This window comes from Novosphingobium mangrovi, assembly GCF_022818885.1.
In the GTDB taxonomy this organism is placed as follows: Bacteria; Pseudomonadota; Alphaproteobacteria; order Sphingomonadales; family Sphingomonadaceae; genus Novosphingobium; species Novosphingobium mangrovi.
This window is the reverse complement of record NZ_JALHAT010000003.1, coordinates 54981-164577: the sequence shown is the minus strand read 5'-3', so window position 1 is coordinate 164577 and position 109597 is coordinate 54981. Positions and strand designations below refer to the sequence as shown.

Sequence of the window (109597 nt, the reverse complement as noted above, 5' to 3'; positions counted from 1 at the left end):
GCCCTTGAGGCGCTGCTTTTCGAGGATGCGGAACTTGCCGCCCGGCTTCGTCGGCGCGGCCACGGCCACCAGCGCGGCATCGTCGCCGGTACCGCTCTCGCTGGCGTTGGGATCGTAGCCCAGCCACACTTCGCCCGCGTAGGGACGCAGGGCATAGGGCTGGTAGTCCGCGTGCCAGGTATCCCAGCTATCCACCATGCACCGGCGCATCATGGCAAAGGGGAACATGGAGAGGCTGTCGTCCAGGAACAGGCAGCGGAACAGGTTGTCAAACTCGTCCGCGGCGTATTCCAGCTGCAGCTCGTCAACGTTGACGAGGTTGAAGCCGCCTTCGATCGCATCGAACACGGTCACGATCTGGCGCCAGATCCCGTCCTTGCCCACCTGCCCGACCTTGAGCGTACGATGGCTGATGTCGATCTTCAGGCGGTCCTTGCGCGCGCGCCGCTTGTTGACGCGCTCGCCGGTCCACATCGGGTAAGCTTCGTGCCCCAAGGTGGAAGGCGTGGAGAACAGCGTGCGCGTGAACTGCTTGTGCGTGGCAATGGCCGATGCGACCTTGAACAGCTCCTCGAAGCCGTAGATCCAAAAGCACTCGTCGATGACGACGTCGCCGGTATAGCCCTGCGCGGTGCGGTAGTTCGTGCCCAGGAAGTAGAGCGTCACCGCCTCCAGCGGCGCGCCGTCCTCGTCCTCGCCGCGCTGCAGGACCATGGGATCGCCCTTCAGCTCGATCCCGCAGACCTTCTGCACCCACTGGACGATGTAGTTGCGAAAGATGTTCGCCTGGGCGCGGCTTGCCGAGATGAAGATCTGGTTCTTGCCGGTTTCCAGCGCGACCAGCAGGCGCTCGCGGGCGAAATACCAGGTCGCGCCGATCTGACGGCTCTTCAGGATCATGCGCGTGCGCTGCGAGACGCTGGCCTGCCAGCCCTCCTGGTGGCCGAACAGCCCGGCCTCAAGGTCCGCGCGCAGCTGGGCGACATGCTCGCGCGTCAGAAGGTTCTTCGCCTTCTCCTTCTTCTTGTTGGTCGAACGGGCCGGGTTCGCGCGCGCCGGGTTCAGGTCCGCCTCGGTACCGCCATCGCAATACCGCGCGATGCGCGCCATACGTTCGAACTGGCGGCCGAGCAGGTCGATCTCCTTGAAGTCCTGGCCGGTCTTCTTGTCCTTCGCCATCAGCCTCAGATACCGCTCCAGCGTACCTTCCTCGGCGCGCTGGATGGCGGGCGCATCGTCCCACTTGTGGCGGCTCTTCCAGCTGGCGACCGTGGTGTAGGCCAGGTCCAGCTCTTCGGCGATCTGGCTCAGCGTCCAGCCCTGCCAGTACAGCGATCGCGCCTTCGTGCGCTTCGCCACGATCGCGGGCATGGAGGCAGGCTCGGACGCGAATGCACCGCCCCCTTCCTTCGCTGCTTGGTCGCTGATCGTGTCCTGTTTTTCGGTCATGGCGCGCACGCTAGGGGCGAAATGGGGGGCGAACTAAGCCCCCCTCCTTGTGAGGCGCAGCGCCACAACGCGCCCGCGTTGAATTAGGCCGCGTGAGCCTGTCCTTTGGCGATCAGCAAAACCCGGCACCGCCTGAAAACGGTCGCCCCAAGCCCAAGGACCGAAAGGCAAACCCGATGCCCCTGACCCGTTATTTCCGCGTTGCCGTCGAGGGCGCGACCACCGATGGCCGCGAGATCCAGCGCCAGTGGCTGCTCGACGCGGCCGAGACCTACGATCCCGAAACCTACACCGCGCTCGTCAACATGGAGCACGTGCGTGGTCTGGGCGCCGAGGGCAGTTTCGGCAACTACGGGCAGGTGACCGGCCTTCGCACCGAGAACGTCACGCTCAAGATCGGCGGCGAGCCGGTCCAGCGCCTTGGCCTCTTTGCCCAGGTCGACGCGCTCGACACGCTGGTGGCGGTCAAGGACCGCGGCCAGAAGCTGTTCTCCTCGATCGAGATCAACCCGAACTTCGCAGGAACCGGCAAAGCCTACATGGTCGGCCTGGCCGTCACCGACAGCCCGGCCTCGCTCGGCACCGAACTGCTGACCTTCGCCGCGCAGCAGGGCGACAACAACCCGCTCGCCCACCGCAAGAAGGACAAGGGCAACCTGTTCACCGCGACCGAGGAAGCCGAGATCGAGCTGGAGGAGGAAGGCGCATCGAGCGCCGCCGATCCCACCGGCATCTTTGCCTCGCTCAAGGGTTTCCTGGACCGCTTCACCGTCACGCCCCCGGTCGCCCCGGTTACACCGCCCGCCCAGGGCGAAGCCAATACCGCCGCGTCCCCGGACCTTGCCGCCTTCGCGGCCAGCTTCGGCCAGCTCCTCACCGCGATCGAGGCCGACCGCAAAGACACGGCGGCCAGGTTCACGAAGCTGACGGCCGACCTCGCCACCCTCACGTCCGAGATAGAAAACACGCCCGCCCATGGCTTCACCCAACGTGAGCCGGCCACCGGCGGCAAGAACGCCCAGCGCACCGACTGCTGACCTGCCCCCTTCCCTGCCCGCGCCTCTCCAGCCTGAAAGACAGACCCCATGAAGAATGCCACCCGCGTCAAATTCGCGACGATGGTCAGCCAGATCGCCTTGCTCAACGGCATCGATCCCGCTGTTGCCGCCTCGGCCAAGTTCACCGTCGAACCCTCCGTCCAGCAGACGCTCGAGCAGCGCATGCAGGAATCGAGCGACTTCCTCAGCCGCATCAACATCGAACCCGTCGACGAGATCATGGGCGAACTGCTGGGCCTGGGCATCGGCAGCACCATCGCCGGGCGCACCAACACCAGCGCGGGCACGCGCCGCACCGGCATCGATCCCAGCGCCATGGACGAGCGCAGCTACACCTGCGTCCAGACCAACTTCGACGTCGCGCTCAAGTACGCCAAGATCGACAAGTGGGCCAAGTTCCCCAACTTCGAGACGCTCTGGCGCGACAACAACCTGCGCCGTCAGGCCCTCGATCGCATCCTCATCGGCTTCAACGGCACCTCGGCCGCCGCGCAGACCGATCGCACTGCGAACCCACTCCTTCAGGACGTCAACATCGGGTGGCTCGAGAAGATGCGCGTGGAGAACGAAGAGCGCGTTCTGGCCGAAGTGATCGAGGGCTCGGGCAAGGTGACCTATGGCGAAGGCGGAGACTACGCCACGCTCGATGCGCTGGTCTGGGACGCCAAGGAATCGCTTCTGGCCGAATGGGCCAAGAACGACACCGAGCTTGTCGTCTTCGTGTCCGGTGACCTCCTGCACGACAAGTACTTCCCGATGGTCAACCAGGACCAGGCGCCGACCGAGCAGCAGGCTCGCGATGTCATCATGTCGACCAAGCGCCTGGGCGGTCTTCCGGCCGTGCGCGTGCCGGGCTTCCCCAACGGGACGGTGTTCATCACGCGCTACGACAACCTCTCGATCTATTACCAGGACGGCAAGCGCCGCCGCCTCCTGAAGGACGAGCCGGAACTCGACCAGGTCACCGACTACCAGTCCTCGAACGAGGCGTATGTGATCGAGGACCTCGAATACGCCTGCCTCGTCGAGAACATCGCCCAGGCCGAAGCTCCCCCCGAATAACCGGCCCTCTTGAGACAAAAGGCGGCCGGTCCCCTAACGCGCCGCCTTCCCTGCCCCCGCCCGGTTTCTCCCTCCCCCGGGCGGGGCAGGTTCCCCACCTTTCACGCGCAAAGGATCGCCCGCCATGCTCTCCCCCGCCCAGCGCCACCGCCAGCGCACCCTCGCAGCCAGCACGGTCCGCGCCGACATCCCCCGCCCCGGAACATCGGGCGCGAAGTGGACTTCCGGCCCCCTCCCCATGCCCGAGACCGGTCCGGTCGCCAGCGAATACCAGCTCCTGCTCGCCGCCCTCGGCCTCGACCTTGCCTCCCTGCGCGAAATCCAGTCGACCGAGCGCAAGATCGACGCCAAACGCGCGATGATCGAGAAGTACCGCGTCTGGGCGGACAGCGCGGCCACCGCCTGGCTGGCGGGCGACGTGCCCAGCACCCAGGACGAGATCGTCGCGACCATGGCCGTCTGGGCCATCGACATCCAGGACTGGCCCTTCGCCATGAAGCTCGCCCGCACGCTGCTGGGCGGCCACCTCGCGCTCCCTGAACGCTACAAGCGCACTCCCGCCACCCTCATCGCCGAGGAAGTGGCCGAAGCCGCCATCGCCAACGTGGAAGACGTCCCTCTCGACGTCCTGCAGGAGGTCGAGGACCTGGTCGCGGGCGAAGACATCTTCGACCAGGTGCGCGCCAAGCTGGAAAAGGCCCTGGGCCTCGCCTTCGCCCACTGCGCGGACACCTTCGATGCCACCGCCCCCAGCGCCACCGCTGGAGGCCAGGGCGGCCTTCTCACCGCTTCCATCGGCCACTTCACCCGCGCCATCGAACTGCACGACAGCTGCGGCGCGAAGACGCTTCTGCGCACCGCCGAAGGCAAGCTGAAGAAGCTCGCCGACGCAAAGGCCGCGCAGGACAAGGCCGACGCCGAAGCCGAGCAGGCCCAGGCGGACAATGCCCCGCCCACCGAAACCGATCCGGCCACCCCGGCCCCATAACAGCTGCGCCACCGCGCCGGGGGGCGGAACAGGCAAGGCGCGGCCAGAAGGCCAAAGCCAACGCCTGATCCCCACCCCCCACTTTTTACCTTGCAGGAGCCGCCCCCGTGCCCTTTGCCGCACTCCCTCCCTCGCCCGCTTCGCCGCCTAACAGCGTGATCGAAGGCGATGGCTGGTGGCCGGATGTGGACCTGAACGCGATGCGCGATGCCCTGCGCCTCACCACGATGGTCACGCACGCCCGCCTCGTCGGCGCCCTCGAAGGCGGCGTGATCAGCGTGACCGGCGAACTGGAGGCCTGGCGTGCAGCCCAGCAAAGCGAAGGCGCCACCAGCCTCGCCGATGTCGCGCCCACCCGCCGTATCGCCGGGCAGCACCGCCTCACCCTGCTCTACACCCGCGCCGTGCGCTTCGCCGCCGCGGCTGAGCTCGCCGAACTGCACCGCGATCTCACCGCCACCCAGGACGGCCAGGCCCGCGCCGACACCGAGGAAACGACCGCCCAGGAATACCTGCGCCTCTCCACCCTCGCCATCCGCGACATTCTCGCCGTGCCGCGTACCGCCGTGGAGCTGATCTGATGACCTCCACCGTCACCGCCCGCCAGGGGGACACACTGGACGCCATTTGCTGGCGCGAACTGGGCACCACGTCCGGCGGCGTGGTCGAACAGGCGCTTGCCCTGAACCCGGACCTGATCGCCCTGGGCACCCGCGTCCCCGAAGGCGCGGCGGTCATCCTGCCCGATCCCCCGGCCACCAGCGCCCCCACCCTCGAAACCGTCAACCTCTGGGACTGACCTTGTGAAGAAGCCCGCCTTGCTGCGCGCCGCGATCGCGGCCACCCTCCCCGCCCTAGCCCGCGATGCCGATCGCCTGGTCATGTGGGTGGAACGCGGCGCGGTGCGCGCGACACAGGGGCCTCAGCGCGGCTTCGCCTGGGAATACGACCTGATCATCGTCGCGGAGAACTACACGCTCCCGCCCGAAGATCTCTTCTTCGCCGTGACCGACTGGATGCGTCTCCACCAGCCTGACGTGCTCCAGCCAGACGCCGCAGGCTTCCCGTTCGAAGTCGACGTGATCGATGATCGCGCCTTTGACGTGAAGATCACCCTGCCCTTGCGCGAAGTGGTCACCGCTACCCCCTCCGAGGGGGGCTGGAGCCTCGAAGTGCAGGGAGAGCCGGTCCACTTCCCCGACGCGGCCCTCCTGCGCCCTGAAGGCGCCCCACTGGCTTCTGTCTGGGCACAGGACAGCGAAGTCCTCTTCCAGGTTGCCCCCGACCAGGACGCCTGACCGTGGCCGTCGAATTTGCCGAGCTCGAGCAATTCCTCGAAGCCTACCGCGAACGCATGAACCCGGCAGAGCGCCGCAAGGCCTCGCGCAAGCTCGGGCAGGAAATCCGCAAGCTCAACGCCCAGCGCATCGCCCGCAACGTGGAACCCGATGGCTCCCCCATGCAGCCGCGCAAGCCCCGCATGGCCGATGGCGGCCGCCGCATTCGCGCGCAGCGCATGTTCCGCAAGCTGCGCCTCGCCAAGTCTTTCAAGGTGATGGCCAGCGAGGACGGCGTCTCGGTCGGTTTCATCGGAAACGTCGGGCAAACCGCCCGCGCGCACCACTACGGCCAGACGGATTTCGTAGGCCGTACCCTGGACGGCAAATCCGTCCGCGCGCGCTATCCCCGACGCCGACTGCTCGGCTTCGGCCCGGACGACCTGGAGCTGATCAACGAAGCGGCGATGAACCTGCTGGATCCTTGAGCGACAACGAGCACGACTGCGTCAGGATCCTCTCAAGAAGAAACGATTGGGACCTTCCGGACCGTCGCCTTTAGAGTGGCCATGCGAGGTAAGCGGACCTTCGCTCCCGGCCCGCGCTACGTCGCCACCTGGCTCGCCCTAGGACGTGTAGTTCACTCATCTCCAGCCCGAAACACAACCCATTTAGACAACCAATGAGTCTTGATCCTAGATCCATAAATACACGAATGAGCAAAGCTTCCCCTATCCTGCGATGGGAGATAATAAACTGATAGAAACAAACGGATAATAAATGCCAATTGCCCTTGCTATAGCCTGTATCGCATCGATCCATGACGGCGACACTGTCCGCCTCTGCGACGGTGAGCGTGTTCGATTAGTCGATATCGACGCCCCCGAAGTCGCAGGTTCACCACGGTGCCAATCAGCCCAGCGCAAACGGCTAGCCACATCCCGGAACCCTTCCTGGTGTGACTACGCTCTCGGCACCCAGTCGAGGAATGCCCTGCAAACTTTCCTTACGACTGGCACGGTCAAAATCAATCGGCGGGCAAAGGATCGCTATGGACGTACGCTCGCAAAGCTTTCCGTAAATGGCCACGATGCTGGCAAGTACCTGATTAGCCTGGGTCTCGCGCGACCTTGGCGATGACACAGAGCAGATCAATCTACGGCAATTCGAAGATTATATTTCGTTAATGAGCGCTACTCTTACAACTAATTCTGCCAAACTCGGGCCCTTCATGCCCATTGACTAATTTGGCGGCTTCTAATTGATGGCTACGGCTTTTTCGGCAGCATTTGAACCAGAGCCCTCGCTGCTCGCGATCAACTGCAAAGTAATTTCGGGACGCCCCTGCATCTCCTTTATCGGACTAGATTCAGGAGCCGCAGCGAAAATGCGCACCCAATTCATGGGGGCCTTGTCATCTATTGGACTGGCCCTGCCTCTGTTGCATTTTGAGATCACCATTCCTCCACACGCAGCCGAAAAAGAAGGAGATTTCGAGCTTCCATCTCTCCTATCGGTGCTCGGAGCTCTCGGGGTGATCGACAGTGAGAAACTCGCTAGCTGGATATGTCTTGGCTCGCTCGGCGATCATGGTGAAATTCGCATGCAGCACCCCGGACCTGAGATTCTTGAACTTGCTGAGCGCTCAAGCAAGGGCATCTTGGGCGGGCAGAGCTTGTTTGCCTTTGGCCAAGACCGCGTCGCCATCCAGATCTGCCAACAGCTCAACGACGCCATCCGTCCACTGCGTCCCACTAAGGCTCCTGTCGAAGAGCCCATCGAAGTCGAGCCCCCCAAGAGCTTCTGGTCGAAGCTACTGGGCAGCAAAGCAACAGTCCTACGCGAAAACCGAATGGCTCATCAAACCCTCGATCACGAGGCACTGGACCATCCAAGATCTCGAACACTAAGGCCGTATCGAGAGCCAAACCCAGAGTTTCACGGGATAGGTCACCGCTCTCGACTACGCGAACGCCTGCTTGATGGAGACGCTGATTCACTAGCTGATTACGAGGTCCTGGAATTCATGCTTTTCGGGGCCCGAAGGCGTGGAGACACAAAGCCTTTAGCCAAGGCCCTCATTAAGCGGTTTGGTTCCCTGCCCGCCGTGCTGAATGCCGACACAACAGCGCTGTTGGGCGTACCAGGCATCGGCCCGGCAAGCGCTGGCGTCATCAAGATCGGTGCAGTAGCAGCAAAGCGAATGGCGCGAGCCCAACTCCGTGACCAACCTATCATCAGCAGTTGGCATGTTCTGATCGATTATCTGTCGATCGACATGGCGCACCTTACCAGGGAACGCGTTCGCGTTCTGTATCTGGACAAGCGGAATAAGCTGGTCCGAGATGAGCACATTAGCGAGGGGACGATCAGCGAGGCTTCGGTGCATCCGAGAGAGGTGATACACCACGCTCTAGATTGTGGCGCTTCTGGTTTGATCTTGGTCCACAACCATCCCAGTGGAAATCCCGAACCAAGCAGGGAAGATGTCGACCTTACTCACAGCATTGCTGAGGCTGGTCGTTTGATGGGCATCACAGTCCAAGACCACGTAATTATCGGCCGAGAGGGGCATGTGTCTCTGCGAGCGAAGGGACTGATCTGATGACATCTACATAGGCCCGGAGTTCGACGATATACCGTATGTAATTGCCGGAACGAAGCCGACGTTCGAGAACGATGTGTCGAATGGGTGGGATCACCATAAGCGATCATTCATCGGCCGCCTAGATCTTAGCTCTATTGACGCGTAACCACACCCCATTCAGCACCAAGGTCGGCGGGCGCCATCCCATCGACGAGCCAGACCCTCTTTGATGAGTTGCCTTCCTAAAGAGCTGCCGTCCCTCATCAATACCCGCAGCTGTCGTCCGTACCTGTCCTCTGCCCGACCGGTCACGACCAAATCGAAGGGCCCCATGTTCATCAACTCGGCCAACCGCTCGGTGGCCCTTAAGCCCAACCGAGCCTCCTCATCGCAACGAGGCGGATGGGTTTCGGGCGCGTCAATGTCGGCAATGCGAACCTTGACGCCAGCAATCCATGCCGTGTCACCATCGACGACACAATTCACCCCTCCACCGGTGTGGCAGATGGAGAACTTGCCCGACGAGGATTCCGCATCGTGTCCCGCCGACTGGCGCACTTGTGGAGAAGTGGCAGCGCTTGATCCCATCTGTGTCGCCCGATCGGCTAAGATTTTCCATTCGGCCTGATCAACCTGCCGTTCGACGGACTTGGGGCGTATGAGGTCAGTGTAGCTGTACGTCACAGCGAACACCGCGACAAAAAACAAAGAGACCGTCACCAGCAGTATCCTTTCGACCGGTCCGATCCGTCCAGGCTCAAGCCGCCTGCCTTCCGACCGGCGTTCGTGATGCCGATGGCCTCTACGGCGCCCCACCGGTCAACCTCCAAAGAGGCGCGCGAACCATCCACGCTGCGGTTCGCCCGTTGATGCAGTTGGCGCGGGCACAACAGTTTCATTCGAAACCGGTTCTGGTTGCGAAAAGTGCACACCGACACTTTCAGCCCGTCGTTTTTTGGCTGCGACCGCTGCCTTCAACGCGGTGAGGTTCTGATCGAGCTGGTCCATCAGCGGCGAATCGACGGTGAGGCTTGTTGCGTCGAACGTCGCATCCTGATCTCGATGCGCCGCCGGCGCTGATCGTCACCTCGTGCAGAACCGTCAGCCACCTGATCGACCGGCACGATCATCTGTGCCCCCGAGAGCGGCAGGATCGACACGTTCCGGAGGCGCGGATCAGACCGCAGCACATGGACCACGGCGACGGCACGCGCCATGGCTAAACCCGCGTTGTCTGTGGAACGCAGGCCGGAGATCGGAAAGCGCCCGACAGAAGCAGCGATGAGCGACGAGTCCAGATTGCTGTTCCCAGACATCGGCACCTCATCGGTATGACCGATAACTTCGACTACATCGACATCGTAGTCGGCCACGCTCTTGGCCAACATAGGGATGACCTCCCCTCGCAGGTTCCTGTCAAATTCCGGACGTAGGGTCGCCTTTCCGCTGTCAAAGAAGTAGCCACCTGCCTCGCTCAGGCTGAAAAACGGAGGCCACTGCCCTTTCCGACCCTTAGACGAAGCAGCGACGATCTCCTTCACGAACTTCTCGGGATCCTTCACCCCGCTGGAAGCGGCAGCCTCGCGTACATGCCGTCCAACCTCGGCATCGGCCATCAGGCTCTCGGTCCCGTTCTCGACACCAGTTGCCTCGATCTGACGGCGAGCCTCGATCGCACGCTTCAGCTCCTTGAAGTATTCTTTGGAATCCTTCGCCTGCGGGTATGCGCGCTGGAGCTCTTCCACGAGCCGGGACGCTCCGCCGTTATCCAGCACCTGAATACGCTGGTCGCGATTCTGGAGCGCGGCGGCCAACGCCATGAGCAGGACGAAGAGCAGAAGGATCATGATCTCCGCCATGGTGAGGCCAAGGACCAGCCCCCGGCGATAGGACTTGTCCTGTCGCAGATCGAGCTGCGAATCGCTCACGCGTCGGTGGCCTGAACACGGTTGACGAGCGAACCCGTCATCTCGACAAGTGCAGTATGGACCTTGCCGACGTTCTCACGGGAGCGACCTAGATCCTGCTCCAACGCGGCGTTGTGCCGGTCGAGCATCGCAGCACTCGCCTCTGCGCGCCGTGAGAGGTCCTCGATGAACTTCTCCTGTGCGCGTGCGATGGTGACGAACTGCTCCTCCATCGCCTCAGCCGCCTTCGCGAATGCTTCCGCGGTCCGCTTGGCGGTGTTCGCAGGCACCCCTTTCACCTCCTCCAAGCGTACGTTGACGTTAGTGTCGAAGCGAGACGCCGTCTCGTCAAAACTTTTTACCTGCGCGGCCATGTCCGCGACAGCCTGTCGGAGATCGCCTCCGGCATGGACCAAGGACGTCTGGGTGCCAGCTAGCTCCTCTGCGCGAGCAGACAGTTCACCCAGATTCTTCTGCGTACTTACCGCGGCATTTTCCAAGGTGATCAAGCTCTCCCCGATAGCCGTGGTCGATCGCTCGATTCCCAACATTGCCTCGGAGTGTTTCTCAATTCCGGTAACGACCTTATCGGTGGCCGTAGAAAGACGACGTGACCGTGTCACAGCCTCATTCGCCTGCTGCGTGACGGTCGCCGTCGCCGCGGTGGACATTGTCGACAGCGCATCCGTCGCGGACTTCGCAACGGATCTGATCGCCTCGCTCGCCGTCGCAGCGGTTTCGCTCATCGACTTACCCGCATCCCCCTGCACGGCGCCAAGCGCTTCAACCACTTGGCCACGCAGTTCCTCTAGCGCTTGCCGGGTTTCCCGACCGTAATCGCTCATGCTGACTGTGATCGCCTGGAGCTCGGCCTTCAACCGACCCGCCGCGTCGGCAAGCTCGATGCGCGCAGTGTCTTCGGTCTGCACGAGATCAACCCGAGTCTGATTGAAGAAGACCCGAAGCACCAGACCCATGATCGTTGTGGCGAGCGCGATCCCGAAACCTTGAACGACAGTGGTGGCCGTCGTGGCTGGGTCGAAAAAGAAGATGGCATAGGCTAGGCTGATTAGCGTGTAGATCAGTCCAAGGTAGTAGCAGTTGTCCCCAGCCTGATCTGCACGCAGCTTCCCGGTCCCCGACGCTTGCACGATAGACGCGTACGCCACCATCGCCGTAGCAGCGAACACGGCCACTGGAATGGCTGTGAGCCCGACCGACTTGGCGACAAGGATTGCGGCACCTCCGCCGAAGGCGAACAGCAGGAACCCCCACCGATCAATCCAGCTCCGATCCTCAAGCACATCACGCTGAAATTCCGTCCCCTCGCTCATCGTCACCCGCTCACGTTATAGATACGCCGCACATCACCGCCCTCTGCACCGATAATGCGCTCCCAAAGATCAGCCAGCGAACGCGGCTGCGTCGTGTTTGCATCCGACCGCTCCAGCATCCAGAGTTCCACTTCGACGCCGCGGAGATCGGTCCGAATGCGTCTGAAAACGACACCATCGGTGAAATCCTTGGGTTCAGGAAGCCCGCGATAGAAGCTCACGTCGGCCGTATTCTGGAGAAGGTCGGAGGCCACGACCAGACGCTTCGGCAGCTTCTCCTGCCCCGGCTTCTGGAGTTCGGTCAGCGCCACCGACTGGATGCTCTCCAAGATCGGGGACTGGTCCGCGCCTGTCGCGCCATTGAGCCCCTTGAAGGCTGCGGTTAGAGGGGCGTCGAAGCCCTGGTCCCATTGTTTCTGGACCGATGAAGGATCACCGGTTGCCGAACTAACGTCATCCGCCGTGCCAGGATTACATCGCGTAATCACCGGAGTGAGCAACCTGTCCGCTGTCGCGTCGACCTTGGCGACGATCAGTTTTCCATAGCGCGGTATCGAGTTCTTCAGCTTGGTGAGCTGGTTCTCGAAATCCTGACGCTGCGCCATATTCATCGGATCGGTGACATCGACTAACAGCACGGTGATGCTGTCCGGCGTCGTCGGACATAGCTGATCGTCAAGTGCCCGACGCGACGACGCCGCCCAGAAATAGATTCCACCGACCAGGAGCACTACTGCAACGACGAGGACGATCTTGAATGTCGCCTTGCGGTTTTCTGACGAAGCCCGCTGTGCGGCCGCCGAACCACGACGGTCGCGCACACGAGCGCGAGTACGATCCCTAGCCATCGGCGATCCTTCTCTTCAGTTCGTCTAGCGGCTCAAAACTCTCAATCGCATCGTCAAAGGCAGTTGAGATCTGGGACACGGTCGCCTCGAGGTCTTGCTCGGCGGCATCAATCGCAGAACGAGGGATATCCTCTCCCGGAGCGATCGGCAGCGGCTCGTACGATAGCTTCCAGGGTTGATCGAAGCGGGCGGGAGCCGGCGTTGAACGGATCGCCCGGTTCGCCGCCCGATATTCTTGCAACAGCGCATTCGCGGTGGATTCGAGCTGCTCAGCGTATTCCTCATAGCGGCGGCGAAAAGCGTCGCGTGCCGACATTATCTGCTGGCGCTGGGTCAGCTGTCGACCCAGCTCCATTCGGATATCCGTCGCCTCCTCTATAGCGTCGTCGCGAATGTCGAGCAGTTCATCTGTCGCTGCCTTCACGTCCGCGACATAGTCCTCGCAGCGCTTGGCATGCCGCCGCCAGACGGGGCCATATCCAGGATAAGGATCATCCATCTTGTAGGCGGCAATCGCAGCCCCGAACGCAAATATGAGACCAGCCAGAAGGAGGCCGTAGGAGTAGATACTCTGCAGCCCAGAGCCGAGCATACCCAGCGCTGCGGTCTCCGGGTTGGCTAAACCGAGCGACTTCGCATCACGATAATGCCCAGCCATCAGGTTCCAGCCGACGGTCAGGATGAGCCACACGGCACTGCCGATCCAGCCCAGCATCCGCACTTCCGCCTCGCGGTGGTTGATCTTGGGCCAGACCTGCCGCCCCACGAAGGCGGCGAAGCCCACGTTGATCGCGCCGACGACGGCGGCTGCAATCACACCGCCTAGCCAGCCCATGCTATCTCCTAGCCGCAGAAACATGGAATTGGCGATCGTCTCCAATAGCCAGAAGATCATCATCGAGCCGATTGTAGCGCTAGTCGGAGGCACTTCATGGGCGGGACGCCGCAGCCCGTTCTCCTTGCGGAAATCGCGCAGTTCTTCGTAGCTGTCGCGGATTGCATCCCGGCTCGGCGTCAGCTTCCCACGGCGATTAACGACCTCGGTCTTGAACTCGCCCACCGCAATGTTCGCTTGGGTCCGGATGGAGCTGAGGTTGGCGATGAGGGCCAATCCGCTCAGGCGCGAATCATAGGTGCGAATGCTGTTAGCGGCATCGATCTGCGCCCGCTTGAAATGGTCACGGACTTGGGCCTCAACGTTTGCCTCGACCAGGTCGGGCGCCTGCATTGAGGAATCAGGAAGCTCAAGGGCGCCCTGCTCGGCGCCACGTTCGCGCAAGCGAAGCTCCCTTGTCAGCGCGTCCCTATCCAGTTGGATGAACGGGTCATCCATCGGCGCGCGCAATTGCTCGCTCCGATCAAAATATTCACGCATTTTAGACCATGTCCCCATGGATCGCCCAATAGCCGGGGTAAACACGTAATTCCAAGAAGCATTTTTGGTATTTATGTAATATTTCTGGGTCGCGTTGACAAAATGCTTCAGCCACAGCCTGGCGGCGGCGAAGGCTTCCAGCAGGACAGGAGCGAGACTGCCGGGACGTAGCAACTTGGCGACATGGCCGGTGCTGTAGCCAAAGCGGGTGCAATATCCTCGGCGCTCATGTCACCCTCGTCGCGAAACTGGGCGGAAGCTGACGGACCGCATCTGCAGAGCGAAAATCGACTGCTCAACGGCAACAAGGGGTCGTCAGCCGCCCTGCCCCTCCATCCGATGAATCAGTCCTTCAAGCTGCTGCGCCTGCTCGGCCGCGATCAGTCGTTCGTCGGGCGTGAGGCAACCAGCAGCGAAGCCAGCGAGGCGTAGGTCGACCGCTAGATCAACGCGATGGGAGGCGTCGGGAACGGCCGACAATGTGATACCACCGAACGCACCGCCAGCGGGGAGTCCGGCCTGATCGCACAGGCGTTGGTAGTGAGCGTGCAGATCAGTAAGACGGGCGGCGTATGCCTTCGAAACGACATCAGGTGCGACCGGCCATGAAAAGGCCCCGGCAGCTTCCGCCGCCGGGGCCTTCCCCGTTCTCGTGCGTGTCTCACCTGCGCAGGTTAGCGCGGCACTCGGTCTGTCGCAAACATTCAATCACACTGGAACTGATCTGCTTGAGGTGAGGTTTAGGATTTGTCGCTGTGTTCTTTACTTTCCGCGAGACTAAGCGATCCGTAGACGCGCCTCCCCTCTGAGGTTTTCCATGCAGTCAGGGCCGCTGCTGTGTCGCAAGGCCCCACTTTCTCATGCCGCTTCGAAGTAATCTTATTACGCAATGCGATGAATTGTGCACTTATGTGCGACGGAAAAACTCCTGCACATTTCGTTTGTGCGAATCTCGATTAGGTGACAGCAATCTAGGTGCGACCCAAAGGGCTATTGATCATTCGTAGCCCTCTAAACTGCCAGCAGCCTCTTAAGCTGCTGGCATTTTTTCTCTTTCTGGGAAGCAAAGCAAGCCCAACGAACGCTATTTGTCAGAGTTTTCTGTCGATTGGTCGCAATTTCCAGCCTGACGTATTGCTGCATGTGCGAAAATAGCATTTCAAACTTTTAACTTGGTGTGAAATATTAAACTGATAATGATTCTCATGTAAGGTGATCCTGTTGCCCCTCATTTCCAGCATTGCCTGCATTTTTGGACGCCACAGCCCAGTCCGCCACAAAGTGGTATGGGATGGTTTGATATACACGAGCAGGTGCAAACATTGCGATGCTCCTATCCAGCGTCTTCGCAGAGGGAAGTGGCGCAAAGGCGACCCAGCCTGACCTTTCAAACGTGGCCATCATTTCGAATATGTGCAGTTCGTGACTGACGATCCTCAGTGGCACTACGATATGCTCTGCGAGCTGGATGGGGTGGAAACTGTCCGCGAGCGATTGGTCGAGGGTGACTATCCGCGCCGAGAACTTCCCTACCTGAAGGCATGGCTGCGGAAAAAGGACCAAGAAGCCATCGAGCAACGGCGAGTCGATGAACGCCTGCGGATGCAGTATGCCGAGCGTTTATCGCGAAATGCTCTACTGACCAGTTTGGTGGCGGCCGCCGCCGCAATCTTCTCAGCCCTCGCCGCGCTCGTGATGGCGCGTATGATAATCCGGTGAGGCGGAGCGCGGGCACCGTACGCCTCTGTAACGGCGCCCGCAGACACTTAATTGGGCCCGATCTTCGAGAGGTCAAGGGTGAGATGCTCGTTCAATCTGGGCTATCCAGATCGGCCGCTTGGTCCGCGTAGGAGCGGCACCGCCAAACGCCAGCAGATGACAGCCTGTCGCACCATCCTTCGATGGTGGAGTTGTAGTACGCCAAGGCGTTCGTATCATCAGCTCCCCTGCCCCTCCACCCAATCAATCAGCCCGCCCAGCTGCAACGCCAGCTCGGCCGCGATCAGTCGCTCGTCCGGCGTGAGGCAGGCTCCAGCGGCGCCAGCCAGTCGTAAGTCGGCCGCTTCATCAGTTCGCCGGGAGGCGTCGGGAACGGCGGGCACTGCGACACGGTCGGCCGCACCGCCAGCGGCGCTTCCGGTCTGGTCGCGCAGGCGCTGGTAGCGAGCGCGCAGATCAGCAAGGCGGGCAGCGTAGTCTTTCGCAACGGCATCGGTCACTTCCTCCTGATGGGCTTTCACCTGGGCAAGCCGCGCGGCCTCCAGGCGCGCGGCTTCATCCTGCGCCGCGCGGTAGTTTTCCTTGGTCTGGCGATGGCTCGCTGCCTCGAGCCCTGCACGCGCTTGCCACTGTTCCGCACGGCTGTGCTCATGCCAGGCATAGAGTGCCACGCCAGCGCCGCACGCGGCTGCAACCAGCCAGGGCCGCGACACGATCACGAAAGCCCCCTCAAACAGAGCTGACGTTCCGCCTTGCGCCGATTGAGCAAGCCTTGAACGATCCGGCCCCCCGCCATCTTCCACATCAGGAAAGCATCACAGGCACCTGCCCAGTTCCCGGCGCTGAAACGCCGCGCGACGGTCGATCCGGCATAGGCAGCCGGTCCGATGTTGTAGGCAAGGCTTGTCGCTGCAGCGATCTGGGCATCGTGCCCCTTGAGCTCGGGATTTCGTTTCAGGACTGGCGCGGCATAATCGGCCAAGGCGTTCGCCAGGAGTTCCTCGCACTCGGCATCGGTATAGCGACGCATCTCTACCCGCGTTTCGCCATAGCAAACCGTGGGGATGCCCACGATATCGCGATAGGGATCGTTGCTCTTGCCTTCCCAACTCGCGACCAGAGGCATCAGCACCGCCGCCGCGCCGCCACCGACCAGGGCAATGAGCTTGCGCTTGCCCTCAGACATCACGTTCTTCCTCTGCGACCCGGCCGAGCAGCTGCTGTACCGTATCCGTCTCATAGATGCGGATGATGGACCAGATGACAGTGAGACCGGTCGCGATATGCGGCAGGATGTTCACAAGCGTCCCCAGCAGCGCGGTAAGGGAAAAGGCATCGATCAGGTGCTTCGCACCGACCGGGATGTCGTCGAGTGTCATATGAGAATCTCCGGGGGATAGGCAGAAGTCAGATCAACCGCATCCAGCTCTTCGACATTGCCCGCCCTCTCCAGCGCGGTACGGATGGCGCTGCCCGCCGCGTGGCAGGCGCTGACATGGGCGAGGACAGACTGGCCCAGCGCGATCATGGCGGCTGCGTCGATCGTGACCGTGCTGTTGTCGCGCAGCGTCCACACCTCCGCAAAATCCGCACCGGCCTGCTGGGCGAGCAACGCGCCCGAAACGGCACCGGCGATATTGAGGCGGCTCTGCGGATCGGTGTCCACCACACCAAGCGGCGTTTGGCAGCCGCCATTGATGCGGGCATCCCGGATCGCCTTGGCCTTCTCCCAGCGCCGCGCACGCAGCAGGGGAAGCGAAACCTCCAGCGCCCAGGGTTCGTCACGGGAGATCACAAGGCTGTCGTCGATGGCATCGGCCTCGATCACGCGGTCCTGGAGGTCGTCGTCCTCGCTCGTCTCGAACCAGGGCTCGCCGCCTGTGGGCAATTCGCATGCCCAGATGCGCGGGGCCTGCCCCCGCTTGCCAATGGCATACATCATCACACTCTCCGCTCGTAGGAAATGGCGATCTGGCCGGAAGGCGGGTTGCCGCCTGCCGCCCCGCCCCGGCAGATGATCGTCGCCAGGCCATCGCTCAGGCACTTGCCGCTGTAGGTCACATCGCTGAGGTCGCTATCGACCGGGTGGACCTTCACCAGATCACCCACTTTCAGGCCGGTGACCGCGACCGTCGATCCCAGCACCACGGAGGCCCCTGCCGCGATCGGGGGCGGGTTGACGTTGGCCAATGTGACATGATCGCTGTCGATCGAAGTGAAGCTCTCGGCATAGGTGAACAGGCTCTGGTAGTTCGCGGCTGCACGCACATTGCGCACCTTGAGCGCCCCCGCCGTGTTCGGCCCGGAAGCTATACTGCCGATGACGGATCCCTGCGCAGTGCCCAGCTGTCCGCGCACACGCACCGGCGCCACGTTGCGCACTTCCATGCTGCCGATGCCTGCGGCCCAACGGATCAGTGTGCCGCCATCGCCGTAGAAGTGTTCGATCTCCATGTTCTTGACGACGGCCCGGGTTGTCAGGGCCGAACTGTTCGGGGCGTTGAACGTCACCACCCGGTTGAAGGCGAACTTGCCCTCGCCATAGACACCGTCGATCTCGGCATAGCCCTCGAAATCGACCTCGATGCCGTACTGATACTGCGTGTTCACGAAGCGGGTGTTGCGCACGATCATGCGCCCCCCACGCCCGCCCACACAATCTATGCCGTAAGAGGTGCCGCCAACCCGGGTCGCCAGCCAATCTTCTCCGCTCCGGTCGAGCCGGTAGATGGCACCACCCGCCAGATACCCTGCAGTCATGGCCAGGCCGTTCGCGCGCAGCACGCCGCGCTCGGTTCCGTCCAGATTGATCCGCACATCCGTCGTCGTGTTGTTTTCCGGGAACAGCACGAAGGCTGCATCAGCATAGTCAGCCGGGTATGGGTGCTCGAAATCGTAGCGGTCCCCCGACGCGACAGGGCACGGCACGAAGCGCCCGGGCTGTGCCAGCTTGCCGCTGCCTTGCAGAAGGATGAAACAGTCATCGGCCGCGCTGTAGTAGACAGCCTTGGGAAAGCCGTTGCTCACCGAACCGCCGCCGATGTTGGATAGAGTCCCGCCGGTGTTCGTGCGGATGTTGCGCGCAGCCCCACCGCCAACAGACATGGTGCCTCCCGCCCCCATCGTCGTGCGTGGCAGGAACCAGTAGACCCGCCCGTTTACCAGCGTTTCATCGGGAAGGCTGATGTGGTTGTCCTCGACCTCCACCGGCAGCACGTTGGCCTCGTAGTTGATCGCACGAACCCAGAAGCGCGCGTTGTTGGGATCCTTGATCGCCCGATAGACGGCACCGGGGCGCAGCTGCCCGATCTCGACCGGACCGTTGTTGTTCTCGGCCACCATGGGCAGCGCGCCGATCCCGTTCACGTCCAGCGTCGGCGCAGTGCTGGTGTTGACGGTGTGCGGCACGAAGAACAGCGGGTTGGCGCGGTTATAATCCACGTCCTGGTACTTGCTCGACGCTGTGTAGGCCGCGCCGGTCCCCGCCGTTTTCGCCAGCGCCTCCCAGCTCCAGGTTATCCGCAGGCCATCCAACTCGACGTTGTCGCCGTCGATGCGCACGGCCGAAGTCATGCGCGGGTGCAGGCGCGTGAAGATCTCGATGGGCCCGTGCGAAGTCACTTCGCCAGCCTTGATCGCCAGAGCGCCCTGGTCATTGCCCCCATTGTCGATGAAGATGGAGCCGATCTGCCCCTTCTCGCCCACACAGTAGAACGGCTCGACGTTGGAGCTGCTGCCGCTCACACAGTCGACATTCCGGATCACCAGGTTGTTGGCGTAGAACTGACGGCTCGCGAAGATCTGCACGCCGTTCGACTGGCCGTTCGAGATGATCTTCTCGACGATGCCGTCTTCCACGGTAATATCGCCATTGCGAAAGAGGCTGTGCGGGTACCCGCCCAGGCGCAGCCCCTGATAGTTCTTGCCGCGGATCAGGAAGCCGCGCGCCAGAATGCTCTCGAAGTTCGCCGCCTGCCAGCGTACCCCCTGCCCCTGCCCCACTCCGTTCGCATTGAGCTCGGAGACGTTGGAGAAGTTCTCCAGGATCAGCCGACGAATGCGGAAATCCTCGCGTGTGCTGAAGACCATGGCGTAGCACTCGCGCGCATGGACATTGCGCAGGATGACGTCATATTCGCTCAGGTCCATATTCTGGTCGGCCAGAAACAGGTTGCCCCAGCTGTCGAAATTCACCCCGTCAATGTCGATGGGAGCCCGTAGCAAGGCGAACTCGGTTCCGATGGCTGGCCCGACAAGCCGGCCACCTTCGCCCCGCACCTTCAGCGTGTTGCCAATCGGCAGGGTCGCCCAGCCCGAAGGGACGTGGAAGGACCGGGGGCCAAGCGTCAGCGTCTTGCCCATGGTCATCGCCTCGGTCACGGCCGCCATGATGCCTTGCGCGTTATCAGCCGCCGGATTGTCCACCTGCACCCCGGCATAGCGGTCCAGCGCGATCTGGTGCGTCAGGACGCCCGGGGCAATCCCGTCCAGGTACTGCTTGGACGGGAACGCGCCCAGCGCGGCCGACGCGCTGCCGCCATCGTTGCGATAGCTCGTTGCGAAGGTATCGCCCGAACCCCGCACATTGAAAACCGCGCCATCAGCCGTGGCGGCCAGGCCCTGCTCGATCGTATCGTAGGCACTCTGCGCGACAGCGGCCTGCGTGGCGGCCAGTTCGGCGCGGTTCGCCTGCACTTCGGCTTTGGCGACCTGCGGCGCCATGATCGCTTCGCTGGTGGCCTGGACAGTCCGGCCGCTCTTGACCACCGGGATCGCCTCGGTGCCGTCGACCTCATTGGAAACAAGGACGGGAAGCTGGGAAATTCGGGCCATGGTCAGTGTCCTACGGCGATGTAGCAAGTGACATCGTATTCATCGTCGGCCGAGAAGACCGAGAAGCCACTTGCGGTGATGGTGGAAGCGATGGTGGCAGGCGGGTTGTCCTGACTGCCGCCATTGGAATTGACCACGCCGCTCACCACGGCGGAAAAGCAGGCCGTGGGGAACGCCTCGGCAAACTGCACCGCCGTCACCGCGTTAGGCGTGGCTGTGAAGCGGCCCCAGGCAATCTGGAAACCGAAGAAGCGGATGAACCCGTTCTGCTGGAGAAGCATGGTGATCGGGCCGAGACGGCGCGGTGTCACAACGGTATTGCTGGAGGTGCCCTCGGTGACCTGCGCGGCGCTGGCTTCGCTGACGCTCAGCTGGCGATCCTGCGAAAGGTCCCCGCCGCCGCTCACCAGCCCGCCACCGGTGACGCGCAGGCTTCGCGAGGCGTAGCTGGTCAGCGTCTGGGATATGGAATTTGCCAGATCGCCCAGACGCTGGCCCAGCGTGCGCGGGGTGATGATGGTCTGCGCATCTTCCTGCGCCGCGGCTTCCTCGTCGGTGGCGATCCGGGCGATGCCGCGCGTTCCCTGTGTGGCCGGGGGCCAGACGAAGGTCGCCGCGCCGAACGCGATCTGGTCGACCACTTCGGCGCTCAGCGCGATGTCGAAGGCAAGCAGGGCGAAGGCAAGACCGGCCTTGCTCAGCACGGTTTCCTGCGCGCTGTAAGTCGCAAACAGGGTGCCATCATCCAGGTAAAGGCCAAAGCCGGTGGCGTTCCACACCTCGCTCGTCTCGTCGTAGGCCGTCAGGTGGATCACGGTCTGGGACGCAGCCGTTCCCCCTTCGATGGCCAGGCGCTTGAATTCCCCGGGCAGCGCCAGCAAGGTGGGCGCGGACACGAACGGAGCCGAGGACAAGCCCAGCTGCGAAATCACGGTCTCGCTCGTCCCGGAAGCGGCGCGCACGGCAGCCAGGCCTGCCGTGGTGAGTTGCAGGGCAAGGGCTGCCATCATCGGGTCTCCAGAAAGTCGGCGCTGTCGCCATCGAATATCGGTTCGCCGTCTTCGGTCTGCAGAAGGGAGAGCCAATCACGGCTCTCATTCAGCGCGGCGGCATAATCGGCACGGGCAACGGCTCCGCCGCGCGCGCCGCCTGCAACATGCAGCCCCGAAGCCAGGTCCAGGTTCTGGACGAAGTCGAAATGCGCGCGCAGGGGCTTGGCCGCAGCGACATCGGCAATGATCGCCTCGGCTACTTCCTGCGTGAGGAAGCTCGCCGGTATCTCCAGGGCATCGGCACGCACTTCGAAGGTGTGCGCCGGGCGCGGCGGGTCGATCTCCCACCACTCGCGCACGCTCAGCTTTTCGTCGAAACGGGCCAGCACCTGCTCCACGGCCGCCCGCGTGCCCTTGATCTTGTGGAAGGGGATCGCGGCCGCCACAGCCGCGCGCTTCTGCGCCTCGCTCCAGGTCGTATCCCAGTGGCTGATCGCAACGAACCAGGCCAGGAACGGCAACACTTCGGCCGGGCATGTCCAGGGATCGTGCAGCGTGCCGACGGCGGAAAGGTCGATGCCCGAAAGCATCGCCTCTTCCAGCGCGCGTTCGGCTGCCGTCGCGTTGGGTGGCAGCAGGCTCACAGCGGGCTCTCCACGATAGAAAGCGCGGTTCGGGTGGGATTGCCGATCTGCGCAGCCGAAATCGGGATATCGGCAGGCGGGCTGATCAAGCGCACACGCTGGACATTGCCAACGTGCAGCGCAGCGATCAGGGCTGAGCGGACGATGTCGCGGTCCAGTCGGCGCACTTCGGCCAGATGCGCGCTCAGCGATGCCCGCGCGGCGTCCAGGATCAGCTCCCGATCGGGCCCGGCAAAAACGTCCAGCTCGGCTTCCACGGCGAAGTCCACCAGCTGCACGGCCTGCACGGTGACGCGGTCGGTCATCGGGCGCACGGCGCTGTCCTGAAGGGCCATATTTACAGCGCCCAGGACCGCTGCCGATGGCACGCCGTTGCCACTGCGCGCCAGCACTGTCACCACGACGTCGCCGGGGGCAGGCGAAACCGCCGTCGCATCGGCAACATCGCCGTGCGCGGCCCGGGCGTGGAACACATAGGCCAGCCCCGGTCCTGCAACGGAAAAGCGATGCGGTGCCAGCTGGATGCGCTGACGAAAATCGGTGTCGCTCTCCATCACCGCCCCGGCCTCGCTCGTCGCCGCGGCCAGCGTCAGGCGGGGCACGTCCATCAGCGCGCCCAGCTGATCCAGATTGGCACCGCGCGCGAAAGCCAGCAGCATGGAACGCGCGGCATCGTTGCAGGCCTGAGCCAGGACAAGCTCGTCATAGCTGTCTGCCTCCAGCAGCTTGATCGCGGGATCGCTCTCCACCAGCGCGGTGAACGCCGGGTGCCGGGCAACCAGGCGCGCGATCTTGTCCGCCAGCCTCACCTCGAAATCGGGGGCTGGCACGATCTCGGGCGACGGCAGGGCCGACAGGTCGACAGCGGGGGATGAAGCGATTGATCCAACCATGGCTGGACTTATCAGCCTGCCTCACGCCTCTTCGCCACCCGTGCGCGTTGTGAGCGCGCGCGCCACAAGTGCGGCGTGTAGAACGCGAAAAATGGCCGACGCATGGTAAGGCCATGCGAACGCCCGAAGACACCCCCACCGATCCCGACGCGCTGCTGCGCTATGCCCGGATCGTCCGCGTCGATACCGCTGGTGGGCGGGTCACGGTGGAGCTTGATGAAGGCGTGATCTCTCCCCCGCTGCGTTGGCTTGCCCCGCGCATGGGGGACACGAAAGCCTGGTGCCCGCCCAGCGTGGGCGAACAGGTTCTCCTCCTGTGCCCAGCTGGCGAAATCGGCGCCGGGATCGTCCTTGGCGGTGTGGTCAGCAACGCCAACCCCGCGCCGGTCGCCAGTGCCCTGCCGCTCCTCACCTTCAAGGACGGCGCAGTGCTTTCCTATGATCCCGACAGCCACGAGCTGGCCTTCACCCTGCCCGCAGGCGCGACCACCCGCCTCATCTCGGACGGGGGCATTGCGCTCACCGGCCCTGTCGCGATCACCGGCGCGCTCGAAGTCTCCGAAGATATCACCGCACAAGGCGATGTGACGGCAGGCAACGTCAGCCTGCAGGGTCACCGCCACGGCCAGGTCGCCACCGGCCAGGCGCAAAGCGGGCTTCCGGCATGACGGATCTTCTCGGCATGGGCCGCGATGGCAAGGCGCTCTCGGGCGAAGACCACCTGCGCCAGTCCATCACGGACATCGTCACCACGCCGCTGGGCTCGCGCCCCATGCGCCGCGAATATGGCTGCCTGCTGTTCGACCTGCTCGATCGGCCCGCCAACCGCGCCACGATGCTGCTTGCCTCGGTCGCCATCGCCATGGCGCTGGGCCGGTGGGAGCCGCGCATCAAGGTCACCGCCGTCACGCTCGATGGCGAATTGGCCAGCGGCCAGGCCAGCGTGACGATCACCGGCAACCGCACCGACGTTCCGGCCAACACTCTCACCCGCCTCACCATCCCGCTCTCCCGCTAACGCGCGAAAGGAACCTGCCATGCACGGCATCAAGACCAACGTCCTCACCACGGGCACCCGCGCGATCGCGGCGCTCTCCAGCGGCATCATTGGCCTCATCGCGACGGCCGACGATGCCGACGCGCAAACCTTCCCGCTCGACACGCCCGTGCTCGTCTCCAACCTGCGCGCCGTTCTGGCCGATGCCGGGACCACCGGCACGCTGCGCACGGCGCTCGATGCGATCTACGACCAGACCAGCCCGATCCTCATCGTGGTGCGCGTGGCCGAAGCGGAAACTGAAGAAGACCAGGACGCCGCCGTCATCGGCGATGCGGGGCTCTACTCCGGCCTCTACGCGCTCCTCGCCGCCCAGGCGCAGACCGGCTATCGCCCCCGCATCCTGGGCGCGCCGGGTCTGGATACGCAGGCCGTCACCACCGCGCTTGCCACCGTGGCCCGCCGCCTTCGCGCCATGGTCTACGCGCGCGGTATCGGCAATACGATTGCCGAGGTCGCCGCCTATCGTGAGGACTTTGCCGCGCGCGAACTCATGCTGATCTGGCCCAACTGGTCGAATGCCTTTGCGGGCGATGCCGTCGCCCGGGCCATGGGCCTGCGCGCCCAGATCGATCAGGAAACGGGCTGGCACAAGTCGCTCTCCAACGTCGCCGTCCAGGGCGTCACCGGGATCTCGGAAAACCTCTTCTTCGATATCCAGGACGACACCACCGATGTTGCCCTTCTGAACGATGCGCAGATCACCACGCTGGTGCGCAGCCCGGCGGGCGGCTTTGTCTACTGGGGCAACCGCACCTGCTCGGACGAACCGCTTTTCGCGTTCGAACCGGCCGTGCGCACCTCGCAGATGATCCAGGACGAAATCGCCCGCGGCCTCGTCTGGGCCTCAGACCGTCCCCTCACCCGCTTCCTCATCAAGGACGTGGTCGACACCGGCAATGCGCGCCTGCGCAGCCTTGTCGCGCAAGGGCGTCTCATCGGCGGGCGCATGTGGTTCGACGATGCCCTCAACCCGGCTGAGAACCTCGCCAACGGCCAGCTGGTGATCGATTACGACTTCACCCCGGCCGCCCCGCTCGAAGGCCTCACGCTGAACCAGCGCATCACCGATCGCTACTACGCGGACCTCGCGGCTGAACTCGCCACCGATCTGGCCGCCGCCTGATCGGCCAGCGCCTCCCCTTCCCCGATCATCCAAGGACCTGACCGATGGGCTTCCCCTCGAAACTGAAAAACATGAACCTCTTCGGCAACGGCGACAGCTATCTCGGCATCGTCTCAGAAGTGACCCTGCCCACGCTCACCCAGACGCTGCTCGACTGGCGCGGCGGCGGCATGCTCGGCCCGATCGCGGCCGACATGGGCCTCGAACGCCTGGAGCTGGAGTTCAAGCTGGGCGGCCTCACCCGCAATGCCCTGCGCTCCTATGGGGTCGCGGACCATGCCGGGCTCCTCACCCGCTTCGCGGGCGCCTACCAGGACGATAACTCGGGCCGCGTACTGGCAGCCGAAGCCACCATCATGGGCCGCTATTCCGAGGTCGACTTCGGTACGGCCAAGCCGGGCGATGACACCGAACACACCTACACTGTGGTCGCCAGCTACTACCGGCTCGAGGTCGACGGCGAAGAATGGTTCGAGATCGATCTCCTCGGTGGGATCTTCCGCGTCTTCGGCCAGGACCGCTACGCGCAGATCCGCGCCGCCATCGGCGCCTGATCGCTCTTCCCTGATCCGCTGTGCCCGCGCGCCCTCCCGGCCCGGGCACGGCTCTCCCCTTCCCCTGCGGTCGCTGGCGGGCACGCCGCAGGGGAAACCCGCCTCCCGCCCATCCAAGGACCCGACCCATGACCGATGCCAGCCAGACGCCGCCCGCCGCCGCGCGCGCGCGCGAAACCGTCACCATCACTCTCAACGAACCGATCACCCGCGGCGGGGGCAACATCTCCGAAATCACCCTGCGCAAGCCGCGCACCGGCGAAATGCGCGGGCTCAAGGTGGAGGACATGTTCACCACCGATGTGAACACGCTGATCGTCCTCCTGCCGCGCATTGCCACCCCCACCCTGATCGCGGCCGATGTGGAGAACCTGGACGCGGATGACCTCATGGAGGTGGCCGGTGCGGTGAAGGGTTTTTTTATGCCCCCCGCGATGAAGCAGGCGATCAAGGCCCTGTCCGGGGCCTGATCGAGGAACAGATCGCCAATATCGCCGCGATCTTCCACTGGCCCTTGTCCGAAATGCAGGACATGGATCTGGCCGAACTGGCCTTGTGGAACAACCTCGCGATCGAACGCTGGAACACGATGAACCGGGTGAAGTGACCCCATGGCCGACAATAAGCTCAACCTGCTGGTGAAGTTCGCAGGGGTCGACAAGCTCTCGGGCTCGATCAAGAACATCGTGGGCGCCAGCAAGGGCGGTGCCGCCGCGCTCAAGGAACTGCGCGGCCAGGCCACCGATGGCAAGAAGGCCATCAAGGCCCTGAATGGCGAGATCAAGGAAAACGGAAAGGAGCTGGAGCGCGTCCGCGCCCAGCTCGCCTCCGGCTCCATGAAAAGCGGCCTCGCCATGGCCGAGCGCGAGCTTGTTGCCGCGATCGATGATGCCAACGGCAAGATCCGCGAGCAGGAGCAACAGCTCGCGCGCACGAACCGCCAGATCGACCAGCAGAAAAAGAAGATGGAACGCGTGGCCGCCGTCCAGACCGGCTTCACGACGGTCGGCGCTGGCATGAGCAAAGCCGGAACGGCGCTCTCTATTGGTGTGACAGCTCCTGTAACCGCACTCGCAGCGTCCATCGGCAACCTCGCGGAGAAGTCGCGCGACATGCAGAATGCCGCTGCCGTCGCCGGTGTGGGCTTCGAAGAATTCCAGCGGGGAGCCTACGCGGCGCAATCGGTCGGCGTGGAATACGACAAGTTCGGCGACATCCTGAAAGATACCCAGGACAAGATCGGCGACTTCACCGGCAACGAAGGTGGCGAGATGTCCGACTTCTTCGAAAATGTCGGCAAGAAGGTGGGCATCACCGCCAAGTCCTTTGAGGGGCTATCCGGCGCCGACGCCTTACAGCTGTATTACAACACGCTGGTCAAGGCGAATGTAAGCCAGGCCGAGATGGTCACCTACATGGAATCCGTCGCGGATGAAGGATCGAAATTGATGCCGATCCTAGCGAACAACGGCGAGAAGATGCGCGAACTTGGTGCCAGTGCCAATGTCCTCTCGCAAACCGATGCTCAGGGATTGCAGCGCTACAACGACAGCATGCAGGAGCTCGGAAATGCCGCCCAAGGCGTGCAGATTGCCCTCGCCAACTCCGGCCTCATTGATGCGATGGTGTGGCTCGCGGAAAAAGGCACAGAGGCCGCTGACTGGTTCGGCACGCTGTCTCCTGCGGCGCAGAAGCTCTCGGTTGGCATAGGCCTTGTCCTCGCCGTTGCGGGGCCCCTTCTGGTTGGGCTGGGAATGGTTGTCTCGGCGGCCTCAACCCTTGCCCCCATTCTGGTCGGCATAACCGGGGTGATCGCAGGCATTCCGCTGCTGATTGGCCTTGCCGTCGCGGCCTTCGTCGCCCTCGGCGTCGCGATCTATGCCAACTGGGATAGCATCGTTGCTGGAGTGCAATCGGGCTGGGAGACGGTGAAGAGCTACTTCTCCAGCATGCCCGAATGGATGCAGAACATCGGCTCAATGATGATGACGGGCCTGCTCGCAGCCATCAACCCACTCGCGCTCGGCGCAAAGCTGATCTCCATGGCCAAGAACGGCATCACGGCCTTCAAGGACTACCTGGGCATCCACAGCCCCTCACGCCTCATGATGGAAATGGGCGGGCACATCACCGATGGCCTGGGCATGGGCGTCGATCAGGGCGCAGGACGTGCCCAGCAGTCCATGCGCAGCCTTGCAGGCGGCATGGTCGGCGCAGGCGCGCGCCAGCTCGCCCCGTCTGCCCCTCGCCCACGGCAGGCGGTAGCACCGGCCCAATACCACTTCCACATCAAGCAGGCCGCTGGCGAAGACAGCGAGAGCCTCGCCCGCCGCGTCGCCGAACTTGTTGAAAAGGCCAAACGGCAAAAACGCCTGCGCAGCCAGGAGGATGATTATTGAGGATGGCGAAAAAAGTGGCTCCCGGTTTTTTCCTTCCGTCCATCCGACCCAGAAAAGAAAGGACGTAGTCCATGCTCGCCGCCCTTGGCCTCTTCGTCTTCGAAACTGGCACCGCCCTGTTTGATCGCCTCGGCCGTGATCGCGACTGGCGCCACGAACGCACGCCGCGCTTCGGCGCGCGCGCAGCCAGCCAGTTCACCGGCCTGGGTGAAGACCGCATCACCATCGCAGGCACTCTGATCCCGGAAATCGCCGGGTCCTACTCGGCCCTCGAAACCATCGCCCAGATGGCCGATGAAGGCGAAGCCTGGCCGCTCGTCGATGGCCAGGGCAACATCATTGGCACCTACACCATCACATCCCTCAGGGAAGACAAGGACGCCCTGATCGACGATGGCCGTGCCCGCAAGACGGACTTTGTCCTGGAACTGGATCGGGTCGCCTGATGGCGCTCGCTCCCGACTCAACCGGCTATCGCCAGCCCCGCGCTGCCTGGCGCGTCGTCTTGGACGGGCGCGATCTGACGCAGCGCTTCGCCCCGCTCCTGGTCTCGCTGCGTCTCTCTGAACGCAGCGGCGAAGAGGCGGACGAACTGGAGATCGTGCTCGATGACAGCGCTCAGAACGTGGCCCTTCCCCCTGAAGGCGCGGTCCTGCACGTCGCCTTGGGCTGGGAGCGTGGCACCGACGTGCCGCTTGGCCTGGTCAGCAAAGGCAGCTTCACCGTGGACGAAGTCAGCTGGAGCGGCCCTCCCGATCAGGTCGCGATCCGCGCGCGCTCGGCCAATCTGGCCGGCTCTTACCGCCGCCGCGAAAACCGCGTCTGGCAGGACACCACGCTCGGCGCCATCGTGCTGGATATTGCCTCGGCGCAGGGCCTCACCCCGCGCTGCCACACTGCCTTGCAGGAAACCGTTATCGCCGCAGCGGAACAGGCAGGCAAAAGCCCGATGCAGTTCCTGCGCGATCTGGGCCGCCGCTACGATGCCACTGCTTCGGTAAAGGGCGGCGCACTTATCTTCACCCCGCGCGGTGCGCGAACCACCGCCACCGGCGCGGCCATTCCGGCCCAGAGCATCGCGCGCAGCCAATGCGTGAACGCCAGCTGGCGCCGCGCCGCCCGGTCGGGCGCGCAGGACGGTGCCGAAGCGCAGTGGCACGATGGAAACGCCGCCACGCGCAAGACGGTCACGGTCGGCGGTGAAAACCGCAAGCGCCTGAAAAGGGTCTACGCCAGCGAAGCCGATGCCCGCGCCGCGGCCGAGGCCGAAGCTGCACGCCTGGGCCGCGCAATTGCCACGCTCGATCTGGATCTCGCCTTTGGCGATCCCCGCCTCGCCCCCGGCATGCGCATAACCGCCACCGGGTTCAAAACCGGCGTAGACGGCTCAGGTTGGCTCATCGCCACGGCAGACCATGCCATGGACGATCGCGGGCTATCAACGCGGCTGACGCTCGAATCGTAGAGCGAGCGTCAGCTCAGCTGAGTAACCGCTTGAGCAGGGACCAGAAAGACACTGTCGCCCGTGAATAAACCCGGTTGTAGACCGCCTTATTCGGATTGGTGATGAACCCTGCCCCCCGGGGAACCTTCACGCCAAGATTGTGTCGAACGACTCGCTTTAGCGACGTGCGAGAAGTGATGCTCTTCCTGAGGCTAGGTTTACGAATACCAAGCTTCATAGCCTGCCCCTCAACCGCAAACCCATTCGGAAATGCGATCCTGCCGGAATGTGCGCTCTTCATTGCGTGAACGGTCATAACCTACGATGTAGATCCCGCGCTTTTCCCACATAGTGATAGTGCGCTTGCTCACCTCGCCATCGTGACCTGCATATTCGAAACGCGCCCATTTGCCCTGAGTTGGAAAGGCATCATCTGGCTCGACATCGCCCTTCCGGCGTTGATTCTCGATCCAATCAAGCCGCCACTGGCACTTTTCTTCAGCCTCATAAGCCTCGGCCAGATCGGCTTGGTATTCACTTGGCTCCATCTCGTCCTGCTTGAGTTCAAGGACCTCCAGGCGCTCTTCGGCCGCATTCAATTCCCGTTCTACAGCACGTCTGTACGTGTCTAGGTCAATCCGCTTGTCACGATAGGCAAAGTAGCGTTCTTCTAAGCGCTGTTCGACGCTGAGCAACTTCCACGCCGCGTTCGCCTTCCCAACGTTTGAAGGCGCGGAGGCTTTTGCTGTCCGATCCGGACGCGCACTACCTCTCGCAAAAACGTCACGCAAAGTCGGCCCGCCTCGCCATCCATGCTTCGCCACATGGCAAAAGATATACGCAAGTAACATCCAGAGCAGGAGACAGATCCAACCGCCTCCAGAAGAGGGATGTCCGCCGACTGAAAGTATGAGGAATATCGCCAACCACAAGACCGGAGTGGTCAAGAAGGGCACGCTGTACCACCTGGAACTCAGTTTCAACGTCTCGGGAGATGCCAACACCACTATGCCAACGACGATAGCTCCCAGCATCAAGAGAAAGCCCAAGGCCACGACCGTATCTGCCACCTGCCACCCCATCACCGTGATTCGCAGCTAAAAAATACTCAAAACCGCAAAACAAACAAATGCTTAGAGTGCGCTTTCTAACGCCACCTTCATGGCTCAGCCATAGGAATTTTCCCTTTCCAACACGGGCCTGTTCCGCTTAAAGGATGGGAACAAACAGTGAACAAGGGCGCAACTCAAAATGGAGCATGATGTCTACAGACGGTCGCCAGGGTGCGAATTTGGCTGCCCCAACTGCTCTGTCCGCTGTGCTAGCGCCGTTCTGATCCGTGATGAGATTTGGCGTGACTTGGAGGAGGCCCGCCGGGCTCAAGCACTTCGGCCGAGTGTCGCGGGCCAGCGTCAGGTCCGATCGCTGCAAAACCAGTTGGTAAGCGTCGAGCTAGAATGCGAGCAGCTTCAGCCCGACTCGCATCCTCGGGGATTGTTGCCAGCAGGGTTTCGAACATCGCTGCAAGCGCGGTTTCACTAGGCAGAACGACTTCAAGCGAAACAGTGTTCCTCACTGGCTCAGGTATGGGGACCAAGTCCGCAGGTGCGGCGGGATCGTCGATTTCACCCGACAGGTATTCAGGCGTAGTCCCCAATTCTCGCGCGATTCGGTGCAACTGGCCCGACTTTCGATAGCCGCGGTTTATGAGGTGATTTACAGCGGACTGCGTTACCCCAATGCGACGCGCGAGCTCCGCCTGCGACATTCCTGCAGCGGCTAGCCGCTCTTTAATACGTGAGCCTAAAAGTTCCATGGCTCGAATGGGTATAACAGTTGTCATAGGCTTCAACATGACACTTGTCATTGACAGAGTATGACTTAAATAATACCCCTCAGTCATGACGCATGACACCTCCTCCACTGGCTCCGCGAATTCCGCCCTCGCACTGGCTATCAGGAACGCGGGCGGCCAGTCCGGCTTGGCCCGAGCACTAGGGATCTCCCAACCTGCAGTTTCTCGGTGGGTGCGGCAGAATGCCCTCCTCCCTGGCAAGTATGTCCTTACGACCGAAGCCCTCACCGGCGTCCCCCGCCATCAGCTTCGCCCGGATCTATATCCCCGCGATCTCGGCCCCTCCCCGGAATGGCCCGGCCACCAGGCATTCCTTGGCGTAGACAGCGCCGTGTCGCGCGTCTCCTTCAATCAAAACAGCGCTTTGCAGGGAGAGGCCGCATGACCAAGCGCCGCGAACCGCTCACCTACCAGCACACCCTCACGAAGGTGGCTGCCCGCATCGGGTGGGATCGCTGCGCGCACATCTGCGGCGTGTCTGAACGTTCGGTGCGCAACTGGTCCGACCCTGATTGCGAAACAGAGATCCGCATGATCGACGCCGAACGTCTCGATCGCGCGTACCTTGAACATGGCGGCGAATGCGCCCCGTTCCACCACCTGATGACCCTGCGCCTGGAACTCTCCGCGAAGGGATCGGCGGCCACCTGCATGTTCTCGATTGCCTCTTCGGTCGCGAAGGAAAGCGGCGAGGCCATCGCCGCTCTGGTCGCAGCTGCGGGATCACTGGATGACACCACGCGCCGCGCTGCCGTGAAGGAAGGGGAAGAGGCCATCGCCGCCCTCACCCACGCCATGGCAGCCCTCGCTAGGCTGCCGGTTGAGGCCGCCTGATCGCCATGGGGACCGAACACCACATCATCGCCCGCGATGCGCTGGGCAACCGCTCGAAGCGCTCGGGCAACCTGCAGTGCCCACACTGCAAGGCCGTGGCCGAGGTCCGCTCCAGCGAGATGGTCACGCCCACACACCGCATCATCTACTACGATTGCACGAATACGTTCTGCGGCCACACTTGGCGCGCCTCGCTGTCCTACGAATACGGCCTCGTGCCCAGCGCCATCCCCGATCCCGATGTGAACCTGCCGCTGCGCATCGTGCCGCGCGAACAGGTGCTCGATGCTCTGCGCGAACGTGATCCCAACCAGCCCGACTTCTTCGACCAGGACGTCTCCGACGCCGCCTGATCGCCGCCCGCCTTCGTCCTTTCTGGGAGCTTCCCCGATGTCTGACACCACCAAGAAACAGAAGATCCATGCAGCCCATTGCCGCTGCCGCACCTGCTCACCCAGGGCCCCGCGGCCCGCAGCCACGCTCGCCTCCAATCTCGCGGCAGGCATCCTCATCCTTGCCCTTGCCCTTGCCCTTGCCCTGTGCCTTGCACTTCCCGCCCTGGCCCTCTGGCCGGGCGACACCTGGGGGAGCATCTGACATGCGTCACGATTGCGCCAACACGCTTCGCCGCGCCGCAAAGCCCATCGTCAGCTTTGAATGCACGGGCTGCGAACGCATCCATTTCAAGGTGACGGAGCCCCTTCCCGAAAACTGGTCGATCGAGATCATCGACGAGGAAGAGCACGCCTTCTGCCAGTACTGCACCGCCGAACGCGCCGCCCTGCGCAGCCTCGGCCTGTCCGACGAAGTCCTGGAAGAGGATCTCGTACGATGAGCGCCCCGATCCCCGCCGCCCAGCAACTGGAAATGCGCAGCGCTCTCGCCGCCCCTTACGTCTTCGTGCCGGGCCCCTCGCCCCTCGCGCGCGAAGAAGCCGCCGTAAAGGCCCGCGCCCGCCGCATCGAACAGACGCTGCTGCCCGCCCTCACCGGCATCATCACCGCCCTCGGCGCCATCGTCTTCATCGCCCAGATCGTGAGGGCAATCAGCACATGACTCGAACGTCCTCTCCATTTCGCCAAGCTGATGTCGCTCGGGCTATCAAGGCTGTTCGTAGCGCCCAGGTCCCTGTCTCCGGCGTCGAAATCGCACCTGATGGGACCATCCGGATCCTGACAGGCCCCTCGCCGACACAGCCCGCAATCTCCCCTTTTGATTCTTGGAAGCACGGTCGCGATGCGAGTTCGAATTAAAGGCCTGAACCGGACGAGGACAACGCTCGCATCCGGTAAGAAGGTCACCTACTACTACGCTTGGAAAGGTGGTCCCCGGCTCGAAGGTGAGCCTGGCACTCCCGAATTCATGGCTAGCTACAACGCTGCCGTCGCTGGGCGGCGCAAGCGAAACGAGGATCAGCTGATCTCGATTCTTGACGCCTTCGAAGCGTCAACCGATTTTGCCGACCTCGCGGATCGCACCCGAAAAGACTATCGCCGCCTTCTCATCGTCATTGAGCGCGAATTCGGCAACTTCCCGATCGCGGCCCTTGAGGATCGGCGGACGCGCGGCGAATTTCTGGCCTGGCGAGAGCGCCTTGCTGTGAAATCCCGACGCCAGGCTGATTATGCCTTCGCTGTCCTCGCACGGACCCTGTCCTGGGCCTATAATCGCGGGCTTGTACCCCTCAATCCCTGCGAAAGGCCAGGTCGGCTTTATCGGGCCTCTCGGTCCGAAAATATCTGGAGCAAGGCTGACGAAGCTGCATTCCACGCCGCAGCATCGCCCCATCTCTCTCTCGCCCTGACTCTGGCCCTCTGGACGGGGCAGCGCCAAGGCGACCTCCTTCAGCTCTCATGGTCAGCTTATAATGGCGAGACGATTCGCCTACGCCAAAACAAGACCAAGATGGCGATTGAAGTCCCTGTCGGCGCTCCACTCAAAGCGGCTCTCCAGAAGACGCTTGATCGCTACCGCTCGGACAACGTGCCCGTTCCCGAGACGATCCTCGCAACCGAGAGAGGAACTGCCTGGACCGAAGGCGGCTTTCGCGCCTCCTGGCGAAAGGCTTGCATCAAGGCAGGCGTCAAAGGCGTCACCTTTCACGACCTTCGCGGCACAGCCGTTACGCGCCTCGCGATCGCCGGTGCGACCGTGCCTGAGATCGCGACCATCACCGGCCACAAGTTGAAGGAGGTCGGGAGCATCCTCGATGCCCATTACATGAGCCGCGATCGAGCCCTCGGACAGGCAGCAATTCGCAAGCTCGAAGAGAGCAATTCTCCCAAATAGCCCCCAAACGCGACTTACGCGTCCAGATCAACTCCGGAAGAATGCAATAAAAAACCCCGGAAAATCCGGGGTTTATAGGTGGTAGCGGAGGAGGGACTCGAACCCCCGACACGCGGATTATGATTCCGCTGCTCTAACCGGCTGAGCTACTCCGCCATACCAATTCCGACCTTGGCCGGAGCAGTGTGGTGCGCCGCGTCTGCGGGGCAGGTGCGTGCCTCTAGGGGGGTATCGAGGATTGGTCAACACCCTATTTTACAAATTTAGCGATTAAAGTGCAGGTCCTTGATCGGGCGCCATAATCCGTCCTCCCAGGCATAGAGGCCAAAGCCGCGGAAACGGAAAGGTCGGAGCTCCAGCGTGGGCCCCAGCTGCACCTGAAGCGCCCTCGCCTCCTGCGAGGTCACCTTGTTCTGGATCGTGACGTGGAGGCGCAGGGGCTGGGCGTCCTGGCGCGTGAGGAGGCCGTGCATACGCTCGGCGATCTCGGCGTGGCATTCGACCATGGCGGGCGATTCGATGCGGATCGCGGTGCCCCTGCCCAGCTTCAGCAGACCCATGATCTGAGCCTGGGGCGGCGGATTGCGTGTCAGGTCTTTCAGGACCTGTATCACCTCCGCCTCCACGCTGGGTGGCAGCGCGTGAAAGAGCGTCACGTGCGCGCGCAGACGATTGCGTTCCGGCGGAAAGTGAGCGGCACGAAGCGCGTCGGCCCAGCCCTGGACCTCAGGAGGAAGCAGGGCCGTCACAAGCAAGGGAGCGCCCGGCTGACGCTCAGGGGCGAGGACTTGACCGGGAAGGTTCACCATGGCCAGCCTACCGTCATGCCAGGTGCCTCGAATGCACTCAGATCTCGCCGCGTTTGCGCCGGATCTCGAACCACTTCTTCACGTTCTCGTTGTGCGCCTCGAGAGTGGATGCGAAGACGTGCCCTCCCGTTCCGTCCGCCACCATGTAGAGTGCGTCGGTCTCGGCCGGATGCAGAACGGCCTCGATCGAAGCGCGACCCGGGTTGCAGATCGGGTGCTTGGGCAGGCCTACCATGGTGTAGGTGTTGTAATCATTGATCGCCTGGATCTCGGACTGGCGGATGCGCCGCCCCAGCGGCTTGCCCTTGGTGATGGGATAGATGATCGTGGGGTCGGCCTGAAGCAGCATCCCCTGCTTCAGACGGTTGGAATAGAGACCCGCCACGACAGTGCGCTCCTGTGCCTTGGCCGTTTCCTTCTCCACGATGGAGGCCAGCACCAGCGCTTCCTCAGGCGTCTTGACGACGAGATCGGGAGCGCGCTTTTCCCAGAGCTCAGCGAGGGTACGGCGCATGCCCGCCTGCATCTTGCGCAGCACGTCGGCGCGCGCATCGCCCTTCTGGATTTCGTAGGTCGCAGGAAGGACTGAGCCCTCCTCCGGCACAGCGAGATCGCCGGTCAGGGCCTCCTGCGCCATCAGGCGTTCGTAGACCATGATCGAAGGCATGCCCTCCGGGATCATGACCTGGCGACGCACCACGTCGTCGCTGGTGATGATCGCCAGAACCCGCGAGGGACTGGCGTGGGCGGGGATGACGAATTCCCCCGCCTTGATCGCGCCGCCACCTCCGAAGAGGCGCGCACGCAGGGCGAACCCGTCGCCCGAGCGCACTACGCCCTCGTCCTGGAGCTTGTCGGCCACCGCCGAGAGGCTGGCGCCATTGGGGACCACGAAGGCGGAATCCTTCGCGAGCGGGCCGGAACCGAACCAGCCGCCCACGACGTTCCACATCACGATCCCCGCCACCAGGACGAGCGCTGCCACGAGGGCATACGTGCGCCGTGACATCATGAGGGTTCTTCCCTGAAGCCCGCGCGGAAGGTCAGTCGACCTTCTTCATGATCAGGCTCGCGTTGGTGCCGCCAAACCCGAAGCTGTTGTTGAGCACGGCACGCACTTCGCGCGAACGTGCAACCTTGGGCACGAGGTCGACGCCTTCACAGCCTTCCGAAGGGGTGTCGAGATTGAGCGTGGGAGGCACGATCTGGTCGCGCATCGCGAGGATGCAGAAGATCGATTCGACCGCGCCCGCGCCGCCAAGGAGGTGGCCGATGGCCGACTTGGTCGAGCTCATCGAGACACTGTCCATGGCCTCACCAAACAGACGGCGCACCGCGCCAAGCTCGATGGTGTCGGCCATCGTCGAGGTGCCATGGGCGTTGATGTAGTCGATGTCGGCCGGCGTCATGCCCGCCTTCTTGAGAGCGGCAGCCATCGAACGGTAGGCACCGTCCATCTCCGGATCCGGAGCCGTCACGTGGTAGGCATCCCCCGAAAGGCCGTAGCCCACGACTTCGGCGTAGATCTTCGCGCCGCGCGCCTTGGCGTGTTCGTATTCCTCGAGGACGAGGACGCCCGCGCCCTCACCCATGACGAAGCCGTCGCGGTCCTTGTCGTAGGGGCGGCTCGCCTCTTCGGGACGGTCGTTGTAGCTGCAGTTGAGCGCGCGTGCCTGAGCGAAGCCGGCAATGCCGATCGGGCAGATCGTGCTTTCCGCACCGCCCGCCAGCATGATGTCGGCATCGTCGTCCTTGATCATGCGTGCGGCATCGCCGATCGAGTGCGCACCGGTCGAGCAGGCGGTGACGACTGCGTGGTTCGGGCCCTTGAGGCCGTACTTGATCGAGACCTGACCCGAGATGAGGTTGATGAGACGGCCGTGCACGAAGTGCGGCGAAACGCGGCCCGGGCCACGGTTGGCGAGCACGAGCGATTCGCTTTCGATACCGGGGAGACCGCCGATACCCGAGCCGATCGAGCAGCCCGCACGCAGCTTGGTCTCTTCGTCCATCTCGACAAGGCCGGCGTCTTCAAGCGCCTGGCCCGCGGCATCGATGCCGAAGACGATGAAGGGATCGACCTGGCGCTGGATCTTGGGATCCACGCGCTTGCTGGCATCGAACCCGTACTCGTGATCCGCCGGCTTGACCTCGCAGGCGATCTGGCACTTCTGATCCGACGCATCGAACTTGGTGATAGGGCCCGCCCCGCTCTTGCTGGCGAGGATGTTCTTCCAGGTCGTTTCCACGTCAGCGCCCAGCGGGGTGACGAGGCCAAGTCCGGTTACGACGACACGACGCATTCCAATGCTCTCCGAAACGGCGACAGGCCCGCCCCCTTAGAGGTCGAGCCTGTCAAATTCAATCCAATTGCCCACAAACCGGCGATGGTCCGCCCTGAAAGGACGTTACCGGGACGCTGCGGGCGGGCCGGGATCAGCCCTTGTTCTCGTCGATGTACTTGATCGCATCCGAGACGGTGCTGATCTTTTCAGCAGCATCGTCCGGGATTTCGACGCCGAATTCTTCTTCGAACGCCATGACCAGCTCGACGATGTCGAGCGAATCGGCACCCAGATCATCGATGAAGCTTGCATCTTCGGTGACCTTGTCGGCTTCCACACCGAGGTGCTCGACGACGATCTTCTTAACCCGATCGGCGGTATCGCTCATTTGTATAGACCCCTTCAGAAAGCGGAGGATTAATCTTGGTTGCTTGACGCCCTAGTTCCTAGGGCGCTGGCTGGCAAGTGCCGCCACAGCACGGGCACCGCACTTGTCCCAAGTGCGACGCCTTTGCAAGGGCGAAAGACCCTCACGGCGCCGCAAGCTCGGTTTTTGCGTCGATTTTCGCCGATCAGGCGCCCGGCTTGGGCTGGGGCTCGACGACGCGCATGTGCAGTTCGCGCAACTGACGCGATTCCGCGGGCGTCGGGGCGCCCATCAGGAGATCCTCGGCGCGCTGGTTCATCGGGAACAGCGAGATTTCGCGCAGGTTCTGCGCCCCGCAAAGCAGCATCACGATGCGATCGACGCCAGCAGCCATGCCGCCGTGCGGCGGAGCGCCGTACTGGAAGGCGCGGTAGAGACCGCCGAAGCGCTCTTCCACGTCGTCCTTGGTGAGACCGACCTTCTCGAAGGCGGCAACCATCAGTTCGGGATCCTGGTTACGGATCGAGCCCGAGGCGATCTCGAAGCCGTTGCACACGAGGTCGTACTGGTAGGCCTTGATCGTCAGCGGATCCTGACCGTCCAGCGCCTCCATCCCGCCCTGCGGCATCGAGAACGGGTTGTGCGCGAAGTCGACCTTCTTGTTGTCTTCGTCCCATTCGTAGAACGGGAAGTCGACGATCCAGCACAGGTCGAAGCGATCCTTGTCGATGAGGTCGAGCTGCTCGGCGACGCGGGTACGCGCAAGGCCTGCCAGCTTGGCGGCCTGCTCGGGCTTGCCCGCAGCGAAGAAGACGCCGTCGTTCTCGCCAAGGCCAAGCGCCTCGATCAGCGCTGCGGTCTTTTCCTCGCCGTGGTTCTTGGCGATCGGACCGCCCGGCTTGCCGTCCTTGATGTTGATGTAGCCAAGGCCAGAGAAGCCCTCACCGCGCGCCCAATTGTTCATCTCGTCGAAGAACTTGCGGCTGCCTGCGCCCGCGCCCGGAGCCGGGATCGCGCGGATCACGCCGCCCCCGCCAACGATGCTGGCAAAGATGCCGAAGCCCGATTCGACGAAGTGCTCGGTCACGTCCTTGATGAGGATCGGGTTGCGCAGGTCCGGCTTGTCCGAACCGTAGTCAAGCATCGCCTGGGCGTAGGGAATGCGGCGGAATTCGCCCGAAGGCGTCACCGGCTTGTCCCCTGCGAACGCGGCGAAGATGCCCTGCATGACCGGCTCCATCGTCTCCCAGATCTCTTCCTGGGTGACGAAGCTCATCTCGAGGTCGAGCTGGTAGAATTCGCCCGGCAGGCGGTCGGCGCGCGGGTCCTCGTCGCGGAAGCACGGCGCGATCTGGAAGTAGCGGTCGAAACCGGCCACCATAAGCAGCTGCTTGTACTGCTGCGGGGCCTGCGGAAGCGCGTAGAACTTGCCCGCGTGGATGCGGCTGGGAACGAGGAAGTCGCGCGCGCCTTCGGGCGAGGACGCAGTCAGGATCGGCGTCGAGAATTCGGTAAAGCCGATGCCTTCCATGCGGCGGCGCATGTCCGAGATGATCTGGGTGCGCTTGACGATGTTCGCGTGCAGCGTCTCGCGGCGCAGGTCGAGGAAGCGGTACTTGAGGCGAATGTCCTCGGGGTACTCCTGCTCACCGGCGACCGGCATCGGCAGTTCGGCGGCCTTGCCCAGCACCGTGACCGAACGGGCGTAGACCTCGATCTCGCCGGTGACGAGGTTGGGGTTCACCGTCTCGGGGGTGCGGGCCTTGACGGTACCCTCGATGGTGACGACCGATTCCAGACGCAGCGCGTCGAGGATCTCGAGCGCGGGGCTGTCGCTGTCGGTCACGACCTGGGTCATGCCGTAGTGGTCGCGCAGGTCGACGAACAGGACGCCGCCGTGGTCGCGCTTGCGATGGACCCAACCCGACAGGCGGACCGTCTGGCCGACCTCGGTCGCCGTCAGGGCGCCGCAGGTGTGGGAACGATAGGGATGAGTCATGGCGTCAGGCTTCTTCTTCGCGAAAAACTAAGAGTTCAGGCCGCGTCCCCTAGTCGAGTGGCGCGCCGATTTCCAGACACCGTTTGCCCCTGCGCAAAAGGTTATCCGCGTAACCCGGTATAAACCATTATCATCTAATTGCCTCAGGCTCGGGTCGAATGGAGAACACGATGTTGGCAGAGGTCACGATTGACAGCGCGGAAAACAAGGCTTTTCGACGCTCGATCGAGGACATGGTGCGCAGCCAGCGCGCGGATGAAGCGGCCGATATGCTGCGAGACATGCTGGCGGGCGTCTGCTCGGCGCAAGGCCCTCTCCCCGCCGAATTCCTGAATATACGGTCCGAGGCCATCTCGTTCACGGGCTGGAATCTCCTGGCCGACGCGATCTGGAAGCTGGACCAGTGCGGCGAGCCGGTCTCGGCCGTCAGCCTCGACCTCGATCCGCACACCATCAGCGAGGAGGACGGTGAGCCGGTCCTCGCCACCCGCTTCTTCTTCGACACCTCCTGGCCCTTCTCCGAATGCACCCGCGAGGAACTGCTTGAAGGCTTCAACGACTACGGTTCGGCCTGGCACAACGACCACGCCGATGCCGACGAACGTGTGGTGGGTATCGACGGCCTTGGCACCATGGCCGATGCGCTGGCCGCGCTGCACATGGCCAACGCCGCGCGCGAGACGCCGAACGCCACCGCTCTCCAGGCCGAGTTGCTCGGCACGCTTTACATGGGCGTGCTGTTCCACCTCGCCGTCGAGGACAAGGCCCGCCGCACCGCCCTGCCGCGCCGCATGGCCCTCCTCGCGGTAAGCGAAAGCCCCTTCGCAGCCCTCTCCACCCCGGTCCTCGCCAATTGCGACGCGCCCGAGGCGCCGAGCATTCCGGAACCCTTTGAAGGCTCCGCGCCCCCCTTGGGCACCTACGACGAGGACGCGGAAGAGGAGGACTTCGAGAACGAAGGCGAAGACCACGCCGACACGATGGCCGCACTCCTTTCGCCTTCCTATTCCGGTGACGTGCAAGGCACCGCTCCGGGCGATGACCCCGAGGCCTGGCACCTTCCGCCCCCGGGCATCCACACAACCGGCACGCAGCTGCGCCGCAAGCTGGTGACCGAGGAAAGTATCTCCGAGCTCGCCGAATCGGCCCGTCCGGGACTCCTTGCCCGCCTGTTTCGCCGTTAATAATCGCAAACAAACGCGAAACGGGGCATCGCTGGCGTTGATCCCTTCGCGCGTTCAGCGTAACGCCGCATACAAATGAAGATACACACCCTGATCACGGACAGCGACGAGCTCGCCCAGCTGTGTGACCGCCTTGCAAAGTCGGACTTTGTTGCGGTCGACACCGAGTTCATGCGCGAAAACACCTACTGGCCCGAGCTTTGCCTCGTCCAGATCGCCAACACCGAGGAAGCCGCCGCGATCGACCCGCTCGCCAGCGGCCTCGACATGACGCCGCTCTACGAGCTGCTCACGGACAACCACGATGTCCTCAAGATCTTCCATGCCGGCGGGCAGGACGTCGAGATCATCTTCAACGCGACGGGCAAGACCCCCTCGCCGATCTTCGACACCCAGATCGCGATGATGGCGATCAGCCAGTCGGAACAGATCGGCTATTCCAACCTCGTCGAATCCTGGCTGGGCCTGACCATCGACAAGGGCGCGCGCTTCACCGACTGGTCGCGCCGCCCGCTGACCGAGCGCCAGATCGAATACGCCATCGGCGACGTCACCCACCTCTCGAAGATCTTCCCCAGGATCCTCAAGCGCCTGATCAAGACCGGCCGCGGCATGTGGCTGAACCAGGAAATGGAGAAGCTGGCCGATCCGGACAACTACCGCAACGACCCGACGCTGGCCTGGCGCCGGATCAAGGCTGCGGGCCGCAATCCGCAGATGCTCGGCCGCCTGAAGGCCATCGCCGAATGGCGCGAGATGGAAGCGCAGGGCAAGAACATCCCGCGCGGGCGCATTGCCCGTGACGAGACGCTTGCCGACCTTGCGAGCCATCCGCCCAAGCAGCAGTCCGACCTCGCCAAGGTGCGCGGCCTCTCGCAAGGCTGGCGCGACAACGACATCGGCAAGCGCCTGATGAACACCATCGCCAAGGCCCAGCCGCTCGGCGACGACGAAATGCCCCCGCGCCAGCAGCGCGGCGCGCCGCTCGGCAAGGAAGGCGCGCTGGTCGCCGACCTCCTGAAGCTGCTTCTCAAGATCCGCGCGCGCGAGATCGACGTTGCCGCCCGTCTCCTTACCCGCAGCGACGAGCTGGAAATGCTCGCCTCGGGTGTGCGCAAGAACCTGCCGATCCTGGAAGGCTGGCGCTACGAGGTGTTCGGCAAGGACGCGCTCGAACTGGTCGAGGGTCGCCTTGGCTTCGCCGTCGAAAAGGGCCGCCTCAAGATGACCCGGGTCAGCGAGGACGAGGAAATCTTCGCCACCGCCGGCGCGGACGATGCGGGCGACGACGACACCGATGAGAGCGGGGACGACAGCGAATCATGACGGTCTACCAGCCGACACTGAAGCAGCTTCAGTATCTGGTTGCCCTGCATGAACATGGACATTTCGGCCGTGCGGCCGAAGCCTGCTACGTCTCGCAGTCGACGCTCTCGGCGGGTCTGCGCGATCTGGAAACCCTGCTCGACGTGACCCTGGTGGAGCGCACCAAGCGTGCGGTGCGCTTCACGCCGCTGGGCAACACGGTGGTCGAGAAGGCGCATCGCATCCTGCGCGAGACCGAGGAACTGTCCGAACTCGTCCAGTCGAGCGGCAAGCCGCTCTCGGGCGAGGTGCGCATGAGCGTGATCCCGACGATCGCACCGTTCCTGCTCCCACGCATGTTGCCGCGCCTGCGCCGTGAGCGCCCCAATCTCAAGCTTTTCCTGCGCGAGGAACCCAGCCAGGCCGCGATCGAATCGCTGCACCATGGCCGGGCGGACTGCGTGCTCCTCGCCCTTCCCTACCCCACCGGCGAGGTGGAGCAGGAGACGATCGAGCTCGACGCCTTCTTCGTCGCCTTCCCGGCCGACGATCCGCGCGATCCGCCCCAGGAAGTGGGGCCCGACATCATCGATGAAAACCGCCTCCTGCTGCTGGAGGACGGCCACTGCCTCAAGGACCACGCGCTCGCCGCCTGCAACCGGCCCGAACTGCGCGCGTCGGCCACGATGATCGGCACCTCGCTGCACACGCTGGTGCAGATGGTGGACAATGGGCTTGGTCTCACGATGCTGCCCGAAATGGCGCTCGATGCCGGGATCCTCAACGGTACCAACGTGGTCGCCCGCCCGCTGATCTCGGCCAACGCGAACCGAGAGATCGCGCTGGTCTGGCGAAAGAATTCGCCCCGCTCAGACGAATTCCGGATGCTCGCGGATGAACTGCGCGCGGGCTAACCGCGCCTTATTGCGCCGTTGACGCGGCCTTTCCGCCGGTGAACTGAAGCGCGACGCAGCACAGACTGATCGCCGCGCCAAGCGTACACACCCCCGTCCAGCCCAGGTGCGTCCAGCACGCCATCGCCGCCGCCGAAGCAAGGCCCCCGGCCACGAACATGGCGGTCATGTAGATCGTGTTGATGCGCGAACGCGCCTCGGGCTTCAGCGCGAAGATCACGCTCTGGTTCGAGATCTGGCTCGATTGCACCCCGAAATCGAGTGCAATGACGCCGAGCATCACGCCCGCAAGCCCGTCCCAAAGCCCGAAGATCGCCCAGGACGCGAGCGAAATGCAGGCCGCAGCGGCAATCACCCGGCGCGGGCCCCGACTGTCGGCAATGCGCCCCGCAACAGGCGCTGCCAGGACGCCGACCACGCCCAGGATACCGAACAGGCCCGCCACCTGCGGCCCGAAGCCGAAGCGCGCCTCCAGACGGAAGGCCAGGATCGACCAGAAGACCGAGAACACGCCGAACTGGCAGCACTGGATCGCCGTTGCCCGCCGAAGCGCAGGAAACTCGCGCCAGAGACCTACAAGAGAGCCCAGCGTCGCGCGGTAGCTTGTACCTGCCGTTTCGGGCGCGCTGCGTGGCAGGCGCAGCGCCACCATTCCCGCCGTTCCCAGGGCCAGGGGGACCGCGATCCAGAACATGGCCCGCCAGCCCAAGTGCTCGGCCACGAACCCGGCGAGCGTGCGGCTGAGCAGAATGCCGCAAAGCAGGCCCGCCATGACGACGCCGATCACATGCCCACGCCGCTCGGGAAGCGCGAGGCTGGCAGCCATCGGGATGATCTGCTGCGCCACCGAGGCAAAGATGCCCACCACCAGTGAGGCGATCAGGACGAGCGCCCCACCCTGCGCCAGCGCGACGCCCGCACAGGCGACAGCCAGCCCGAAACACTTCCACAGGACCAGCTGGCGCCGCTCGAACAGATCGCCCAGTGGGACAAGGAAAAGAAGGCCCAGCGCATATCCGATCTGGGTGGCTGTCGGCACATAGGCCACCCGCCAATCGGCAAGGTCGCCGTGCATCTGCTCGAGCATGGGCTGGTTGTAGTAGAGATTGGCCACGGTAAGACCCGCAGCCAGCGCCATCACCGCAACGACACTCACCGACAAAGGCGCGTGATGCTCTCGGGCAGAATGGGAAGGCGAGGAAATGGTAGGGCTCCGCGAACGTGCAGGGGCCAGGCAGGCCCGGGATCGAAGCCGAGCCCTAGGCCCGCCTCACTTCTGGCCGCGAATGCAACGAACGCACGCCCTTGCGCGTGCGACGCACTTTGCGGACCTTCGCCTCAGTCCATGTGCTTGAGGCCGACGCGCAGGTAATCCCAGCCGGTGATGAGCGTGAGCACGGCCGCCCCCCACAAGGTCGTCAGGCCCACGGTGTGCGGGATATTGATCGCCACGCCCGCGAACGGGGTGTTCCACCAGGGCATCGCCTTGCCCAGGATCAGCGCGCCCAGCGAAATCATCTGGAACGTCGTCTTCCACTTGGCGAGCTTGCTGACCGGGATCGAGACACGCAGAGGCCCCAGGAACTCGCGCAGGCCCGACACCGCGATCTCGCGGATCAGAATGACGAGCCCTGCAATCACGTGCATGTCGCCCACATAGGGCCCGCGCAGGATACCCTGCGCCGTCAGCACCAGGATGACCGCTGCAACCATGATCTTGTCTGCAATCGGATCGAGGAAGACGCCGAGCTTGGAAACCGTCCCGCTCGAACGCGCGAGATAACCATCGAAGTAGTCCGTGATCCCCATCAGGCAGTAGAGCGCGAAAGCGAGCGCATAGCCCAGCTCCCAGTTCGGCCACCACAGCAGGAAGGCAAGGAGCGGAACCGCGAAGATACGCGAAAGGGTCAGGATGTTCGGAAGCGTCAGCATATGGGCAGCCCCATAGCCGGGAATGCGGGGCGGAATAAAGTGTTGATCGGGGGTTGCGGCCTCGGCCTGCCGCTTTAAGGATCCCGTCAACCCGAACGGTGAGAGACCGGCAAGACCATTACATGACGCAATCGACCCAACTGCTCCGCGCGCGACGCTTTCTCCCTCTCTTCGTCACGCAGCTTCTGGGCGCGTTCAACGACAACCTGTTCAAGAACGCGATGGTCCTCTTCGTGGTCTACAGCGTCTACAACTCGGAGAGCTCCGAGGCGATCTTCAGCGCGGTGGCCTCGCTGATCTTCGTTGCGCCCTTCTTCCTGTTTTCCGCGCTGGCCGGACAGCTGGCCGACATGCGCGACAAGGCCGTAATCATCCGGCTCATCAAGCTGTGCGAGATCTTCATCATGCTGGTGGGCGGGCTTGGCCTTGCTCTCGCGTGGAAAGGCATCGCCCTTCACACTGTGGCGATCCCGCTGCTTCTGGTGGCGGTCTTCGCGATGGGGGTGCACTCCACCTTTTTCGGGCCGATCAAGTACGCGATCCTGCCCCAGCACCTCAGAAGCGAGGAAGTCCTCGCGGGCACCGGCCTCGTCGAGGCAGGCACCTATCTCGCGGTTCTGGCCGGTACCATCGTTGCGGGCTGGATCAGTGTCGATGCGGCGGCCATCGCGGTGATCGCGGTTGCCGTGATCGGCTATGTCTCGGGCCGCAGCGTGCCCCCGGCCCCGCCCATCGGCAGAATCGAGCCCCTCGATTTCCACCTCGTGCGCGCGCCGGTCCGCCTCATCCGCGCCACCATGAGCGATCGGCGGGTCTACCTTGCCGTGTGCTCGATCAGCTTCTTCTGGGCGCTCGGCACGATCCTGTTCATCCAGTTCCCGCCGTTAGCCAAGAACATCCTGATGGCCGCCAAGGAAGTGGCGAGCCTGTTCCTCGTCATCTTCTCCATCGGCATCGCCATTGGCTCTGTCACGATCAACGCGCTCCTCAAAGGCACCGTCTCGGCGCGTTGGTCGCCGCTTTCGGTCATCGCGATGGGGGTCTGCCTCATTGGCTTCGAACTCGTGTGCGAGGCCTGGCCCGCCTACGAGGGGCCCGACGCTCTCATGGACGTGGGCACCTTCGTGGTGCAGCCGCTCGCCCTCCCCCTGATGCTCGCACTTCTGGGCGTCGCCATTGCCGGGGGAATGTTCGTGGTGCCGCTCTACGCCTTTCTGACGACCTTCGTGGAAAAGTCGCAGACCGCGCGCACGATCGCGGCCAACAACGTGGTCAATTCGGGCGCGATGGTACTGGGCGCGGGCGTTGCCATGGCGCTCAACTTCTTCGGCATGCCCATCGTCAAGCAGCTCCTGGTCGTCGCGGCCGCCTGCCTTGCCTCGGCCTGGCTCGGCTACCGGCTCTACCGCGCCGAACTCGCCGCGCGCTAGATGATGAAGGTAAAGATCGCGAGGAACGAGGCGCAGTAGGCCGCGAGGAACTGCTGCCAGTCACCGCCTCGCAGCTTCCAGCGCCGCGCGGCCAGTGCCTCGTCATCGACGGCAGGGCGCAGGTGGGCCGGCACTTCGAGCACGTGGGCCGGAAGGGAGCGGCGGAATGGGTGCCCGGATTGTTCGCTGGAGAGGACCAGCGCGCGACGTTTCTGGGTTCTCATGTCGCCAAGTTAGCTAACAGTTAGTTAACTATCCAGTCGGAAATATCAGACTTCCCACTTCGGGACGAAAGTCCCCCGGCTGGCGCCGCCACATATGAAAGCGCACGAAAAAGGGGCAACCTTGCGGTCGCCCCTCTTCGCGTTGGCTCAAGGTTTCGCCTTGGCCAGATCGTGGTAGTGCCGTCAGACCCGGTCGCCCACGGCGCCCTTCACCTTGCCGACGCCCTGCTGAACTTCGCCCTTGCGCTCCTGGGCTTTGCCCTCAGCCTTCTGCTCGGGATCGTTGCGCGCATCGCCTGCGGCCTGCTTGGCGTTACCGGCGATCTCGTTACCCAGACCCTTGATCGTGTCCTTCAGTTCACCCATGATAACATCTCCTTGTTTTTTTCGGCGCTTACCTGCCGATCTTACACAAGGACAACAGCTCGGCCGGGTCTTTCGTTCCTTCCCGGCCGACAAGGCGAGCCTTACGTGAGACAACTGGATAATCCGGTTGAAGCCACTCCGGACAGGCATCAGTCGCCCGCCATCTCCAGAATGTGCGCCCATTCCTCGGGCCGGACCTCACCGACCGAGAGCCGCGACAGCTTGACCAGTTCCATGTCGGCGAGCGCCGGGTCGGCCTTGATCTGCTTGAGCGTGACGCTGCGCGCCAGCTTGCGCACCGGCTTGACCTTGACCGCGGCCCACTTGCCCTCCGGATCGCTCGGATCGGCAAGTCCCGCCGCGCTCACCTCGACGATCCCCACGATCTCGCGCCCCTCGTTCGAATGGTAGAAGAACGCCTCGTCGCCGACTTCCATCGCGCGCAGATTGTTGGCCGCCCGGTGGTTGCGCACACCGTCCCAGGTCCCCTCGCCCTCGCGCACCAGGTGGTGCCAGCCATAGGCATCGGGTTCGGACTTGAGGAGCCAGTAGCGCTTTGCCATCGTATGCCTTTCCGTTTCGACTAAGGGCTTCAAAACCTTTACAGCGGCGGCATAGACGATTCTTGATGGAAATATGCAAGACATGGACCTCGCCAATATCCCCGTTCTGAGCCTCGAGGCCGACCGCGACGATCTTCCCGCCCGTATCGGCGAATCGTTCCGCACCTTCGGTTTCGCCATGATCCGCGATCACGGCATCGACCAGGACCTGATCGACCGGGCCTGGGCTCTCACCCGCGAATTCTTCGCACTGCCCGAAGAGACCAAGCGCGCCTACCACCTGGCTGGCAAGGCCGGTGCGCGCGGGTACACCCCGTTCCGCACCGAAGTTGCCAAGGGCGCGACCGAGAAGGACCTGAAGGAGTTCTGGCACGTCGGGCGCGATCTTCCCGAAGGCTCGCCGCTGGCCGACAGCATGCCGCCCAACATCTGGCCCGGCGAAGTCGAAGGCTTCGAGGAGACCTTCAAGACCCTGTTCGCCCGCTTCGACGCGGTGGGCGCAGAGATCCTCTCGGCTATCGCCGTCCACCTCGGCCTCGATCCGCGCTGGTTCGATCCAGCCATCGACGATGGCAATTCGGTGCTGCGCCTGCTGCACTATCCGCCCGTGGCCGAAGGGGCCGGCGGGGCCATCCGCGCCGGGGCGCACGAGGACATCAACCTCATCACCCTCCTGCTTGGCGCCGAGGAAGCCGGTCTGGAACTTCTGGGCAAGAATGGCGAGTGGCTCTCGGTCGCACCGCCCGAAGGCGCGATGGTCATCAACATCGGCGATATGCTGCAGCGTCTGACCAACAACGTCCTGCCCTCGACCACGCACCGCGTGCGCAATCCCGAAGGCGAACGCGCCAGCTACAGCCGCTATTCGATGCCCTTCTTCCTGCACCTGCGCAGCGACTTTCCCTTCGTGACGCTTCCGCAATGCATCAGCGCCGAAAATCCCGACCACTATCCCGACGTCATTACCGCAGATGACTATCTTCAGGAGCGCCTGCGCGAGATCGGATTAAAATACTGAAACGCCGAACATTTAGCAAAATCCTGAAGTGAACTTCCGAAGCGATTTAACCAAAACTTCAGGGGATATACCTAGAGCTTCCAGTTCCGACGAATTCAGGGAGCTCTGGCTTTGAACGCCAAGGTCACGACGACCACAGACAACATCGACGACATCCCGGGCCGACGCACCGTGGATGTCGTCGCGTTCGGCATCGTGACGTCCGCGATTCTGCTGTTCACCGCGACCGGCAGCGTGATCGGCCCCGACGTCGTGCGCGCGCTGATGGGCCAGAGCCCGGGGCCCGACCAGTTCATCCTCAACGCCTTTCTTCTCAACATCGCGATCATCATCTTCGGATGGAGCCGTTACCGCGAGCTCAACGCCGAACTCGTAGAACGCACGCGCGAGGAAGCGGCGGCCCGCCGCCTGGCTGAAACCGACCCCCTGACCGGGTTCCTCAATCGTCGCAGCTTCGGCATGCGCGCCGACGTCATGATCGCCAAGGCCCGCGAGAGCGGACGCGCCGTGGCGCTGATGATGATCGATCTCGACAACTTCAAGCAGGTCAACGACTTCAACGGGCACGCCGCAGGCGACCAGCTGTTGAGACAGTGCGCCGCGCGCATCCGCGAGGTGGTTCCGATCGGCAGCGCCATCGCCCGCATCGGCGGCGACGAATTCGCCATTGCCATCGAGTATGCACCAGCCCAGAGCGGACACATCGATCGCCTCGCCGAGATCCTTCTCAAGCAGCTTGCCCGCACGATGCGCGTGGGTGATACGACGGCCGACATCACCGGCTCGCTCGGGCTTGCCTCGACCACACGCAACCACCGCGCCGCAGAGCCTGCCGACGCACAGGCCCTGCTCGAATATGCCGACGTGGCGATGTACCACGCCAAGCACCAGGGCCGGAATTCCTTCTCCTGGTTCGAGCCGCAGATGGCCGAGGAACTGCACCTGCGCACCGAGCTGGAAGACAAGATCCGCCGGGGCATCCCCGCTGGCGAATTCGTTCCCTACTACGAACGGCAAATGGATCTGGGCTCAGGTCGCCTGTGCGGCTTTGAAATGCTCGCACGGTGGCAATCCCCTGATCTGGGCCTCGTATCGCCCGACATCTTCATCCCGATTGCAGAGGATATCGGGGCCATCGCCGAGCTCTCTGAAGCGCTCATCCGCCAGGCCCTCCAGGATGCAAAGGGTTGGCCCCGCGAGCTCACCCTCTCGGTAAACATCTCCCCGCTCCAACTGCGTGATCCGTGGTTCGCCCAGAAACTTCTGAAACTTCTCGTCGAATCAAGCTTCCCCGCCGAGCGCCTGGAAATCGAGATCACCGAGAGCTGCCTGCACCAGAACGTGGGACAGGTCCGCTCGCTGCTGACCAGCCTCAAGAACCAGGGCATCAAGGTCAGCCTCGACGATTTCGGAACCGGCTTCAGTTCGCTCGCCCAGCTGCGCAGCCTGCCCTTCGACCACATGAAGATCGACCGCAGCTTCATCGAGCGGATCGATACCGACAGGGACGCCGCCGCCATCGTGCGCGGCATTGCGATGGTGGGCGAAGGCCTGCACCTGCCGATCACGGCCGAAGGCATCGCCAATGTTCACGTCCTCAACGAATTGCGCAAACTTGGCCCGGTAAAGGGCCAGGGCCACTATTTCGGCGCCCCGCGCCCCGCTTCCGAGCTCGGCGAGTGGATCAGCGCGGGAACCGCCCTGCGTGGTGAAAGCGCCCCTGTGAGCCCTGTTGGCCCGGACCGCCCACTGCGGACGCTCGACCTCGAGACTACGACCTCCAACGAAAACCGCCGCTCCGGCCGCGCCTGAACATCGCATGAGGCCGGGGCGCCATCGCACGCCTCTCGATCTGAGGGCTGGACCAATCCACCCGAAATACCTAGATCGCAGCCCATGCGGATCGACTTCATCAAGATGCATGGCCTGGGCAACGATTTCGTCGTCCTTGACGCGCGCAGCCAGCCCTTGCCCGCCATCGACGGGTCCATCGCCAGTGCGCTTGCGGACCGTCACACCGGCATCGGCTGTGACCAGTTGCTGGTGCTGGAGCCGAGCACTTCGGCCGATTTTCGCATGCGCATCTTCAATCCCGACGGCAGCGAAGTGGAAGCCTGCGGCAACGCCACCCGCGCGGTCGGCCTGCTCCACGGGCAAAGCGCCGCGATCGAGACGCTGGGCGGCATTGTCCACGCCTCGCCCGCCGAGGCCGGGATCTCGGTCGAGATGGGAACGCCCCGCTTCGACTGGGACGCGATCCCCCTCGCCTACGCCATGGACACCCACGCCATGCCCGTCGCCTGGGAGGAGCTCGTCAACCCGAGCGCCGTCAATGTCGGCAATCCGCATGCCATCTTCTTCGTTCCCGATCCCTACGCCATCGACATGGCGCGCCTCGGCCCACTGATCGAGAACGATCCCATCTTTCCCGAGCGGGTCAACGTCAACGTCGCCGGGATCACCGGGCGCGATGCCCTCACCCTGCGCGTCTGGGAACGCGGCGCCGGGCTCACCCGCGCCTGCGGGACGGGGGCCTGCGCCACGGCTGTTGCGGCCATGCGGCGTGGCCTTGTCGACCGCTCGGTCAAGGTAACGCTCCCCGGCGGCACGCTGCGCATCGACTGGCGCGAGGACGGTGTGATCGTGATGACCGGCCCCGCCACCGAAAGCTTCCGGGGCTCGTTCGCCGCGGCCGACTTCGGCCTTGGCCCCGTGGACGGGACGCACGCTTGAGCCTCGAAGTCCATTCGCTGGGTTGCCGGCTGAACCTTTCCGAAAGCGAAGACATGCGCGCGCTCCTGCGCGAGGCGGACGATCTTGTCGTCATCAACTCCTGCGCGGTCACCTCCGAGGCCGTGCGCCAGACCCGCCAGGCCATTCGCCGCGCCCGCCGAGCGCGCCCTGACGCGCGCATCGTGGTGACGGGCTGCGCCGCCGAGGTGGAGCGCGAGGCCCTGGCCGCCATGCCCGAGGTTGACGGCCTTGTCGCCAACACCGCCAAGCTCGACCCACGCGCCTGGAACGTACCTGCACCAACCCTACCGGAACGCCGCGCGGCCTATACCCGCGCTTTCGTCCAGGTGCAGAACGGTTGCGACCATTCCTGCACCTTCTGCGTGATCCCCCAGGGGCGCGGCGCGAGCCGATCGCGCACGATTGCCGAAGCGTTGGCCGACGTGGCCGTCCACCACGAACGCGGCGTCAAGGAAGTGATCCTGACCGGCGTCGATCTCACCTCATGGGGCGAGGACCTCGACGGCGCCCCGCGCCTTGGCGAGCTGTGCACGGCCATTCTCGACCGCTTCCCCGAACTGCCGCGCCTGCGCCTGTCCTCCATCGACGGGGCCGAAGTCGATCCCGTCCTGTTCGAACTTCTCGCCAGCGAGCCGCGCGTCATGCCGCACGTCCATCTCTCGCTCCAGCATGGCGACGACCTCATCCTCAAGCGCATGAAGCGCCGTCACAGCCGCGCCGATGCCGTGACGCTCGTCGAGAGCCTGCGCGCGCGTCGCCCCGACCTGGCCGTGGGCGCCGATCTCATGGCCGGTTTTCCGACCGAGGACGAGGCCGCGCACGCGGCCAATCTCTCGATCATCGGCGAACTGGGTATCGTGCACGGCCACATATTTCCCTTCTCCCCGCGCCCGAACACGCCCGCCGCGCGCATGCCGCAGGTCGAGCCTGCGCTCATCAAGCGCCGGGCCCGTGAATTGCGCGAGGCGGTGTCGAAAGAACGTGCGCGCTGGCTTGCCGCGCAGGTCTCTCGCCCGCTATGGGTTCTCGCCGAAAAGGATGGTACCGGCCACGCGGAGAATTTCGCACGGGTCCGACTGCCAGACGGGACCGTGCCGGGCACCGTGCTGTGCCTCACGCCCGCCAATGTGATCGAAGGAATACTGGAAGCATGAGCGACACCACCCCACCTGCCGGAGGGTCCGCCACGACGCAGGATGGCGACTGGTCCGACCGGCTCTTTGGCGGGTTTCGCAAGACCTCCGAGCGCCTTAGCGGGAACCTCGCCGGGATCGTGGGCGGCAATCGCCTGACCGACGCGCAGCTCGACGACCTGGAAGACGCGCTGATCATCTCGGACCTGGGCCCGCGCGCGGCCGCCCGCATCCGCGAACGCCTTGCCGAAGAACGCTTCGAGCGTGACGCGGACGAGCGCGCGATCATGGAAGTCGTCGCCCGCGAGATCGCCGACATCCTGCGCCCCGTCGCCAAGCCGCTCGACATTGTCGCCTTCCCGCGCCCGCAGGTGATCCTCACCATCGGTGTCAACGGCTCGGGCAAGACGACGACCATCGCCAAGCTCGCCCACCTCTTCCAGGAACAGGACTACGCGGTCATGCTGGCGGCAGGCGACACGTTCCGCGCGGCCGCCATCGGCCAGCTTGCGGTCTGGGCTGACCGTCTCGACGTTCCCATCGTCAAGGGCCCCGAGGGCGGGGACCCGGCTTCGGTGGTGTTCGATGCGGTCAAGGACGCGACCGAGGACGGCACAGACGTGCTCATCGTCGACACCGCTGGGCGCCTCCAGAACAAGCGCGAGCTGATGGACGAGCTGGCCAAGATCCGCCGCGTTCTGGGCCGTCTCAACCCGGCCGCCCCGCACGATGTCGTGCTCGTGCTCGACGCCACCAACGGTCAGAACGCGCTCGCCCAGATCGAGACATTCAAGGAAGTGGCGGGCGTCACCGGCCTCGTCATGACCAAGCTCGACGGCACTGCGCGCGGCGGCGTCCTTGTCGCCGCGGCCGAGCAGTACGGCCTTCCCATCCACGCCATCGGCGTGGGCGAGAAGATCGACGACCTTCGTCCCTTCGACCCGGACCTCGTCGCCCGCGTCATTGCAGGTATCGCGTAATGGAAAGCCCGAAGGCACAGCAGGACCGCGCCACTACGGCCGAAAAGCCCAAGTCGAGCTGGATCAACCTGGTCGTCGATTTCGGCCCGCTTCTCGTCTTCTTCCTGACCTACCGCCACTTCTCGCCCGAAGAGAGCGGCGATGCGATCGGCACGGTTTCGGCCGTCATCAAGGGCACCATCGCCTTCATGGCCGCGACCGTCGTCGCGCTGGGTGTCTCCAAATGGCGCCTGGGCAAGGTGTCGCCCATGCTCTGGCTGACGACGACGCTGATCCTGGGCTTCGGCACGCTTACCGTGATCTTCCGCGAGGCGATCTGGATCCAGCTCAAGCCCACGGCTGTCTACCTGATGTTCTCGGTCGTGCTCTTCATCGGGCTGATGAAGGGCAAGCCGATGCTCAAATACCTTCTCCAGTCCGCTTTCGAGGGACTGAACGAGGAAGGCTGGATCAAGCTGTCGCGCAACTGGGCCTGGTTCTTCCTGGTCCTGGCGATCGCGAACACGGTGCTGGTCTACACCGTCAGCTTCGATGCCTGGCTTCAGGCCAAGCTCTGGGGCTTCACGGTCGCCTCGTTCCTCTTCACCTTCTCACAACTCCCCATGGTGCTGAAGCACGGCATGGGCGAGACCGAGGCGCGCGAGGACCTTCTCGACAACCCGCCGCACGACTGAGCGCGGCTAGGCATCACCCGGTCAGGGCGCGCTGCTGTCGCGCTCCAGCCGGGTGCCGCGCATGGAAAGCGTCTGCTTGAGCAGTTCGCCCAGCGCTCCGAGGAACATCAGCCCCGAACCGGCAATGAACATCCACACGCCCGCCGTCTGCCAGGTCGCCATGGCGGGCAGGAACAGGACGCTCCCCACCACGAAGAGCAGGTTGCCGACAAGGCCCACCGCAATGTGGAACCAGCGAAAATCGTGAATGAGCGTGCGTAGGAACTGCATGGCGCGAAACCCTAACGGCCGCCCGCGCCCCTGTCAGCCCGCGCCGTTTCAGGTGGGGCGCGTCACCAGCCCCAGCGCAAGGGCGTACTGCGCGCCCGCAAAGACCGCGTGGTTGAGCAGTATAAGCGCGATCCGGCGGCCCTGATCGGACGTGCGCGACGCGAAAAGGCCGCCGCCCATGGCCGGTGTCAGGACGCACAGCCCCGCAAGCGTGCTCAATCCGAAGCCGACGAGGACAAATGGGCCCGGCGACGGCGTCGCCAGGAAACCCGTACCCCAGACCAGCGGATAGGCGGCCGCGTAGACCAGGCCGACAAGGTAATGGAAGGTCCAGCCAAGGGCACGTTCGCCGCGGCTTGGTATCTCGAACCCATCGCTCGTGTGAACCAGTCGCCCGGCGGGCAGCCCGGAGAGCCATTGCCCGACCAGCCCCCAGTCGGCACCGGCAATGCCCAACCAGCGCCGCAGCTGCCGCGCCCAGACATCAAGCGCAACGGTCGCGCCAATCCCGACGACGAGCGTAAAGGTCAGCGCCGTATCCACCGCGCCGGTCAGATTTCCAACTGGCTGCCGAGTTCGACCACGCGGTTGGTGGGCAGGCGGAAGAACACCATGGCGCTTGCCGCGTTGCGCATCATCCAGGCGAAGAGACGCTCCCGCCAGATCGCCATGCCCGGCTTTTCCGAGGCCACAAGGGTCTGGCGTGAGAGGAAGAAGCTGGTCTTCATCATCTCGAAGGGCTGGCCGCACATCTGGTTATGGGCAAGCGCTGCGGGAATGTCGGTTTCCTCCATGAAACCATAGCGCAGGGTCATGCGGTAGAAGCCCTGCCCCAAGTCCTGCACCGAGTAGCGCTCTCCCGATTCGACATAGGGCACGTCCTGGACCTCAACGGTCAGCACCACCACGCGTTCGTGCAGCACCTTGTTGTGCTTGATGTTGTGGAGGAGCGCCGAGGGCACGCCGACGTTGCTCGAGGCCATGAAGATCGCAGTGCCCGGCACGCGCGCCGCGCTGCCGTGCGCGCTCTTGGCAAAGACGTTGAGCGGGAGCGCGGCCTCGGTCATGCGGTCGCGCATGAGGCGACGGCCCTTGTTCCAGGTGGTGAGGAGCGTGAAGGCCACCGCGCCGATCAGCAGCGGGAACCAGCCACCATCGGGAATCTTGGTCGCGTTCGCGGCGAAGTAGGCGCCGTCGACCACGAAGAAGGTCACCGCCACGGGGATCGCGATCCAGAGCTTCCAGCGCCACAGGACGATCAGGAGAACCGTCATCAGGCAGGTGTCGATCAGCATCGCACCGGTCACCGCGATGCCGTAGGCCGAGGCCAGGTTCGAGGAGTTCTGGAAGACCAGCACCAGCACGATCACGCCGATCATCAGCGCCCAGTTGACGAAGGGAATATAGATCTGCCCGACCTCGTGCTCGGAGGTGTGGCGGGTCGAAAGGCGCGGGATGAAGCCCAGCTGCATGGCCTGATGCGTGATCGAGAAGGCGCCCGAGATCACCGCCTGGCTGGCGATGAAGGCGGCGCAGCTCACCAGGATCACGAGCGGCAGGCGCAGCGACTCGGGCGCTAGGTTGAAGAACGGGTTCTCCATCGCGAGCGCAGCCTGCGCGTCGTCGAGGCTGAGGATCATCGCGGCCTGCCCGAAGTAGTTGATGAGCAGGCACGGCATCACGAAACCGAACCAGGACAGGCGCATCGGTCCGCGACCGAAGTGGCCCATGTCCGAATAGAGCGCCTCCGCGCCGGTCACGGCCAGCACGACCGAGCCCAGCGCCAGAAAGCCCAGCATCTTGTCGGTGAGGAAGAACTGGATCGCGTACCACGGGTTCAGCGCGACGAGCACCTCGGGCATCTGCACGAGATGGTAGATGCCCAGGATCGCGAGGATCGAGAAATAGGTCACCATGACCGGCGCAAAGAGCGCGCCGACCTTGGCGGTACCGCTCTTCTGCAGCACGAAAAGGCCTACCAGGAGGATAAGCGCAATCGGCATGACGAAAGGCGCAAGGTTCGACTGGACGACCGTCAGGCCCTCGACTGCGGAGAGCACGGAAACAGCGGGCGTAATCATCGAATCGCCGTAGAACAGCGCTGTCGCGAAAACGCCGAGCATGACGATAAGGCCGCCGTAGCGCGACTTCTTGATCGCGCCGGAGATGAGGGCGACGAGCGCGAGACTGCCACCCTGCCCCTTGTTGTCCGCGCGCATGAGGATGCCCACGTACTGAACCGCCACGACAAGCGTCATCGACCAGAAGATCAGGCTGACCACGCCCAGAATGTGCAATTCGTCGATGGCCAGCGGATGCGGGCCCACGAAAGTCTCACGAAACGCGTAGATCGGGCTCGTGCCGATGTCCCCGAAGACGACACCGACCGCGCCGAAGGCGAGCTTCGCGACGTTTCCGGTGGAATGGCCGTGGGAACCGGATTTTCCGGCATCGGATTGCTTCGCGCCGCCCGGCGCGCTCGCCGTTCCACCGCCATTCATATCCGTAGTTGCATCACTCATTCGTGCGCCCCGTCATGGACTAGAGACCCCGTTTCGCACTCGCGGCAAGGTTGAAGGCCGTTAGCAGCATGGCAGGTGCCTAGCAATGATGCTCAATCACGCGAAGGGGCCGTTGGTTCCGCGACCGTACCGTCGCGGGACTCCGCCCCTGTCTGCGAATCGGACGCCGGAGCCGGCGCATTGCCCTTGATGTAGGCATCCAGCCTCTGCAGCTCGGCGGCGAGCACCGGACGCCATTCAGCCTCCTTGGGCGTGCGCTCCAGAAGGTCTGCCCACAGTTCGCGCGCTTCGCCGAACTGGCCGGACTGCGCCATCGCCAACCCCAGGAAAAACGCGGGTCCCGGCGCCTTCGGGTCGGCCTTTGCAGCCTGGCGGAAGGCATAGAGGGAAGCGGGTGTCAGGACGCCTTCGGAATGGGCGACAAGCGCGTTCGCCATGGCCAGCCAGGCGTCCTCATCCTTGGGATTTTCCTCGACCGCACCCAGTAGGACACGCGCTGCCTCGGCCGTCTGACCGTTGCGTGCAAAGCCATCGGCGATGACGACATAGCGATTGGTCGGCGGGATCGTGCGGTTGGTGACCTTGCCGCGCGCAGCGACCAGGAACGCGGCTTCCTCGCCGCCGCCCTCGGTCACGCTGCTCGGACTCGACGGCTGCGAGGGCGAGCCTTGCGTGACATAGCCCGCGACACCAAGGAGCAGCGCGGCGGCCACTGCCTCGCGCCCTCCCACGGGCACTTTCAGGACAACCACAGCCAGCACGAACGCGGCGATGACCAGCAAGCCCAGCAGGAACCAGATCATGCCTCTTCTCCTTCATGGCCAGGACCATGTTCCTCGGCCTCACGGCGCAAGGTGAAACGGCGGCGCAGCAGAAGGACCGCGATCAGCAGGAAGACAAGCGGCACGGCGAAAAGGGGCCAGGTCAGTTCGGTCAGCTGCGGTGCATAGCTGACATAGTCGCCATAGCGCTCGATCAGCCAGGAGCGGATTTCTTCAGGCGTTTCGCCCGCCTTGATCCGCTCGCGCACGAGACTGCGCATCGAGCCCGCGATCGGCGCATCCGAATCGGCGATCGACTGGCCCTGACATTGCAGGCAGCGCAGCGTTTCCATCAGGTCCATGGCGGCGCGTTCCTTCGCCGGATCGTCCAGCTGGCGATAGGCAAAGGGCGCGGTCGACTGCTCCTGCTGGGCGAGAGCCGGAGCGCCCAGTATGGCAACGGCGGCCAGAACGGAAAGGACGCGCCTCACTGCCCCGCCTCCTGGATCCGGGCGAGGATCACGTCGAGCTGTTCGGGCCTGATCTCACCGACGTGCTGGTAGCGAATCACGCCCTTGCCATCGACGATGTAGGTTTCGGGCACGCCCGACGAGCCCAGCGCAAGCTGCACCTGCCCATCGTCGTCTGCGCCAATGCTGTCGAAGGGATCGCCGTTGGTCGCGAGGAAGCCTTCGAGGTTCTCGCGCGAATCGCGCACCGAAATACCCTCAATCTCCACACCCGCCCGCTGCAGCTGCGCCAGCTGCGGCGCCTCTACCCGGCAGGGGATGCACCAGCTGGCAAAGATGTTGACGAGGTGGACCTTGCCGTTGGCCAGCTCTGCACTGCTGAGGCCGGGCCTTCCAGGCAGCGCCGGAGGCAGATCAAAGCTGGGCATCGGCTTGCCGACGAGCGCGCTGCGCACGGTGCGGTCCGCAGGCTTCAGAAGCCCCGTCATGACCAGCGCGACGAAGCCCACGAAGAGCGCGAGCGGGAGCCAGATCGCCCAGCGCGGCGCCCGGACGCGGCCCTCTGGAGCCTTGCCATGCTCACTCATGCCCGGTCCTCCCGCAGCTTCTCTTCGCCTTCGCGGCGCTCGGCGATGCGATCGCTCTGGACCGAACGGCGCACATCGGTGGTCACGCGGCCGAGCAGCGCCAGCAGGCCTCCCAACGCGATCAAGAGGCCACCCAGCCAGATCAGCGGCACCAGCGGCTTCCACCACAGACGCAGCTGCCAGCGGCCGTCCTCGCCCTCACCGCCCAGGACGGCATAGAGCTGGCCGTTCCAGCGCGTCAGCAGCGCCGATTCGGAGGTGTTCTGCGGCGGCGCCCAGAACGTGCGCGACTGCGGGGTGAGGCGCGTGACCTTGCCATCCGGCCCGTAGCGCACCAGCAGACGCGCCTCGAGCGCGGTCCAGTTGGGGCCTGCAACCGGCTCGATCCGATCAAGCTTCACGCCCCAGGGGCCCACCTGCGTGATCTCACCCACCTCGACTGCGACGAGCTTCTCGGTGGAAAATGCGCTCTCGCTGCTCATGCCGACAAGCGCAACGGCGATGCCGAAGTGCGCGACGACCATGCCCCAGACCGCCAGCGGGAGGCGGCGCAGATTGCGCCCGCGCAAGGGAAGGACACTCGCCCAGGCAAGCCCGACACCCAGCACGAGGCCAAGGAATGGCAGGAGCGCGACATCGGCCACGGCAACCAAGGCGCCGCCCATGACCACCACGAGCATGGCCGGGATCACGAGGTTCTTGCCGATCCGCATAAAGTCGTCACGCCGCCAGCGCAACATCGGGCCGACCGCCAGGACCACCAGCATGGGCACGGCGAACAGCGCGCTCATCGGGTTGAAGTAGGGCGGGCCAACCGAGACCTGCGCGCCCAGAGCCTCCGCGACGAGCGGGTAGAGCGTGCCGAACAGGACGATGCCCAGGATCGCGCAAAGCAGGACGTTGTTGATGACGAGCGCGCCCTCGCGGCTCATCGGCGCAAAGCGGGCGCCCTCGCTCACCGTCGCGGCGCGCAGCGCAAAGAGGGTGAGCGCACCGCCGATGTTGATGGCGAGCAGTGCCAGGATGAAGCTGCCGCGCTCGGGATCGACCGCGAAGGCGTGAACACTGGTCAGGATGCCCGAGCGCACGAGGAAGGTGCCCACCATCGACATCGAAAACGCGACAACGCCCAGCATCACGGTCCAGGTGCGCAGCGCGTCGCGCGCGGCCAGGACGCTGACCGAATGGAGCAGCGCGGTTGCGGCGAGCCAAGGCATGAGCGAAGCGTTCTCGACCGGGTCCCAGAACCACCAGCCACCCCAGCCCAGTTCATAATAGGCCCAGTAGGAACCGGCGGTGATGCCGACCGTCAGGAAGATCCAGGCCGCCAGCACCCAGGGGCGCATGGCGCGCGCGAAGGCCGGACCGACCTCGCGGGTGACCAGCGCACCGATGGCGAAACTGAAGGCCACCGAGAGGCCAACGTAGCCCAGATAGAGCGTGGGTGGGTGGAAGGCGAGGCCCAGGTCCTGCAGCAGCGGGTTGAGCCCCTGCCCCTCGGCCGGGACCGGTGAGAGGCGCTCGAACGGATTCGAAGAGAGGAGAAGAAAGGCGTAGAAGCCCAGGCTCACAAACGCCTGTCCGGCAAGCGTTGCCAGCATGGTGCGTTCGGGCAACCGGCGCTCGATCAGCGCGACAAAACCGCCCGCAACGCCCATGACCGTGACCCAGAGGAGCATCGAGCCCTCATGGTTGCCCCAGGCGCCCGCAATCTTGAAGACCAACGGCTTTAGCGAATGCGAATTGAGCGCGACCAGCTTCACCGAAAGGTCCGTGATCGCAAAGACATAGAGCAGGCAGAAGAAAGCAAAGAGCGCCAGCAGGCCCTGCACTACTGCGACGGGCCTAACGACCCGGCCCAGCGCCGCACCTTTCGTCGTCAGCCCGAGCGATCCGCCCAGAAGCTGCAATCCTGCCAATGCCGCCGCGAGCCAGAGCGCGGCCAATCCCAGTTCCGCGATCATTTGCCCTCAGCCATCGCCTGCTGCAGCTCTTCGCCGGTCATGTCCTTCATCTCGCGCGGAACGTAGTTCTCATCATGCTTGGCAAGGAGATTGTCGGCCACGAACGTGCCGTCACTGCCCATGTGGCCCTCGGCGACGACACCCGAGCCTTCCACGAAGAGCGAGGGGACGATGCCGCGGAAGGTCACCGGCACGCGCGCCTCCTTGTCCTCGACAACGAACGCGATGCTGACCCCATCGGGCAGCGTGCGGATCGAGCCCTGCTCGACCATGCCGCCCAGGCGCACCGCGCGCGAGGCTTCGGGCGGGCTCGCCACGATCTCGCGCGGGACGTAGAAATAACTAGCCTGGTTGCGCAGCGCCCAGATCGCCAGGATCGCCGCGCCGATCAGCACGACCATCGCGACGCCGAGCAGCACGAGACGCTGATGCTTTGCCTTGATTGCCATCCTTGTCAGCGCTTCCTTGCCTCATCGCGCCGTTTTTCAGCGCGTTTCATGGTCACAAGCGACCAGCCGACCATCGCCGCCGTAGCTCCCACGCCGATGGCGTAGGAGGCAAGGACGAAGGTCCAGGGGTCCATCGCTTCGCGCATTGTTTCGCGTCCTCTCTCAACCGGCCTGGGCCAGCGCCTTGCGGCGCAGCCGCGCCTCGGCCTGCTGGTGTGCCAGGATTGCCCGCATTCGCGCCAGCACGACACCTGCAAAGATCAGCGTGAAGCCTGCCATCGCGATCAGGAGCGGCCACATGAAGGCCCCGGCCATTGCCGAGCCGCCGGTGGTGATGCTGGGGGGCTGGTGCTGGCTGTTCCACCAGATCACCGAATAATGAATGATGGGAATGTTCACCGCGCCCACGAGACCGAAGATGGCCGGCGCGCGGGTTCCTGCTCCATCGGACGCTTCGCTTGCCTGCGAGAGCGCCATCCAGCCGAAGTAGAGGAACAGCAGGACCAGCATCGAGGTCAGGCGCCCGTCCCAGACCCACCAAGTCCCCCAGGCCGGACGGCCCCAGAGCGAGCCCGTCACCAGGCACACCGCGGTAAAGACGGCGCCGGGCACCGCGCATGCGCGCGCGGCAATTCCGGCCAGCGGGTGGCGCCAGACAAGTTCGGTAAAGCTGGCGATCGCGATCCCGCTCCAGCCCGCCATGCCCAGCCAGGCGGCGGGCACGTGCAGGTAGACGATGCGGACCGTCTCACCCTGCAGGCGTTCGGCAGGCGCGAAGAACAGGCCCCATCCCAGGGCGGCGAGGGCGATCACGATACCTGCGCCAAGGCACAGCGGCATGAGCCAGCGTGCGATGCGCAGAAAACGGGCCGGGTTGGCGAAGCCGTGCATAAGCCGCGCTTTCTAAAGACCGTACCGAAAGGAGCAAGTGAATGATGGAAAAGGCTTACGGTTTTTACCCGCCTATTGGGCCAAGGTATCATAAGCTTTGAAGGAATGGGGCGATTGATGGGGTTCGAACCCACGACCTCCGGTACCACAAACCGGCGCTCTGACCAACTGAGCTACAATCGCCACACGTCCCGTTCGACCATCTGCGAACCGGGAGACTTTAGCCGCGAACCGAAGTGCGTTGAAGCGTCCTCGGTGCGGGAGCGCGCCTTTGCACACAGTTGACGCGTTTGCCAAGCAAAAAAGTGATAAAATCGTCTGGAGAGGCAATTTTCTTGGGCGAAGCCAGCGACTATCGTGGCGCACATGGTCACTGCTACCGAATCATACGCCGTTCCGATCCAAGCCCACCCGGCCGCGCGCAAGGTCCCCTCGCCGCGAATCGAGATGTACATCCTGCCCAATTTCCTCTCGGGCGAACAATGCGCGCGCCTGATCGACACGATCGAGGCCCAGCATCGTCCCTCCACGATCACCGGCTACAACGGCGACGATGTCTTCCGCACCAGTTCGACCTGCGACCTGTCCCCCCACGATCCGGACGCGGCCGATCTGCGCGCGCGCCTGTGCGCGCTTTCAGGTATCCCCGAAAGCCACGCCGAGCCGCTCCAGGGCCAGCGCTACGAGGTGGGGCAGGAATTCAAGGCCCACACCGACTACTTCGAGCCCGACCGGCCCGAATTCGCCCAGTTCTGTTCGGTCGCGGGGCAGCGGACCTGGACCTACATGATGTACCTGAACGCGGTCGATGCAGGGGGCGCGACGCGATTCAAGGTCGCCGACAAGATCGTCCAGCCCGAAGCGGGCAAGCTCATCTGCTGGAACAACCTGCGTCCCGACGGCTCGCCCAATGCCGCAACGCTTCATCACGCGATGAAAGTCCGCAAGGGCCGCAAGTACGTCCTCACGCAGTGGTTCCGGGAGAAGCCCTGGGGCTGATTCGCAGCCGCGCCCCAGTCGCTTGCCTCGCACGATCCCCTAAGTGCCGATTAGAACCCGGCTAGGCGCCCTGCGCGTAGCCTCCAGCACGTGTCCAGCTACGAACCCGCTTCGCCCGCACATGCCGTCCCCACGGCCCTGCCCACGCCTGCCGCGCACCACGAGCGTCGGCGCGAGACGCGCTACCCCATCCGACAACCGATCTTCCTGCGAACCGACGGTATCCCCATCGGGAGGGCCTGGCTGCTCGACCTGTCGGCGAGCGGCTGCTGCGTCCACGCCGAGGGGGTGGACCTGCGCATAGGCCAGTGCCTGAGCCTTCATCGCGGCGCGGGGCTTGCCTTCCTAACCAGCGGCCACGGCGCGGTGGTTCGCTGGACTCACGCCGACATGGCCGGCCTCCAGTTCGAGCGGGCGATCCCCTCCAGCGACACCTTGTGGCAAGGCCTCATCGCAACGAGCGGAGGGTCCTATTCCGGTGAGAGCCCGGCCCTGCCACTGGAACCGGACGAAGCGCGGCCCGATTCGTGAACCGGCGCCTCACGCACCGCAGATGCCCCAACGAAAAAGGGCGGCCCCGCAAGGCCGCCCTCTTCGTTTCAAGGTACGGATGAACCGTCGTCTCACTTCTTGTTGAGCGAGAGACCACCGAAACGCTTGTTGAACTGTGCCACGCGGCCGCCTTCGTTGACGCGCTGCTGACCACCGGTCCAGGCCGGGTGCGTGGTGGGATCGACGTCGAGAACGAGCGTGTCACCTTCCGAGCCCCAGGTCGAACGGGTCTGGAACGTGGTGCCGTCGGTCATCTGGACGGTGATCATGTGGTAGTCGGGGTGCAGATCGGCCTTCATGTCGTAATCTCTCTTGCATATGGCCGGTTCCGACCGGCCTGCCATGGAAAGCGGCGCGCTTACATCGGAACGGTGCCAATGGCAAGTCCCGGCGCGCCGACTGCGGCGAAAGGGGCCCGAAAGCCCCCTTCCCTCAGGCGTCGGCGATCATCGCGGTGAAGCTGACCTCGCAGGTCGTCTTCCCGTCAATCGAGGCCGTGCCCGTGAACTTGCAGACCCGCGCGCGCTTCTGGACGAAGCTCACCTTGAGGTCGAGCAGGTGCCCGGGCGTCACGGGATTGCGGAACTTCGCGTTCTCGATCGCCATGAAGTAGACGAGCTTGCCCGAGCCCGCGAGACCCAGGGTCTCGATGGCCAGGATACCCGCCGTCTGCGCCAGCGCCTCGATCTGGAGGACGCCCGGCATGATCGGACGGCCGGGGAAATGGCCCTGGAAGAAATCCTCGTTGAAGCTCACCGCCTTGACCGCGTGGATCGACTCCTCATCGAAGGAGACCACCCGGTCGACGAGCAGCATCGGGTAGCGATGCGGCAGCGCTTCGAGGATTTTCGGGATATCGTAGACCAGTTCGCCCGGTTCGCTCATCGTACAGGTACTTTCGTCTGGAAATTAACGGCCGGCGGGCGCCGCGGTGTTGCCAGCGGCCGGAGCCTGGGCCTGACCGGCCTGCTGCTGACGCGCGCGCGCTTCACGAACCTGGCGCGGTTCCCAGCCCTCGGGCGGGACGATCTGGGCGGTCGGGATCGCGGCGTTGAGCTCGGCCAGGATGTCCTGGTTGAGCGAGTAGGCACCGTCGGTGATCGCCTGGATCGACTGCGGGTTGAGAAGGATGGTGACCTTCTTCTTGGTCATCGCAGCCTTGACCGCATCGTTCAGCTTGTCCTCGATCTGCTCGTTGACGTAGGCCTCCGAGAGCGAGACCGGCGCGAGGATCTGCTGCAGTTCCTGCTGGCCCTGCTGCTGGATCTGCTGGATCTGCTGGGCCTGCTGCTGGAGCGCGGCCTCGTTCGGGTTCGCGGCGCGGCTGTCGGCCTGGTACTTCTGGATCAGCGGCTGAAGCTGGGCCTGGATCGCGGCGCGACGGCTGTTGGCCTGATCGATCTGCGCCTTGTAGGTGGTCTGGCGCTGTTCACGCGCGGTCTGGTTGGCGGCCGAGCTGAAGACGATGCCTTCAAGGTCAGCCACGCCGATGCCGGGGACCACGGTGCCCGACTGGGCCGAGGCCACGCCCGGAAGCGCGACGGAAGCAAGCGCCAGGGTCGAAGCCAGCGCAGCGGACTTGAGAAGAGTTTTCATCAGAATTGCGTTCCCACGTTGAATGAAAAGACCCGGGTGTCGTCGCCATCGCGCTTCAGGAGCACGTGCGACATGTCGATGCGGAAGGGTCCAAAGGGTGAGTTCCAGTTCACGCCGACACCGATGGCCACACGCGGCAGCCAGGTGTCGCCGAGATAACTCTCGGTGAAATAGCTCGTCGAGCCGGCCGGATTGCGTGTCACACCGGTGTCCGGATCGATCTGATCGATGCTTGTACCCACGACATTGCCGTCATCGTCGAGCACATTGTAGAGCTGGTTGCCGTCCTGGTCACGCTGACCGATGAAGCAGCCATCTCCGCAGTCGCTGAGTTCGGGACGGCGTGTGCCCCAAACCGCGCCGGCATCGACGAAGACCGAGGGACGAAGACCCATTTCGCGCGCGCCCGATCCCAGCGGAATCTCCAGTTCGGCGCGCCCCATGTAGTAGTACTTGCCGCCCAGCGCGTCATCGGAATCGTTGCCCGGCACCGTGTAGTTGCCGTCCTCATCGGGACCGTAGTACTGGCGGATCACGCGCGGGCCGACACCGCGCACAGCAAAGCCGCGCATCTGCGGGTTGCCGAGGTAGAAGCGGTCGGTCAGGCGCACGTAGTCATCGCCGCCATAGGGCTCGATGATGCCGCCCTCGCCCTGCAGCGAGAAGATGAAGCCACCTCCCAGCGGCCAGTACTTTGCGGCGTTGGCGCGCAGGCGGGCGTACTTCACGTCGCCGCCCAGGCCCGCCACGTCGATGCTGACCTGCGCGGTTTCACCGCGCGAAGGACGCACGCGGTTGTCGAGCGTGTCGTAGATGAGAGAGAAGCCGACGATCGAACTCAGGCGCTTGCCGATGGCGTCGCACAGGTAACGGCCCGCGCGCAGCGGATCGCACTCGAGCTCGCCGGTATCGCCGATCGAGTAGAACTGGTTCTCCGAGAGCGAGACATCGTCGTAGTTGAGCGTGTAACGCCCGACCGCGGTGATGTACTCGGTCACCGGGACACCGGCACGCACCTGGAAACCGGTCGTGGTCTGCTGGTAGGTGGTGTTGCGGTTCGAGTTCTGGAAATTGAAGTTGTTGTAGTCGCGGCGGTAGAGGTCGACACCGAGCGAAACGTTCTTGTCGAACAGGTAGGGCTCGACGAAGCTCGCCTGAACCGAGCGCGAATAGCGCGAGTAGCTGCCCGACAGGCCCACCGTCTGGCCGCGGCCACGGAAGTTGCGCTGGCGGATCGAGGCCTGGAAGATGAAGCTCTCAAGGCTCGAGAAACCGGCCGAAAGCTGAAGTTCGCCGGTCGGGCGCTCTTCCACGTTGGCTTCCAGGATGATGCGGTCATCGGCCGCGCCGGGCTTCTGCTCGACCTCGAACTTCTCCTGGAAGTAGCCGAGCGACTTGATGCGGTTGGTCGAACGACGCACCTGGAGCGAGTTGAAGGCATCGCCCTCGGCGAGACGGAACTCGCGGCGGATGACCTTGTCCTGGGTGAGCGTGTTACCGTTGATGTCGATGCGCTCGACGTAGACGCGCGGCGCCTCGCGGATCACGAAGGTCAGCCCCATGGTGAGGTCTTCCTTGTTGCGATCGTACTGCGGGCGCACGTCCGCAAAGGCATAGCCGAAGGCGCCAGCGGTGTTGTTGAGGCTCTCGATCGTGTCCTCGACCTGCTTGGCGTTGTACCAGTCGCCCGCCTTCATCGGCAGGTTCTGGGACATCTTCTCGCTGGAGAAGTCGCGCAGCTGGCTTTCCACCTTCACATCGCCGAACTTGTAGCGCTCGCCTTCCTCCACCACGTAGGTGATGATGAAGTCCTTCTTGTCCGGCGTAAGCTCGGCCACGGCCGAGACGACGCGGAAGTCGGCATAGCCTTCGGTCAGGTAGAACTGGCGCAGCTTCTGCTGGTCGAAGGCCATGCGGTCCGGGTCATAGCTGGTGCCCGAGGAGAACAAGCGCCAGAAGCGGGCCTGCTTGGTCACCATCTGCGAGCGCAGTTCGCCGTCCGAGAAGGCCTCATTACCGATGACGTTGATCTGGCGGACCTTGGACTTGTCGCCCTCGGTGATCTCGAAGACGATGTCGACGCGGTTCTGGTCGAGCATGACCATCTTGGGCTCGACCGTCGCGGCATAACGGCCCTGACGCTTGTAGAGCTCGATGATGCGGGCGACGTCGGCGCGGACCTTGGAACGGGTGAAGATCTGGCGCGGCGAGACCTTGATCTCGGGCAGGATCTTGTCGTTCTTGATGCGCTTGTTGCCTTCAAGAATGATGCGATTGACGACCGGGTTCTCCTGAACCTCGATCACCACCGCGCCATTCTCGTTGGTCACCTCGACCGACTTGAAAAGCTCGGTCGCATAGAGATCCTTCAGAGCGCCGTCGGCCGCCGCCTTGGTGTAAGGCTGGCCGATGCGCAGCTTCACGTAGGAAAGAACCGTCTGTTGCTCGAGACGCTCGGAACCGCGCACGGTCAGCGAGGTGATCGTCTCGCCTTCAGGCTGCGCGGCGGGCTCGGTCGGAGCGCTCTGCGCGGCCGCGTCCTGGGCAAAGGCGGCCGAGGGCACACCGGCCAGGATCGTGGTCCCAAGGAGCACGGCCGCGACGTGTGACGAGCGGCGAGCCTCAGTGCTGCGAACCATTTCCACTCCGATCATTCCAAGATAATTCCTGATAAGCGCCTCAGCGAGATCCATGACAGTCGGCAGGCCTGCACTGAAACCTGCGCAAGTCCGCAGCCATCTGCCTGATGGAGCCGCCACGATCAAGCAGCCAAACCGGGCGACATTGTGATCCTCGGTAAAATTCCTGCCCTATCCCCCGAAAATCGGCAGGGAGACGATGTCGTTCACCGTAACGAACACCATGAGCGCAAGAAGAAATACCACTCCTGTACGGATCGCCCACTCCTGGCTGCGACCATCGAGAGGTTTGCGACGAACCCACTCCGCCGCATAGAAAGCCAGATGTCCTCCGTCGAGCCCCGGGATTGGCAGGAGGTTGATGAATGCCAAGTTAATCGAGATAAACGCCGCGAAAGCCACGAAATTCTCCCAGCCAAGGGAGAATTGCTGGCCCGATGCCTGGGCGATCTTGATCGGCCCGCCAAGCTCCTTGACCGAACGCTCGCCAAAGATGATCTGGCGAAGCCCTGTCACCATGTCGTCGAGCATGTCGAAGCTGCGCGCAAAGCCGATCCCGACCGCTGCGACAGGACCGACCGGCACAAGCCGACCGACCCGCGCCTCGACGCCGATCATGCCTACGCTTTCCTCTGTCCCGTCCGCGCCCGGACGGGTTGCGGCGCGCACGGCGACGGGCAGCTCCAGTTCGGCGCCCTCGCGCACGACGGTGAAGCGAAGCGTATCCCCGGCACGCGGTTGCACGAGATCGATGACATCGTGGAAGCTGGTGACCTCCTGGCCCCCGATACCCACAATCCGATCACCCACTTCGAAACCAGCGTCCTTGGCTGCAGAATCGGAGGTAAACCCGGCCACGATGGGCTGATCGAACGACACGCCCAGATCGCCGATGCGGGCCGTCTTGCCAAAGCCGTCGTCGATCTCGCGCGTGGCAATCTCGACCGGCACGGTCATGTCGCGCCCTTCGCGCTCGACGCCTACGGGCACGCGCCCTTCGGGGTGAAGCAGGATGTAGCGTTCCAGATCCTGGACATCACCGACCGTCTCGCCGTCGATGGAGGTAATGCGGTCGCCGACCTTGAGGCCGGCTTCCAGCGCAACCGAATTCTCGGCGAAGTCGGCAATCACCGGCTCGACCACGCGGTTGCCGTAAGCCATCGTGAAGGCGGCAAAGATAGCAACGCACAGGAGAAGATTGGTGAGCGGTCCGGCAAAGACGATCAGCGCGCGCTGCCACAGCGGCTTGAACTGGAACATCTGCCCGCGCTGCTCGGCCGGAGCTTCGCTGGCGCCTGCATCCGACGCGCTGGCCGGGTTCATGTCGCCTGCGAACTGGACGTAGCCCCCCAAGGGGAGCGCGCAGAGCTTCCAGCGGGTACCGCGCTTGTCAGTCCACCCGGCCAGTTCCCTGCCGAAGCCCACCGAGAACGCATCGGCCTTCACGCCGAAGAAACGGCCAACCAGATAGTGGCCAAGCTCGTGAATGACCACGAGCGGCCCCAGCACGAGCAGAAATGCAAAAACCGTTGTCAGGACGCCCATCAGGCCAGTCCCCTCCCCTCGATCGACTGCCGGGCAGTCATGTACACGGCATCAGGCCCTGCGCGCGCCGACGCGCCTCGGCATCGACGGCGAGCACGTCATCGAGGCTGCCGGGCGGCGGGGGCGCATAGCTTTCCAGCACATGCGCCACATCTGCCGCAATCCGGGTGAACCCAATATGACCGCGCAGAAAGGCATCGACCGCGACTTCGTTCGCCGCGTTGAGCACAGCCGGAATGGCGCCCCCTGCCTGCGCCGCCTCGCGGGCGAGACGGGTGGCGGGAAAGCGCTCCTCATCAGGTGCGCGGAACGTCAGTTCGCCGATCGCCGCCAGATCGAGCGGGCCGCACGGTGTCTCCATCCGCTCGGGCCAGGCGAGGACCGAGGCGATGGGCACACGCATGTCCGAGGGGCCAAGCTGGGCGAGCGTGGAGCCATCGCGGTACTCCACCATCGAATGCACGACCGACTGCGGGTGCACGACGATGCGCAGCTTCTCCAGCCCGACGGGGAAGAGGTAGTGCGCCTCGATCAGTTCGAGGCCCTTGTTGAACATGGTCGCCGAATCGACGCTGATCTTGGCGCCCATCGACCAGTTGGGATGCTTGACCGCCTGCGCGGGCGTTGCTGCCTCAAGCTGGGCCTGCGACCATTCGCGGAAAGGCCCGCCGCTCGCCGTCAGCGTGATCGCGCGCACGTGGCTGGCCTTGTTGCCCTGAAGGCACTGGAAAATCGCGTTGTGCTCGCTGTCCACGGGGAGGAGCGTCGCGCCGTGCTTGGCGACCGCGGCCGTCATGATCGGCCCTGCCGAGACGAGCGCTTCCTTGTTGGCAAGGCCGATGAGGCCGCCCTGCTCGATCGCGGCCATGGTTGGAGCCAGCCCGGCACAGCCCACGATCGCGGCAATCGTCATGTCGGCACCGCGTGCAGCCGCCTCGACCAGCGCGGACGCGCCGCCTGCGGCTTCGATGCCCGATCCGGCGAGCGCATCGCGCAGGGCCGGGAGGCAGGTCTCGTCGGCGACGACAGCGATCTCGGCCGAGAATTCACGCGCGAGCTTGGCCAGCGCCTCGACGTTGCCGTTCGCGGTCAGCGCGCGGACGCGCCAGTCCTGCGGATTGCGCCGCACGAGATCGAGCGTGGAGCTGCCGATGGAGCCGGTCGCTCCCAGGATGGAGATGGTCCGCGGGGTGTGCGTCATTGCGCCGATCATGGCTGAAAGAGGATCATGAGGGCAAGCACGAAGAGCACCGCCAGCAGGCCGTCGACGCGGTCGAGAAACCCGCCGTGGCCTGGAATGAGATTGCCCGAATCCTTGAGCCCTGCCCGGCGCTTCATCCAGCTTTCCAGGAAGTCGCCCGCCTGCGCGCAGACGGCGAGCAGGATGCCGAAAAGGAGGCACTGGGCAAAGACCGCAACGGGGCTTGCCGTCAGGTACCAGCAGTCCCCGGTGGACCCCAAGCACGCCTGCGGTCCACCTGCAGGGCCAACGGGCGTCGTCGTGATGCGCCCGTCCTGCCAGAGCATCACCGCCCCGAACAGGACCAGCGTTGCGCCTACACAGCCGCCGATGAGTCCCGACCAGGTCTTGGACGGACTGATGGCGGGCGCGATCTTGGGCCCGCCAAACGTCCGGCCTGCGAAATAGGCTCCGACATCAACTGCGATGACCGAGAGCATCACCGTCAGCAGCGGAGCCAGCGTAAAGGCCGGATTGCGCAGGAAGAGCAGCATGGCCGCCCCCACGCCGACATAGAACATACCAGCGAAATTCCACAGGCCGCGCTGCATCGGGTCCTGCGTGCCCCGGCGCGCCATGCGCACCCATTCGTAGAGCACGCCGACCGCGACTGCGCAGACGAAGGCCATCCAGAGGATACCGCCCGCCCAGACCGCCGTTCCGGCCACCGCCAGCATGACCACGGCCGAGACCGCCCGGACACCAAGGTCCGAACTGCCCTTCGCCTTGCGATCAGCGCCCGCCATAGCGTCTCTCCCGGCCCGAGAAGCACTCCAGCGCCTCACGCAGGTGGTCCAGCGTGAAGTCGGGCCAGAGCACGTCTGTGAAATAGAGTTCCGCGTAGGCGCACTGCCACAACAGGAAGTTGGAGAGGCGCACCTCGCCCGAGGTCCGAATCATGAGGTCGAGCGGCGGCATGTCGGCCGTATCCAGCTCGGCCGAAATTGTCTCGGGCGTGATCGGCCCCTTGGCCGCGGCCTTGGTCGCTGCGCGCGCGATCTCGTCCTGTGCGCCATAGTTCAGCGCGACCGCCAGCGTCGTGCCGGTGTTGGATGCGGTGCGCGCGATGGCCCCGTCGATCAGTTCGACCACGTCCGGCTTGAAGGCCGAGTAGTCACCGATGATCTTGAGGCGCACGCCCGCTTGCGCGAACTCGTCGAGGTCGGAGAGGATGAAGCGCTTCATCAGCCCCATGAGGTCGGAGACCTCTTCCTCGGGACGTCGCCAGTTCTCGGTCGAGAAGGCGTAGAGGGTCAGCGCCTCCAGCCCCAGTTCGCGCGCGCCGCGCACCACGCGGCGCACCGCTTCCACGCCGCGCTGGTGCCCCATCGCGCGCGGAAGCAGCCGCTTCTTCGCCCAGCGCCCGTTGCCATCCATGATGATGGCCACGTGACGCACGCCAACAGGTTCGCCGGCTCCCATCAGGCCCCCTTCCGAACGAACAGGTCTTGCCTCACTTGCCGAGGATTTCCTTTTCCTTGGCACCGAACGCCTCGTCGACGGCCTTGATCTGCTCGTCGGTCAGCTTCTGCACCTCGGTTTCGGCGCGCTTGCGGTCGTCCTCGGAGATTTCCTTCTTGTTCTCGTCGGCCTTGAGCGCTTCCATGCCATCACGGCGCACGTTGCGGATCGCGACCTTGGCCTTTTCCGCATACTGGCCCGCGATCTTGGCGAGCTCCTTGCGGCGCTCTTCGGTGAGATCGGGGATCGGGAGACGCAGCGTCGCACCGTCATTGATCGGGTTGAGGCCAAGACCTGCCGAGCGGATCGCCTTCTCTACGGGACCGACATTCGACTTGTCCCAGACCTGCACCGAGATCAGGCGCGGCTCGGGAACCGAGACGGTCGCGACCTGCACCAGCGGCATCTTCGAGCCGTAGACTTCGACCACCACGGGATCGAGCAGCTGGGTGCTGGCGCGGCCCGTGCGCAGGCCCGTCAGATCGCCCTTCAGCGATTCCACGGCACCTGCCATGCGGCGTTCGAGATCGTCCTTGTCGTACTTGGCCATCGTCAGGCTCCTTTCTGCACGATCGTCTTGGTGCCCTCTCCCGCCAGAACAGCGGCGAGATTGCCCTGCTCGCGGATCGAGAAGACGACGATCGGAATCGCGTTGTCGCGGCACAGCGCCACGGCGGAAGCGTCCATGACCTTCAGGTTGTCGGCCAGGACGGTGTCGAAATCGACGGTCGCATAGCGCGTCGCCGTCGGGTTGGTCTTGGGATCGCTGTCGTAGACGCCATCGACGCTGGTGCCCTTGAGCAGCGCATCGCACTTCATCTCGGCGGCGCGCAGGGCCGCACCCGAATCGGTGGTGAAATAGGGCGCCCCCACGCCCGCTGCGAAGATCACGACGCGCCCCTTTTCCAAGTGGCGTTCGGCGCGGCGGCGGATCACCGGCTCGCAGACCTTGTCCATCTCGATGGCGGACTGCACGCGGGTCGGCACACCGAGCTGCTCCAGCGCGTTCTGCATCGCGAGCGCGTTCATCACTGTGGCGAGCATGCCCATGTAGTCGGCCTGGGCACGGTCCATGCCCTTGGCCGCACCGGCCATGCCGCGGAAGATGTTGCCCCCACCGATCACGAGGCAAATTTCCAGCCCGGTGTCCTTCGCGGCCTTCACTTCCTTGGCCATCTCGGCAACGAACTCGGGGTCGATGCCGAACGGCTGACTTCCCATGAGAACTTCACCCGAAAGCTTGAGCAGAACGCGTTTGTAGGGGGAGGAACTCATCGCCGCACGGTCTCCTGAATTTGGGGGGCCGTTGGGCTTTAGGAGCGCGCACGCGCGTTGCCAAGGGCGAGACTTTAGATTTCCCGCCGTATACTTCGCGATACCTGCCCTTAGCTGACCGCTGCCAGACGCTGGTCGAAAGCGGTCTGTGCGGCGGCCACCGCACCCATGCGCTGCTCGGCCCAGTCGATCATCGCCTGCAGCGCGCTCAGCAGTTCCGCGCCGAGCGGTGTAATCACGTAGCTGACCCGAACCGGGATGCTGGCCACCACGCGCCGCTCCACCAGGCCGTCGCGCTCGAGCGTGCGCAGGGTCTGGCTCAGCATCTTCTGCGAGATCCCCTCGATCCGGCGGCGCAGCGCGTTGAAGCGCATCTCCTCCGCGCCGAGCGTCGTCAGGATCAGCACGCTCCACTTGTCGGCCACGCGGTCGAGCAACTGGCGTGTCGGGCAGGCCGCCGCAAACACGTCAGGCGCAGGACGGGAGGCCACAGGGTTGGCGGTTACCTCGGAGTGACCGGGTGCGGGAAAAGTGCCTTCTTGCATAAGCGCTAGGGATATCACACCTAGTCACCACTGGATACCACTTTAGGAGTTAGACCATGAAGATTGCAGTCCTGGGCGCCAGCGGCCACGCCGGTTCGGAGATCGCCAGGGAAGCGGCCGCACGCGGCCACGAGGTCATCGCGATTGCCCGCCACCCCGAAGCCATCCCCGCAGCCCCCGGCATCACGCCGACCGAGGGCGATGCCAGCGACGCCGCGCAGCTCGCCAAGCTCATCGCGGGCAGCGACGCGGTCATCAGCGCCCTGCACCACAAGATCAAGGCCGAGACCCTGCTCACCGCGCTGCGCGAAGCGGGTGTCTCGCGCTTCCTGGTCACGGGCGGCGCGGCCAGCCTCAAGGGTGCAGATGGCGCGCGCCTGATCGACAATCCGGAATTCCCGGCCGACTGGAAGCCTGCCGCGCTTTCAGGGATCGCCTTCCTTGATGACCTCAAGGCCACTGACGATATCGACTGGACCTTCTTCTCGCCCGCCATGATCATCTTCGAAGGCGAGCGCCAGGGCCACTACCGCAAGGGCGGTGACGATCTCGTCGTCGATGCCAATGGTGAGAGCAAGATCAGCTTCGCCGACTTCGCGCTCGCCATGGTCGACGAACTCGAAGCCCACGCGCACAGCCGCGCACGCTTCACCGCCGCGTACTGATCACTCGCCCGCTGGCGCGAAGCTGGCCGAGGCGATCACCTGCACCCGGTCGCGCCGCGCACCGGGTGCAGCCGCCCGGCTCAGCACCATCGTGAAATCCGGCTCCTCACGGCTGACGAACGTGGTCGAGACCATGTCGCCGCGTGTCGCCTCATCGACCTCGCGCCAGGCCTCTGCAAATTCCGGCGACGCCAGAACTTCTCCCACGCTGGGCTGCAAGTCCGCATCCCCGCCGCCTGTCACCTGGCAGATCGGCATCCGGTGCGAGACGACCAGAACGTACCCCGCATCGGGCGAGGAGTTGATCCGCCAATAGACATTGCCCTCGCGCCAGGCTTCGGGCGGCTGATTGACATCGGCGACAGAGCGGACCTGCCCCATCGCATCGCCAAGCCCCACGTCCTTGAGGAACGGTTCCGGCCCGGCCGCCCAGGTGTCGGGATGCAGCACCCAGAGCCGACAGGCCCTCAAGGCGCCCGCCAGCCCATCCGACAGCGCAGCGCGCACCTCAAGCGCGTCCCCCACCTCGCGTTCCGCCGCGACCGCCCGCATGGGCCCGTGGCTGGCCAGGGCCACAAAGGCCAAACCCATCATCACATTACGTCGCATCAGCACCTACCTGCCCCTCATCCCGATCTCTTGCTGAAGGACCAACCTGCACCATCCCCAGTGCGGATCAAGTCGCCCCCTCCTTTTTCCAAACATGAAAAAGGCCGCAGAAGCGATTGCTTCTGCGACCTTTTCAAATGTGCGTGATCGCGAAGGGATCAGACGCCAGCGGCAGCGGCCACTTCGGCGGCGAAGTCCGACTCTTCCTTCTCGATGCCTTCGCCGAGCTGGAAGCGCACGAAGTCCTTGAGCACGATCTTGGCGCCCGCGTCCTTGCCGGCCGCGTCGACGACCTGCTGGATCGGGGTCTTGTTGTCCATCACGAAGACCTGCGAAAGGAGAGCGTTCTCCTTGGCGTACTTCGCGATCGCACCGTCGACCATCTTGGCCTGGACCGCTTCGGGCTTGCCCGATTCGGCGGCCTTTTCCTCGGCGATCTTGCGCTCACGCGCGATCAGCTCGGCGTCGAGGTCGTCAGCGGTCAGCGCGAGCGGGAAGGCGGCCGCGATGTGCATCGCGATCTGCTTGCCCAGGCCTTCCAGAACGTCAGCCGGAGCTTCCGACTCGAGAGCGACGAGAACGCCGATCTTGCCGAGGTTGGGAGCTGCTGCGTTGTGCATGTAGGGAACGACAACGCCCTGCGCGACCGAAACGGTCTTCATGCGGCGAACCTGCTGGTTCTCACCGATGGTGGCGACGTTGTTGGTCAGCGTGTCGGCAACGGTGCCGCCGCCCGGGTACGCCGAAGCCTTGAGCGCTTCGACATCGTCGCTGTCCGCGCTCAGCGCGACTTCGGTGGTCTTGCGCACGAAGTCCTGGAACTGCTCGTTCTTGGCCACGAAGTCGGTTTCCGAGTTCACTTCGACGGCAACGCCCTTGGTGCCTTCGACGGCAACGCCGACGAGACCTTCGGCGGCCGTGCGGCTCGACTTCTTGGCGGCAGCCGCCAGGCCCTTGGCGCGCAGCGCGTCAACCGCGGCTTCGATGTCGCCGTTGGTTTCGTCGAGGGCCTTCTTGCAATCCATCATGCCGGCGCCCGAGCGCTCGCGCAGGGTCTTCACGTCTGCGGCGGTGTATGCAGCCATCGCTCAAATCCTCTTGTTTGGTACAGACCGGATCACCGGCCTTGAATACAGGTGCGCGCCGAGCCCCATGGACCCGGCGCGCGACAATTCCATGACGAAAGTGTCGTCCGTCGCCGGGCTATCAGGCCTCGACAGCGGCTTCCGCGGCGGGCTCGTCCATGGCGCCCATGTCGACACCGCTGTCGGCCAGAGCGTCCTGGCCGCCCTTGGTCGCGGCCTGCGCCATGGCTTCACAGTACAGGCGCACGGCGCGGCTGGCGTCGTCGTTGCCCGGGATCGGGAAGGCGATGCCCTGCGGGTTGACGTTGGTGTCGAGCACGGCAACGACCGGAATACCAAGGACGTTGGCTTCCTTGATGGCCAGCTCTTCCTTGTTGGCGTCGATCACGAACATCACGTCCGGGATGCCACCCATGTCGCGGATACCGCCGAGCGAGAGCTCAAGCTTGTCACGCTCACGGGTGAGCTGAAGGATTTCCTTCTTGGTGAGGCCGTGGGTGTCGCCAGCGAGCTGCTCTTCGAGCGCCTTGAAGCGCTTGATCGACTGCGAGATGGTCTTCCAGTTGGTGAGCATGCCGCCCAGCCAGCGGTGGTTGACGAAGTGCTGACCGCAGGCGCGTGCGGCCTGGGCGATCGGCTCCTGAGCCTGGCGCTTGGTGCCGACGAAGAGCACCTTGCCGCCTGCCTGCACGGTGGCCGAGACGAAGTCGAGCGCACGGGCCATCAGGGGCACGGTCTGCGACAGGTCGATGATGTGGATGCCGTTGCGCGCGCCGAAGATGTACGGCTTCATGCGCGGGTTCCAGCGGTGGGTCTGGTGGCCGAAGTGGGCGCCAGCTTCGATGAGCTGCTGCATCGTGACGGTAGGAGCCGCCATAGAGAAATTCCTTTCCGGTTGTACCTCTGGAAAGCTGGAACCGTGGGGATCAGACCCGCTGCGGCACCGGTATGTGCGCTTTCCATGTGGATTCGCCTGCTAATCGGAACCTGCGAATTCAGGAATCCATATCAGTGGACGCGGCGGCCCTTAGACCTATCCGCCCCGCGATGCAAGACCGGATGCACAGCCTGCATGCGAACAGCGCCCCCAAAGCCCGCTCAGTGGACCCGCAGCGACCCCGTGACACCGAACGCCCGGTCGATTGCGAACTCATCGGCCGCGACATCGCTCTCGACGACATCTTCTAGGAGCCCCACGGTCTGATCGATGATCGACTGCATCTGCAGCAGCGTCTCTCCGATCGCCTCCATCGACTGCGCTGCGCGGGCAAAGTCAGCAACGATCACCACACCGTGCTGTTGGTCGATGGAAAAGCGGCAACCCAGCAGGCGATCATGCAGACGGGCCAGCGTCAGGCACATCGGCAATTCGGGCTCGACATCCTCAAGGACCAGTCCCTTCAGCTGGAGCCAGTCCTCCACCCGAAACAAGGACCAGGCGCTTCCGGTGGTCTGATCGGTCAGGAACACCTCGTCCGCGCCGATCTCCTCCACGGTAAAGGCGTTGAGCGCACACCACTGCGACAGTCCGTCGAGCGTGATGAGGCGATGAGGCAAACCGTCGGCAACCATGGGAACCCTAACTAAGCGGATGAAGGCGCAGCAGCGCGGCACCCTTCAAAATGGCGCCCTGCACGTATTGCGCCCCTCTCGTCAAATTCCCGCTTGACACAACGGGAACAAAAATAGAACAAGAAAGCCACTGGAACATTGATAGAACAGATTCGCGTTTTCCACAAGTCATCCACAGCCCCACGCACAGCCGCGGGGCGCGAGAAAAGGAAACGGTCATGACAGCCTTTGCCGCCAGCCTCTTCGCCCTCGCCGGTCTTGTCTCGCTATGGGTGATCGGAAAAACGCTGCTGGAGTACGCAGCTGCCGCGCGCAGCCTGTCACGCCAGCTTCAGGCCTGCAGCACCACGCTGACCGTTACCTGGTCCGTGATCGAACGCCCTTCCCCGCACGGCGACACGCAGCGCGGGAACGTCGTCACGATGGGCCAAGCGGCTCGTCAAGCTCGTCGAGTTCCGGCTCCGGCACGACCACTGGACCTTGCCGCCTGACCTTGGCGTAAACAAACAGGCCATAAGGCAGCAGCGCCAAGTAGCCGATGGTGAGTACCGCCAGCGTGGGCCAGGGCTCGACCAGAAGCGCGGCCATTGCCAGCCCGACCAGGGCCAGGACGAAAAGGCGCACGCCCGGCGCGGGACGCAGGCGCGACCAGCTGAGCGTCGGAATGTTCGAGATCATCAGGAAGGCGGCCAGCACCATCCACACGCTGACGCCGATGGGATTGGCAAAGTCGCGCTCACCGCTCGCGATCCACAGGCACAGCGGCAGGAAGCCGAGCACGGCGCCAAGCGGTGCCGGGACCCCGGTCAGGAAGCCTGCCGCCTTGTGCGGTTGATCGTCGAGATCGAGGCGCGCATTGAAACGCGCAAGACGCAGCACACAGCAGATCGCAAAGGCCAGCGCCGCCATCCAGCCCAGGCTGGGCAGCGCGTGGAGCGACCAGAGATAGACGATCAGCGCAGGCGCGACACCAAACGAAATGGCATCGGCCAGGCTGTCCAGTTCCGCACCGAAGCGCGACTGCGCCTTGAGCAGGCGCGCCGCGCGGCCGTCGATGCCATCAAGGACACCCGCCAGAAGGACGGCCTGGACCGACTTCTCGAAATCACCCGCAATGGCAAAACGGATGCCCGTGAGCCCTGAGCAGAGTGCGGCAGCGGTAATGGCATTAGGCACAAGCGCGCGCAGCGAAAGGCCGCGCGCCATGCGCCGGGCACGCGATTCCGAAGCCCCATCCGGGCCCGGCGTGTCGTCCGATGGCGCAGAGGTCTGGGGAATCGCGTCCTCGCTCACTGGCAGACACCCTCGATCATGGGGGCGGCACCGATTTCGCCAAGCACGGTTTCACCCGCAACGATGCGCTGGCCCATAAGCACCTTGGGCTCGGTCCCGGCGGGAAGGTAGACATCGACACGGCTGCCGAAGCGAATAAGGCCAATGCGCTGGCCCGCGGCAATGATGTCGCCGGGCTTCACGAACGGCACGATGCGGCGTGCGACAAGCCCTGCAATCTGCGTGAAGCAGACCTGCTGGCCATCGCCGCGTTCGATCAGGATGTGCTGGCGCTCGTTCTCTTCACTGGCCTTGTCGAGGTCGGCGTTCACGAACTTGCCGGGGATATAGATCACGCGGCGGACGGTGCCGCCAATCGGCGCGCGGTTGATGTGGACGTCGAAGACACTCATGAAGATCGAAACGCGCGTGAGCGGTGCGTCGGAGAGCGGCGGCATGCCGCTGCCATCGTCAACGGTCAGCTCGCGCGGCGGCGGGACCTTCTGGATCAGCGTGACGAGGCCGTCGGCCGGCGCGACAATGGCGCGCTCGTCCTGCGGCGTCACGCGCAGCGGATCGCGGAAGAAGGCGAGCACGCACAAGGTCAGGACGGCCAGCGGCCATCCGAACCAGGGTCCGAACAGGACCCAGACGCCCAGCGCGAGGACACCGGCAATGGCGCCAAACTTGCGCCCTTCGGGATGAATGGCCGGCCACTGCCACGAGGCATCGCCACGACCCTGATTATCGAGAATATCTGAGGACATCGGTTTCCTCTAGTGAGTGGCGTTCAAGACCGCAATGCCGCCACGCGCGGGAAGTTCCGCAAAGCGTGCGCAAAGCAATGCCCTGCATGCCAGCACGAACCGCCAACCGGGCCCCGCTACGCACCGCATGTACTCATCTGGAAGAAAGGGCTGATAAAGGCATCCGCGCCATGGGGTCAGCCGCCACCCGATCCGCCTTGGCGGATCCCTTCGTCATCGCGATTTCGAGAGAAGGGCTGGTGGTGGACAGGGCTGGATTCGAACCAACGTACGCTTGCGCGGGCAGATTTACAGTCTGCTGCCTTTAACCACTCGGCCACCTGTCCACACCAGTCATCTGGCTGAGATTTTCCTTTCGGATCATCTCGTTGGTCGAGAGCGTTTAGTGCCGCCCCCGTTGCCGAGGACCGGCCCAATGCCGAACTCGGCCTTGCCTGTCAATGGGTCGAATGGCAGGAGCGGCACATAATTTGAATTTTTTTGAAAAAAGGATCACACGAGATGAGCAAGCGCGGACAGGGGAAAGCCCTGCGCGGCCGGGCCGGACGCATGAAAAACGGCCGGGGATCGGGGCGCGCGAGCAGCGGCATGGTCCGCCTGTGGGGTCGCCACGCGGTCGAGGCGGCTCTCAAGAATCCGAATCGCCAGCACCGCAAACTTTGGGCGACTCGCGAAGGCGTCGAATCACTTGATGGCGAATTGCCCGTCGATTTCACCGTCGAATGGGCCGAGGCACCTGACCTCGCCCGACTCGTTGCACGCGATGCCCCCCACCAGGGCCTCGTCCTGGAAAGCGAGCCGCTCGACGATCTTTTCCTCGCCGACGTCCTCGACAACGATCCCGCGCGCCCGGTGCTGGTCCTTGACCAGGTGACCGATCCGCACAACGTCGGCGCGATCCTGCGTTCGGCGGCCGCCTTCAACGCGTGCTGCATTGTCACGCAGGACCGCCACGCGCCCCCCGAATCGGGAACGCTGGCGAAGTCGGCCTCGGGCGCGCTCGAAATCGTGCCCTGGATCCGGGTCGTGAACCTCGCGCGCGCACTCGAAGAGATCGCCGAGGCGGGATACTGGCGCATCGGTCTGGATGGCGAAGCCGAATCGACGCTGGCCGAAGCCCTGCCCGCAGGCCCGGTCTGTCTCGTCCTTGGCGCCGAGGGCGATGGCATGCGCCACAACATCGTCCAGCACTGCGATGCGATTGCCAAGCTGCCGATCTCCTCGGACATGGAGAGCCTCAACGTCAGCAACGCGGGCGCGATCGCTCTTTATGCAGCCGCAACGCGCTGAGGCGCCCGGCCAACACGAAACGGAAACGTTCGTCATGCACCTCCCCTCCCCCCGTGCCCACCAGGCACGTCGTGCGCTCGCGGTTCTGACCGCGGGCGCCGCCGCCCTCCTCGTGGCCGCGTGTTTCTTTGCCCCGGGGCGCTTCTCCTCGCGCCTCGACGTCAACGCAGACCACAGCTTCGCCTTCCGCTACACGGGCGAACTCATCATGATCCCGCTGAAGGAAGAGGCCGACAAGGCCGCGCAGCCTTTCGAGGCCGAAGACTGCTACGACGAGGACAGCTTCGAGGAACGCGCCTGCACCGAGGACGAAATCGCCCTGCAGAAAGAAGAATGGGCCGCCAAGAAGGGTTCCAATGCCGATGCGGCGCGTGCGCTTCTGGGCGGTATCGACCCGAGTGATCCCGAAGCGGGCCATGAGCTTGCCCGCAAGCTCAGCCGCCGCCAGGGCTGGAACAAGGTTGCGTACAAGGGCGGCGGCGTGTTCGACGTCGACTACGCCGTCTCGGGCCGGCTCGACCACGACTTCGTCTTCCCGACCTTCGAGGGCTTCCCAATGGCCAACGCCTTCGTGCAGATCACTCCGCGCAAGGACGGATCGGTGCGCATCAACGCGCCGACCTTCGGCCCCGATGCCACGAGTTCGCCCGCAGCGGGCCTGATCCCGGGCAATCTCTCCGGTCCGTCCAAGGACGGTGGCCCTGCGGAACTGGCTGATGGCACCTTCACCATCCACACCGATGGCACGATCCTCGCCAACAACACCGACGAGGGCCCTTCCACCGACGGCGCGATGCAGGTGCTGACCTGGGCGGTCAATCCGCGCATCCCGGCCGCCCCGACCGCGCTCCTGCAACTGGAGCCCTGAAGGCATCAACTCAGGGCCGGCACCACCGCCGTCGGCCCTGAAGCCCCCTCTTTCCCGGACCCTCACCGCACACGCCCACAAAAAAACGCCGCTTTCCGCACATGGGGAAAGCGGCGTTTTTGCGTTCACAAGGCCCGTGAGGCGTTACGGGCCCTTGAAGGACGTCTTAGTTGACGGCGTCCTTGAGGCCCTTGCCGGCCTTGAACTTGGGCTGCGACGAAGCCGCGATTTCCATCGGCTCGCCGGTGCGCGGGTTGCGGCCGGTCGAGGCCTTGCGCTTGGCGACCGAGAAGGTGCCGAAGCCGACGAGGCGCACTTCGTCGCCCTTCTTCAGCGCGCCGGTGATGGCGTCGAACACGCCTTCGACGGCCTTGGTCGCATCGTTGCGGGTCAGACCGCTGGTTTCCGCGACAGCGCTGATGAGATCGTTCTTGTTCATTATACCCCCTACCTTTCAGTGGAACAGGATGTGATGGGAAGCTGGATTCGCCTCGTAAGAGGAGACGGAATTGAGCGGTTTTTGGTCACGCTGTCAAAGCCTAAACCGGGCAAAAAAGCGCGGTTTATCGTGTTTTTCCGCCATTTTAGACGCAGAAGCACGTTGTGCAGTGCAGCATGGACTTGCGCCACGGCCCGGTGTGCAATTTCGCCGGATTTGCGCGGGAGACGCGACACAGCCGTGACAGCACAGGTTTGCATGTTGCCCAAGCGCCTGCGCCGGGGACAAAAAAGGCGGCTCGCATGCGAACCGCCTGATTGCCGTCCCAGACCAAAGCCGTGGACGAATGTGGCCGAATTAACCTTCGGCGCGAACGTCGCGACGCTCGGCGATGCGGGCGCGCTTACCGGTACGACCACGCAGGTAGTACAGCTTGGCACGACGCACGATACCGCGGCGAACGACGGTGATGCTGTCGATGTTGGGCGAGTAGAGCGGGAAAACGCGCTCCACACCTTCACCGAAGCTCATCTTGCGAACGGTGAAGTTCGAACCCATGCCACGGTTCGAACGCGCGATCACGACGCCTTCGAAGTTCTGGACGCGGGTACGGGTGCCTTCGACAACCTTCACACCAACCTTGACGGTGTCACCGGCGCGGAAGGTCGGGATTTCCTTGGCGGCCTTGGCAATTTCCTCGGCCTCGATCTGCTGAATCAGGTTCATGAACCTAGTCCTTCGTCTTTTTGCCGCGCATCAGAGGCAGACGGTCCCGAACGTCGACATGACGTTCCCAAAGGTCCGGCCTGCGTGACCGTGTGTGATCTTCAGCCTGGGTTCGACGCCAGGCCGCGATCTTCGCATGATCCCCCGATCGCAGCACTTCAGGGATCGTGCGCCCTTCCCATTCGACGGGTCGGGTATAGTGCGGGTACTCGAGAAGGCCGTCCTCGAACGATTCCTCGGTACCGCTGGAAGCCGCGCCCATTACGCCGGGAAGCAGGCGAATGCAAGCGTCCAGTACCATGAGAGCCGCGCATTCGCCGCCCGAAAGGACGATATCGCCGACCGAGATCTCCTCGACCTCGCGGCCTTCGAAGATGCGCTCGTCAAAGCCCTCGAAACGGCCGCACAGGATGATCGCGCCGGGACCTGCCGCGAGCTCGCGAATGCGCTCCTGCGAGATCGGCGTGCCGCGCGGCGTCATCGCCAGCACGGGCGCCCCGGGGTTGGAGCCCCGGGCGTGGTCAATCGCGCTCGCGAGCACATCGACCTTGAGCACCATGCCCGCACCGCCGCCTGCAGGCGTGTCATCGACCGTGCGGTGCTTGTCGGTCGCGAAGTCGCGGATCTGCACCGCGTCCATCGACCAGTCCCCGCGCTCGAGCGCACGGCCCGCCAGGCTGATGCCCAGGGGCCCGGGGAACATGTCGGGATAGAGTGTGAGAACGGTGGCCGCGAAGGTCACGAGAGCACGCCTTCCTTTTCCAAGATACGCGCGAGGCCGCTTGCGACCGCGCGCTGCCAGCGACAGAACGGCGCCGGGGTCAATCCTCGGCGAACGCGGCGGTCACCACCAGCTTCTCGGCGTCCCACGTCGGCACCGCGGCCTCGGTCATGGGCACCATGAAGCGCTGGATGCGGCCCTTCTCGTCGCGTTCCCCACGCTCGATCTCGAGCACGTCGCCCGCGCCGAAATTCTCGACCGCGATGACCCGGCCAAGGGCCTCGCCCGTGTCGGAGACGGCGGGAAGACCGATGAGGTCGGCGTGGTAATATTCGCCGTCCGCCAGCTCGGGCATCTCGGCGCGCGGAACGGTCAGGACGGTGCCGCGCAGCTTTTCGGCCGCGGTACGGTCGGTCACTTCCTCGAAACGGGCGATAGCCCCGCCCTTGCCGTCGTCCTTGAGCTTCTTGAGCGTCAGGGCCGAATCGTTGAAGGCGCGGTAGCGCTTGAGCGCCGCCACGCCTTCTCCGAACAGCTTGAGGCGGACTTCACCCGTCACCCCATGCGCGCCGGTGACGGCGGCCAGGGTGACGGACGTGTCGTGTGCCATATGCCGTGTCCCGAAGGCTTACGCCTCGGTCGATTCCTCGGTGGCTTCGGCAGCCGGAGCTTCCTCGGCGGGCGCAGCCGAAGCGGCAGCAGCAGCTTCAGCGGCTTCGCGAGCCTTCTCGGCCTTTTCCTCGGCGCGTTCCTTGGCCTTGTCGCCCGGCTCACCCTTCTGCGGGTTGTTGGTAGCCTTGCGCTCCTTGATGCCGGCCTTGTCGAACATGCGTGCAACGCGGTCGGTCGGCTGCGCACCGACGGAGAGCCAGTACGAAGCGCGCTCGCCGTTGATCTTCACGCGGTTTTCATCGTCCTTGGCGAGGAGCGGGTTGTAGGTGCCGATCTGCTCCAGGTACTTGCCGTCGCGCGGTGCGGTCGCGTTGGCGACGACGATCTTGTAGTAGGGACGCTTCTTCGCACCACCGCGCGACAGACGGATCGAAACTGCCATGAGATTACCTTTCTTCTAAATCTTACAAATGCTTGGAATTATTTCTTCAAAAACTTGCTGAGGTCCGGACCACCGGCTCCGCCCGGTCCGCCGAGCCCGGGCAAACCGCCCTTGGCTCCGCCGCCCAGACCCTGGCCGCCCAGACCCGGCATCGCGGCATCGAGGCCGCCCTTGCCGAACATCGCGGCCAGCCCCTTGAGGCCGCCCATCTTCTTGATCTGCTTCATGGCCTTGGACATTTCCTGGTGCATCTTGAGCACCTTGTTGACGTCCTGGACCTGGGTTCCCGAACCATTGGCGACGCGGATCTTGCGCTTGGCGTTGAGAAGCGCGGGGTTGGCCCGCTCCTTCTTGGTCATGGAGCCGATGATCGCCTCCATGCGCAGCAGCACCTTGTCGTCCATGTTCGAGGCGGCCATCGCGGCCTTGGCCTTCTTCATGCCGGGCATCATGCCCGCCAGCATGCCGAGGCCGCCCATGCTCTGCATCTGGCGAAGCTGGGTGCGCAGGTCGTTGAGGTCGAACTTGCCCTGCTCCATGCGCTTGGCAAGTTCCTCGGCCTCTTCGACCTTGACCGCTTCGGCGGCCTTCTCGACCATCGAGACGATATCGCCCATGCCGAGAATGCGGTTGGCAACGCGGCTCGGGTGGAAGACCTCGATCGCGTCCATCTTTTCGCCGGTACCGGCAAACTTGATGGGCTTGCCGGTGACGGCACGCATCGAAAGCGCCGCACCGCCGCGCGCATCGCCGTCCATGCGGGTCAGCACGACACCGGTAAGGTCGACTTCACCCGCGAAGCTCTGCGCGACGTTGACCGCGTCCTGACCCGTCAGCGAGTCGACGACGAGCAGCGTCTCGCGCGGGGTAGCGATCCCGGCGACCGCCTTCATCTCGTCCATCAGCTGCTGGTCGACGTGGAGACGCCCCGCAGTGTCGAGCATGAGGACGTCAACGGCCTGCAGCTTGGCGGCCTGCATCGCGCGGGTGGCGATCTCGGTCGGCTGCTGGCCGGCAATGATGGGAAGCGTGGCAACGCCGGTCTGCTCACCCAGGACCTTGAGCTGTTCCTGGGCGGCCGGACGGTTCACGTCCAGCGAGGCCATCATGACCTTCTTGCCCTGCTTGTCCTTGAGGAGCTTGGAGATCTTCGCCGTGCTGGTGGTCTTGCCCGAGCCCTGCAGACCGACCATCATGATGACCACGGGCGGGCTGGCGGCAAGATCCAGTTCGGGCGTCACATCGCCGCCCAGGGTCTCGATCAGTTCGTCGTTGACGATCTTGACGACCTGCTGGCCGGGCGTGACCGAACGCAGCACCGACTGGCCGATGGCCTTTTCGGTGACACGGTCCACAAAGCGGCGCACGACGGGAAGAGCAACGTCGGCTTCGAGCAGCGCGATGCGCACCTCGCGCATGGCGTCGCGGACATCCTGCTCCTTGAGCGCGCCGCGGCCACGCAGCTTGTCGAACACACCGCCGAGACGATCGGAAAGGCTGTCGAACATGACCTTGCTCCTCTTTGACAGACCACGCCTTGCAAAGCGACGAGGCCCATCGAACGCCAAAAACGCCGGTGGGCGAAACCTCGCCGACCGACGCATGCGGGATAGTACGCGAAAAACGCCGGTGGACGAAACCTCGTCAACCAGCGTGGTACGCACATCGCGCGAAACTGATACAACAGAAGCCGCCCTCTTGCGAGAAGCGACATCTGGCAGGAAATGGTGGAGCCTAGCGGGATCGAACCGCTGACCTCTACAATGCCATTGTAGCGCTCTCCCAGCTGAGCTAAGGCCCCGTGCCATTTCGAAAAACCGGTCTGGGAAGGCCGGTTTGTGTTACCGTCTGGAGCGTCGCCCCGTCCGGTGAAGCGCCATCTAGGGTAGGTCGGTCAGACTGGCAAGAACTTTTTTCAAAAAAATGAAATTTTTCTGTTCGGGCCAGAATTTGCGCCAAAACCAAGCCCTTGCCTGGCCATTGGCGCCCAACCTTGCCGCGCCGGGTGACCAGCGCCTGCCGGCCGATGCCCCTTGATACGTGGCATCGGCCCAGCTCCCGGGAGGCGCCCCGGGGAGCGCGTCTTACTCGTCGCGCTCGTCGTCGTCGTCGCCGCCGCTCGAGATGCCCAGGTCGTCGTCGCCGCCCAGATCCACATCGTTGTCGGGCGAATCGCCGTCGTCATCGATGTCCAGATCGTCATCGGCCAGGTCGTTGTCCTGCTCCTCGACCTTTTCCTTCTTTTCCGTTTCCTCATAGGGGATCGGCTGCTTGGACTTGAGCACCGGCTCGGGCGTCCAGGTGTGGCCGCATTCGATGCAGGTCACCGGGTCGTCCTTGCCCAGGTCGTAGAAACGGGTGCCGCATTTCGGGCAGCCGTGCTTGGCGCCCCACTCAGGTTTGGCCATGAAATGTCCTCGTCTTGGGCGACCCGCGAAGACACGGGCGCTGGAAAAATCCGTTATATGATGGAAAGGCCCCGCTTCAAGATCAAGCACCCACGCACGAACCGGTACGAAGACTGGCAGACAGGGCGCACGATCAGGCATTGAAGCCACATCAGGGCGCGCGCCTTGCCATGGGCCGCTGCCGCTGTCAAAAGCCGCCGCGATTTTCCGCCCTTCGCCTAGCCCAGAAAGACGCCCTGCCCCGTGACTTCCTCTGCCCACGACGCCGCCTCCGCCACTCCGCGCCGTTTCACCGCGCAAGGCCCGCTCAAGGGCCGCATTCGCGTGCCCGGCGACAAGTCGATCAGCCATCGCTCGATCATGCTGGGCGCGCTCGCGGTGGGCGAAACGAAGGTCACCGGCCTTCTGGAAGGTGAGGACGTTCTCGCCACAGCCGCGGCGATGCGCGCCATGGGCGCTACGGTCGAGCGCACGGGCGAAGGCGCCTGGACGGTCAACGGCGTGGGCGTGGGCGCGCTCCTCCAGCCCCAGGGCCCGCTCGACATGGGCAATTCGGGAACCTCGACCCGGCTTCTCATGGGGCTTGTCGCCAGCCACCCGATCAACGTCAGCTTCACGGGCGATGATTCGCTCTCCAAGCGCCCGATGAACCGGGTCATCACACCGCTCTCGCAGATGGGCGCCAGCTTCGAGGCAAGCGAAGGCGGACGCCTCCCCCTCATCGTGCGCGGCGCAAGCCCTGCCGTTCCGATCACCTACACGCTTCCTGTCGCCTCCGCGCAGGTGAAGAGTGCGATCCTGCTCGCCGGTCTCAACACGCCCGGCAAGACCACCGTGATCGAGCCCGTCCCCACCCGCGACCATTCCGAGCGCATGCTCAAGGGCTTCGGCGCCAACCTCGAGGTCGAGACGCAGCCCGACGGCACGCGCATCATCACCCTTACCGGCGAAGCGGAACTCAAGCCCCAGACCATCGAGGTCCCGGGTGACCCCTCCTCGGCAGCCTTCTTCCTTGTCGCCGCGCTCATCACGCCGGGCAGCGATGTCGTAATCGAGAACGTGGGCCTCAACCCCACGCGCGCCGGTCTTGTCGACGTGCTCATCGCGATGGGCGGCCAGATCGAGAAGCTCGACGAACGCGACGTCGGCGGCGAGCCGGTTGCCGACCTGCATGTGCGCCACTCCGCACTGAAGGGCATCGAAGTCGACCCGACCGTGGCGCCGAGCATGATCGACGAGTTCCCCGCCCTCTTCGTCGCCGCCTCGCTGGCCGAGGGCGTGACGACAACGAGCGGGCTCGATGAACTGCGCGTCAAGGAATCGGACCGGCTCGCGGTCATGGCGAGCGCCCTCACCGCCGCGGGCGCCACGCTGGAGGAGCGCGAGGACGGCCTTGTCATCACCGGCACCGGCGGCCGCCCCCTTCCCGGCACCCGCGCAGGGATCGAGATCGCCACGCACCTCGACCACCGTATTGCCATGTCGATGGCCGTGGCGGGCCTCGCAAGCCAGGAAGGCGTGCTCGTCGACGACACCCGCCCCATCGCTACCAGCTTCCCCGTATTCGAATCGATGCTCGAAGGACTTGTCGCATGATCATTGCGGTCGACGGCCCCACCGCCTCGGGCAAGGGCACCATCGCCAAGGCCCTGGCCGCGCATTACGGCCTGCCGCATCTCGACACCGGCCTGCTCTATCGCGCGGTCGGGCGTCAGTGCGCGAAGAACGGCGGCAATCCTGACAGCGCCGAAGATGCGCTGGCGGCCTGCGCGTTCCCCGATGACCTGCTGGCCGACCCGGAGCTTCGCTCGGAAGTAACCGGGGGCCTGGCAAGCCGGGTCTCGATCCACCCGCCCGTGCGCCAGGCGCTCTACGAACGCCAGCGCAGCTTTGCCACGCAGCCGGGCGGCGCGGTCCTTGACGGGCGCGACATCGCCAGCGTCATCGCGCCCGAAGCCGAGGCCAAGCTCTTCGTGACCGCCAGCGTCGAGGCCCGCGCGCAGCGCCGTTTCCTGGAAATGCAGGAGCAGAACCGCGACGTCGCGCTGGAGGACATCGCCGCCGACCTTGCCGCGCGCGATGAACGCGACCGGGGCCGCAAGGACGCTCCACTGGTTGTGGCCGAGGGCGCCGTCGAGATCGACACCTCGGACCTTCGCCGCGAGGAAGCCATCGCGGCCGCCATTGCCGCGGTCGAGGCCTTCCGCGCCGGATAGCGCCAGCTTTCTCACACCGAAAATGAAGAAGGGGTCGCAAGCCTAGCGCTTGCGGCCCCCTCTTCATGCATCGGCATCAGTCGCCGTATCAGGGCACCAGCACCGCGCGCCCTGGCACCTTGCCTTCGCGCAAGCGGTCATAGACCGTGGCGGCCTCATCAAGATCGTGCGTCTCGATATCCGCCTTGATCTGCCCGCTGCGGGCCAGCGCGATGACCTCGATCAGTTCGGCCCTTGTGCCCCAGTACGGAACCATGACCTGCGAACCGTAGGGCATGGTATTCGCGTTGTAGCTGAGCGTACCGCCCGCCAACCCGACGATCGTAAGGCGACTATCGCGCCCGATGAGCGAGCTTGCCAGATCGATCGTCGGCTGCGCCCCCACGAAATCGAGCGCCACGGTGACGCCCCGACCGCCGACAAGATCGCGAATTTCCTCCTCGGCGCTCTTCGAACCCGAATTGACGACCACATCCGCGCCGAGCTTGCGGGCCGTCTCCAGCTTGTCCGCGCTGATATCGGTCGCCACGATGCGCGACGAACAGGTCGCCTTCAGGATCTGGAGAGCCATCTGCCCAAGCCCGCCGATCCCGGTGACAAGCACGGTCGCATCGGGCGTCAGCTTCGCCTGTGCCGCCTTGATCGCGTGGTAGGGCGTGAGCGCGGCATCGCTGAGCGGCGCAGCCTGCGCCGGATCGAGTTCGCCCAGCGGCACCAGCAGGCGCGGATCGGGCACGATCATGTATTCGGCCATGCCGCCGTCGGAACCAAGGCCCCCGCCGAAAGTCGGCAGGCTCGCATGATTCTCGCAGTAATTTTCCGCCGACGTCTGGCAGTGGTGACACGAACCGCAGCCCCAGGGCCCGTAGACGGCAACCGCATCGCCCTCCTTCCAGCCCGTGACGCCCTGCCCGAGCGCCTCGATCCAACCTGCGTTCTCATGGCCGAGCGTGAAGGGTCCCTTGAACGGGACCTCGCCATCGAGCACGTGGAGGTCGGAGTGACAGACCCCGGCGCCGCCAATCCGCAGAAGGACTTCCCCAGGCCCCGGCTCGGGCTTTGCGATATCGACGATTTCCGGCGGACGGCCGCCTTCGATGAAGCGCACGGCTTTCATGGCAAATCTCCTGCTCGTATCGAGTTCTCAACTATTCAACGACTTAGGCCCGGTCGCGTTCCGGTGAATTGACAGCCGTCAAGCGAACCCGACCTCCCAGCGACTACGCGCAGGAAATTTGCGCCCTCCCCCGTATACCCCGCCATTTCCCTTGCATTTCCCGCCCCACGCGCGTAGGGCGCGCCGGTTCGAGGGGCCGATCATTCGGCTCCAAGAGCGCTGTGCAGGTATCCGGCCTGCATGGCAGTTCGGCCCTTTTGGCCCGTCGATGCAATGGTGCGGATGGCGGAGAAAGACCGGCGGAAACAACCGCCTGGCCGGAAAAACGTACAATCTGAGGATAACCTCTTAATGGCTACTTCTGCCAATCCGACCCGCGACGATTTCGCGGCGATGCTCGACGAGCAGCTCGGTGGCGTGGCTGACGACGGCTTCGAAGGCCGCGTCGTCAAGGGCACGATCACCGCAATCGAGAACGACAAGGCCGTCATCGACGTAGGCCTCAAGAGCGAAGGCCGCGTGCCGCTGCGCGAATTCGCGCGCGGTGAAGACGAGCACGGCCTCAAGGTCGGCGACGAAGTCGAAGTCTATGTCGACCGCGTCGAGAACGCCGACGGCGAAGCGATGCTGTCGCGCGACCGCGCCCGCCGCGAAGCCGCCTGGGACAAGCTCGAGAACGAATTCGGTGAAGGCAAGCGCGTCGAAGGCGTGATCTTCGGCCGCGTCAAGGGCGGCTTCACCGTCGACCTCGACGGCGCCGTGGCGTTCCTTCCCGGCTCGCAGGTCGACATCCGCCCCGTGCGCGACGTCACCCCGCTGATGGACGTGCCCCAGCCCTTCCAGATCCTCAAGATGGACCGTCGCCGTGGCAACATCGTCGTGTCGCGCCGCGCCGTCCTCGAAGAGACCCGCGCCGAACAGCGCAGCGAGCTCATCGACAAGCTGAGCGAAGGCCAGGTCATCGACGGCGTCGTCAAGAACATCACCGACTACGGTGCGTTCGTTGACCTCGGCGGTATCGACGGCCTGCTCCATGTCACCGACATGAGCTACAAGCGCGTCAACCACCCGAGCGAAGTGATCGCCATCGGCGACACCGTCACCGTCCAGATCATCCGCATCAACCAGGACACCCAGCGCATCAGCCTCGGCATGAAGCAGCTGGAAAGCGATCCCTGGGAAGGCGCAGCGGTCAAGTACCCGGTCGGCGCGAAGCTCTCGGGCACGGTCACCAACATCACCGAATACGGCGCCTTCGTGGAGCTGGAGCCGGGCATCGAAGGCCTGGTCCACGTTTCGGAAATGTCCTGGACCAAGAAGAACGTTCACCCGGGCAAGATCGTTTCGACCTCGCAGGAAGTCGAAGTCATGGTTCTCGAGGTCGACTCCGACAAGCGTCGTATCTCGCTCGGCCTCAAGCAGGCCCAGCAGAACCCCTGGGAAGGCTTTGCAGAGCGTCACCCGGTTGGCTCGACCGTCGAAGGCGAAGTCAAGAACGCGACCGAGTTCGGCCTGTTCATCGGCCTCGATGGCGACGTCGATGGCATGGTCCACATGTCCGACATCGCATGGGGCATCTCGGGTGAAGACGCCCTGGCCCTGCACCGCAAGGGTGAGGTCGTCCAGGCCGTGGTTCTCGACGTCGACGTCGACAAGGAACGCATCAGCCTCGGCATGAAGCAGCTCGAGCGTGGCGCTCCGGCCGCTGGCGGCACGGTCACCGGTGGCAGCTCGCTGCGCCGTGGTGAAACCGTCACCGTCACCGTTCTCGAAGTCCGCGACGGCGGCCTCGAAGTCCAGGCTGGCGAAGACGGCGCGACCGGCTTCATCAAGCGTTCGGACCTCGGCCGTGACCGTGACGAGCAGCGCCCCGACCGCTTCCAGGTCGGCCAGAAGCTCGACGCCATGGTTACCGGTTTCGACCGTTCCAAGAAGCCGAACTTCTCCGTCAAGGCCCGTCAGCTGGCCGAAGAGAAGGAAGCGGTGGAGCAGTACGGTTCGTCGGACTCGGGCGCTTCGCTCGGCGACATCCTCGGCGAAGCTCTGAAGGGCCGTTAATCGGACCTTTCAGCCTCACCGAAGCTGAAATCACCAAGAGCCCGTCCGGAGCAATCCGGGCGGGCTTTTGCTTTTGCGTTTCGGCGATTACCCTGCCCGGCATGACCAGAGCCGCGACCGCGAACCTTGTTGGCCGTTACGGCCTTGCCATTGCGCTGATGCTCGTGGCTTGGTGTGCATTTGCAATGGGTTGCGCCCTGCTTGGGCGCCCGCTTGCGTCCAGCGCCGCAGGATATGCCCTGTGGATCGTGGCCGGTATCGTCACCCTTGTGCAGGCCGTCTGCATAAGCGGTACAGGCCCCGGCGCCGTTGCCCCCGTCGCGCGCGGGACCTGGCCCGTGTCGTACCGTCTCATCCTGGCGGCAACGCTGGTTCTCCTGTTCGTCTGGGCGTGGGATCAGTTCGTTGGGGGCGAGCGCATTCCGCCAATGGGTTTCATGCCCCTGGTCGGCGTGAATGCGGCGCTCGAACTGGCCGCCTCGCGAAGCGACCGAGCCGGTCCCCAGACCACCACCTCCTAAGCCTGGAACCGGCTCCGCGAAGCATCCGCAAACACAGTTCACGCCTGCGGCCCCGGCCATTTGCGTTACCGCCCCGGCTGGCCTAACGCAGGCCCCATGAGCCTTTCCCGCAAGAGCCCGCTCGGCACACTCCTCCAGGCCCGGCGCGACCGCGTTGGCGCCCTCTTCGTCGCCCTCGCCATCATCACCGCCTTCCTGCCGCCAACCGCCTTTGCGCTGGTCGCGGGGCTTGAAGCGCTCGCGCTCGTCCTCGCCTTGAGGACCGCCCGCGCCCTGACGCCCGAGGAACGCGCGCCCATATCGATCCTCGGGCACATCTCGGCTGTCGCGGCAGGCTCGCTCGTCTGCGTGTTCTTCATCAGCCGCTATGTGCATTACATCAGCTTCCAGACGCAGGCGATCGCCTCCGTTCTCCTGATCGGCGCGCTCGCCTTTCTGCTGCTGCTGCGCCGCCCGGTGCACTGAGACAAAGCCTCCAGGTCCCGACTTCCTTTGACACACGGGACCCTTTGCCTAGACTCAAGGCCACGCAAGGAGAGAGGAGCGCCATGCTCGAAGTTCACCAGTTTCCGTGCCTGAACGACAACTACGGCTACCTGCTGCACGACAGCGCCTACGGCGAAACGGTGTGCATCGACACGCCCGATGCCGAGGAATACCTGAAACAGGCTGGCCAGAAGGGCTGGCAGATCACCCAGATCTGGAACACCCACTGGCACCCCGACCACGCAGGCGGGAACCTGGCGATCAAGGCCGCCACCAATTGCACGATCACCGCGCCCGAAGGCGATGCGGGCAAGATCGAGGGCGTCGACCGGATGGTGAAGCAGGGCGACATCGTCAAGATCGGCGACCGTGAGGGCAAGGTCCTGGACGTGGGCGGCCACACGCTCGGCCACTGCGCCTACTGGCTTGCCGGTGCACGCATGGCCTTCGTGGGCGACAGCCTCTTCGCGCTGGGCTGCGGGCGCATGTTCGAGGGCGATCCCGAACAGTTCTGGGCCAGTCTCAAGCGGATCAAGGCGCTTCCGGCCGACACGCTGATCTACTGCGCCCACGAATACACCGAAGCGAATCTCAAGTTCGCGCGCCACGCCGACCCCGACAACGCCGAGCTTGCCGCCTATGGCGAGGACATCGCCCGCTGGCGCGCCGATGGCCTGCCCACCGTGCCCACCAAGCTCCAGCGCGAACTCGCGACCAACCCCTTCCTGCGCGCCGACGATGCGGATCTTTCCGCGCGCTGGGCCCCCGAAGGCCACATGGGCGACCCTGTCGCGACCTTTGCCGCCCTGCGCGCCGCCAAGGATAACTTCTGAGCCCGGGCGGGCGCGACCGCAAGCCACCGCCCGCCCCAGCCTGCCTCAGCCGACCGTAAAGTCGAAGAAGCATCGCTCCACAGGAGCGCGCACATGGCTGCGCCAACCATCTCCCTTTCAGCCCGCACTCCGGCGCCGAGAATGCGGAAACGACGAAGTTTCAGGGACCTCCACGCCACAGCGCTGGCAGCCGAACACATATAAAGAACTCTTTATATCCACCTTGACGGTGCTGCACCGCTGCGCTCTAAGGCAGGTGTCGCGGTTCGTGGCGCTGCAGTGCAGCATGCCCGGCTCGCGACCACGACACCACGAACCGCGCCGGGACATAAGGAGCCCTGCGGACGCGGAACAAGGCTGGCCTTACCCGAGGACGAGCCCCTTCTTCCGACCTTCCGCACATGCCCCTGCCCGCCGGAGCCAGAACAGGCGTGCGGCCCCTTGCCGCACGTACAACGGACCAGCAAGAAGGGTCATACATCCATGTCCAAACCACGCTTTCGCGCCGACCATGTCGGCAGCCTGCTTCGCCCCGAGCCCGTCGCCAAGGCCCGCACCGAAGGTGCCGACGCAGCCACCCTGCGCGCCGCCGAGGACGCGACCATCCCCGACCTGATCAAGATGCAGGAAGAGGTCGGCCTCAAGGTTGTCACCGATGGCGAAGCGCGCCGCGCCTTCTGGCACTTCGACTTCATGGGCATGCTCGACGGCCTGGAGCTGCGCACGCGCGATGAGGGCGTGCAGTTCCACGGCGTGAAGATCCCGCCGGTCCGCCCGACCATCACCGACACCCTCGGCTTCCCCGCCGACCACCCGATGCTCGAGCACTTCACCTTCGTGAAGGACCACACCACGGTCTGCCCGAAGATCTCGATCCCCGGTCCCTCGGCCGTGCATTTCCGCACCGATCCCTCGGACGTCCTGCCCGAGAAGTACCGCGACCAGAAGGTGCTGATGGCGGACATCGCCGCCACCTACAAGGCTGCCGTCGAGGCCTACTACGCCGCGGGCTGCCGCTACCTGCAGATGGACGACATCTTCTTTGCCTACCTCGGCGACCCCAAGCAGCGCGAACAGCGCCTGGCGATGGGCCAGGACCCCGACCAGCTCATCACCGACTACGCCTGGATGCTGAACGAGGCGATCAAGGACCGTCCGTCGGACATGACCATCGGCATGCACATGTGCCGTGGCAACTTCCGATCGACCTACGCCGCAACCGGCGGCTACGACGCCGCGGCCGATGCCATCTTCAACGGCACCGATGTCGACATCTACTTCATGGAATACGACACCGACCGCGCCGGTGGCCTCGAGCCGCTCGCACTTCTGCCCAAGGGCGACAAGCGCATCATGGCCGGTTTCATCACCACCAAGACGCCCGAACTGGAATCGATCGACGACATCAAGCGCCAGTTCGAGGCGGCCAGCAAGTTCGTCGACATCGACCAGCTCGGCATCGCGCCGCAGTGCGGTTTCTCCTCGACCGAACACGGCAACTCGCTGACCGTCGATGACCAGCGCCGCAAGCTGGAACTCGTGGTCAACGTGGCCCAGGACATCTGGGGCGAAGCCTGATCCAACAATGTGTTGTGCGCCGATCTTAGGACTGGCGCACAACAAATCACCCCGGCGCTCGGGCCTATCTCCCGCGCAACAAAAAAGCCCCCGCCAAACGGCAGGGGCTTTTTTCGTGTTCGGATTTCCGCAGGGTCTCCAGGGAGACCCTGAACAATCAGATCCCGGAGATCGCCTGGTTGACGAGAACCTTGTCGGCATCGGCCGAGTGGTTTCCGGCAATGAGACCACGCGCAGCCGCGGTGGCCGCATCGGCAGCGACGGCGCGAAGGTCGGCAACGGCCGCAAGCTGGGCAGCACCGATCTTGTCTTCGGCCATCTTCTCGCGGCGGGCAATGACGTCCGCCGTGTCGGTTTCGGCCTTGGCAACGATGGCAAGCGCTTCCTTGCGGGCATGCTCGAGCATCTCGGCGGCGTCCTTCTCGGCACCGGCGATCTTGTCGGCATACTCCTTGCGCAGGGCTTCCGCCTCGGCGCGCAGGGTCTTGGCTTCCTCGAGCTGGGCCTTGATGTCCGCGATGCGCGAATCAAGACCGCGGCCGATTGCCTTGGGAACGCCCTTCCACAGAGCGATGCCCAGAAGCACCAGCATCGAGGCGCTGACGACCATGGCCGGCGGGGCTACGCCCAGCAGCATCGGCTCGGCGTGGTGCTCGACACCCGCGTGGGTCTCGGCCGCCGCTTCGACGTGCGCGCCTTCGTTTTCCAGGGAGGACTGGACGGCAGGGGTATCAGCCATGGACCAGGTTCTCCTTCACGGCGGCGCGGACCTGGCCCTCGTCGAGCGAGAGACCGGCAACGCGGCCGATGATGTCACGGGCAGCTTCGGCTGCAACCGTTTCGATTTCGTCTGCCGCGGCCTTGCGGGCGGCAGCGATGCCAGCCTCGGCTTCGGCGATCTTGCCGTCGATCGTGACCTGGGCGGCGGCGAGGCGCTGCTCGGTTTCGGTCGCGGCCGTGGCACGGGCCTCGGCGATCAGGGCGTGGGCCTTGGCGCGGTTGGCGTTTTCACGCTCCCGCCAGGATTCCTCTTCGGCATCCGCCTGCTTGCGCGCGCGTTCGGCGGCAAGGAGGTCGTCGGCAATCTGGGTGTCGCGCTTCGCAACCGTGTCCATGACCTTCGGAACCATGCCCCGTCCGATGACGAAGAAGGTGAAACCGAAGAACACCAGCATCCAGAAGATCTGGCTGGAATAGGTTGCGGCAAGCTGTTCGATCTGAGGCATGGGTCAGCCCTGTGGTCGAGGTGGCCGGAAAAAGTGTTCCGCGATCCGGCTGCCCTACCAAAGGGTCAGGGCAGCCGGATGCGGATCAGTGTGGTCTGGATCAGTCCGCGATTACGCGGCGAAGATCAGCAGAGCCGCGATAACGAACGAGAGAAGACCGAGAAGCTCGGCACCGGCGAAGCCGATGAAGAGACGGCCCTGCTGCGCGTCGGCAGCACCCGGGTTGCGCAGCGCGCCTTCGAGGAACTTGGCGAACACGTTGCCCACGCCGATCGAGGCGAGACCAGCACCGATAGCGGCGAAACCTGCACCAAGCAGCTTTGCAGCTTCTGCGTCCATTTCAAAAACTCCCTTTGGTATGCCCGAATGTTTGAGGCGGTAAAACTTGAGATCAGTGAAGATTCTCGGCGTCGTTGAGATAGACGCAGGTGAGAAGAGCGAAAACGTAGGCCTGGATGCCGGCGACGAGCAGCTCGAGAGCGCAGATGCCGATCATCAGGATGAAACTGGGCAGGCCGGCAATGGCGAAGAGGCCAATGTTGGCGTTGCCCGAGTCGATCACGAAGCTGGAGAGCACTTCGAGCAGAACGTGGCCGGCCATCATCGCAACGAAGAGACGCAGGCCAAGGCTGAACGGACGCACCAGGAACGAGACGAGTTCGACGAAGAAGATCGGAACCACCATCGCAGCGGGCGTACCGTGCGGCACGAACAGCGAGAAGAAGTGCAGCTTGTGCTTCGCAAAGCCAACGATCAGCACGATCGCGAAGGACATGATCGCCAGAACACCGGTCGCCGAGAAGTGGCTGGTGAACGTGAAGGCGTGCAGGCCCAGGACGCCGATCGGAAGCAGACCGAGGACGTTGGCGAACAGAATGAACATGAAGAGCGAGAAGATGTACGGAACATACTTCTTGCCGTTGGGGCCGACATTGGCGGCCAGCATGCCGTCCACGAACCCGGTGAAGGTTTCCACCGCCATCTGCCAGCGACCGGGAACGAGCTGACGCTTCGAGCCCCCCGCCACGAAGATGAGAAGCGCCACGGTGGCGATCGCCATCCAGAGCGCACTGTTCGTAAAGGCGATATTATACCCCGCGATGGACCAGTGACCCGAGCCGAACAACGGCTCGATGGTGAACTGGTGCATCGGATCGACCTTCGCTTCGGCTGCCACGCGAATATCCCTGTCGCCTGTGAACGGCAGCGCCCTTGTCTGACCTCCTTGCCCCATCGAAAAATGGAGAGATCAGTCCGGGCGCCGGTTCGTAATCCGGATAATGTTCCTGAAGGCAATGAATATTCCGAAGAACATCATCCCCAACAGACCCCAGGGGCTTGTACCTGCGAAATGGTCAATGAGCCACCCCAGGAACAGGCCACCTGCAATTCCCCCCAGCAGCTCCGAAAGAACGCGGTTTCCGATGCGGTAATTCTCATCGGCTTCCACGCCTGCTTTCGGCTGGTTGCGCACTTCCTCGCGCTCGCGGAGGTCCTTCAACCTCTCGTCGAGCGCCCGGATGCGCGCATCCTCGCCAACAGGGCCTTGGACGGGGTCCTTATCGCTCATGTCCTTAGCTCCTTTTATCAATCAGGAACGAGTGACGCGTTCGACAGTTGCCCGTCTTGGGCGCCGACCCCTTAGGGTGGGGCTTTTCCCGAGTCAACCATGGCAGCCACATGACGAACCACCGATCTGCACAGGCTGGCCCGTCACGCCCCTGCACTGCGAATTGGAAGTTAGCGATAACCTAATTCACCAGCCCCGTAAAAGTGCGGCATCGCGCATCAAAACAGAATTGTCCTACAAAAGAGAAAGGCTCTCTCCCGTTTTTCAGGAGAGAGCCTTTGTATAAGACCTAAGTCGAAGAGAAGAAATTCTATGGGTTCCGCCGTATTCAGGGACACTTGGGATCGCGTTCGGGCGCACCCGACCCGCGCGTTTTCCAACTTCCGTCCAAACCCTCGTACTTCTCGCCAGGCGAGGTTTCCGCGATAAGGCGGCAAGCCGTGGTAAACGCGTATTCGTCGATCGTGCTCGACAAGCTGGCGGCCTTCGAGGTGTAGATCGCACGGCGCTTGTTGTTGATATCGCGCACCATCGAGCGCACGTCCGCGCTCTGGCTGCCGACCACGCCGAGATAGCCGTTGCGCTGCTCGCCAACCTGGCCTTGCGCCTTGGCTGCGGCATAGGCCTCACCGCGCGCCTGGGCACCAGCCGGAGCGGCCATGCCCAGACCCGCCAGCATGGCAAGGGCCAGCGTCGCTGCGGCCACGGGTTTCTCGATAAGGCTGCGCATCAGAAGATCTCCGGATTTTCCTCAATGGTGTTCGCGGCATCGGCGGCCAATCGGTAGATAACCTCCTGGCGGATATTGATGTTGAGCTCGATCACGATGGGCTTGTCGGGTGCGGACACGTTCACGCAGCCCCCCAGCATCGGTATCACGCCCAGCCCCAGTCCTGCCAGTGCCATCGCCCGCATCACGGACCTCACTCCCTTGCCCTGCTTCAGGTTCGCCCGGCGAACCGTGCGCGTTCCTTTTGCAGCGAAGGGCGGTGTGGTCAAATTGCACGTAATCATGGAGTGTCCTCGCTGACTGGAGGCTGAATGGAGATGAACGGAGCGACAGCGCCCTCTTCGGCCTTGGATGTCCCATCCTTGGCGACAAGGCCGAGCTCGCGCGGATCGACCACGTAGTTCGAATCGTAAAGCGAGCGCATGTTGCCGAAAAGCTGGAAGAACGGTGCCTGGATATTGACGATGAAGCGTACGGGGAGCTTCGCGATCTGGCGGGTCAGGAAGTTGCGCTTGGCCCCTGTCCCCTGGCTGATCCCGGTGAAGCGCAGCTGGGTGATGATCTCACCCGAAAGCGAGCCGTTGAGCGTCACTTCCATCGTCTTGTAATCAATCGACTTGAGCGCATCGAAGGCGAAGTTGCCCATGGTCGAGAGATCCTCGTAACTGAGCGCCCCGACATAAGCGACATTGCCGCCCGGCTCGCGCGCGACGAGGCTGCCGTTCTCGATCCGCGCGCCGTTCTGGTCGTAGACGATCGGCAGCTGGCCATCGAAGACGCCGCTCGCCGAGATATTGTCGAGTTCCATGTGCCGCACGAGGCTGGCCGCGTTCAGACCCTTGACGTTCAGCGTGTAGCGCCTTGTCTCGACCGCCCCGACCGTCATCGTGGTCGGCGCAAGCGTCAGCTCTCCATCCATGAACGGCCACTTCGCTCCGTTCACGACGAGGCGATAATCGGGCTGCATCTCGAAGGAGATTGTCCCGTCCGTGACCTCGATACCCGGATTGATCGAAGCGACGTCCAGGCGCTGGTCAGGGGCCGTGACCATGCCGAGCAGGTCGGTGAAGACAACCTCGCCCGACAAACCCTCGACCGGACCAAAGGGTGCTGCAAAATCAAGGCCGTCGCTGGCAAATTGTCCGCGACTGGTGACGGCATCGCCCTTCCAGTCGATCCGCCCCGTGCCCGTCACCGTCCCCTCGACGAGCGAGACGATGCCGCGCAGGTTGGTCGAGAGCTGTTCAGGCTGAAGATTGTCGCCAAAGGTCAGCCCATCGACCGTGAGATCGGCATGCCCTCGCAAGGTGCCCAGGTCATGGACGATGTCGACACGGCCCACCGCGCGATCCGATTGCGGCTCGCGCAATCGGGCCGAGGCAGAAATCACGTTGTCGGCAAGCTCCAGCGAAGCGCCGCGCGCGACCATCGGCTCGAAACGGGCGTCCTTCTGCCTGTCGACCAGGACGAACTGCGAATCGTCGAGCCGCAGCACACCCCCGGCGTAGCTCCAATTCCCGGCGACTTCGTTCAGATCGAGCGGCACCGCCGCGAGCGCGACGTCCGCATTTTCAAACGTGCCCGCGACATCGCCCGCGAGATCGGCCGTCAGATTGGCGATGGCAAAGCGCGAGGGCGCCGCCTCGGGGCCCAACGCCACGGCGATATCGCGCGCCGCAAGCGTTCCGGGATAGGCGAGGCCAACCGGACCGGTCGCCAGCCGCACCTCGGATTCGCCAAGATGACCGGAAAGTTCGAGCGCGGGTGTACCCGCTGCGAACGCAAAGCCGCCGCTATCGTAGCGTGCCATTGCCCCACCCTTGGGTGGACACAGCGAAAGCCGGTTCGCATCGAGCGTCAGGTTCGCCATCGTGAGCGCGTCAAACGTGACGGTGGTGCACGAGGACCAGAGCGCGAGATCGCCATTGCCCTTCCAGCGGCCCGAGACCGGCACACGCAGGTTGCGGACGGACCCGCCTGGCAGCGCCCCGCCCAGCCGTACTTCGCCCGCCATCTCCAGATCGCCATTGGCGCGCTGGCGCAGGACCATCTCGGGGATCGCGACATGGTCCTCGCCCGCGCGGTAATCGGCCATCTGCACGTGGAAGGCGGTCTCGCCCGAATCGCGCGTTTCCATGCGCCCGTTGAGGCGCGGTAACCCGCGTCCCGACGTCATGAAGTTGCCCGAGACACGCGGTGTGCCATCGGCCAACAGCATCTGCATGCGCGAAAGTTCGAGCAGGCTTTCACCGCTGCGCGCCCGTACGCGGGCCTGAGGCACGACCACGCTGCGTCCACGCGCATTGCTGCGTGCGATGAGACGCGCTTCGAGCGTGCTCCCGCGCAGCTGGCGGGCAAGATTGACGCGAATCTGGTCAGCGATACCGGCCGCGAGCGAGCCTTGCGTGCTGCGCGCCAGATCCTGCAAGGCCGCCGCCAGACCGGAACCGGGCCGCAGGTTCTCGCCCGACAGGTCGGTTTCGAGCGAGAGCGTATCGAAACCCGCGCTCGCCCGGGCCGTACCGCTGAGTTCAAGCCGGGAAAGATGGAGCGGCGCACCGCCCGGATCCCTTGCGGCCAGATCGTAGCGCGCATTGAGACTGTCGCCCCGGTAGGTAACCTGCGCGGAGCCCTCGAGCGCTGCGGCGCCGGCATCGGCCAAGCGCAAGCGCTGCGCGGAGAGGTCCAGCGAGGCGCGGCCGCCGTCCAGCGTGTCATCAAGCTCAAGGTCGAGATCGAGCGCGGCCTTCGCGAGCGAGGCCCCCTGCCCTTCGCAGGCGAAATCCTCCAGCCGCAACGGCCCTTTCAGGCGCGGGCGCCCCGCCGCGACGGACAGCTTGCCGTAAAGGCTCAGCGGACCGCTGGTGCAGCCCGCATAGGCCAGCGCAGGGGCCTTTGCGGCAAGCTCTCCCTCGAAGCCACCGCGCAAGGCGCCCTCGCCTTCCAGGCTGATCCCCACCCGCCCAGCGTCGGTCACGAGCAACGCGCCGCCATCCTTCACGGCCAGATCGAGATCGGGAAGCTGCGTCGGCTCCGTGCTTTGCGGATCAGCGAAGAGGACCTTGTCGAGCGAGCCGAAGCTGACACTACCGTTCTTTACCCGGCCATAGAGACGCGGGCGCACAAGGGTGATGCGGCCAAGGCCCGGCAATCCGAAGGTGAGCCGCGTCGCCACACGCACCTCTGCGATCGTCAGGTCGGGATGCGCCGGATCGCCGATCACGACGTTGCGCACGATCTGCTCGTCAGGCCCGATCTGGACGATGTCATAGGTGGCCGGGAGCCCCAGCGCGGAAAGTTCGCTCTGGACAAGATTGTCGGCGATATCCTCGCGTGCGATCCACGCACTGCCAAGCGCCATGGCTCCGGCGACACCGAAGCCCAAAGCGATTCGCCGGCGCCGGCGTCGGCGCACAGCGACAGGCCGCGCCGCTTCCTCAGCGACGCTCTCTTCTTCGTTACTTTCCAGGGACTCGTCTTGCGCCATGCGCTCCATCACTTGCGCTGTGCGCGCCGGAAAGGCAATTGTCAGAGCCAACGATGGCAGACGATACCCCCCTCTTTCCTGAACGAACCGAAAGCCAGCCCGCGCGCGCCGAGACGAAGGCTGCGCACGACAGGACGAAAACGAAAGAGGCAGGGAGCGACACCTCGGGCCACCGCACGCGGCTACGCCAGCGCCTTCTGGGCGGCGGAGACGAGGCTCTTGCCGACCACGAAGTGATTGAATTGCTTCTGATGCAGGCGGTTCCCCGGCGCGACATGAAGCCGCTGGCCCGCAGTCTTCTGGCCCGCTTCGGCACGCTGGCAGGCGTCCTCCAGGCCGACCCACGCACGCTGGCCCTGCACCCCGGCATGGGCGAGGCGACTGCGGCAGCCCTGCGTATCGTCACCGTTGCAGCAACCCGACTCGCGCGCCAGAAAGTGCGCGAGAGCGCGGTAATCGGCTCCTGGCAGGCCCTGATCGACTACCTCACCATCGATATGGCGCACCTCACGCTGGAACGCGTGCGCGTGCTCTATCTCAACACCAAGAACATGCTCATCCTCGACGACCTGGTGGGCGAAGGCTCCATCGACGAGGCCGCGATCCACCCGCGCGAGGTCATCCGCCGCGCCCTCGACATCGGGGCCAGCGCCCTCATCCTGGTCCACAACCATCCGTCCGGCTCGCCCGAGCCCAGCCGCGCCGACATCGACATCACGACGCGCATCGCCGAGGCCGGACGCCTGCTTGGCATCACCGTCCACGACCATATCGTGATCGGCCGCGAGGGCCATGTCTCACTGCGCGCCAAGGGCCTGATCTAGAAGGAAGCTTGCGCGCACCGCTGCCGCCTGTGAGCGGGCAAGGCGAGTGGCATCCGACAGGCGGAAGGAACCGTGAAATGACTAGGGCCTCACCAAGTGTGCGGCCACCTGTGCGGTCGCGAAACGGGCTCCAACTTTTTCTAATGGCCCCGCAATTAAATCAACTTTTTTAGTAGTAAACAAAGCCTTTGCGCGCTGCACAATTGTCGCTAGACCCTTGCACGAAGCGCTGGGTTCCCAGCGTAATCGATAGGGGAATGGATGCATTTCGGTCTGGATCTGGCTTCACCGCTCGTCATGGCGCCGTTGCTTGTTCTCCTCTTCCTTGCCTTTGCCTTCGAGCTCGCCGCGCCCGAAGTCGTGGCGCTGGGCCTTGTCGCGGTGCTGCTCCTGCTGGGCATCATCGCGACCGATGACGTGCTCGAGGCGATGGGCAACCCCGCGCCGCTGACGATCGTGAGCATGTTTATCATGTCCTCGGCGCTGGTGCGAACAGGTGCGCTCGACTTCTTCTCGTCGTGCATCACGGGCCTTGGCCGCACACATCCCTTCTTGTGCATGTGCGTATTCCTCGGCCTGATCGCGACGATATCGGCGTTCACCAACAACACCCCACTGGTGATGATGATGATCCCGGTGGGCATGACGATTGCCCGCGAGCTCGACATTCCCGCCTCGCGCGTGCTCATGCCGATTTCGTTCGCGGCCGTTCTGGGCGGCACCGTCACCCTGCTCGGCACCTCGACCAACATCCTTGTCGATGGCGTCGCGCGCCGCGCCGGCATCGAGCCCTTCGGCCTCTTCGAGATTGCTCCGGTTGGCATCATCGTCGCCACCATCGGCGTCATCTGGCTCGCTGTGTCGAACAAGCTGCTTCCCGAACGCCAGACCGTGGCAAGCCTCGGCAATGGCAGCGACAACAAGCGCTTCGTCGTCTCGATCTTCATCGAGGCAGGATCGCCCTATATCGGCCAGCCGCCCAAGACCATCGACCTGCTCTCGCGCAGCGAACGCCGCCTCGTCGACGTGCTGCGCGGTGACCAGTCGCTGCGCCGCAACTTTGCCGCACACACGTTGGAGGAAGGCGACATCCTGGTCCTGCGCACATCTGCAAGCGACCTCATGTCCCTGAAGGAAGCCGGGCGCATCTCGATGACCGCGGCATCCACCACCGACCCGCACCTCGTCCAGCTCTCGACGCGCAACTCGGTCATGGCCGAGACGCTTCTGGCTCCAGGCGCCGAGATCATCGGGCATACCCTGTTCGAGCTGCGCCTGCGCCGCCGCTACGGCGTCTACCCCATCGCACTTCACCGCAAGGGCACGAACCTTGAGGACCGCTTCGAGCGCGTCCCTCTCGAAGTGGGCGACACGCTCCTGATCGAGGGCGCGCCCGAAGATCTGCGCCGCCTCGTCGAGGACCAGCAGCTCGTCAACATCGCCGAGCCGACCTCGCGCGGCTTTCGCCGCAACAAGGCCTGGATCGCGATTGCAACGATGCTGGGTGTGGTCCTCGGCGCTGCGTTCAACCTCATGCCGCTCGCGGGCCTCGCCGTCATGGGCGTCGCCGTCGTGCTTGCGGGGCGCTGCGTGGAGCCCGAGGAAGCCTTCCGCTCGGTCGACTGGCGCATCATCGCGCTGATCGTGGCCATGCTCTCGATCGGCACGGGGCTGGAACGCTCAGGACTGGTTGAAACCATCGTCGGCTGGGCCACGCCCTGGCTCGGCAGCCTGGGTCCGATTGCCGCTCTCGCCGCAATCTACTTCCTCAGCCTGTTCCTGACCGAACTTGTCACCAACAACGCGGTGGCCGTAGTCGTGACCCCCATCGGGATCACCCTGGCCCAGGCCTTGAATGTCGACCCACGCCCCTTCGTGGTCGCAGTGATGTTTGCCGCCTCGGCCAGCTTCCTCACGCCCATCGGCTACCAGACCAACACGCTTGTCTACAGCGCAGGCGGCTACAAGTTCACCGACTTCTACAAGTACGGTTTCCCGCTCACGATCCTGGTGTCGATCACGACGCTCATCGTGATCCCGATGATCTGGCCGTTCTGATCCCGAGAAACAGGATCAGGGCGCCGGGCTCTCCAGCGCCTGGATCAGGCGGGGTTCGAACTCGTCCGGCGCCTCGACCTGGGGCGAATGCCCCCGGCCCTCGAACCAGAGGATGCGCGCATCGGGCATGCGTGCCGCCGCATCCTCGACCACTTCGGGGATCGGCTTCAACCGCGCCTTCACTGCATCGGGGGCCTGCCCCTTGCCGAAAGTCGTCGTATCGAGCCGACCGATCATCAGCGTGACGGGCACCTTCAGATTGCCGAACTCGTGCGAGACCGGCTGGGTCAGGATCATCTCGGCGGTCTTGGCCTGTGCGATCTCGACCTTGTCGTCGTCCTCGGTCGCGTACTGGCCGGCGAGCATATCGACCCAGCGATCATAGTCCGCACGCCATTCGCCGTGGTAGTAGGTCCGCAGCTGATAGCCCTTGATCGAAGCGCGGTCCTTGGCGCGCTCGGCCGCGATCAGCTTGTCGAGCGGCACATAGGGCACCCCCTGCTCCATCCGGTCGACAAGGCCCAGCGGATTGATCAGCAGCAACCGCGACGTGTCGTGCGGGAACATCAGCGCATAGCGCAAGGCCAGCATCCCGCCTGTCGAATGCGCGAGCACGATCGGCTTCTCCACGCCCTGCGCTTCCAGCAGGCGGTGCGTGGCATCGGCCATCAGCGCGAGCGTGTACTGCGCGCTTACCGGTTTCGAGGACTTGCAGAAGCCAAGCTGGTCCGGGACGATCACCCGGTAGCCCGCGGCCAGGAGCGCGCGCGCCGTGCTCTCCCAGGTCGCCGCGCAGAAGTTCTTGCCGTGGAGGAGAACCACGCTCTGCCCGTTGGGCTGCTTCGGAGCGACGTCCATGAAGGTCATCTGCGCGTCCTCATCCCCCACCCGCACGGCAAAGCGCTTTTCCGGCCAGGGATAGGCGAACCGCTCCAGGTTGCTGCCCAGCGCCTCTGTGGCCTGCGCGGCGGCTCCGTTCGCGCTCAAGAAACCAAGAGCAAGGGCGGCGGTAGCGGGTACAAGGCGGCGCAGGGACACGAAATTTCTCCAACCGGGGACTGCGGGTTCCTAGACCAAGCGCACAGGCCTGCGGAAGGCTCCTGCCAAAAAAGTCACCCCGCTCATCGGGTAGCCGCGCGCCTTGCACTTGCCTTTCGCCCGAAGCGGCCCTAGCGGACGCCGCGTCAGCCAAAGGAGTCTTGCATGGTCCCCCGTTACGCCCGCCCCGCCATGACCGCGATCTGGGAGCCCGAAGCGCGCTACCGCATCTGGTTCGAGATCGAGGCGCACGCCGCCGTCAAGATGGGCGAAATGGGCACCGTCCCCGAAGCCGCCGGCAAGGCCCTGTGGGACTGGTGGGCCACCAACCCCAAGGTCGATGTCGAAGCCATCGACGCCAAGGAAGCCATCCTCAAGCACGACGTGATCGCGTTCCTCGACTGGGTCGCCGAACAGGTTGGCCCCGAAGCGCGCTTCATGCACCAGGGCATGACCAGCTCGGACGTCCTCGACACCACGCTCAACGTCCAGCTCGTGCGCGCCGCCGACATCCTGCTCGCTGACCTTGATGACCTCCTCGCCGCGATCAAGCGCCGCGCGATGGAGCACAAGTACACCCCCTCGATCGGCCGCAGCCACGGCATCCACGCCGAGCCCGTTACCTTCGGCCTCAAGCTCGCCGAAGCCTATGCCGAGTTCGCGCGCGCCAAGAAGCGCCTGATCGCGGCGCGTGAGGAAATCGCGACTTGCGCCATCTCGGGCGCCGTGGGCACCTTCGCCAACGTCGACCCGGCCGTGGAAGTCTACGTCGCCGAGCAGATGGGCCTCGAGATCGAGCCCGTCTCGACGCAGGTCATCCCGCGTGACCGCCACGCCATGTTCTTTGCAACGCTGGGCGTCATCGCCAGCTCGATCGAGCGCGTCGCCGTCGAAGTGCGCCACCTCCAGCGCACCGAAGTGCTGGAAGCCGAAGAGTACTTCTCGCCGGGCCAGAAGGGCTCGTCGGCCATGCCGCACAAGCGCAACCCCGTGCTGACCGAGAACCTCACCGGCCAGGCCCGCATCATCCGCTCCTACGCGATGCCCGCGATGGAGAACGTGGCGCTGTGGCACGAGCGCGACATCTCGCACTCCTCGGTCGAGCGCTTCATCGGTCCCGACGCCACGATCACCCTCGACTTCGCGCTCGCGCGTCTCACCGGCGTCATCGACAAGCTGCTCGTCTACCCCGAGCGCATGCAGAAGAACCTCGATCGCATGGGCGGCCTCGTCCACTCGCAGCGCGTCCTGCTCGCCCTCACCCAGGCGGGTCTCTCGCGCGACACCTCCTACCGCCTTGTCCAGCGCAACGCGATGAAGGTGTGGGAATCGGACGGCCAGCTTTCCCTGATGGAGCTGCTCAAGGCCGACGAGGAAGTGACCGCCGCGCTCACCGACGCGCAGATCGAGGAGAAGTTCAACCTCGACTACCACTTCAAGCACGTCGACACGATCTTCGAGCGCGTCTTCGCCGACTGAGACGCGAAGCACGCAGCGCCGATGCCGCAGGGCCAATGAACCGGGGCCTTCCCTTACCCCGCATTCGGCCTTAGCATCGGCGCTTCGCCGCGCCCGGGCACCCGCCCGGGTCCGGCACGGCACGAACATCGGGAGCATCCATGAAAGCCGTCCGCACCATCGCCTGGATCGTGACCACGGCCATCCTGGTCGCCTTCATCGCCATGAACTGGACCAAGGTCCCGGTGAACTTCTGGCCCTTGGACGATGGCAACTACATCCATTTCGACTGGCCGGTGGGCTTTGTTGCGCTGTTCTTCTTCCTGCTCGGCATGGTGCCGGTGTGGCTGTACTTCCGGGCCGTGCGCTGGCGCCTCAACCGCCGCATCGCCAGCCTCGAGAACGCGCTCCACGCCAGTTCGATGCCCTCGCTCGCCGAGGAACCCACGGCCAGCACCACCGCCTCCCCCCGGCCTGACACGTCACCGCAAACGACACCCCTGACCCCGGATACCTGAGCCCATGAGCAACAATCCCGTCTACCTCGCACTCGACGTCCCCCGCCTCGACGCCGCCGAAGCGCTGGCCCGCAAGGTCAAGGACCACGTCGGCGGGATCAAGCTCGGCCTCGAATTCTTCTGCGCCCACGGCCACCACGGCGTGCGCGAGATCCAGAAGGTGGGCCTGCCCATCT

125 protein-coding genes and 4 tRNA genes (2 of these 129 only partly in view) are annotated in these 109597 nt (G+C 64.3%); 55 read left to right on the top strand and 74 right to left on the bottom strand.

Features of this window, described 5'->3' with window-relative positions:
* Window positions 1–1449 carry the 5' portion of a terminase large subunit domain-containing protein gene (locus tag MTR65_RS03075; protein ID WP_472977678.1) on the bottom strand. 420 nt of this gene lie to the left of the window's left edge, so only the first 1449 of its 1869 coding nucleotides appear in the window; it begins with the start codon at window positions 1447–1449; its stop codon lies off the left edge, out of view.
* Window positions 1450–1625: 176 nt separating this feature from the next.
* Between MTR65_RS03075 and MTR65_RS03070 the strand changes: the two genes are divergently transcribed.
* The 9 genes from MTR65_RS03070 (at window position 1626) to radC (MTR65_RS20215) (ending at window position 8439) form a co-directional block, all read left to right on the top strand.
* Window positions 1626–2486: a GPO family capsid scaffolding protein gene (locus MTR65_RS03070; protein WP_243796930.1), complete on the top strand. Its 861-nt coding sequence runs from the start codon at window positions 1626–1628 to the stop codon at window positions 2484–2486.
* Between the two features lie 48 nt (window positions 2487–2534).
* Window positions 2535–3569 carry a phage major capsid protein, P2 family gene (locus MTR65_RS03065; RefSeq protein WP_243796927.1) on the top strand — a complete coding sequence of 345 codons (1035 nt, stop codon included), beginning with the start codon at window positions 2535–2537 and terminating at the stop codon, window positions 3567–3569.
* A gap of 124 nt (window positions 3570–3693) precedes the next feature.
* Window positions 3694–4557 (top strand): phage terminase small subunit, encoded by an 864-nt coding sequence (gpM, locus tag MTR65_RS03060; RefSeq protein WP_243796924.1) that lies wholly within the window; start codon window positions 3694–3696, stop codon window positions 4555–4557.
* A gap of 107 nt (window positions 4558–4664) precedes the next feature.
* Window positions 4665–5138 carry a head completion/stabilization protein gene (locus MTR65_RS03055; protein ID WP_243796922.1) on the top strand — a complete coding sequence of 158 codons (474 nt, stop codon included), beginning with the start codon at window positions 4665–4667 and terminating at the stop codon, window positions 5136–5138.
* Window positions 5138–5356 carry a tail protein X gene (locus MTR65_RS03050; RefSeq protein ID WP_243796919.1) on the top strand — a complete coding sequence of 73 codons (219 nt, stop codon included), beginning with the start codon at window positions 5138–5140 and terminating at the stop codon, window positions 5354–5356. Before MTR65_RS03055 ends, MTR65_RS03050 begins: the two co-directional genes overlap by 1 nt.
* A 4-nt stretch (window positions 5357–5360) precedes the next feature.
* Complete coding sequence (locus MTR65_RS03045) at window positions 5361–5855, top strand: phage tail protein (RefSeq protein WP_243796916.1); 495 nt, start codon at window positions 5361–5363, stop codon at window positions 5853–5855.
* A 2-nt stretch (window positions 5856–5857) separates the two neighbouring features.
* Window positions 5858–6322 (top strand): phage virion morphogenesis protein, encoded by a 465-nt coding sequence (locus tag MTR65_RS03040; RefSeq protein ID WP_243796914.1) that lies wholly within the window; start codon window positions 5858–5860, stop codon window positions 6320–6322.
* A gap of 292 nt (window positions 6323–6614) precedes the next feature.
* Window positions 6615–6974: a thermonuclease family protein gene (locus MTR65_RS03035; RefSeq protein ID WP_243796911.1), complete on the top strand. Its 360-nt coding sequence runs from the start codon at window positions 6615–6617 to the stop codon at window positions 6972–6974.
* Between the two features lie 247 nt (window positions 6975–7221).
* Window positions 7222–8439: a RadC family protein gene (gene radC, locus MTR65_RS20215; protein WP_327194309.1), complete on the top strand. Its 1218-nt coding sequence runs from the start codon at window positions 7222–7224 to the stop codon at window positions 8437–8439.
* Window positions 8440–8598: 159 nt separating this feature from the next.
* On the opposite strand, the gene MTR65_RS03025 is transcribed toward radC (MTR65_RS20215), so the two are convergent.
* The 5 genes from MTR65_RS03025 to MTR65_RS03005 all read right to left on the bottom strand — a co-directional run bounded on the left by MTR65_RS03025 (window position 8599) and on the right by MTR65_RS03005 (window position 14059).
* The gene (locus MTR65_RS03025) at window positions 8599–9141 is read right to left on the bottom strand and encodes a thermonuclease family protein (RefSeq protein ID WP_243796908.1); all 543 of its coding nucleotides are present in this window, start codon (window positions 9139–9141) and stop codon (window positions 8599–8601) included.
* Window positions 9142–9428: 287 nt separating this feature from the next.
* A complete protein-coding gene (locus tag MTR65_RS03020; protein ID WP_243796905.1) occupies window positions 9429–10349 on the bottom strand; it encodes an OmpA family protein in 921 nt (306 codons plus the stop codon).
* Window positions 10346–11662 carry a hypothetical protein gene (locus MTR65_RS03015; protein ID WP_243796903.1) on the bottom strand — a complete coding sequence of 439 codons (1317 nt, stop codon included), beginning with the start codon at window positions 11660–11662 and terminating at the stop codon, window positions 10346–10348. Before MTR65_RS03015 ends, MTR65_RS03020 begins: the two co-directional genes overlap by 4 nt.
* A gap of 2 nt (window positions 11663–11664) precedes the next feature.
* Window positions 11665–12510, bottom strand: a complete 846-nt coding sequence (locus MTR65_RS03010; RefSeq protein WP_243796900.1) for a hypothetical protein — start codon at window positions 12508–12510, stop codon at window positions 11665–11667.
* Window positions 12503–14059 carry a hypothetical protein gene (locus tag MTR65_RS03005; RefSeq protein WP_243796898.1) on the bottom strand — a complete coding sequence of 519 codons (1557 nt, stop codon included), beginning with the start codon at window positions 14057–14059 and terminating at the stop codon, window positions 12503–12505. The genes MTR65_RS03010 and MTR65_RS03005 overlap by 8 nt, the downstream gene beginning before the upstream one ends.
* 9 nt (window positions 14060–14068) lie before the next feature.
* Here MTR65_RS03005 and MTR65_RS03000 point away from each other — a divergent pair, with 9 nt between their 5' ends.
* Together MTR65_RS03000 and MTR65_RS02995 are read left to right on the top strand one after the other, a co-directional pair.
* Window positions 14069–14317 carry a hypothetical protein gene (locus MTR65_RS03000; protein ID WP_243796895.1) on the top strand — a complete coding sequence of 83 codons (249 nt, stop codon included), beginning with the start codon at window positions 14069–14071 and terminating at the stop codon, window positions 14315–14317.
* 990 nt (window positions 14318–15307) lie between these two features.
* Complete coding sequence (locus MTR65_RS02995) at window positions 15308–15604, top strand: hypothetical protein (RefSeq protein WP_243796893.1); 297 nt, start codon at window positions 15308–15310, stop codon at window positions 15602–15604.
* Between the two features lie 218 nt (window positions 15605–15822).
* On the opposite strand, the gene MTR65_RS02990 is transcribed toward MTR65_RS02995, so the two are convergent.
* Genes MTR65_RS02990 through MTR65_RS02955 form a run of 8 tightly spaced genes read right to left on the bottom strand, consistent with a single transcriptional unit; the run spans window position 15823 to window position 22966 of the window.
* Window positions 15823–16317, bottom strand: a complete 495-nt coding sequence (locus tag MTR65_RS02990; protein ID WP_243796890.1) for a hypothetical protein — start codon at window positions 16315–16317, stop codon at window positions 15823–15825.
* Window positions 16318–16319: 2 nt separating this feature from the next.
* On the bottom strand, window positions 16320–16790 hold the full coding sequence (locus tag MTR65_RS02985; RefSeq protein WP_243796887.1) for a lysozyme: 471 nt from the start codon (window positions 16788–16790) through the stop codon (window positions 16320–16322).
* A complete protein-coding gene (locus tag MTR65_RS02980; RefSeq protein ID WP_243796884.1) occupies window positions 16783–16983 on the bottom strand; it encodes a hypothetical protein in 201 nt (66 codons plus the stop codon). Before MTR65_RS02980 ends, MTR65_RS02985 begins: the two co-directional genes overlap by 8 nt.
* Window positions 16980–17546: a DUF4376 domain-containing protein gene (locus MTR65_RS02975; protein WP_243796882.1), complete on the bottom strand. Its 567-nt coding sequence runs from the start codon at window positions 17544–17546 to the stop codon at window positions 16980–16982. Before MTR65_RS02975 ends, MTR65_RS02980 begins: the two co-directional genes overlap by 4 nt.
* Window positions 17546–20437 carry a hypothetical protein gene (locus MTR65_RS02970; protein ID WP_243796881.1) on the bottom strand — a complete coding sequence of 964 codons (2892 nt, stop codon included), beginning with the start codon at window positions 20435–20437 and terminating at the stop codon, window positions 17546–17548. Before MTR65_RS02970 ends, MTR65_RS02975 begins: the two co-directional genes overlap by 1 nt.
* A 2-nt stretch (window positions 20438–20439) precedes the next feature.
* The gene (locus MTR65_RS02965) at window positions 20440–21447 is read right to left on the bottom strand and encodes a gp53-like domain-containing protein (protein ID WP_243796880.1); all 1008 of its coding nucleotides are present in this window, start codon (window positions 21445–21447) and stop codon (window positions 20440–20442) included.
* Entirely contained in the window at window positions 21444–22073 is a 630-nt protein-coding gene (locus tag MTR65_RS02960) for a phage tail protein I (RefSeq protein WP_243796879.1), read from the bottom strand. Before MTR65_RS02960 ends, MTR65_RS02965 begins: the two co-directional genes overlap by 4 nt.
* Complete coding sequence (locus MTR65_RS02955) at window positions 22070–22966, bottom strand: baseplate assembly protein (RefSeq protein WP_243796878.1); 897 nt, start codon at window positions 22964–22966, stop codon at window positions 22070–22072. Before MTR65_RS02955 ends, MTR65_RS02960 begins: the two co-directional genes overlap by 4 nt.
* A gap of 113 nt (window positions 22967–23079) precedes the next feature.
* On the opposite strand from MTR65_RS02955, the gene MTR65_RS02950 reads away from it, so the two are divergent.
* From MTR65_RS02950 to MTR65_RS02910, 9 genes are all read left to right on the top strand, one after another.
* Window positions 23080–23634 carry a phage baseplate assembly protein V gene (locus tag MTR65_RS02950; protein WP_243796877.1) on the top strand — a complete coding sequence of 185 codons (555 nt, stop codon included), beginning with the start codon at window positions 23080–23082 and terminating at the stop codon, window positions 23632–23634.
* Complete coding sequence (locus MTR65_RS02945; RefSeq protein ID WP_243796876.1) at window positions 23631–23984, top strand: GPW/gp25 family protein; 354 nt, start codon at window positions 23631–23633, stop codon at window positions 23982–23984. Before MTR65_RS02950 ends, MTR65_RS02945 begins: the two co-directional genes overlap by 4 nt.
* Window positions 23985–24003: 19 nt before the next feature.
* A complete protein-coding gene (locus tag MTR65_RS02940) occupies window positions 24004–25149 on the top strand; it encodes a phage tail sheath subtilisin-like domain-containing protein (RefSeq protein ID WP_243796875.1) in 1146 nt (381 codons plus the stop codon).
* Between the two features lie 44 nt (window positions 25150–25193).
* The gene (locus MTR65_RS02935; RefSeq protein WP_243796874.1) at window positions 25194–25703 is read left to right on the top strand and encodes a phage major tail tube protein; all 510 of its coding nucleotides are present in this window, start codon (window positions 25194–25196) and stop codon (window positions 25701–25703) included.
* Window positions 25704–25831: 128 nt separating this feature from the next.
* The gene (locus MTR65_RS02930) at window positions 25832–26173 is read left to right on the top strand and encodes a phage tail assembly protein (RefSeq protein ID WP_243796873.1); all 342 of its coding nucleotides are present in this window, start codon (window positions 25832–25834) and stop codon (window positions 26171–26173) included.
* A complete protein-coding gene (locus MTR65_RS20130) occupies window positions 26170–26310 on the top strand; it encodes a GpE family phage tail protein (protein WP_268739227.1) in 141 nt (46 codons plus the stop codon). Before MTR65_RS02930 ends, MTR65_RS20130 begins: the two co-directional genes overlap by 4 nt.
* 4 nt (window positions 26311–26314) lie before the next feature.
* On the top strand, window positions 26315–28102 hold the full coding sequence (locus tag MTR65_RS02920) for a hypothetical protein (protein ID WP_243796872.1): 1788 nt from the start codon (window positions 26315–26317) through the stop codon (window positions 28100–28102).
* Window positions 28103–28173: 71 nt separating this feature from the next.
* Window positions 28174–28548, top strand: coding sequence for a phage tail protein (locus MTR65_RS02915; RefSeq protein ID WP_243796871.1), 375 nt, complete (start codon window positions 28174–28176; stop codon window positions 28546–28548).
* Window positions 28548–29567 (top strand): contractile injection system protein, VgrG/Pvc8 family, encoded by a 1020-nt coding sequence (locus MTR65_RS02910; protein WP_243796869.1) that lies wholly within the window; start codon window positions 28548–28550, stop codon window positions 29565–29567. The genes MTR65_RS02915 and MTR65_RS02910 overlap by 1 nt, the downstream gene beginning before the upstream one ends.
* Before the next feature lie 227 nt (window positions 29568–29794).
* Here MTR65_RS02910 and MTR65_RS02905 read toward each other — a convergent pair whose 3' ends face one another.
* A complete protein-coding gene (locus MTR65_RS02905; RefSeq protein WP_243796868.1) occupies window positions 29795–30616 on the bottom strand; it encodes a WYL domain-containing protein in 822 nt (273 codons plus the stop codon).
* 251 nt (window positions 30617–30867) lie between these two features.
* Complete coding sequence (locus tag MTR65_RS20295) at window positions 30868–31362, bottom strand: helix-turn-helix transcriptional regulator (RefSeq protein WP_419145029.1); 495 nt, start codon at window positions 31360–31362, stop codon at window positions 30868–30870.
* Window positions 31363–31447: 85 nt separating this feature from the next.
* On the opposite strand from MTR65_RS20295, the gene MTR65_RS02900 reads away from it, so the two are divergent.
* The 7 genes from MTR65_RS02900 (at window position 31448) to MTR65_RS02870 (ending at window position 34524) form a co-directional block, all read left to right on the top strand.
* On the top strand, window positions 31448–31786 hold the full coding sequence (locus MTR65_RS02900) for a transcriptional regulator (protein ID WP_243796867.1): 339 nt from the start codon (window positions 31448–31450) through the stop codon (window positions 31784–31786).
* A complete protein-coding gene (locus MTR65_RS02895) occupies window positions 31783–32235 on the top strand; it encodes a hypothetical protein (protein ID WP_243796866.1) in 453 nt (150 codons plus the stop codon). Before MTR65_RS02900 ends, MTR65_RS02895 begins: the two co-directional genes overlap by 4 nt.
* 5 nt (window positions 32236–32240) lie before the next feature.
* Window positions 32241–32588 (top strand): Ogr/Delta-like zinc finger protein, encoded by a 348-nt coding sequence (locus MTR65_RS02890; protein WP_243796865.1) that lies wholly within the window; start codon window positions 32241–32243, stop codon window positions 32586–32588.
* 37 nt (window positions 32589–32625) lie between these two features.
* Window positions 32626–32832 (top strand): hypothetical protein, encoded by a 207-nt coding sequence (locus tag MTR65_RS02885; protein WP_243796855.1) that lies wholly within the window; start codon window positions 32626–32628, stop codon window positions 32830–32832.
* A gap of 1 nt (window position 32833) precedes the next feature.
* The gene (locus tag MTR65_RS02880) at window positions 32834–33070 is read left to right on the top strand and encodes a hypothetical protein (protein WP_243796851.1); all 237 of its coding nucleotides are present in this window, start codon (window positions 32834–32836) and stop codon (window positions 33068–33070) included.
* Window positions 33067–33291 (top strand): hypothetical protein, encoded by a 225-nt coding sequence (locus MTR65_RS02875; RefSeq protein ID WP_243796849.1) that lies wholly within the window; start codon window positions 33067–33069, stop codon window positions 33289–33291. The genes MTR65_RS02880 and MTR65_RS02875 overlap by 4 nt, the downstream gene beginning before the upstream one ends.
* A gap of 306 nt (window positions 33292–33597) precedes the next feature.
* Complete coding sequence (locus tag MTR65_RS02870) at window positions 33598–34524, top strand: tyrosine-type recombinase/integrase (RefSeq protein ID WP_243796846.1); 927 nt, start codon at window positions 33598–33600, stop codon at window positions 34522–34524.
* Window positions 34525–34603: 79 nt separating this feature from the next.
* On the opposite strand, the gene MTR65_RS02865 is transcribed toward MTR65_RS02870, so the two are convergent.
* From MTR65_RS02865 to aspS, 6 genes are all read right to left on the bottom strand, one after another.
* Window positions 34604–34680: transfer RNA gene (locus MTR65_RS02865), tRNA-Met, on the bottom strand.
* Window positions 34681–34787: 107 nt separating this feature from the next.
* Window positions 34788–35333: a 2'-5' RNA ligase family protein gene (locus tag MTR65_RS02860; RefSeq protein WP_243796845.1), complete on the bottom strand. Its 546-nt coding sequence runs from the start codon at window positions 35331–35333 to the stop codon at window positions 34788–34790.
* 37 nt (window positions 35334–35370) lie between these two features.
* A complete protein-coding gene (gene mltG / locus MTR65_RS02855) occupies window positions 35371–36345 on the bottom strand; it encodes an endolytic transglycosylase MltG (protein WP_243796844.1) in 975 nt (324 codons plus the stop codon).
* A 31-nt stretch (window positions 36346–36376) separates the two neighbouring features.
* Complete coding sequence (gene fabF, locus MTR65_RS02850) at window positions 36377–37636, bottom strand: beta-ketoacyl-ACP synthase II (protein WP_243796843.1); 1260 nt, start codon at window positions 37634–37636, stop codon at window positions 36377–36379.
* Between the two features lie 133 nt (window positions 37637–37769).
* Window positions 37770–38006 (bottom strand): acyl carrier protein, encoded by a 237-nt coding sequence (locus MTR65_RS02845; protein ID WP_028657713.1) that lies wholly within the window; start codon window positions 38004–38006, stop codon window positions 37770–37772.
* Between the two features lie 184 nt (window positions 38007–38190).
* Complete coding sequence (gene aspS, locus MTR65_RS02840; protein WP_243796842.1) at window positions 38191–39984, bottom strand: aspartate--tRNA ligase; 1794 nt, start codon at window positions 39982–39984, stop codon at window positions 38191–38193.
* A 170-nt stretch (window positions 39985–40154) separates the two neighbouring features.
* Here aspS and MTR65_RS02835 point away from each other — a divergent pair, with 170 nt between their 5' ends.
* The 3 genes from MTR65_RS02835 (at window position 40155) to MTR65_RS02825 (ending at window position 43387) form a co-directional block, all read left to right on the top strand.
* Window positions 40155–41168, top strand: coding sequence for a hypothetical protein (locus tag MTR65_RS02835; protein WP_243796841.1), 1014 nt, complete (start codon window positions 40155–40157; stop codon window positions 41166–41168).
* Window positions 41169–41243: 75 nt separating this feature from the next.
* On the top strand, window positions 41244–42494 hold the full coding sequence (gene rnd, locus MTR65_RS02830; protein ID WP_243796839.1) for a ribonuclease D: 1251 nt from the start codon (window positions 41244–41246) through the stop codon (window positions 42492–42494).
* On the top strand, window positions 42491–43387 hold the full coding sequence (locus MTR65_RS02825) for a hydrogen peroxide-inducible genes activator (RefSeq protein WP_039394162.1): 897 nt from the start codon (window positions 42491–42493) through the stop codon (window positions 43385–43387). Before rnd ends, MTR65_RS02825 begins: the two co-directional genes overlap by 4 nt.
* A 7-nt stretch (window positions 43388–43394) precedes the next feature.
* On the opposite strand, the gene MTR65_RS02820 is transcribed toward MTR65_RS02825, so the two are convergent.
* On the bottom strand, window positions 43395–44543 hold the full coding sequence (locus tag MTR65_RS02820) for an MFS transporter (protein ID WP_243796837.1): 1149 nt from the start codon (window positions 44541–44543) through the stop codon (window positions 43395–43397).
* A gap of 182 nt (window positions 44544–44725) precedes the next feature.
* On the bottom strand, window positions 44726–45319 hold the full coding sequence (gene pgsA, locus MTR65_RS02815) for a CDP-diacylglycerol--glycerol-3-phosphate 3-phosphatidyltransferase (RefSeq protein ID WP_243796835.1): 594 nt from the start codon (window positions 45317–45319) through the stop codon (window positions 44726–44728).
* A 122-nt stretch (window positions 45320–45441) separates the two neighbouring features.
* Between pgsA and MTR65_RS02810 the strand changes: the two genes are divergently transcribed.
* On the top strand, window positions 45442–46749 hold the full coding sequence (locus MTR65_RS02810; protein WP_243796833.1) for an MFS transporter: 1308 nt from the start codon (window positions 45442–45444) through the stop codon (window positions 46747–46749).
* On the opposite strand, the gene MTR65_RS02805 is transcribed toward MTR65_RS02810, so the two are convergent.
* The 3 genes from MTR65_RS02805 to MTR65_RS02795 form a co-directional block, all read right to left on the bottom strand.
* A complete protein-coding gene (locus tag MTR65_RS02805; RefSeq protein WP_243796832.1) occupies window positions 46746–46973 on the bottom strand; it encodes a hypothetical protein in 228 nt (75 codons plus the stop codon). The genes MTR65_RS02810 and MTR65_RS02805 overlap by 4 nt on opposite strands.
* A gap of 183 nt (window positions 46974–47156) precedes the next feature.
* On the bottom strand, window positions 47157–47339 hold the full coding sequence (locus tag MTR65_RS02800) for a CsbD family protein (RefSeq protein ID WP_039394171.1): 183 nt from the start codon (window positions 47337–47339) through the stop codon (window positions 47157–47159).
* A 149-nt stretch (window positions 47340–47488) separates the two neighbouring features.
* On the bottom strand, window positions 47489–47902 hold the full coding sequence (locus MTR65_RS02795) for an EVE domain-containing protein (RefSeq protein ID WP_243796831.1): 414 nt from the start codon (window positions 47900–47902) through the stop codon (window positions 47489–47491).
* 82 nt (window positions 47903–47984) lie between these two features.
* On the opposite strand from MTR65_RS02795, the gene MTR65_RS02790 reads away from it, so the two are divergent.
* The 6 genes from MTR65_RS02790 (at window position 47985) to MTR65_RS02765 (ending at window position 54461) form a co-directional block, all read left to right on the top strand.
* Window positions 47985–48920, top strand: a complete 936-nt coding sequence (locus MTR65_RS02790) for an isopenicillin N synthase family dioxygenase (RefSeq protein WP_243796830.1) — start codon at window positions 47985–47987, stop codon at window positions 48918–48920.
* 111 nt (window positions 48921–49031) lie between these two features.
* Window positions 49032–50732, top strand: coding sequence for a putative bifunctional diguanylate cyclase/phosphodiesterase (locus MTR65_RS02785; RefSeq protein WP_243796829.1), 1701 nt, complete (start codon window positions 49032–49034; stop codon window positions 50730–50732).
* 84 nt (window positions 50733–50816) lie between these two features.
* A complete protein-coding gene (gene dapF, locus MTR65_RS02780; protein WP_243796828.1) occupies window positions 50817–51653 on the top strand; it encodes a diaminopimelate epimerase in 837 nt (278 codons plus the stop codon).
* Window positions 51650–52828: a MiaB/RimO family radical SAM methylthiotransferase gene (locus MTR65_RS02775; RefSeq protein ID WP_243796826.1), complete on the top strand. Its 1179-nt coding sequence runs from the start codon at window positions 51650–51652 to the stop codon at window positions 52826–52828. The genes dapF and MTR65_RS02775 overlap by 4 nt, the downstream gene beginning before the upstream one ends.
* Window positions 52825–53787 (top strand): signal recognition particle-docking protein FtsY, encoded by a 963-nt coding sequence (gene ftsY, locus MTR65_RS02770; RefSeq protein WP_243796824.1) that lies wholly within the window; start codon window positions 52825–52827, stop codon window positions 53785–53787. The genes MTR65_RS02775 and ftsY overlap by 4 nt, the downstream gene beginning before the upstream one ends.
* A complete protein-coding gene (locus tag MTR65_RS02765; RefSeq protein WP_243796822.1) occupies window positions 53787–54461 on the top strand; it encodes an inner membrane-spanning protein YciB in 675 nt (224 codons plus the stop codon). Before ftsY ends, MTR65_RS02765 begins: the two co-directional genes overlap by 1 nt.
* 21 nt (window positions 54462–54482) lie before the next feature.
* Here MTR65_RS02765 and MTR65_RS02760 read toward each other — a convergent pair whose 3' ends face one another.
* From MTR65_RS02760 to MTR65_RS02710, 11 genes are all read right to left on the bottom strand, one after another.
* The gene (locus MTR65_RS02760) at window positions 54483–54731 is read right to left on the bottom strand and encodes a YrhK family protein (RefSeq protein WP_243796820.1); all 249 of its coding nucleotides are present in this window, start codon (window positions 54729–54731) and stop codon (window positions 54483–54485) included.
* Window positions 54732–54779: 48 nt separating this feature from the next.
* Entirely contained in the window at window positions 54780–55274 is a 495-nt protein-coding gene (locus MTR65_RS02755) for a DUF2938 family protein (RefSeq protein ID WP_243796818.1), read from the bottom strand.
* A gap of 8 nt (window positions 55275–55282) precedes the next feature.
* Window positions 55283–57253: a potassium transporter Kup gene (locus MTR65_RS02750; RefSeq protein ID WP_243796816.1), complete on the bottom strand. Its 1971-nt coding sequence runs from the start codon at window positions 57251–57253 to the stop codon at window positions 55283–55285.
* Window positions 57254–57345: 92 nt separating this feature from the next.
* Complete coding sequence (locus MTR65_RS02745; RefSeq protein WP_243796813.1) at window positions 57346–58056, bottom strand: tetratricopeptide repeat protein; 711 nt, start codon at window positions 58054–58056, stop codon at window positions 57346–57348.
* On the bottom strand, window positions 58053–58505 hold the full coding sequence (locus MTR65_RS02740) for a cytochrome c-type biogenesis protein (RefSeq protein ID WP_243796811.1): 453 nt from the start codon (window positions 58503–58505) through the stop codon (window positions 58053–58055). Before MTR65_RS02740 ends, MTR65_RS02745 begins: the two co-directional genes overlap by 4 nt.
* Window positions 58502–59071 (bottom strand): DsbE family thiol:disulfide interchange protein, encoded by a 570-nt coding sequence (locus tag MTR65_RS02735; RefSeq protein WP_243796809.1) that lies wholly within the window; start codon window positions 59069–59071, stop codon window positions 58502–58504. Before MTR65_RS02735 ends, MTR65_RS02740 begins: the two co-directional genes overlap by 4 nt.
* Window positions 59068–61035, bottom strand: a complete 1968-nt coding sequence (locus MTR65_RS02730; RefSeq protein WP_243796808.1) for a heme lyase CcmF/NrfE family subunit — start codon at window positions 61033–61035, stop codon at window positions 59068–59070. Before MTR65_RS02730 ends, MTR65_RS02735 begins: the two co-directional genes overlap by 4 nt.
* The gene (ccmE, locus tag MTR65_RS02725) at window positions 61032–61484 is read right to left on the bottom strand and encodes a cytochrome c maturation protein CcmE (RefSeq protein ID WP_226635945.1); all 453 of its coding nucleotides are present in this window, start codon (window positions 61482–61484) and stop codon (window positions 61032–61034) included. Before ccmE ends, MTR65_RS02730 begins: the two co-directional genes overlap by 4 nt.
* A gap of 5 nt (window positions 61485–61489) precedes the next feature.
* Entirely contained in the window at window positions 61490–61630 is a 141-nt protein-coding gene (locus tag MTR65_RS02720; RefSeq protein ID WP_199904437.1) for a hypothetical protein, read from the bottom strand.
* Window positions 61631–61646: 16 nt separating this feature from the next.
* Window positions 61647–62375, bottom strand: a complete 729-nt coding sequence (gene ccmC, locus MTR65_RS02715) for a heme ABC transporter permease CcmC (protein ID WP_243796807.1) — start codon at window positions 62373–62375, stop codon at window positions 61647–61649.
* A 106-nt stretch (window positions 62376–62481) separates the two neighbouring features.
* Window positions 62482–62558, bottom strand: a tRNA-His gene (locus MTR65_RS02710).
* A 183-nt stretch (window positions 62559–62741) separates the two neighbouring features.
* Between MTR65_RS02710 and MTR65_RS02705 the strand changes: the two genes are divergently transcribed.
* Both MTR65_RS02705 and MTR65_RS02700 read left to right on the top strand, forming a co-directional pair.
* Window positions 62742–63374: a prolyl hydroxylase family protein gene (locus MTR65_RS02705; RefSeq protein ID WP_243796806.1), complete on the top strand. Its 633-nt coding sequence runs from the start codon at window positions 62742–62744 to the stop codon at window positions 63372–63374.
* A gap of 90 nt (window positions 63375–63464) precedes the next feature.
* Window positions 63465–63905: a PilZ domain-containing protein gene (locus MTR65_RS02700; protein ID WP_243796805.1), complete on the top strand. Its 441-nt coding sequence runs from the start codon at window positions 63465–63467 to the stop codon at window positions 63903–63905.
* Between the two features lie 92 nt (window positions 63906–63997).
* On the opposite strand, the gene rpmE is transcribed toward MTR65_RS02700, so the two are convergent.
* From rpmE to MTR65_RS02645, 11 genes are all read right to left on the bottom strand, one after another.
* Window positions 63998–64225, bottom strand: a complete 228-nt coding sequence (gene rpmE / locus MTR65_RS02695; RefSeq protein WP_148625585.1) for a 50S ribosomal protein L31 — start codon at window positions 64223–64225, stop codon at window positions 63998–64000.
* Between the two features lie 133 nt (window positions 64226–64358).
* Window positions 64359–64811 carry a 3-hydroxyacyl-ACP dehydratase FabZ gene (gene fabZ / locus MTR65_RS02690; RefSeq protein WP_039394211.1) on the bottom strand — a complete coding sequence of 151 codons (453 nt, stop codon included), beginning with the start codon at window positions 64809–64811 and terminating at the stop codon, window positions 64359–64361.
* A gap of 24 nt (window positions 64812–64835) precedes the next feature.
* Window positions 64836–65522, bottom strand: a complete 687-nt coding sequence (locus MTR65_RS02685) for an OmpH family outer membrane protein (protein ID WP_243796804.1) — start codon at window positions 65520–65522, stop codon at window positions 64836–64838.
* Complete coding sequence (gene bamA / locus MTR65_RS02680; RefSeq protein ID WP_243796803.1) at window positions 65522–68176, bottom strand: outer membrane protein assembly factor BamA; 2655 nt, start codon at window positions 68174–68176, stop codon at window positions 65522–65524. The genes MTR65_RS02685 and bamA overlap by 1 nt, the downstream gene beginning before the upstream one ends.
* Before the next feature lie 156 nt (window positions 68177–68332).
* Entirely contained in the window at window positions 68333–69706 is a 1374-nt protein-coding gene (gene rseP / locus MTR65_RS02675; RefSeq protein ID WP_243796800.1) for an RIP metalloprotease RseP, read from the bottom strand.
* Window positions 69707–69743: 37 nt separating this feature from the next.
* Window positions 69744–70907 (bottom strand): 1-deoxy-D-xylulose-5-phosphate reductoisomerase, encoded by a 1164-nt coding sequence (locus MTR65_RS02670; protein ID WP_243796799.1) that lies wholly within the window; start codon window positions 70905–70907, stop codon window positions 69744–69746.
* Window positions 70908–70915: 8 nt separating this feature from the next.
* On the bottom strand, window positions 70916–71692 hold the full coding sequence (locus MTR65_RS02665; RefSeq protein ID WP_243796798.1) for a phosphatidate cytidylyltransferase: 777 nt from the start codon (window positions 71690–71692) through the stop codon (window positions 70916–70918).
* Window positions 71679–72368, bottom strand: a complete 690-nt coding sequence (gene uppS / locus MTR65_RS02660) for a polyprenyl diphosphate synthase (protein ID WP_243796797.1) — start codon at window positions 72366–72368, stop codon at window positions 71679–71681. The genes MTR65_RS02665 and uppS overlap by 14 nt, the downstream gene beginning before the upstream one ends.
* Window positions 72369–72399: 31 nt before the next feature.
* Complete coding sequence (frr, locus tag MTR65_RS02655) at window positions 72400–72957, bottom strand: ribosome recycling factor (RefSeq protein WP_243796796.1); 558 nt, start codon at window positions 72955–72957, stop codon at window positions 72400–72402.
* Window positions 72958–72959: 2 nt separating this feature from the next.
* Complete coding sequence (gene pyrH / locus MTR65_RS02650; protein ID WP_039394228.1) at window positions 72960–73682, bottom strand: UMP kinase; 723 nt, start codon at window positions 73680–73682, stop codon at window positions 72960–72962.
* 110 nt (window positions 73683–73792) lie between these two features.
* On the bottom strand, window positions 73793–74173 hold the full coding sequence (locus tag MTR65_RS02645) for a winged helix-turn-helix transcriptional regulator (protein ID WP_243796795.1): 381 nt from the start codon (window positions 74171–74173) through the stop codon (window positions 73793–73795).
* A gap of 110 nt (window positions 74174–74283) precedes the next feature.
* On the opposite strand from MTR65_RS02645, the gene MTR65_RS02640 reads away from it, so the two are divergent.
* A complete protein-coding gene (locus MTR65_RS02640; protein ID WP_243796793.1) occupies window positions 74284–74892 on the top strand; it encodes an NAD(P)-dependent oxidoreductase in 609 nt (202 codons plus the stop codon).
* On the opposite strand, the gene MTR65_RS02635 is transcribed toward MTR65_RS02640, so the two are convergent.
* The 4 genes from MTR65_RS02635 to MTR65_RS02620 all read right to left on the bottom strand — a co-directional run bounded on the left by MTR65_RS02635 (window position 74893) and on the right by MTR65_RS02620 (window position 78143).
* Window positions 74893–75501: a hypothetical protein gene (locus MTR65_RS02635; RefSeq protein ID WP_243796791.1), complete on the bottom strand. Its 609-nt coding sequence runs from the start codon at window positions 75499–75501 to the stop codon at window positions 74893–74895.
* Between the two features lie 158 nt (window positions 75502–75659).
* On the bottom strand, window positions 75660–76586 hold the full coding sequence (tsf, locus tag MTR65_RS02630) for a translation elongation factor Ts (protein ID WP_226635968.1): 927 nt from the start codon (window positions 76584–76586) through the stop codon (window positions 75660–75662).
* A 121-nt stretch (window positions 76587–76707) separates the two neighbouring features.
* Window positions 76708–77463 carry a 30S ribosomal protein S2 gene (gene rpsB, locus MTR65_RS02625; protein WP_226635969.1) on the bottom strand — a complete coding sequence of 252 codons (756 nt, stop codon included), beginning with the start codon at window positions 77461–77463 and terminating at the stop codon, window positions 76708–76710.
* 221 nt (window positions 77464–77684) lie between these two features.
* Window positions 77685–78143 carry a hypothetical protein gene (locus MTR65_RS02620; RefSeq protein WP_159108111.1) on the bottom strand — a complete coding sequence of 153 codons (459 nt, stop codon included), beginning with the start codon at window positions 78141–78143 and terminating at the stop codon, window positions 77685–77687.
* Window positions 78144–78376: 233 nt separating this feature from the next.
* On the opposite strand from MTR65_RS02620, the gene MTR65_RS02615 reads away from it, so the two are divergent.
* Window positions 78377–78649: a hypothetical protein gene (locus MTR65_RS02615; RefSeq protein WP_243796790.1), complete on the top strand. Its 273-nt coding sequence runs from the start codon at window positions 78377–78379 to the stop codon at window positions 78647–78649.
* Here the strand turns inward: MTR65_RS02615 and pssA are convergent.
* The 3 genes from pssA to MTR65_RS02600 all read right to left on the bottom strand — a co-directional run bounded on the left by pssA (window position 78576) and on the right by MTR65_RS02600 (window position 80523).
* Window positions 78576–79364 (bottom strand): CDP-diacylglycerol--serine O-phosphatidyltransferase, encoded by a 789-nt coding sequence (gene pssA / locus MTR65_RS02610; RefSeq protein ID WP_243797515.1) that lies wholly within the window; start codon window positions 79362–79364, stop codon window positions 78576–78578. The genes MTR65_RS02615 and pssA overlap by 74 nt on opposite strands.
* 83 nt (window positions 79365–79447) lie before the next feature.
* Window positions 79448–80197, bottom strand: coding sequence for a phosphatidylserine decarboxylase (locus MTR65_RS02605; protein ID WP_226635971.1), 750 nt, complete (start codon window positions 80195–80197; stop codon window positions 79448–79450).
* A gap of 240 nt (window positions 80198–80437) precedes the next feature.
* Window positions 80438–80523 (bottom strand) — tRNA-Tyr (locus tag MTR65_RS02600).
* A 175-nt stretch (window positions 80524–80698) separates the two neighbouring features.
* On the opposite strand from MTR65_RS02600, the gene MTR65_RS02595 reads away from it, so the two are divergent.
* Complete coding sequence (locus MTR65_RS02595; protein WP_243796789.1) at window positions 80699–81487, top strand: TrmH family RNA methyltransferase; 789 nt, start codon at window positions 80699–80701, stop codon at window positions 81485–81487.
* Window positions 81488–81521: 34 nt separating this feature from the next.
* Window positions 81522–82355, top strand: a complete 834-nt coding sequence (locus MTR65_RS02590) for a hypothetical protein (protein WP_243796788.1) — start codon at window positions 81522–81524, stop codon at window positions 82353–82355.
* A gap of 166 nt (window positions 82356–82521) precedes the next feature.
* On the opposite strand, the gene MTR65_RS02585 is transcribed toward MTR65_RS02590, so the two are convergent.
* The 8 genes from MTR65_RS02585 to MTR65_RS02550 form a co-directional block, all read right to left on the bottom strand.
* The gene (locus MTR65_RS02585) at window positions 82522–82794 is read right to left on the bottom strand and encodes an HU family DNA-binding protein (RefSeq protein WP_039394254.1); all 273 of its coding nucleotides are present in this window, start codon (window positions 82792–82794) and stop codon (window positions 82522–82524) included.
* A gap of 357 nt (window positions 82795–83151) precedes the next feature.
* Window positions 83152–83520, bottom strand: a complete 369-nt coding sequence (rplS, locus tag MTR65_RS02580; protein WP_226635976.1) for a 50S ribosomal protein L19 — start codon at window positions 83518–83520, stop codon at window positions 83152–83154.
* Between the two features lie 4 nt (window positions 83521–83524).
* A complete protein-coding gene (trmD, locus tag MTR65_RS02575) occupies window positions 83525–84262 on the bottom strand; it encodes a tRNA (guanosine(37)-N1)-methyltransferase TrmD (RefSeq protein ID WP_243796787.1) in 738 nt (245 codons plus the stop codon).
* 79 nt (window positions 84263–84341) lie between these two features.
* Entirely contained in the window at window positions 84342–84851 is a 510-nt protein-coding gene (rimM, locus tag MTR65_RS02570; protein WP_243796785.1) for a ribosome maturation factor RimM, read from the bottom strand.
* 18 nt (window positions 84852–84869) lie between these two features.
* Window positions 84870–85295, bottom strand: coding sequence for a 30S ribosomal protein S16 (gene rpsP / locus MTR65_RS02565; protein WP_226635981.1), 426 nt, complete (start codon window positions 85293–85295; stop codon window positions 84870–84872).
* Between the two features lie 38 nt (window positions 85296–85333).
* Window positions 85334–86803, bottom strand: a complete 1470-nt coding sequence (ffh, locus tag MTR65_RS02560) for a signal recognition particle protein (protein ID WP_243796784.1) — start codon at window positions 86801–86803, stop codon at window positions 85334–85336.
* Between the two features lie 217 nt (window positions 86804–87020).
* Window positions 87021–87096: transfer RNA gene (locus MTR65_RS02555), tRNA-Ala, on the bottom strand.
* Between the two features lie 283 nt (window positions 87097–87379).
* Complete coding sequence (locus tag MTR65_RS02550) at window positions 87380–87703, bottom strand: TIGR02300 family protein (protein ID WP_226635984.1); 324 nt, start codon at window positions 87701–87703, stop codon at window positions 87380–87382.
* 243 nt (window positions 87704–87946) lie between these two features.
* Between MTR65_RS02550 and aroA the strand changes: the two genes are divergently transcribed.
* Together aroA and cmk are read left to right on the top strand one after the other, a co-directional pair.
* Window positions 87947–89299, top strand: a complete 1353-nt coding sequence (aroA, locus tag MTR65_RS02545) for a 3-phosphoshikimate 1-carboxyvinyltransferase (protein ID WP_243796783.1) — start codon at window positions 87947–87949, stop codon at window positions 89297–89299.
* The gene (gene cmk, locus MTR65_RS02540) at window positions 89296–89919 is read left to right on the top strand and encodes a (d)CMP kinase (protein WP_243796782.1); all 624 of its coding nucleotides are present in this window, start codon (window positions 89296–89298) and stop codon (window positions 89917–89919) included. Before aroA ends, cmk begins: the two co-directional genes overlap by 4 nt.
* 88 nt (window positions 89920–90007) lie before the next feature.
* Here the strand turns inward: cmk and MTR65_RS02535 are convergent, their stop codons facing one another.
* Entirely contained in the window at window positions 90008–91036 is a 1029-nt protein-coding gene (locus MTR65_RS02535; protein ID WP_243796781.1) for an NAD(P)-dependent alcohol dehydrogenase, read from the bottom strand.
* 351 nt (window positions 91037–91387) lie between these two features.
* Here MTR65_RS02535 and rpsA point away from each other — a divergent pair, with 351 nt between their 5' ends.
* From rpsA to MTR65_RS02510, 5 genes are all read left to right on the top strand, one after another.
* Window positions 91388–93094: a 30S ribosomal protein S1 gene (gene rpsA / locus MTR65_RS02530; protein WP_039394280.1), complete on the top strand. Its 1707-nt coding sequence runs from the start codon at window positions 91388–91390 to the stop codon at window positions 93092–93094.
* 101 nt (window positions 93095–93195) lie between these two features.
* Window positions 93196–93615 carry a hypothetical protein gene (locus MTR65_RS02525; protein ID WP_243796780.1) on the top strand — a complete coding sequence of 140 codons (420 nt, stop codon included), beginning with the start codon at window positions 93196–93198 and terminating at the stop codon, window positions 93613–93615.
* A gap of 96 nt (window positions 93616–93711) precedes the next feature.
* Window positions 93712–94080 (top strand): hypothetical protein, encoded by a 369-nt coding sequence (locus MTR65_RS02520; RefSeq protein ID WP_243796779.1) that lies wholly within the window; start codon window positions 93712–93714, stop codon window positions 94078–94080.
* A gap of 83 nt (window positions 94081–94163) precedes the next feature.
* The gene (gene gloB, locus MTR65_RS02515) at window positions 94164–94934 is read left to right on the top strand and encodes a hydroxyacylglutathione hydrolase (RefSeq protein ID WP_243796777.1); all 771 of its coding nucleotides are present in this window, start codon (window positions 94164–94166) and stop codon (window positions 94932–94934) included.
* 483 nt (window positions 94935–95417) lie between these two features.
* A complete protein-coding gene (locus tag MTR65_RS02510) occupies window positions 95418–96512 on the top strand; it encodes a 5-methyltetrahydropteroyltriglutamate--homocysteine S-methyltransferase (protein ID WP_226635997.1) in 1095 nt (364 codons plus the stop codon).
* Between the two features lie 157 nt (window positions 96513–96669).
* Here MTR65_RS02510 and MTR65_RS02505 read toward each other — a convergent pair whose 3' ends face one another.
* The 8 genes from MTR65_RS02505 to MTR65_RS02470 form a co-directional block, all read right to left on the bottom strand.
* Window positions 96670–97251: a F0F1 ATP synthase subunit B family protein gene (locus MTR65_RS02505; RefSeq protein ID WP_243796775.1), complete on the bottom strand. Its 582-nt coding sequence runs from the start codon at window positions 97249–97251 to the stop codon at window positions 96670–96672.
* Window positions 97244–97738 carry a F0F1 ATP synthase subunit B family protein gene (locus MTR65_RS02500; RefSeq protein ID WP_039394297.1) on the bottom strand — a complete coding sequence of 165 codons (495 nt, stop codon included), beginning with the start codon at window positions 97736–97738 and terminating at the stop codon, window positions 97244–97246. The genes MTR65_RS02505 and MTR65_RS02500 overlap by 8 nt, the downstream gene beginning before the upstream one ends.
* Before the next feature lie 111 nt (window positions 97739–97849).
* Window positions 97850–98077: a F0F1 ATP synthase subunit C gene (locus tag MTR65_RS02495; protein ID WP_039394300.1), complete on the bottom strand. Its 228-nt coding sequence runs from the start codon at window positions 98075–98077 to the stop codon at window positions 97850–97852.
* Between the two features lie 52 nt (window positions 98078–98129).
* Window positions 98130–98915 (bottom strand): F0F1 ATP synthase subunit A, encoded by a 786-nt coding sequence (locus MTR65_RS02490; protein WP_039394302.1) that lies wholly within the window; start codon window positions 98913–98915, stop codon window positions 98130–98132.
* A gap of 72 nt (window positions 98916–98987) precedes the next feature.
* On the bottom strand, window positions 98988–99308 hold the full coding sequence (locus MTR65_RS02485) for an AtpZ/AtpI family protein (RefSeq protein WP_039394305.1): 321 nt from the start codon (window positions 99306–99308) through the stop codon (window positions 98988–98990).
* A gap of 328 nt (window positions 99309–99636) precedes the next feature.
* Window positions 99637–100038: a YdbL family probable chaperone protein gene (locus MTR65_RS02480; protein ID WP_226636001.1), complete on the bottom strand. Its 402-nt coding sequence runs from the start codon at window positions 100036–100038 to the stop codon at window positions 99637–99639.
* Window positions 100038–100223: a YnbE family lipoprotein gene (locus MTR65_RS02475; RefSeq protein WP_226636002.1), complete on the bottom strand. Its 186-nt coding sequence runs from the start codon at window positions 100221–100223 to the stop codon at window positions 100038–100040. Before MTR65_RS02475 ends, MTR65_RS02480 begins: the two co-directional genes overlap by 1 nt.
* Before the next feature lie 95 nt (window positions 100224–100318).
* Window positions 100319–103423, bottom strand: a complete 3105-nt coding sequence (locus MTR65_RS02470; RefSeq protein ID WP_243796773.1) for an intermembrane phospholipid transport YdbH family protein — start codon at window positions 103421–103423, stop codon at window positions 100319–100321.
* Window positions 103424–103578: 155 nt separating this feature from the next.
* Between MTR65_RS02470 and radC (MTR65_RS02465) the strand changes: the two genes are divergently transcribed.
* Complete coding sequence (radC, locus tag MTR65_RS02465) at window positions 103579–104349, top strand: RadC family protein (RefSeq protein WP_243796772.1); 771 nt, start codon at window positions 103579–103581, stop codon at window positions 104347–104349.
* A 261-nt stretch (window positions 104350–104610) separates the two neighbouring features.
* On the top strand, window positions 104611–106407 hold the full coding sequence (locus MTR65_RS02460) for an SLC13 family permease (protein ID WP_243796771.1): 1797 nt from the start codon (window positions 104611–104613) through the stop codon (window positions 106405–106407).
* A gap of 15 nt (window positions 106408–106422) precedes the next feature.
* On the opposite strand, the gene MTR65_RS02455 is transcribed toward MTR65_RS02460, so the two are convergent.
* Window positions 106423–107445 carry an alpha/beta fold hydrolase gene (locus MTR65_RS02455; protein ID WP_243796770.1) on the bottom strand — a complete coding sequence of 341 codons (1023 nt, stop codon included), beginning with the start codon at window positions 107443–107445 and terminating at the stop codon, window positions 106423–106425.
* Window positions 107446–107610: 165 nt separating this feature from the next.
* Between MTR65_RS02455 and purB the strand changes: the two genes are divergently transcribed.
* The 3 genes from purB to pyrF all read left to right on the top strand — a co-directional run.
* Window positions 107611–108924, top strand: a complete 1314-nt coding sequence (purB, locus tag MTR65_RS02450; RefSeq protein WP_243796769.1) for an adenylosuccinate lyase — start codon at window positions 107611–107613, stop codon at window positions 108922–108924.
* Window positions 108925–109064: 140 nt separating this feature from the next.
* Complete coding sequence (locus MTR65_RS02445; RefSeq protein ID WP_243796768.1) at window positions 109065–109421, top strand: LapA family protein; 357 nt, start codon at window positions 109065–109067, stop codon at window positions 109419–109421.
* A 4-nt stretch (window positions 109422–109425) separates the two neighbouring features.
* Window positions 109426–109597, top strand: partial view of an orotidine-5'-phosphate decarboxylase gene (gene pyrF / locus MTR65_RS02440; protein ID WP_039394324.1) — the 5' end (the start) only. The gene runs 506 nt beyond the window's last position; only the first 172 of its 678 coding nucleotides appear in the window; it begins with the start codon at window positions 109426–109428; the stop codon falls past the right edge of the window.

Excerpts from the sequence above, each read along its gene's own strand:
- MTR65_RS03070 (WP_243796930.1), top strand. The coding sequence starts at position 1,626 with ATGCCCCTGACCCGTTATTTCCGCGTTGCCGTCGAGGGCGCGACCACC.
- MTR65_RS03065 (WP_243796927.1), top strand. The coding sequence starts at position 2,535 with ATGAAGAATGCCACCCGCGTCAAATTCGCGACGATGGTCAGCCAGATC.
- gpM (WP_243796924.1), top strand. The coding sequence starts at position 3,694 with ATGCTCTCCCCCGCCCAGCGCCACCGCCAGCGCACCCTCGCAGCCAGC.
- MTR65_RS03050 (WP_243796919.1), top strand. The coding sequence starts at position 5,138 with ATGACCTCCACCGTCACCGCCCGCCAGGGGGACACACTGGACGCCATT.
- MTR65_RS03035 (WP_243796911.1), top strand. The coding sequence starts at position 6,615 with ATGCCAATTGCCCTTGCTATAGCCTGTATCGCATCGATCCATGACGGC.
- radC (WP_327194309.1), top strand. The coding sequence starts at position 7,222 with ATGCGCACCCAATTCATGGGGGCCTTGTCATCTATTGGACTGGCCCTG.
- MTR65_RS03015 (WP_243796903.1), bottom strand. The coding sequence starts at position 11,662 with ATGAGCGAGGGGACGGAATTTCAGCGTGATGTGCTTGAGGATCGGAGC.
- MTR65_RS03010 (WP_243796900.1), bottom strand. The coding sequence starts at position 12,510 with ATGGCTAGGGATCGTACTCGCGCTCGTGTGCGCGACCGTCGTGGTTCG.
- MTR65_RS03000 (WP_243796895.1), top strand. The coding sequence starts at position 14,069 with ATGGCCGGTGCTGTAGCCAAAGCGGGTGCAATATCCTCGGCGCTCATG.
- MTR65_RS02985 (WP_243796887.1), bottom strand. The coding sequence starts at position 16,790 with ATGTCTGAGGGCAAGCGCAAGCTCATTGCCCTGGTCGGTGGCGGCGCG.
- MTR65_RS02980 (WP_243796884.1), bottom strand. The coding sequence starts at position 16,983 with ATGACACTCGACGACATCCCGGTCGGTGCGAAGCACCTGATCGATGCC.
- MTR65_RS02975 (WP_243796882.1), bottom strand. The coding sequence starts at position 17,546 with ATGATGTATGCCATTGGCAAGCGGGGGCAGGCCCCGCGCATCTGGGCA.
- MTR65_RS02970 (WP_243796881.1), bottom strand. The coding sequence starts at position 20,437 with ATGGCCCGAATTTCCCAGCTTCCCGTCCTTGTTTCCAATGAGGTCGAC.
- MTR65_RS02965 (WP_243796880.1), bottom strand. The coding sequence starts at position 21,447 with ATGATGGCAGCCCTTGCCCTGCAACTCACCACGGCAGGCCTGGCTGCC.
- MTR65_RS02955 (WP_243796878.1), bottom strand. The coding sequence starts at position 22,966 with ATGGTTGGATCAATCGCTTCATCCCCCGCTGTCGACCTGTCGGCCCTG.
- MTR65_RS02950 (WP_243796877.1), top strand. The coding sequence starts at position 23,080 with ATGCGAACGCCCGAAGACACCCCCACCGATCCCGACGCGCTGCTGCGC.
- MTR65_RS02945 (WP_243796876.1), top strand. The coding sequence starts at position 23,631 with ATGACGGATCTTCTCGGCATGGGCCGCGATGGCAAGGCGCTCTCGGGC.
- MTR65_RS02940 (WP_243796875.1), top strand. The coding sequence starts at position 24,004 with ATGCACGGCATCAAGACCAACGTCCTCACCACGGGCACCCGCGCGATC.
- MTR65_RS02935 (WP_243796874.1), top strand. The coding sequence starts at position 25,194 with ATGGGCTTCCCCTCGAAACTGAAAAACATGAACCTCTTCGGCAACGGC.
- MTR65_RS02930 (WP_243796873.1), top strand. The coding sequence starts at position 25,832 with ATGACCGATGCCAGCCAGACGCCGCCCGCCGCCGCGCGCGCGCGCGAA.
- MTR65_RS02920 (WP_243796872.1), top strand. The coding sequence starts at position 26,315 with ATGGCCGACAATAAGCTCAACCTGCTGGTGAAGTTCGCAGGGGTCGAC.
- MTR65_RS02915 (WP_243796871.1), top strand. The coding sequence starts at position 28,174 with ATGCTCGCCGCCCTTGGCCTCTTCGTCTTCGAAACTGGCACCGCCCTG.
- MTR65_RS02910 (WP_243796869.1), top strand. The coding sequence starts at position 28,548 with ATGGCGCTCGCTCCCGACTCAACCGGCTATCGCCAGCCCCGCGCTGCC.
- MTR65_RS20295 (WP_419145029.1), bottom strand. The coding sequence starts at position 31,362 with ATGGAACTTTTAGGCTCACGTATTAAAGAGCGGCTAGCCGCTGCAGGA.
- MTR65_RS02900 (WP_243796867.1), top strand. The coding sequence starts at position 31,448 with ATGACGCATGACACCTCCTCCACTGGCTCCGCGAATTCCGCCCTCGCA.
- MTR65_RS02895 (WP_243796866.1), top strand. The coding sequence starts at position 31,783 with ATGACCAAGCGCCGCGAACCGCTCACCTACCAGCACACCCTCACGAAG.
- MTR65_RS02890 (WP_243796865.1), top strand. The coding sequence starts at position 32,241 with ATGGGGACCGAACACCACATCATCGCCCGCGATGCGCTGGGCAACCGC.
- MTR65_RS02885 (WP_243796855.1), top strand. The coding sequence starts at position 32,626 with ATGTCTGACACCACCAAGAAACAGAAGATCCATGCAGCCCATTGCCGC.
- MTR65_RS02880 (WP_243796851.1), top strand. The coding sequence starts at position 32,834 with ATGCGTCACGATTGCGCCAACACGCTTCGCCGCGCCGCAAAGCCCATC.
- MTR65_RS02875 (WP_243796849.1), top strand. The coding sequence starts at position 33,067 with ATGAGCGCCCCGATCCCCGCCGCCCAGCAACTGGAAATGCGCAGCGCT.
- MTR65_RS02870 (WP_243796846.1), top strand. The coding sequence starts at position 33,598 with ATGGCTAGCTACAACGCTGCCGTCGCTGGGCGGCGCAAGCGAAACGAG.
- MTR65_RS02860 (WP_243796845.1), bottom strand. The coding sequence starts at position 35,333 with ATGGTGAACCTTCCCGGTCAAGTCCTCGCCCCTGAGCGTCAGCCGGGC.
- mltG (WP_243796844.1), bottom strand. The coding sequence starts at position 36,345 with ATGATGTCACGGCGCACGTATGCCCTCGTGGCAGCGCTCGTCCTGGTG.
- fabF (WP_243796843.1), bottom strand. The coding sequence starts at position 37,636 with ATGCGTCGTGTCGTCGTAACCGGACTTGGCCTCGTCACCCCGCTGGGC.
- MTR65_RS02845 (WP_028657713.1), bottom strand. The coding sequence starts at position 38,006 with ATGAGCGATACCGCCGATCGGGTTAAGAAGATCGTCGTCGAGCACCTC.
- aspS (WP_243796842.1), bottom strand. The coding sequence starts at position 39,984 with ATGACTCATCCCTATCGTTCCCACACCTGCGGCGCCCTGACGGCGACC.
- MTR65_RS02835 (WP_243796841.1), top strand. The coding sequence starts at position 40,155 with ATGTTGGCAGAGGTCACGATTGACAGCGCGGAAAACAAGGCTTTTCGA.
- rnd (WP_243796839.1), top strand. The coding sequence starts at position 41,244 with ATGAAGATACACACCCTGATCACGGACAGCGACGAGCTCGCCCAGCTG.
- MTR65_RS02825 (WP_039394162.1), top strand. The coding sequence starts at position 42,491 with ATGACGGTCTACCAGCCGACACTGAAGCAGCTTCAGTATCTGGTTGCC.
- pgsA (WP_243796835.1), bottom strand. The coding sequence starts at position 45,319 with ATGCTGACGCTTCCGAACATCCTGACCCTTTCGCGTATCTTCGCGGTT.
- MTR65_RS02810 (WP_243796833.1), top strand. The coding sequence starts at position 45,442 with ATGACGCAATCGACCCAACTGCTCCGCGCGCGACGCTTTCTCCCTCTC.
- MTR65_RS02805 (WP_243796832.1), bottom strand. The coding sequence starts at position 46,973 with ATGAGAACCCAGAAACGTCGCGCGCTGGTCCTCTCCAGCGAACAATCC.
- MTR65_RS02800 (WP_039394171.1), bottom strand. The coding sequence starts at position 47,339 with ATGGGTGAACTGAAGGACACGATCAAGGGTCTGGGTAACGAGATCGCC.
- MTR65_RS02795 (WP_243796831.1), bottom strand. The coding sequence starts at position 47,902 with ATGGCAAAGCGCTACTGGCTCCTCAAGTCCGAACCCGATGCCTATGGC.
- MTR65_RS02790 (WP_243796830.1), top strand. The coding sequence starts at position 47,985 with ATGGACCTCGCCAATATCCCCGTTCTGAGCCTCGAGGCCGACCGCGAC.
- dapF (WP_243796828.1), top strand. The coding sequence starts at position 50,817 with ATGCGGATCGACTTCATCAAGATGCATGGCCTGGGCAACGATTTCGTC.
- ftsY (WP_243796824.1), top strand. The coding sequence starts at position 52,825 with ATGAGCGACACCACCCCACCTGCCGGAGGGTCCGCCACGACGCAGGAT.
- MTR65_RS02765 (WP_243796822.1), top strand. The coding sequence starts at position 53,787 with ATGGAAAGCCCGAAGGCACAGCAGGACCGCGCCACTACGGCCGAAAAG.
- MTR65_RS02760 (WP_243796820.1), bottom strand. The coding sequence starts at position 54,731 with ATGCAGTTCCTACGCACGCTCATTCACGATTTTCGCTGGTTCCACATT.
- MTR65_RS02750 (WP_243796816.1), bottom strand. The coding sequence starts at position 57,253 with ATGAGTGATGCAACTACGGATATGAATGGCGGTGGAACGGCGAGCGCG.
- MTR65_RS02745 (WP_243796813.1), bottom strand. The coding sequence starts at position 58,056 with ATGATCTGGTTCCTGCTGGGCTTGCTGGTCATCGCCGCGTTCGTGCTG.
- MTR65_RS02735 (WP_243796809.1), bottom strand. The coding sequence starts at position 59,071 with ATGAGTGAGCATGGCAAGGCTCCAGAGGGCCGCGTCCGGGCGCCGCGC.
- MTR65_RS02730 (WP_243796808.1), bottom strand. The coding sequence starts at position 61,035 with ATGATCGCGGAACTGGGATTGGCCGCGCTCTGGCTCGCGGCGGCATTG.
- ccmE (WP_226635945.1), bottom strand. The coding sequence starts at position 61,484 with ATGGCAATCAAGGCAAAGCATCAGCGTCTCGTGCTGCTCGGCGTCGCG.
- MTR65_RS02720 (WP_199904437.1), bottom strand. The coding sequence starts at position 61,630 with ATGCGCGAAGCGATGGACCCCTGGACCTTCGTCCTTGCCTCCTACGCC.
- ccmC (WP_243796807.1), bottom strand. The coding sequence starts at position 62,375 with ATGCACGGCTTCGCCAACCCGGCCCGTTTTCTGCGCATCGCACGCTGG.
- MTR65_RS02705 (WP_243796806.1), top strand. The coding sequence starts at position 62,742 with ATGGTCACTGCTACCGAATCATACGCCGTTCCGATCCAAGCCCACCCG.
- rpmE (WP_148625585.1), bottom strand. The coding sequence starts at position 64,225 with ATGAAGGCCGATCTGCACCCCGACTACCACATGATCACCGTCCAGATG.
- fabZ (WP_039394211.1), bottom strand. The coding sequence starts at position 64,811 with ATGAGCGAACCGGGCGAACTGGTCTACGATATCCCGAAAATCCTCGAA.
- MTR65_RS02685 (WP_243796804.1), bottom strand. The coding sequence starts at position 65,522 with ATGAAAACTCTTCTCAAGTCCGCTGCGCTGGCTTCGACCCTGGCGCTT.
- bamA (WP_243796803.1), bottom strand. The coding sequence starts at position 68,176 with ATGATCGGAGTGGAAATGGTTCGCAGCACTGAGGCTCGCCGCTCGTCA.
- rseP (WP_243796800.1), bottom strand. The coding sequence starts at position 69,706 with ATGGGCGTCCTGACAACGGTTTTTGCATTTCTGCTCGTGCTGGGGCCG.
- MTR65_RS02670 (WP_243796799.1), bottom strand. The coding sequence starts at position 70,907 with ATGACGCACACCCCGCGGACCATCTCCATCCTGGGAGCGACCGGCTCC.
- MTR65_RS02665 (WP_243796798.1), bottom strand. The coding sequence starts at position 71,692 with ATGGCGGGCGCTGATCGCAAGGCGAAGGGCAGTTCGGACCTTGGTGTC.
- uppS (WP_243796797.1), bottom strand. The coding sequence starts at position 72,368 with ATGGGAGCCGGCGAACCTGTTGGCGTGCGTCACGTGGCCATCATCATG.
- frr (WP_243796796.1), bottom strand. The coding sequence starts at position 72,957 with ATGGCCAAGTACGACAAGGACGATCTCGAACGCCGCATGGCAGGTGCC.
- pyrH (WP_039394228.1), bottom strand. The coding sequence starts at position 73,682 with ATGAGTTCCTCCCCCTACAAACGCGTTCTGCTCAAGCTTTCGGGTGAA.
- MTR65_RS02640 (WP_243796793.1), top strand. The coding sequence starts at position 74,284 with ATGAAGATTGCAGTCCTGGGCGCCAGCGGCCACGCCGGTTCGGAGATC.
- MTR65_RS02635 (WP_243796791.1), bottom strand. The coding sequence starts at position 75,501 with ATGCGACGTAATGTGATGATGGGTTTGGCCTTTGTGGCCCTGGCCAGC.
- tsf (WP_226635968.1), bottom strand. The coding sequence starts at position 76,586 with ATGGCTGCATACACCGCCGCAGACGTGAAGACCCTGCGCGAGCGCTCG.
- rpsB (WP_226635969.1), bottom strand. The coding sequence starts at position 77,463 with ATGGCGGCTCCTACCGTCACGATGCAGCAGCTCATCGAAGCTGGCGCC.
- MTR65_RS02615 (WP_243796790.1), top strand. The coding sequence starts at position 78,377 with ATGACAGCCTTTGCCGCCAGCCTCTTCGCCCTCGCCGGTCTTGTCTCG.
- pssA (WP_243797515.1), bottom strand. The coding sequence starts at position 79,364 with ATGGCGCGCGGCCTTTCGCTGCGCGCGCTTGTGCCTAATGCCATTACC.
- MTR65_RS02605 (WP_226635971.1), bottom strand. The coding sequence starts at position 80,197 with ATGTCCTCAGATATTCTCGATAATCAGGGTCGTGGCGATGCCTCGTGG.
- MTR65_RS02595 (WP_243796789.1), top strand. The coding sequence starts at position 80,699 with ATGAGCAAGCGCGGACAGGGGAAAGCCCTGCGCGGCCGGGCCGGACGC.
- MTR65_RS02590 (WP_243796788.1), top strand. The coding sequence starts at position 81,522 with ATGCACCTCCCCTCCCCCCGTGCCCACCAGGCACGTCGTGCGCTCGCG.
- MTR65_RS02585 (WP_039394254.1), bottom strand. The coding sequence starts at position 82,794 with ATGAACAAGAACGATCTCATCAGCGCTGTCGCGGAAACCAGCGGTCTG.
- rplS (WP_226635976.1), bottom strand. The coding sequence starts at position 83,520 with ATGAACCTGATTCAGCAGATCGAGGCCGAGGAAATTGCCAAGGCCGCC.
- rimM (WP_243796785.1), bottom strand. The coding sequence starts at position 84,851 with ATGGCACACGACACGTCCGTCACCCTGGCCGCCGTCACCGGCGCGCAT.
- rpsP (WP_226635981.1), bottom strand. The coding sequence starts at position 85,295 with ATGGCAGTTTCGATCCGTCTGTCGCGCGGTGGTGCGAAGAAGCGTCCC.
- ffh (WP_243796784.1), bottom strand. The coding sequence starts at position 86,803 with ATGTTCGACAGCCTTTCCGATCGTCTCGGCGGTGTGTTCGACAAGCTG.
- MTR65_RS02550 (WP_226635984.1), bottom strand. The coding sequence starts at position 87,703 with ATGGCCAAACCTGAGTGGGGCGCCAAGCACGGCTGCCCGAAATGCGGC.
- cmk (WP_243796782.1), top strand. The coding sequence starts at position 89,296 with ATGATCATTGCGGTCGACGGCCCCACCGCCTCGGGCAAGGGCACCATC.
- MTR65_RS02535 (WP_243796781.1), bottom strand. The coding sequence starts at position 91,036 with ATGAAAGCCGTGCGCTTCATCGAAGGCGGCCGTCCGCCGGAAATCGTC.
- rpsA (WP_039394280.1), top strand. The coding sequence starts at position 91,388 with ATGGCTACTTCTGCCAATCCGACCCGCGACGATTTCGCGGCGATGCTC.
- MTR65_RS02525 (WP_243796780.1), top strand. The coding sequence starts at position 93,196 with ATGACCAGAGCCGCGACCGCGAACCTTGTTGGCCGTTACGGCCTTGCC.
- MTR65_RS02520 (WP_243796779.1), top strand. The coding sequence starts at position 93,712 with ATGAGCCTTTCCCGCAAGAGCCCGCTCGGCACACTCCTCCAGGCCCGG.
- gloB (WP_243796777.1), top strand. The coding sequence starts at position 94,164 with ATGCTCGAAGTTCACCAGTTTCCGTGCCTGAACGACAACTACGGCTAC.
- MTR65_RS02510 (WP_226635997.1), top strand. The coding sequence starts at position 95,418 with ATGTCCAAACCACGCTTTCGCGCCGACCATGTCGGCAGCCTGCTTCGC.
- MTR65_RS02505 (WP_243796775.1), bottom strand. The coding sequence starts at position 97,251 with ATGGCTGATACCCCTGCCGTCCAGTCCTCCCTGGAAAACGAAGGCGCG.
- MTR65_RS02500 (WP_039394297.1), bottom strand. The coding sequence starts at position 97,738 with ATGCCTCAGATCGAACAGCTTGCCGCAACCTATTCCAGCCAGATCTTC.
- MTR65_RS02495 (WP_039394300.1), bottom strand. The coding sequence starts at position 98,077 with ATGGACGCAGAAGCTGCAAAGCTGCTTGGTGCAGGTTTCGCCGCTATC.
- MTR65_RS02485 (WP_039394305.1), bottom strand. The coding sequence starts at position 99,308 with ATGAGCGATAAGGACCCCGTCCAAGGCCCTGTTGGCGAGGATGCGCGC.
- MTR65_RS02480 (WP_226636001.1), bottom strand. The coding sequence starts at position 100,038 with ATGCGCAGCCTTATCGAGAAACCCGTGGCCGCAGCGACGCTGGCCCTT.
- MTR65_RS02475 (WP_226636002.1), bottom strand. The coding sequence starts at position 100,223 with ATGCGGGCGATGGCACTGGCAGGACTGGGGCTGGGCGTGATACCGATG.
- radC (WP_243796772.1), top strand. The coding sequence starts at position 103,579 with ATGGCAGACGATACCCCCCTCTTTCCTGAACGAACCGAAAGCCAGCCC.
- MTR65_RS02460 (WP_243796771.1), top strand. The coding sequence starts at position 104,611 with ATGCATTTCGGTCTGGATCTGGCTTCACCGCTCGTCATGGCGCCGTTG.
- purB (WP_243796769.1), top strand. The coding sequence starts at position 107,611 with ATGGTCCCCCGTTACGCCCGCCCCGCCATGACCGCGATCTGGGAGCCC.
- MTR65_RS02445 (WP_243796768.1), top strand. The coding sequence starts at position 109,065 with ATGAAAGCCGTCCGCACCATCGCCTGGATCGTGACCACGGCCATCCTG.